Raw genomic sequence first — 115,343 nt, forward strand, 5'->3', positions numbered from 1 at the left:
GCGCGGTGCGAAACTGTCCACATCATGATCAATAATGCCCAGTTCACGAGCCACCACCGCACTGGCAGATAAGCTTTGCAGGACAGCAACTAATAAATCTTGCAGGTCTGAAGTTTCAGCGGTTTTACCGCACATACCTTGCGAATAAGCGCAGCCATTGGTTGCTGGAGTTCTAATTGTTTGTTCACATTGCACACAATACATGGAGGAAACCTCTTTAAGTTGCATTTCATATACAACATTAAGATTACCCCTTTTAAATAAATAGAAAAGCACCTTAAAATTCTATTTGCAGGTTTGTTGATCTACATTAACTTTCACTATAAATAAGAATTATTCAATGTTGTAAAATAGGCAGTTTCACTAAGCACAGTTGATTTTTCGCTGGGGTTTCAAAGCAGTATTGCTATACTATGTTTATCATTCATACTTCATAAGTTATTGTTGTTAAATCATTTTAAGAGAATCAAAAAGCGATGATGCAGGCTAATTCGACTCCAAAATCAGACAACAAAACCCATTTTAGTTTTTTACGTCACGTGAAAGAATCCGATAAAACGCCACTCAAAGTGCTTGTTTTAGCGGCTATTATTGGTGCCGTCGTTGGGCTGATAGGCTCCCTGTTTATGCTAGGGACTGAGTGGGTCAGCAATATTCGTATCGCGTCTGTTAACCAATATGTCACCAACAAATGGTTGGTGATCCCCGCTATGTTTGTGGCTTCAGCCCTATTGGCCATGCTCGGCTATTATTTGGTTAAACGCTTTTCACCTGAAGCGGGGGGATCTGGGATCCCGGAAATCGAAGGGGCACTGCAAGATTTGCGCCCTGTCCGTTGGTGGCGCGTGATCCCAGTGAAATTTATCGGTGGGTTAGGTACGTTAGGTTCCGGTATGGTGCTCGGTCGTGAAGGACCTACCGTACAACTGGGGGCGAACATTAGCCAAATGTTTTATGACCTATTTCGCCTCAAAGATAATGAATCTCGCCATACATTATTAGCTGCGGGCGCCGCTGCGGGTCTATCTACCGCCTTTAATGCCCCATTAGCGGGGATCCTGTTTATCATCGAAGAGATGCGACCACAATTTAAATACAGCCTGATTTCCATCAAAGCCGTGTTTATTGGTGCCGTCAGTGCCACCATTGTTTTTCGCCTTATTAATGGTGAAGCCGCGGTGCTGAATATTGGGCAATTCTCCTCTGCCCCCATGGAAACTCTGTGGTTATATCTGATTTTAGGCATGTTATTTGGGATCGTAGGAATTGGCTTTAACCGCTTCTTGCTCTATCTGCAAAACCTATTTTTAGCTTTCTACCAAAATAAAGTGTCGCGGTTTGTTTTGATGGGCGGTTTGATCGGGGGTAGCTGTGGCGCTATCGGTGTGTTTGCTCCTGAAGTCGTAGGGGGTGGCTATAGCGTGATCCATCAAATGGTGGCCAATAGCTTTACTATCACCATGCTGATGGTCTTTTTTGCCCTGCGCTTTTTAACCTCAACCATCAGCTTTAGTTCCGGTGCGCCAGGGGGGATTTTCTCGCCATTATTAGCCCTTGGTACACTGTTTGGCGGAATCTATGGTTATGCGGCACTGGAGCTATTCCCACATTATTCGATTGAAGTCGGTACCTTTGCAATAGCCGGCATGGGAGCGCTGTTTGCCGCCACAGTGCGTGCGCCATTAACGGGCATTGTCTTAGTGTTGGAAATGACCAATAACTATCAATTGATTTTACCGATGATTATTACCTGCATTGGCGCAACGATGGTGGCGCAATTCTTAGGGGGTCGACCACTTTATTCTGTGCTGCTCGAAAAAACTTTAGAGCGCAGCGAAAAACCAGCGGCAACGTCTAATCCCTAAAATTCATTTTATTCCTCACCATAGAACGCATAATGGGTTGCCTAGGCAACCCATTATGTTGATGACAAAGAGGGATAAAGCGTGATTTTCCCCTCTTTGTATTATCAGACGAAAATCAATAAATTGATTTTCCTCGTTAATTTTACAACCCATTATCTGCGCTATCGCAGGTTATTTTTTCTTAGCAATCAACGTTGCAAAGTTCAATTTAATTCGGTTACCTTGCGCATCCGTTCTGTGCAAGTGTCCTGGGTTTTCATTGTATTTGAGGATTTCCCAGTCTTGATAATACTGCTGTAATTCACCTGGTTTTAAGAAGCACTTAAATGGCACCATATCCAGTGGCGCATCCGGCGTTTCTACCGCGCATACCACAATATTAATCCCACCCGCTCGAGTATGCGATTGCATATCCGCGATAATGTCAGCAATTTTATCCCGTTGTAGGAACATCAACACGACTGTAGAAACAATCAAATCATAGTCACCTTGGATTTGGTGGCTATTAATGTCATATAGCGCGGTATGGATATTTTCTATGCCCGATTGCTGCTTAACAGTTTCAATGGCTTGAATATGGTTTTGGTTAATATCCACCGCTGTCACATCATACCCTTGCTGAGCAAGGTAGAAGCTATTACGCCCACGGCCGGAACCTAAATCCAATACTTTGCAAGGTTTTGCTAAGTTATTCTCGCAAAGATAGCGCACTTCAGAGTGAGGCACACTGAGATCATACTGTTTATAAAACGCAATTTCAGGACGACATAAAAAAGAGAGTTGGCAACGCATATCATCGCTGCAATCGGCAATACGATGCCAGACTTGTGGCTGGATCACTGGCGGTTGATTTTGCGTATCAAACGTAAATTTTTGCTCGCTGCCATCTTCACCAAAAATAATAAAATCGAGGGAGCCTTGTAACACCTTCAATTGGGCAAATGTGTCTTCCTTGGTATTATGGCGTTCTTGGAACATTAACGGAACCGAAGCCTTATCCCAAACAGGCATGGTTTTGTAGCACACTAATTCAGTCATGGGGTCACCTTTAAGTTGCATATTAAATACATCTTATGACGTTCATCTTGATAGTGCAACGTTTTCATAGATAGAAAATGAATGAGTTGATGTGCATCAACCTCCTGCGCACAGGAGGTTGAATTCGGAATCTTGGACTTAGAAACTTGGTTTTAAAAACTTGGTTTTAAAAACTTAGTAACCCAGCTGCTCTGCACTCAGCCCTAAAAATTCAAACGGTTTGGTATCCACATATTGCGCAGTCGCATCACCCGAATAGATATGGCTTTGCTCTTCACCGAGATCTAGTTTTTTCACTTTTCCGGTTTCATTGGAAAAATCAATTTTCTTTAGATCCGTCCAAAAAATATTTGGCGTTAAAGCAGATTCAAAGAAATAGAGTTGACGCTTGCTGTCAACCAGTGTACGCCAACGGGTAGAAGAGATCTCAGGAGACGTTTCCGATGTTAAACCGTAGGGGACGGACACATTTCGGATCACCCCAAACACACTGGCAACTGCTTTATTTGGCGTCGTTTTTTGTGGGATAGCATTGATGTAGAACTGCGCTCGTGCGAAACGATCCGCTGAGCGGTTGGTTCCCGGTAGCATTACCGTGCCACCAATACCTTGCCAATACTCTTGCATCGCTAACTGCTTTTCATAAGCTGGTGAGTTAGTCATGACTTGATATTTACGGCTATGATGAATGACTTGTTTGCCATCGATATATTCGATAATCGCGCTATCACCGCTCGCATCAGACAGCGATAAATGCAGAGTCGCTAAGCGATTTTGTCCCGGAACCTTGTCAGTCGCGACTATCAATGGCGTTTTTTCTAATGCGGCAACGGCTTCTTCAACCGTGGCATAGTTGTCCAGCATATATTGCGCCCATAGCGAAATAGACAGTGCGGGCTTTTTATTATCTAACTCAGGATATTTCGATTCTGCAAGCCAGAGTAAGTTTGCTACTAACCCTTTTTCATTAACGCCATCTGTCGTAGAAATATCGTAACCTGACGCTATCACGCTACCGTATTTGGATTTCCATTTGAGTGATTGTGGCCCTGCCGCGCCATTTCGTTCCATGCCTCGCGGGAAAATCCATAAATTGGTACCCACATCATATTTCCAATCCATGGTTCTACCGGTCATGATTTGTTGGTCTTCCCCGAGATAAACAACGCGGGTACAAGCCTGAGAAACCATGGCAGGAACATAAATTGCAGCGATGGTTAAGAGCGTAACAATGCTTTTCTTCACAAATCGCATCTTGCCTCCAAGGGGTATTGAATAAGTAGCGCAGATAAGCTGCGCGAATAAATAACTATTATTTATATTAGACAGTATATCGTTTTCAGCGTGTTTTTAGAGGATGGATATTGAAACAAAATGCAACAAGGATTAACTCAATCAAACTGTTTACGTTTTCCAGTGAGTTAATCCTATTAAAGAAATGGATTAGCAGCCCGCTATTATTTTTTCTTTGCAGAAAACCATGAGCGTAATAATGCCGCTTTTTTCTGATTGTCAGGAATATTCAGTGCGGAGTCATACAAGCTAATCGAAATTTGGCAAACTGTTGCAGGTGATTTTTTTCCAGCCTTCACATCAATCAGCATGGTGACGTCATTCCCGTATTTTTCCGTTAATTTGATTCTCAGAGAGTCCATTAATGCCTGATACTCTTCTTCAGATAACGAGGTACGCTTCTCGCTAGCTTCGCTGGAAATCAACAAAGCATCGATCGCACTCACTTGTTTTAATAAGACATCTTGGCTTTTTTGTGGCGGAATGACATCCGCAGGATCCCTTAACTGAGGGAATAGCGCGTCGTAACACATTTTTCCTGATGGATCTTGCTCTAACAATGATTTGATATTGTCGTTCACTTTAGCGACAAAATTAATCACTGTTTCATCGGAGGCATAAGGCATACGCTCAACGACCAGCTTCATTGATTGGCTCACAACCTGATCCAATAATTGACGACGTAAATCTTCATTAGCTGGATCATATTGAGACATTAAAGGCTCGAAGCTCTGGTAAGTGACAGGGCTTAATTTTTTAATCGTGACTAAAATCGGCAGTTCTTTTTCAACTTGAGCAATGGCCTCTGAATGAATTTCGCTATTACTTTCCGTCGATAGTACGTTGTTGTCTTTACTTAACCAGTAAAAACCCAGCGCAAAGATAATAAAAATGATGCTAACGACTACTGCGATTTTGCGTGAACTGTTTGTATTCAAAGTGAATCTGCCTTTTAACAATCTGTCTTTTAACAATTTGTTGTTAACAACAAAAGTCAAAAAACCAATACTCAATAATAAACTCTTATCATTATTCTAGTCGTGAATGCGGATATATCGCTATAGGAATAAGAGTAAATGCGAAGAAAAAAGCAGAAAATTAACAGTTCTAATGAGTATTTAGAATGAAAAAACCGCAGACACATATTTCATGTCTCTGCAGTTTTGAAAAATCGAAGGAAAGTATTTCAAAAATACGAATTACTTAACTTGAACACCTTCAACAGACAGCATTAATTCAACTTCTTGAGATTTAGGGCCTAAATCAGATTTGATATTAAACTCTTTCAGTTTAATGTTCCCTTTCGCTTCGAAGCCTGCGCGGTAGCCACCCCAAGGATCTTTACCTTCACCCGTTAATTTCGCATCTAAAGTGATTGGTTTCGTCACGCCGTTTAAGGTGAAGTCCCCCGTTACGAGGTATTTATCACCCTCTTTTTTCACTTCTGTAGAAACAAATTTCGCTTCTGGGAATTTTGCTGCATTTAAGAAATCTGGACTACGTAAATGCTTATCACGCTCTGCGTGGTTAGTGTCGATGCTGCCAGTTTTAATCGTCACTTCAACTTTATCTTTCGCCGGATCTTTCGCGTCGTAAGTAAAGTTACCATCAAAATCTTTAAAGCTACCGTATAACCAGCTGTAGCCTAAATGCTGGATACGAAACTCAATAAAACCGTGTTGGCCTTGTTTATCAAATTGATAGTTTTCTGCCAGTGCAGATCCTGCTGATAATAATAAAGTACCCGCAGCAAGACCTAAAATAGATTTCTTCAACATAACTCTCTCCACGTTATTTATCGGGATTAAAACCCAACATTCTTTTTAAAGTAATATCACCATCAAAGAAATGGTGTTTTAAAGCTGCAAATGCATGCAAAACAGATAACAAAACAACAGCCCAAGCTAAATAAAGGTGAATTTCACCTGCTGTATCCGCTTGTTCTGCTGCACCTGTAAATAATGCAGGCACTTCAAACCAACCAAATACACTTATTGCTTGTCCATCCGCAGTTGAAATTAAATAACCGCTGATCAAAATAGAGAATAAAATAATATAAATTAAAAGCTGAACCGTAATTGAAGCAAATTTCGTTAATTTGCTATAGCTCGATAACGGCTTAGGTGGTGGAGAAATAAATCGCCAAACCACACGAAAAAGCATGATAAAGAATAGCAACATTCCTATGCTTTTATGTATTTCAGGAGCTTGATGGTACCAGGTGTCATAATAGCCTAATGACACCATCCATAAGCCTAATGCAAACATTCCATATACGACAATTGCGACCAACCAATGAATGAGCAGCGAAAGATGCCCATAACGAGTGGCGTTATTTTTCCATTGCATAGTTTAAAAACCATATAGTTTTAAAGGTAATTACTTGTTTTACCAAGTAGGAATAATCATAAGGTTAATCTGGCTTTATTCCTATCCCAAAGTTAAACAAATATTTTGTCGAAGATATTCAAATAGTATCATCATCATAATGAAAAATAGGTGAATTCTATTTTTCTTATTACAAGCGTAAACCTTTAATAAAGAATCTTCTGTTTATGTAAATAGATTACACCTAATAACGTCCGTGATTATTTAATCTGCTGATTTTCTTATTGCTCATCATAATATGATAGATGAATTTGTTATAAATGTAGTTCAGCTTTTCTAAAATAGGTAGGCAAGATTTTTATTTCAACGAATAAATTAACCTAATTTTCTCTATTCCTGCTAAATTGATACTCTGTCTATAGGTTGTTTTTTCTTTATTCTTAGAGGCTAGCGTATGTATACATTATGGATTGCCAATAAAAATTACTCCTCATGGTCTCTAAGACCTTGGATCTTGTTAAAAGCATTGCAAATCCCTTTTGAAGAGAATATTTGCTTCTTCGAAAATGGTAAAAGTAGCCATGAAAAATTTAGCCGTTTTTCACCTTCAGGCCTAGTGCCATGCCTGATTGATGGTGATAAAACCATTTGGGACTCTTTGGCAATTTGTGAATATGTTGCCGAAGATTTCCCTCAAGTTTGGCCCACTGAAAAATCAGCGAGAGCCTGGGCTCGCTGCGCGAGCGCTGAAATGCACGCAGGTTTTACTGCACTACGCCAACAGTGCCCGATGAATGTGACAAGAAATGAGGCTCTCACTGAAATTTCCCATGAACTGCAAGGCAACCTAAATCGTATTCAGCAATTATGGCAGGAAGGTTTTGATAAGTTTGAAGGGCCTTGGTTAGCAGGAAAACACTTTACTGCCGTCGATGCATTTTTTGCACCAGTAGCATTTCGCATTCAGAGCTACCAATTAAAAGTCAATGAACACGCTCAACAATGGATTGAACGCATTATTGCATTACCGGCGATGCAAGAGTGGAAACGTGCTGCAGAAATCGAGCCGTCTATCGAACACTAAAAAAACACCTGTACGAGCATCAAAATTAATTTTTGAGCAGTTTGAGCAAGAAATAGACCCAAACTGCTTATTTCAGTCACAAATCACCTAGAGGCTTTCATCCCAAGGATCAGCAGTCATCACATCCCCCGTTGGGGTGTGCAGCGTCACTTGGTCATTTTTAAACCATTCCGCTAAAGAAAATCCGCCTTTCGGTGTTTCCACATGAATGTCAATTGGGCAATATGGCGTATTCGCTTTAATCGCAAATTGCGCAAAATCTTCTTTTTGCTGTCGAGTTGGGCAGCGGATCACAACATCTAGGTCGCAATCTGTCAGCATACTTTGAATATCCGTCGCCAATGTATAAGCGCAGCTACCCGTCACACCCCATTTCCAAGGCCAATTGTGCTGAGAAATTAGTAACAAAACTTGGATAGGCGGTAACGCAATAAACATCGAACGTTGCAATTCAATGGAATTCGACACTAAAGATTCCACATTCATAATGTGCGTAATGGCCGATTTTGAAATTTGGGTCGTCACACGCTGATGGGGCTTAATACCACGAATAGCCACGGTTAATTGGCTTTCACCGGCTTTTTCTCGGTGCACAATAAGGGGTAGTTTACTGTTCCACTGCGTTTGAACCCATTCCGGCAGAGTATCAAGAGGGACATCGTTATTACTACCAACCCAAACAAAATCATGGGGATTAATTATTTGCATTTATTCTTCCTTATCATGACGACAAATTGCTCTCGTTCTGCGCTATTATGCATTTTTTCAGATAGATGAATACATTCACGCATAATCAACATCTTTATTTATCCCATCAAAAACAAAGATTCATAGGTTATTGATGGAGGAAATTTGTCTTCAAATAGCAATATGTTATCATAGAATACTCTTAATAATGAAAGAGTTAGATAACGAATTTTGAGCATCATAATATGAAGAAAATCCCTGCTATCCATGACGGAATACTGTTCAGCAGCTGCTTAGTTTTAAGTGCCCTCACCGCACTCGCACTGATCAACGTTCAGGCCGCCATGTGGGCAGCATTTTCGACACTCTACTCATTTAACCTATTTAACGCCGCTAAAGAATATAAAAATTACCTCTATACCGCTTTTTGGCTATCCATGATTTTAGTCGCTATCTATATTGGCGATACGCTACGCTTGGGGACTGGGTTTTATATTTATCTGGCTATATTCTCATTTATCTATTATCAGCTCTATGGCACAGATCCGATCATGGACTTAACCATGAAATTCATGATTATCATGTCCACTATTGGCACAATCTTGCCTGAAGTATCGAAAAGCCTGACCTTAGGTTTTTTAATTGGCAGTGGCGTCACCTTGCTCACCTATTATTTTCTCAGCCACAAAATGACTCGCCATTCCATTATTACGCCACTTACTGTGGAAAAAAATCTATTTACTCTACGTAAAAATATTATTCCACGGTCAATGACCTATACCATTGGATTACTATTAACTTTGGCTATCCCCCGGATGGTAGACCTAGGACATTTTTATTGGACACTACTGACTTTCGTGTTTGTATTGCATCCAAAATCTGAAAGTATTGTGCGCATTACGCTTCAACGGGTGGCGGGTAGTTTAATTTCCGTGTTATTCCTATTCTTATTATTTAATACCCCGTTGATGCCTTATATTGGTCTAGTGGCTATTTTAGTTTTCGCCTTTTTGCTGCCAATGAGCTTTCATCACGGCTATACCTTTATGACTTTTGTCGTCACCAGCCTAATACTCTCGGTTCTTGAACAAGTGGTTTATTGGCGTCACCCTGTTTATACATTATTGTTTGATCGCGTTCTTGAAACTGCCTTAGGTGGAGCTATCGCTATCATTACCAGTATTATCTTGAAACTATTTAGAGAAAAAAGCCCAGAAAGCTAACACTATTCGGAGGTATAGCGCTAACCATCCAGACTTTGTTTATATTTTAATTATGTTGATATCTCGCTGAAGCTCTACACGAGCTCACCATGGTAATGGCGCACTTTCCCCATTCGCGTGCTCGCCGTAATACAACGACGGCAAGAAACGAGACAAATAGGTAAATTCGTTATAGCAGTGACGCATTAACTCTAATCCAATTTCATCGGGCAGCTGTGTACCTGGATCTTCAAGAGATGCGCCTAGCAAGAAACGGCTACGTAATACACAACCAAACTCAGTGTCGCGCGCTAGATGCATCATTTTCCCATCAGTAGGATAACCCTCAGCATCCATTTCAATATGCTCACCAAAGCCAATCGAAGAGCAAACTGCACCGGAAATATGCCCCTCTTTGATGGCTTTTTCATAAGCTGAAGTTTCAAAAAAATCCGTTGGATCTCTAAATTTTAGCTTCGCTGCCACTGGTGGGATCGCGCCGAGAGATTCAACTGCATGGATGGAAGCGCCAATAAAACTCTCCCCTTTTTGCCATTTATCATCCCAACCGTGATGAGCAACATGATCATGGGGATGCCACCAGTGGATATGTTGAGTGGTTTCAAAAAAGGTAAACCACCACGCGAGCATTCGGCCTTTACAGCCATGCAAATCCGTCCGAACCGCGACTGTTAATAACCCATTCTCATCACGCTCAATACCCATTTCCATGCGTAACGGATGTGGAAGTAGCAATTGATGTATGTCGTTAACTGCCCATGCTTGATTTGTTTTCATGATGACCTACCTATCTTAGTTATTTTGGAAACTTATTTTGTTTCCTAATTAGTTTTGAGCTAAAATGAAAAAAAGTCAAGATAGCAAAATGAGGTAAGCCATTTATGTCAAACAGCAGCGAGAAGAAACCAACTCGAGGTCGTCCAAGTATTCCTGAGGCGCTTCTCAAAGAAAAAATCATGAATGCAGCGCTGAATTCACTACTTGAAGATGGATACCAACTCACCAGTATTGATAATGTGGCAAAACGTGCTGGTGTAGCTAAAAAAACCATTTATCGTTTTATGGAAAATCGTGAAGAGCTTGTTGAAAGAGTGGTACTCAATTGGACAGATAGCTTTGTGCCATTGTTTGAACAAAAAGCTACGACCCGCGATGAGCTATTTAGCCTATTGCAAAATAACTTAGAAATTGTCGCAAAAACTGTTCTTTCCCAAGAAGCCGTTGGGCTTTATCGCTTATTACAAACAGATTTTGTACACAAAGAATTGCTCTTAGAAAAATACCAACAAAACGGTATTGAGCGCAGTCGCCAATTACTCAATCAATGGCTAACCCGCCATGCGCAAGACGAAATTATCCAACAGCATGATTTTGCCGTTATCAGCGATTTGATCCTCTCTATGGCAATAGCTGAACCATTACGGCAAATTTCATTAGGGCTTTCCCCTGCTGGCCTGACACCCGAATTTCAGCAAAGGATCGCCCATGTGATTGATTTTTGTCGCTCTCGAGTTTAGATAAAAAACAACCAAATAAATTTTCATGCTCTATACTTTCATTAACATTCATTAAACCTGACAAATGAAAAGGCAGCTGGAGCTAAACATGAAAATATCGATCCTAGGAGCGACTGGTTTTGTCGGTAAAGCATTGGTTTCTGAAGCCTTAATGCGTCATCATCAAGTCACTGCGATTTCTCGTCACAGCAATCAGCTTCCTCAACATGCTCATTTAATTACTGAATCCGGAGATATTACGGATGTGGCTTGGCTAACATCTCGGCTTAAAGGTCAAGATGTGGTGCTTAGCGCATTTAATGGTGGATGGAGTAACCCTAATCTGTACCGTGATACAGTTGCAGGTAATCAAGCAATCTTAGAGGCTGTGAAAAAAGCAGGCATAAAACGATTTATCGTGGTTGGTGGTGCTGGAAGCTTAGAAATCGCTCCAGGTGTTTTATTGCTCGACTCCCCCGATTTTCCAGCCAATATCTGGCCCGGAGCTCAAGCTGTCAAAGAATTTAAAACGACGTTGGAATCAATCGATAGCTTAGATTGGACGTTTGTTTCTCCTGCTGCAATGCTTGAAGATGGCGCGCGGACAGAAACATTTCGCCTTGGAGGAAAACAGCTATTAATGAACGGCAATACCCCCGCAAAAATATCTGTTCAGGATTTAGCCGTGGCAATATTAGATGAGGTAGAGCGGCCACAATTTATTCGTCAGCAGTTTACAGCTGCTTATTAATACTAACAAATGGATTATGAGTAAATCATGACTAAATGTATCCATTTATTTGTTTAACATAAAAAGTAATACAATCATTAACGTTTAATAAATATTCGTATATTCTCGTATAAAAATATGACCATTAACTTATAAATGATTAAACTAAGATTATTATTATTTAAATAAATTTAAATTTATCTATCAATATAATTTAACTTTGTGCGATATTAATTCAAATTGAGACTGGAGTTTTATTTAATTCTTAGATTTGATAATTTTGATAAGCTTTATGAGATTATTCATAATAGATAATTGTTATGTGTAAAAATTGCATGCAGGTATAATCTAAAACCAGCGTATTAAGCCGGAAGAAACAACCTATAATAGTAAAACAGATAATCTCTTCCGGTCAGACGATTAAATTCATGGAATCTCTTTTATCAAAACGGTGTCGAAAATGGAAAATCTTTTACTTTCCTAGTGATAATTAACCTTTAAAAAATAAATGAATAAGAACATAACATACTGATATTATTAATGAAGTGTACTTCGAGCGCCGCTATTTATGTTCACAACACCATATAAGAATGATGCAGGTTCCAGGTTAAATAAATACGCAAATTGAAAAAGAGAATCAACATCAATACAGCTTTCTCCACTCTCGAAACGATTCATTTCATCTTCAGAAACACCAATTAAATCGGCCGCTTGCTGAAGACTCATTTTATGACTCTCTCTTTGCATACGGATCTTAATCCCTAGCTTTTTCGCAATTTCATTTTCATTCATAAATACTCCTTTTACTATTAGATTGAATACCAATTATGAGGGCAGCTAAATTATCATCACACCAAGTTTAATTAATTGACTTACGTTAATAAAATGCGACATACATCACATCATTTAGTGACATTCATAAATAGATATTTTTCACTTAAAACTGCAATTGGTTGATTTAAATTACAAATAAAACCAATAATCCATGTAATATAAAAATAAAAGAGTGATAGTAATCACATAAAATTCAGATTAATACCTGTGTATATTTACTTATTATGCCTATCAATTAATGACGTAAAATTTAATTACTCATTTAATGATGACCTACGGCATGAGCTATATTACAAAATCACAAAAACAATGATCAAGGATTATCTTAACTTTTTTCAAATAATGATAGCTTACGTTTATATACTTAAATTTATTCTTATATTTTAAATCATCTACTAATGACTTATTCACTTAACAACAAGCTATATCATAATAATAACTGACTAAATCATCTATCACTATCAGAATAATTTTTTATCATTTATTTAACTTTTCCAAAATAATCCATTTTGTCATACAAAGTATGAATATTAATGGATGATGATTGAATTATACTCACACAAACTGAATCGAGTAACCTATTGAATGTTTGCTTTAAATCTATTCATTCGTTAATCACTTTTATTCTATTTTTATGAATAGTATTTTCTTTGCACAACAACTGATTTAACAAAAAATGCGTTGTAGGCTATCAAAAATTCAGCGTATTCCTAATACGTTATCTCTGTTTAATAAGCTAACTAACCATCATTTAGTGTGTAAAAAACCGATTAAAACTTACCTAACTTCACATTGCTTATAAAAAAATTGTCAGTAGACATGCTATCCTATGTTCAATTACGATGAGTTTTATCTAACTTTAATGCTCAGATTTGGCGCTTAAAATAACGCCTGTTGCAAAAGTGACTGGAAAGGTAACCATGCTACAAGAAAGTGTTATCAGAGAAATCATTCTCTGGATAGAACAATATTTAGAGTCGCGGCTCTCCCTTGATACCGTTGCTGATAAATCTGGATACACTAAATGGCACTTTCAACGATTATTTAAAACCCAAACAGGTCTCGCGTTAGGTGCTTATATTCGTGCTCGTCGTTTATCCTGTTCTGCTGTTGCTTTACGCTTAACGAGCGATAGTATCATGGACATTTCACTACGCTATCGCTTTGATTCACAACAAACTTTTTGTCGTGCATTCAAGAAACAGTTTGGTGTAACGCCTTCAGAATATCGTAAACGCTCAGGCTGGCATATTGAAGGATTCTGCCTTCCTCTTCGTGAAAGTAAAGAACTCGAAGCTCACGTGGAATTAGTCGAATTAAAAGAGATCCACTTAGTGGGAATGACTCATCGCTACACACAAGGCATTAACGAGTGGAACTTAAAAACTGAAGAGTTACGACGCCAGTATTGGAAAAACTTTTTAGATAAAAACAAGATTGTTGCCAAGAACTTGTATGCTATTCACGGAGTCGATACAAGCTCAGATGAAGAAGGCCGCTTCCTCTATTCCACTGCATTTGATGAAAACGATCTTGACGTCATGCCACCATTTACTAAAAAACTGATGGTTCCCGCTGGTAATTATTTGCAAATTAAATTTATCGGTAATTTACAAGGCACTGACTATAACGACATCATTTATACCGCTTATGGAAAAGTCCTGGCCGAGATGGATATTGCTCGCGGTTTAGGGGCTGATATTGAACATTATGTTTTAAAATCAACGCCAACTTATGAGGATTTTACTAACCACCCTCATACCTACATCCAAGAACTGAATTACTATATTCCTGTGATTGCCTAAAAACTAACAACCCGCTTTTACACGGGTTGTTAACTTCATTCAGTGCTAAATAGATTAGAACGTGACGTTCAATTTACCCCAGAATGTTCTACCCGGCTCATTAACAGGGCTATTGGACGAATAACCAAATCCGCTATTACCTGCTAAGTTCAAGTGCTCGCTGTACGTTTTATCAAACAGGTTATCGACACCCGCACTCAGTTTCACACTTTCATTGATGCGATATGCCGCATTCATCGAAAATACCGTAAAGCCCGCGCTCTCACTGAAGTCTTTTCCGACAACGTTACCTTCGTTGATTGCTACGCGATCTTGGCGACTCACCATGCGTACCAGCCCCGTCGTTGTCCAATCACCTTTCTCCCACGTTAAGCCTAAACGGCTTTCCAACGGTGGCATTTGAGGCAGTGCACGTCCATCAGTTCTATTTTTCCCCCACGAATATGCAAGGCTTGCATCCGCTTTCCATTCATCACTCAGCTGATAAGCGACGCCCATTTCACCGCCCATAATCATCGCATTGACGTTTTCAACTTGGCTCATTCTGGCGTTAGTTGGGCTATAGCGGAATAGAATAAAATCATCGACGCGCCCGACATAAGCAGAAACCCATGCATTAGCCTTATCATCACTGTATTTCGCCCCAATATCTAACTGTGTTGTTTTCTCGGTTTTCACGTTATCAAAAACATTTTTACTGCCGTTCGGCCCCATTTTTGGCGAGAATAACTCCCAATAATCTGGGAATCTTTCTGTATACCCCACTCCGGCGTACAGCATCACTGGCGTTTCAGGTAATGCATGTTCATAGCGAACGAAACCCGCTGGCATAACTGTATTGCGGCCTGAAGAGCCTACATCAGTGTAATTATCGACTAATACGCGGTCTAAACGCCCGCCGCCAATCACTTTACCTTGCTCACTCGCCGTCCAAGTCACCTCACTGAATACCCCATAATCTTGGAATTCGGCATCTTTTTTCCAGCTATTATTACTGTTTTTACGGTGTTTATTGGTCTGCATGTCTGCCCCAGCGCGCAGTTCATAATCACTCCATAACCACGTTCCCATGACCCGGCCGCCCATCGTCTCGCGGTCAACACGCATTTTCATTGGCATATTCATCATCATGCCATGCCCGCCATGACCACCGCCCATATGCCCACCGCCTGATCCCATTGTGCTCGTTGGGCTACGTAATGAGTAGTTATCCATAATATGGTCGGCGTAGTTGTAATAAACGTTCCCTTCGATTTTATCGAATACCTCACCGATATTGCTTTTCTCGAAACGTAATCCTAAGCTTTCACGCTTGAATTGAGAGCCATCCATTCCTCGTCCTGCGTATCGCGCTTCACCATCACCTTTCCCTGCGGAGAGCTCGAGTAATGTATATTCATCTGGCGTCCAGCCTACTGCAACGTCCGCATTCCATTTATCCCATTTAGACGGTACTTTATCTCCGTTACCATCTTTATAGTCATTAGAACGAGATTTATTGCCAGTCAGGCGTACATAACCTTTCTCATTTCCTAAACTCACATCCGCATTCGCATCCCAACGCTGATTTGATGCTGTCAATGCACTCGCATTCCCTTGAATACCGCCCTCCGTAAAGACAGGTTTTTCACGCTCAAAACGCACAGTACCCGCTGAATTTCCAGGCCCCCATAATACGGTTTGTGGCCCTTTCACCATGGTGAGCAAATCAAAGTTTTCCGGTGAAATATAAGACGTCGGCGCATCCATACGGGAAGGACACGCACCCAACATTTCACTGTCATTCGTCATGATCTTAAGACGGGAACCAAACATGCCACGAAAAACAGGGTCACCATTCGTACCACCGTTACGGATTTGGGAGAAACCGGGGATCGTTTTCAAGTAATCAGAGCCATCACTCGCGGGTACTGGCTGTCTTGGGGTTTTCGGCGATGTCGAAATAGTTAACGGCGAATCCACAGGAGCCGTGACAATCATGACCGAACTATCGGTAATTAAACTTTGATTTTCTTCTTTAGCGAAAGCGGATGTTGATGCGATAGCCGAAATCACCAGCGCAGTTACAGGTGCGAATTTAAAATTAATTGAGTTCATTTTTAGCCTATTTTTATCTGTTTCTTACTGCTATTGGCTCAATGAATTAATAACCACTCGGCTTCTTTTTAAAAATAGCCTAGCCTCCTGAAAATGAAGCTCAATTTCAGGATAAACGAAGTGGTTTTGTCCATTGAAGACAAAATACAGTTTTAAATTACGTTAAATAAAGAAATAAGAATCAATAGGATGTGGGTGGTGCGCGAGCTAGCTGTAATGACCAAGGACGGATAATTCGTAATTGAATACAACGTTCGAAAGGAACAAAGATAGCGAGAGTTGCTAATTGGCGGATCACCGCAGCAACAAATAAAATCAAAAATGGGAAGTGAACAAGTAGTTGGCAGTAACCACACGCGATGTCTTCCATCGGTGATTGCCCGACTCCCGTCATCAGCATATGGTTCATCGCACCGCCATCTTCGCAATGTTCAGACAATGGCATTTCGTGATGCTGCTGCATCGAATGCTCCGCCATTTCCCCATGCCCCATTGAGCAGTCGTTCATATGTGACATTGATTTTGAAATCAATGGCGCAACGAACAGCATCGCGACAGCGAGTAAGGCAAGGTAAGCGGCAAATTGTCGAATCGCGTGACGTAAATGCAACGGTTTTCCGGTGTTTCATAGCCTATAGATGGGCGCAGATTGTATCGTAATAAGAGACTTATTGTTATTGTTTTTTGACATTATTGTTAAGCATTAAATACTTAATTGAAATGGATCTTGTTTCTTATTTTACTGGTTAATCATAATAGGTTATTCATAGGTGAGAACTTGCAATACATCTTTGAAATAATAAAGGGAGCCTAAGCTCCCTTTATTCAGTCACATTAATGCCTGACACCCCGAAAACCGTTATTTACCTTCTGGTGCCTCTTTCTTCTCATGCAGCATCATCAGCGATTGCTCGACACTGCGCTCAATAATCTCTCGGCGCTGATCATTCTCAGGCAGTAGCTTTAACATCATCTGCCAAGCCGAAATGGCTTCAGGATAACGCCCCTGCTCGAACGCATTAAAGGCAAATATGCTGAGCGCTTTAACATTAGTTCGGTTCTTAGCAATCAGCTTTTTAAGTAGCTCATTACCTTCTTGATTATCACTTGGATCTGACGAACGGGTTAATACTTCCGCATAACCTAATGCGACCGCATCATCATCAGGGGACAAGCGGTAAGCACGCCCATAAGCATCGGTTGCCATGGTGGCGTTCCCTAATACCATCCCAATGCGACCAAGCATCACCCAGCCATCAATATTTTGCGGATCCTCTTGAAGGCGAGTACGTAACCCTAAAGCCAAGTTCTCCATCTCTTCATTATTCAATGGAAGCTCATTGGCATTCAGCGCTCTATCTAACAATGCTGGCGCTTGCTGGTAAGCCACATTCCAATCTTTCACTTTGCTGTAGCTACCCACTTCATAATACGCAGCACCTGCAACGCCCAGCGCTATCACAATGCCGGGGATATACACCCAAGCACTCGCACGGCTCGCTTCTGGCAGTGACTCGTCATCATCCTCTTGAGCGACTTGGCTGGCTCTGACACGTTTTTTAGAACGGGCGTAAATCAACCATCCCCCAACCGCGATAGCCACAAATGGCATTCCCCATAACACCACGGTTAGCGGCGTTAATGGCGGGTTATACGTCACGAAATAACCATATCTCGCCACCATATAATCGACGATTTCATCGCGGCTTTTCCCCTCTTGCATCAGCTCATACACTTTCTGGCGCAAATCGAGAGCGATCATCGAGTTGGAATCAGCAATACTGTTGTTTTGGCATTTCGGGCAACGTAACTCTTCCGTCAATTTACGAAATTGCTGCTCTTGCTGCTCATTTTCAAATGTGAAAACTTCCGTGGAAGCCAAGCTTACACCTGCGCTGAGCGCCCACATCATCAAGGCAATCACATATTTCATTGATTTGCCTCCTTGCTATAACGATCCCACAGCGGCTTCAGCTCGTTTTGCCAAACGCGTTCATCAACCGCACCGGCATGGCGATAACGAATAATCCCTTGCCCATCAATTAAAAAGGTTTCAGGCGCGCCATACACACCGAGATCAAGTCCCAGCATGCCTTGCCCGTCGAATAAACTTAATGCGTATGGATTACCCAATTCTCGCAGCCAACCGATCGCTTTTTGGCGATCATCTTTATAGTTCATCCCCACCACGCGGATCCCTTGGGACGCTAACTGATTCAAATATTGGTGCTCAGCGCGGCAAGTCGGGCACCATGTCGCCCAGACATTCAATAAAATTGGTTGCCCTTGGATCAATACCTTGGTGTCATATTCCTGCCCCGGATTTTCCAAGGATTCCAAACGGAAAACAGGTACTGGCTTGCCAATCAAGGCGGACTCTAGCAAGCGTGGATCATCCCCTTCAGCATTGCGTACCAATTGCCATAACAGCACGGCAGCAATCGCCGCAAAGATAACAAAAGGAATTAAAAAGACTTTACGATTCATACAGCTTCCCCTTGTAGCTTGCGACGACGATAACGCGAGTCAATCAGGCAACATAGTGCGCCTACTGCCATAAATACGCCACCCGCCCATATCCAGCGGACAAACGGTTTATAGTACAAACGCAGTGTCCAGACATTTGGAGAGATCTCCTCACCCAGCGCCGCGTATAAATCACGGGTAACACCACCATCAATGGCCGCTTCAGTCATCACTGCACGGCTAGTGCTATAAAAACGTTTTTCTGGATGCAGCGTGGTGAGCACCTTGTCATTCTCTTTCACGGTGATAGTACCAATCACCCCTTGATAATTCGGCCCATCCGCTTCATGTACACCATTAAATACAAAGGTATATCCACGAATAGCAATGCTATCATCCGGCTTCATTTTCACATCACGTTCAATACTGTAATTCTGGCTAAAGGCGATCCCCACGATAGTCACCGCCAAACCAAGGTGAGCCAGTACCATTCCCCAATAGCTAGAAGTCAGTTTGATTTTTTTACTGATGCGCACCTTCATTTCAGCGAAGGCCAAAATAACAATCCAGCACGCCATCATTAACCCCAGTACCGTCAGTGCTTCGACTCTGTCTTGCATTAGCCAAGGCAGCAAGAAAGAGAGAACCAATGTCAGTACTAACGCTATTAGCAGCAATTTGCGGATAGCCGAAGGACGGTCACGTCCCCAACGCACGAGCGGCCCAATACCCAGTAACAGCGCAAACGGCACCATCAAGGCAATAAACATGGTGTTGAAGAACGGTTCACCAATTGAAATCGTTCCCAAACCAATTTGTTTATGAATAAGTGGCAGCAATGTGCCTAACAACACCACCAACATGGCGGCTGTCAGAATTACGTTATTCCCTAATAGCAGGGACTCCCGAGACCATAATGCGTTATTGACCTTAGAACGTACTTTATGACCGCGTATCGCAAACACCAATAGCGAGCCACCGATCACCAACACCATAAAGGCAAGAATGAATAGCCCACGAGCTGGGTCAGAAGCAAAGGCGTGCACCGAAACCAAGACGCCTGAACGGACTAAGAAGGTGCCCAATAAGCACAACGAGAAGGCAAATATCGACAATAATAGCGACCATGCTTTGAAGGTGGCGCGCTGCTCAGTGACCGATAATGAGTGAATCAACGCAGTTCCCACTAACCACGGCATAAACGAGGCGTTTTCTACCGGATCCCAAAACCACCAGCCCCCCCAGCCTAATTCGTAGTATGCCCACGCCGACCCTAACATAATTCCCAGCGTTAAGAAGAACCATGCTGCCAACGTCCAAGGACGTGCAAAACGGGTAAAGGAGCTATCTAAGCGACCACTGAGTAATGCGGCAATCGCGAAGGCGAAGGCCACCGAGAAGCCCACATAACCCATGTACAGTAATGGCGGGTGGAAAATCAGCCCCGGATCTTGCAGCAGTGGGTTTAAGTCACGGCCTTCAATCGGGAAGGCGGGCAAGGTGCGAGAGAATGGGTTTGAGGTAAAAATGATAAACAGCAAAAAGCCGACGCTCACCATGCCCATTACCGCCAGCACGCGCGCCACAATATCCAGCGGCATACGGTAACTAAATAATGCCACAGCAAATGTCCAGCCGCTCATTAACAGCACCCACAACAACAGTGACCCTTCATGGGCGCCCCATGTTGCCGCCACACGATACCAAATCGGTAATTGCGTGTTGGAGTTATTTGCCACGTAAGTGACAGAGAAATCATTCACCACAAAGGCATTAATTAAGACTAAAAATGCCCCTGCGATAAACAGAAAAAGCAGCCAGGCTAATGGTCTAGATGCCGCCATCAGGCGGGTATCATTACGCGCCACACCCCATAGTGGATAAAAAGAGAGTAATACCGAAACCCCTAATGCTAAACACAGCAGGATATTACCAATCTCAGGGATCATGATGCATTGTCCTTATACATTGCAGCAGGACGTTTATGGTTTTCTTGCATCGCTTGCTCAATTTCTGGCGGTGTGTAGTTTTCATCATGTTTGGCTAACACTTCTTTCGCCATCACATGGTTATTCGGTTCTAATTCCCCTTGTACCACCACGCCTTGCCCCTCTTTAAATAAGTCAGGCAAAATACCGTCATAGCTGACGTCAATCTCAGCTTCCGCATCATAAACGGTAAACGTTACTTTCAGCGAGTCTGGGTCACGTACAACTGAGCCCGGCATTACCATGCCACCCACGCGTAAACGCTGCCCAACTTCAGGCACTTTTTGCGTTTCTCTCTTCCCGTAAATCACTTCACCGGGGGTATAAAACAGGTCGATACTGGAACTTAAGGCGTATAACACCAATGAAAAAGTCAGTCCAACACCTAAAATAATGGATGAAACCAACCACAATCGATTACGGCGACGAATATTCACATCCCCTCCCTGCGCGCTCTAGCGGCTTTTTGTCTTGCTTCTCGCGCTTGTTGCTGAACAATCGCGCTAAAAATCATTTTTCGTTGAATATAGGTATGGATGCACAGTGCCGCTAATGGCAAAAGGGTTAGCGCAACCGCTAACCAAACATAAAATCCATATCCGCCCATGGCGATGAAGTCATTCCAAGAGGCAAAAGCACTATTCATTATGATTTCCTCTCATGGCGATTTCCTCGCTTAGTCATCAGTTCCAGTACCCAAGGTCGGTTACGCTCTAACATTAACAATTGGTTACGTAGACGAATTAGTGTCAACGAAATAAACAGGAATAAATACCCCAGAATAGCTAAACGTAATGGTGTACGCATCGCTGGGTTAATGCTTTCTTGCATACGTGTTGAGGGTTGATGCAGGGTTTGCCACCACTCAACTGAGTAGTGAATAATCGGCAAATTGATTACCCCAATTAACACTAAAATGGCAGCCGCTTTTCCTGCTGTACGGCGGTCATCAAAAGCGTGCCACAGGGCAATGACCCCAACATATAAGAATAACAGGATCAATTCAGATGTCAGGCGCGCATCCCATACCCACCAAGCTCCCCACATCGGTTTACCCCATGTGGCGCCGGTGACAAGCGCGATAAAGGTGAATACAGCTCCGACGGGTGCCATTGCGGCAATGGCTAACTCAGAAATTTTCATCTGCCACACAAGACCGATGAACGCCGTGATAGCCATAGTGGCATAAATCCCCATCGACCACATGGCCGCGGGGACGTGAATATAGATGATCCGGTAGCTATCACTCTGTGTTTTATCGGTTGGTGCAAAACCAAAGCCCCAAACCCAGCCCACCGCCAGAAAGATCACACTTAACACAATGAACACGGGAGCGAGTCGCCCACATATTTTATAGAGGTTCATTGGAATCGCTAATTGGTGAAGCTTTTTCCACATAGTTAATAGCCCCGATTTATCTCACAAAATGCTGTGCATTAATATTAGCTACAATACACAAAAACCACGTAATTTTATTGATTTATCACAAATACAACTTAGGCTAGCTGACTCAATTAGCCAACTAGCCTATTTCTTAGAAGCCAGGTTCCACTTCTCGCATATCTGGTAACTTATGCGCAATACCTTTATGGCAATCAATACAGGTTTTTCCGTCTTTTAACGCTTGGTCATGCATTTTTGCAGCGACACTTTTTTGAGCGGTAAAATCCATATAGTCGAAGTTGTGGCAGTTACGGCACTCTTGGGAATTATTATCCTTCATCCGTCGCCACTCATTCTGCGCCATTTCGAGACGATGTTCTTCAAATTTCTGTGGTGTATCAATCACGCCAAAAATCTTACCGTAGAGCTCTTTACTGGCTTTGATTTTTCTCACCATTTTTGGCACAAACTCATGAGGTACGTGGCAATCTGGGCATGTCGCTCTCACCCCACTACGGTTAGTATAGTGAATGGTATCCATATACTCTTCGTAGACGTTTTCACGCATTTCATGGCAGCTAATACAGAACTCTTCTGTGTTGGCTTTTTCCATTCCGGTATTGAAACCGCCCCAGAAAATAACACCGCCGACAAAACCGATAATCAACAACGTACCCAACGCTAAACGGCTTGGGCGCCACCACCACTGCCAAACTCGGCGAATGATCCCCGGTTTATCACTTTTATTAGTCATATTCGCCCCTTATTTCCCGAAGCCTTTAGATGGGGTAAAGGTATTATCGATAATCGGCGCAGTATCAGATTGAGGAACATGACACTGTAGGCAGAAATAACGATTTGGTGCCACTTCACCTAATACTTTACCGGTCGCATCCATAAAGTGTGTTGGGCTAATACGTGGTGCACCAGTGGTACGATAATTTTCTACACCATGGCACTGCAAACAACGGTTTGTATTCGTGGTAATTTGATACCCTTCAACACTATGAGGGATCATCGGTGGCTGGTTAACGTAGTTCAGTGCCATTTTTTCCTGCTCTTTAGGAATATGAATGCCACTTTCTGGTGTACCTGACACTTCTGGTGATTGAGCCAGATCGACGCCATTCGCCGACCATGCAAAACTGCTCACGACAACGGCCATACCCGCTATCCAACGGCTTAAAGTTCTTTTCAGGACAGGGTTTTTCATGATTTAGCTCCCGAACTCCATTTTAGTGTTATTTTAAAAACGTCCTCAGAACAGACATCAATACAGCGACCACACGTCGTGCAATCTTTCGCCGTGATCTGTGCTGGGGCTTGTTTATCAAGAACCGGAACGCGCAAAACTTGCGGCTCAGGACAAACGTGGAAACAATCCATACAGCGGTTACACTGCTCTTTTTTATGGGCAGTCACGACTAAAGCCCCTTTACACCCCGCGACACCATACAGTGCGCCGAGTGGGCATAAGTGACCACACCAACCATGTTCCACGACCAATAAATCGAATAAAAACAGTGCAATTAAAACTAAAGCGCCGCTACCAAAACCAAAAATCAAACTACGTCCCATCAGAGAAACAGGGTTAATCCATTCCCAGAGCAACGTTCCCGTTAATGCCGAGCCCAACAAAATGACACCCAGCAAAACATAGCGGATGTAACGTGGGATCGTGGCGGATTGATTGAATTCGAATTTTCGACGTAGCCATGCCGCCGCATCCGTGACCGGATTCACAGGGCACACCCAACTACAGAAAACCCGTTTTCCTAACAGGGCATACACCCCGAAAACAATTCCTGCACCGATTAACGCGGAGATCCCGGGTAAGTAACCACTTGCTAAGCTTTCAAGAGTAATCAGCGGATCCGTCAATGGGATGGTATCCAGCAATAAGCTGCTACTGTAATTGCCATGTAAGATCCACACGCCTAACCATGGACCACTCAAAAACATGGCTAACACTAACAACTGACTGGTACGTCTCAATACCAACCATTTATGGCTTCCCCACCACCCTTTTTTCGCCAGAGCCTCACGTCCGGCATCGTGCTTACGATTTGCCATTGTTACCCTCCAGCCAACCAAAACGGTAATGGTGACCTAATTCCCCTTTTGCCAGCGAACGTGGCAATACTTTAATTGCCGACTCCTCAAGCACACACGCTTGTTCGCATTTACCGCACCCCGTACAGTAATTACTGTTCACAGTCGGCAAGAAACGCGCGTGTTTACCGGTTCGATGGTTTTGTTCAAGTTCCAGAGTGATAGCCTCGTCAATCACAGGGCAAACTCGGTAGCACACATCGCATCGTAACCCTTGAAAGTTCAAGCAGTTCTCTTGGTCGAGTAACACTGCCAGCCCCATACGAGCATCATTGATAGAGGCAATATCCTTATCCAACGCACCACTTGGGCACACTTTGGCGCAAGGAATGTCTTCACACATTTCGCACGGGTTTTCACGAGCAATAAAATACGGTGTACCGGCTGCCATGCCAGACGCCAATGTGGCGAGTTTCAACATGTCATAAGGACACGCTTGCACACATTGACCACAGCGCACACAGGCACTTGCAAAAGCACTTTCGTCTAAGGCACCCGGCGGGCGAAGATGCACTCCGCTCGCTCGGGAGGTTTGTTGCTGAAGCCCCAGTACCACACCAACAGCCGCCAGTCCACCCGCTGCGCGAGCAACATCACGCAAAAAACGGCGGCGACTATTCTGGGAACTCGGTTTCTGGGACATACGCAATTACACCTTTTCCAATTTAACTGCACATTTCTTGTAATCCGTCTCTTTCGATAGCGGATCCGTTGCATCCAGAGTGAGGTTATTCACTAACTGAGACGCATCGAAGAATGCCATATAAATCAAACCTTTTGGTGGGCGGTTACGGCCACGAGTTTCCACGGTTGAGAGCACTTCACCACGGCGAGAAAGTACTTTTACTTTGTCTCCACGACGTAAGTCTTTGGCTTTTGCATCCAGCGGGTTCATAAACACCACGGATTCAGGGAATGCACGGTGCAACTCAGGCACACGGCGAGTCATACTGCCGGTATGCCAATGCTCAAGAACACGTCCGGTGGATAACCATAAATCGTATTCAGCATCTGGCGCTTCTGCGGCTGGTTCAAATGGCAGCGCGAAAATCACCGCTTTACCATCTGGCTTGCCGTAGAATTGATAACCTTGTCCAGCTTTTACGTAAGGGTCATTACCTTCGCTGTAACGCCATTGGGTCTCTTTACCATCCACGACTGGCCAACGGATGCCGCGAGCTTTGTGGTACGCATCAAAATCCGCTAAGTCATGACCATGACCACGACCGAAGCCTGCATACTCTTCAAACAACCCTTTTTGCAGATAGAAGCCGAGTTCACGGGATTCATCATTCAGCTGGTCATCGGCCAATTCTGTCAGTGGGAATTTGGTCACAGCCTCGTTAGCAAACAGAATGTCGTATAACGTTTTTCCACGATATTCTGGTTTTTTCGCTAATAATTCTTCCGGCCAAACGTCTTCCGCTTTGAAGCGACGAGAGAACAGCACCATCTGCATTAAGTCAGATTTAGCTTCCCCTGGTGCGGGTACTTGTTGACGCCAGAATTGTGTACGACGCTCTGCGTTACCATACGCCCCTTCTTTTTCTACCCACATTGCTGTCGGTAAAATCAGGTCGGCAGACAGTGCACTGACGGTTGGGTATGGGTCTGAAACCACGATAAAGTTACGTGGATCACGCCAGCCCGGCATACGCTCTTCATTAATATTTGGGCCCGCTTGCATATTGTTATTGCACATCACCCAATAGAAATTGAGCTTGCCATCTTTTAATGCGCGGTCTTGAGCAACAGCGTGTAATCCCACTTTTTCTGGGATAGTTCCCGCAGGTAATTTCCAAACGTTCTCCACTTTTTCACGGTGTTTTTCGTTGGTGACCACCATGTCTGCTGGTAAACGGTGAGAAAACGTTCCCACTTCACGCGCAGTACCACAAGCTGATGGTTGACCCGTTAAGGAAAACGGTCCACAACCTGGTTGAGAAATTTTACCGGTCAATAAGTGCAGGTTATACGCCAAGTTATTCGCCCAGACACCACGAGTGTGCTGGTTGAAGCCCATTGTCCAGTAAGAAACGACTTTTACATTAGGATCTGCATACAGCTTAGCTAACGCTTCTAACTGATCTTTCGGAACACCGGTCATTTCAGCGGTTTTGTCGAGGGTATATTCCGCAACAAACGCTTTGTAATCATCGAATGTCATTGGCTCAGACGCATCTGAACCTGGGTTTTTGGCCTTCTGCTCTAAAGGATGCGTTGGACGTAAACCATAACCAATATCAGTAGCTCCACGACGTAAATTAACGTGTTTATCGAGGAAGTCCTGATTCACCGCATTGTTTTGAATAATGTAGTTAGCGATGTAGTTGAGGATCACTAAGTCTGATTGCGGCGTAAAAACAATGCCGTTATCCGCTAATTCGAAGCTACGGTGTTTAAATGTAGATAGCACCGCCACACGAACATCAGGGTTAGAGAGACGACGGTTGGTGATACGCGACCATAAAATTGGGTGCATTTCCGCCATGTTCGAACCCCACAGCACGAAAGCATCTGCATGTTCGATATCATCGTAACAACCCATTGGTTCATCCATACCAAAGGTACGCATAAAGCCGACAACCGCTGATGCCATACAGTGACGCGCATTTGGGTCTAAGTTATTTGAGCGGAAGCCACCTTTAAATAGTTTGGATGCCGCATAACCTTCCCAAACCGTCCACTGACCGGAACCAAACATTCCGATACCTTCAGGGCCTTTCTCTTTGAGGGTGGTTTTGACTTTCTCTTCCATCACATCAAAGGCTTTTTCCCACGTAATTGGGGTAAATTCACCGTTTTTATCGTACTCACCGTCTTTCATACGCAGAAGCGGTTGAGTTAAACGGTCTTTTCCGTACATGATTTTTGGTAGGAAATAGCCTTTAATGCAGTTCAGACCACGGTTTACAGGAGCTTCAGGGTCACCTTGGCTCGCCACGATACGTCCGTTTTGCGTTCCGACTAAGACTCCACAGCCTGTACCGCAGAAGCGGCAAGGAGCTTTATCCCATTTAATGCTTTCTTGCTGACCAACCACTGCTTTCGCAATACTTGGTACGCCAACGCCTGCCGCCGCAGCAGCGGCCGCTATCGCATTGGCTTTCATAAAGCTACGACGACTGAGTTTCATACTTTTTCCTCACATTGCTCATCCTGCTGGTGATAAACCAGTGAAACATCCAATACACCATCGATATCACGGATGAAATCGATAGTATCTAAAAGCGTTTTGCTGTCTTCCCCTTCCACAACCACAATCAACTTGCCATTTTCAGGGGAGGAAATAGCCACTTCGCAGTTGGGTTCTTGGTGTAATTCATCTGTCACAGCTGGAATGCGTTCACTTTTGACTTGAACAATCAAACTGCAAACTTGCCAGTTATTGTGCATCTTCATGCTCCATGGTAATGGCTGATACAGGACATCCCGCGACACATGCGCCACAACCTGTACAACCCTGCATATCAATGTTTGGCTGGTAAATACCGGCCAGTGATGGACGAAAGGCGATCACTTGAGGCTCACAACTGTCTTCACAACGACGACATTCAATCGATTTGTACGCCAGACAGTGTTGCCCAATGGCAATCTTGATATTCCAAGGCTGGGTATTTTGAGGAAGGAATATAGGCTCAGGACAGGCCTCTGCACATGCATAACAGAATGTGCATTCACCACGCTGAAAATCGACCATGGGATAGCCACCAGGACCTGGTTGCAAAATCGCCGTTTCACAACTCGTGATACACTGGCTACAACGAGTGCACTGTTCAATAAAACGTGCTTCGCTACCACTCCATGGTGGTCGTATTACGGGTGCAGCATTACGCCACGCCCCCGTTAAAACTCCCCGACGGGTGATATCAACCATGTTTATTTCCTTTACATTGCCCAACCAAAAACTGCTAAAAGAGACTGATAAACCGTACTTTTTATATGATTATTTATTGTGAATATTAATTAGCTAACTATCAAAAATACATACTACCTAGTAGGTAAACTAATTTTTGGCGTTATTATGCAGAAAACAGTCATTCTTTGACGTTTCACATCGAAGACACAGTTCAAATATCGAGAAATGCAGGTTTAAGGTCGTTTTATAATTATTCATTAACATTTAATAAATATGATTTGCGAATTTAAACCTTATTTTTAATAGTCAAATTTATAATTAATGAAAATATATACCACTAAAGTAGTATATCATGAGCACTTTTACAAAAAACTATATTTACTTTTTTTGATTTTACGCACGTTTTAATTCAAAAATTAACCAACTTATTCATCCATCGTATTAGTGAAAATATAATTTATTATAAATATCAGCATGATAATTAAAATTACAAAGTGCGAATAATAATCATTATTATTTAATGATTTAATCCATACTCTGCGTTAAAAAATAAAATTTAATATTTTTTTATTTATTCAATTTTCTCCATTTTTATTATTTTTCATCGATTAAAAAGTAAACTCATTTTAATTATTGATCAAAGACAATATTTTTTGTGTGGTTTTTTGCTAATTATATAAGTTGGCAATTGTCTGATAGCAATAGTGCGATTGTTATCAAATATAAAAATAAATACAGCTAATGGGATGGCTGGCTTAAAAACACTCGAGGCCCTTATGGCAAAGATAAGAAATAATGCACTGTACCTACTGAGTGTGCTTGCAGGGATATTTCTGTTTACCTCTGTACAGGCACAAACTCCAACAAAAGATTCCACATCAACCATCAACGCTCGAAACGAAACCTTTGAAGCGGCGCACCCTGATCAATACCATTCATGGCGCGCGACTTCAGAACAATCACAACGAGAAGATGCACTGGCTGAAGATCCTCGCCTCGTCATCTTATGGGCAGGTTATCCATTCTCCCGTGACTACAATAAACCTCGTGGCCACGCCTACGCGATTATCGATGTTCGTGAAACACTGCGAACTGGCGCACCCAAAAATGCGGAAGATGGTCCTCTTCCTATGGCATGTTGGAGCTGTAAAAGCCCTGACGTTGCTCGATTAATTCAGGAACATGGGGAAGATGGCTACTTCAAAGGCAAATGGGCAAAAGGCGGCCCTGAAGTTGTCAACGTATTGGGCTGTGCGGATTGCCACAAAACAGACTCCCCTGAGTTTGCCAAAGGTAAGCCCGAACTCACTCTTTCTCGCCCGTACGCTGAACGCGCCATGGAAGCCATCGGCAAGCCATTCGATAAAGCGAGCCGCTTCGACCAACAATCTATGGTGTGCGGTCAATGCCACGTTGAATACTATTTCTCTGGCGAAACCAAAGCGGTGAAATTCCCTTGGGATAACGGCACCAAAGTCGAAGACATGGAAGTGTACTACGACAATATTGGGTTCTCTGACTGGACAAACTCCCTGTCTAAAGCCCCAATGATTAAAGCTCAACACCCTGAGTATGAAACTTGGAGCGCAGGTATCCACGGTAAAAACAATGTGACCTGTATTGACTGCCACATGCCAAAACTGCAAAACGAAAAAGGGGAACTGTATACCAGCCATAAAATCGGTAACCCATTCGATAACTTTGAACAAACCTGTAGTAGCTGCCATACCCAAAGCAAAGAGCAACTGCAGAGCATTGTTGCCGAGCGTAAAAAAGCTATCCAAGAGATGAAAATCAAAGTGGAAGATCAGTTAGTACGCGCTCACTTTGAAGCTAAAGCAGCTTGGGATGCAGGCGCAACCGATGCTGAAATGAAAGATATCCTTGCCGATATCCGTCATGCGCAGTGGCGTTGGGATTTAGCTATCGCGTCACACGGTATCCACATGCATGCGCCAGATGAAGGGTTACGTATGCTTGGTGGGGCAATGGATAAAGCCGCAGATGCCCGTGCAAAACTGGCGCGTTTACTGGGTTCAAAAGGCATTACTCATGAAATCGCGATCCCAGATATCTCCACCAAAGATAAAGCGCAGCAAGCCATCGGCTTGGATATGCAGAAAATTAATGCCGAAAAACAAGAGTTTTTAAAGACTGTGGTACCTGAATGGGATGCACAAGCTCGTAAAAACGACCTGTTAGCCAAATAACCACTCACCCCAGTTCGCTGGGGTGCGATAACCAATGGAGTGAATATGAGCGTACTACGTTCGTTATTAACTGCTGGGGTGCTGGCGTCAGGCTTGTTATGGGCAATATCCGCGTCGGCAACACCACAAATGGCTGAAGAAGCTAACAAAGACGGTCGTTGGCAAGTTACGCAACAGCGTAATCCAGACAATGCTTGCCTTGATTGCCATAAACCCGATAAAGAAGGGATGCATGGCACCCATGCTGAGGTCATCAACCCGAATAATAATTTGCCGGTGACGTGCACCAATTGCCACGGCAAACCGGGTCCCAACCACCGTGAAGGCGTCAAAGACGTCATGCGGTTTAATGATCCAATGTACAGTGTGGAACAACAAAATAGCGTCTGTTTATCTTGTCACTTACCTGAACAACTGCAAAAAGCGTTTTGGCCCCACGATGTTCACGTGACCAAAGTGGCTTGTGCGAGTTGTCACGACCTCCATCCAAAGCAAGACACCATGAAAGTGCTGAGTGATAAAGGTAAGGTCAAAATCTGTGTGGATTGCCACTCAGATCAGCGAGATAACCCGAACTTTAACCCCGCTGCGGTGAATGTTCTTAAGGAGCAGCCATGAGTTGTTCTCGTCGTCAATTCATAATCTATTCAGGCGCACTGGCGGCGGTAGGCGGTGTGGCGGGGCATTCCCTCGCCAATACCATGAAAGTTGACGGGGTGCGATATGGCATGATCCACGATGAAACACTGTGTATCGGCTGTACCGCCTGTATGGATGCATGTCGGGAAGTCAACCAAGTTCCAGAAGGCGTATCACGCCTAACGATTATTCGCAGTGAACCCATTGGTCAATTTCCTGACGTCAAATATCGGTTCTTCCGCCACTCTTGCCAACATTGCGAACATGCCCCTTGTGTCGATGTCTGTCCTACAGGGGCTTCATTCATCGATAAAACCACGGGAATTGTGGATGTAAACCCTGATCTGTGCGTTGGCTGCCAATACTGTATTGCCGCCTGCCCTTACCGCGTCAGATTTATTCATCCCATCAGCAAAACTGCCGATAAATGCGACTTTTGCCGTAAAACCAATCTCAAAAAAGGGAAACAACCCGCTTGTGTCGAAGCGTGTCCAACCAAAGCGTTGGTGTTTGGAAATTTAGATGATCCAAACAGTGCGGTGTCGCTAATGCTCCATGAAAAACCGACCTATCGATTCAAAATTGCACTGGGAACGAAACCCAAAATGTACCGAGTTCCCTTTAAATATGGGGAGGTTAGCCAATGACAACCACTTCAGCTTTTCATTTTGAGTCGTTAGTCTGGGACTGGCCTATCGCCGTTTACCTGTTTTTGATTGGTATCTCTGCGGGGTTAGTGGTTCTGGCTGTATTGATGCGCCAATATGTCCCCAATGCTGCCACCAGCAATAGTACTATCATGCGTACTACGCTAATTTTAGCGCCAACCACCATTATTCTCGGTCTACTGATCCTCATTTTCCACTTAACCCGTCCATGGACGTTCTGGAAATTGATGTTTCACTACAGCCCAACTTCTGTGATGTCCATGGGGGTGATGCTGTTCCAAGTTTACATGGCGGTATTAGTGGTTTGGCTGGCTAAAATTTATGAACAGGAGCTCGTCCAACTGCAACAAAAATGGCTACCTAAACTGACGATAATCCCTCGTGTTTTAGGTTGGCTAAGTCGCATCATGCGCGGATTAGATATTGCTATGCTAGTCTTAGCTGTATTGCTCGGGGCGTATACAGGGTTCTTATTATCGGCACTCAAATCCTATCCATTCTTAAACAACCCAATATTACCGGCTTTATTCCTCTTTTCGGGAATTTCGTCGGGACTGGCGGTGAGTTTACTGGCAATCGCCCTGCGCTATCGCAAAAATGTTCATAACCCTGAAACGGTCTTTTTACACCGTGTAGAAAGCTTCGTCGTTTGGTTAGAGATATTTTTGCTAGCCGCCTTCTTTGTGGGACTCGCGCTCGGGGATGATGGCAAACTGCGTTCGTTAATTGCGGCATTAGGCGGTGGTTTCTGGACGTGGTGGTTCTGGCTTGGCGTCGTGGGAATTGGTTTTGTGATTCCCCTCCTATTGAAAAAATGGCAACAACAAGGTAGCCAAGCTTTTCGGGTTATTGTGGTCAGTGGTGCAAGCTTAATTGGCGTGTTTTTCCTGCGTTTCTTTGTCCTATACGCAGGACAACTGACAGTCGCATAACCGACTTAAACTAAAGGTGATACTTGGAAATTTTCCTTCCCGAAATAGGGTTTATCAGCTTGCTACTGGCGCTGTGTATCACCAGCTATCATACCCTATTGGGGTTTATCGGCGTTTTCAGGCACGTCCCGAGGCAAATGTCTCAGGGCGTGCTCTGGACGTCTTTGCAATTCACTTTTTTATTAACCGCGTTTCTCAGCTTAACCGCCAGCTTTGTTTTCAGTGATTTTTCCGTTATTTATGTGGCTCAACATAGCCACAGTTTGTCCCCTCTTGTTATCAAAATTGCGGCAGTCTGGGGAGGACACGAAGGTTCACTGCTTCTGTGGGTGCTGTTTTTCTCCGGCTGGAGTACTTTATTTGCATGGCGTTATCGCCGCCAAAATAGCCCATTTTTTCCTTTAACATTATGTGTACTGGCGGCTATTTGCACGGCGTTATTACTGTTTGTTGTGTTCTATTCCAACCCGTTTGAACGCCTGTATCCTCCTGCAATTGAAGGTCGCGATCTCAACCCGATGCTGCAACATTGGGGGTTAATTTTACACCCGCCACTACTTTACCTTGGTTACAGCGGATTGATGCTGGTGGCCGCGTTAGTGCTCGCGTCATTAATGGCGACGCCCACTCTACTTCCCGAAAATTCCAGTCAACCTATAGCTCAATTGTGTTGGCGCTTTGTGGTTCCAAGTTGGTGCATACTCACTAGCGGTATCATCCTCGGTTCTTGGTGGGCATACAGTGAATTGGGCTGGGGAGGATGGTGGTTTTGGGATCCCGTTGAAAACGCCTCTTTACTTCCTTGGCTTTCAGCCACTGCGTTGCTGCACAGTTTATCTATCACTCGCCGAACAGGGCTGTATCGCCACTGGAGTCTGTTGCTGGCGATTATCACATTAATTTTAGCGCTGCTCGGTACACTGATTGTCCGCTCTGGGATCTTAGTGTCCGTTCATGCATTTGCCTTAGATAACGTGCGTGCCGTTCCGCTATTTTTACTCTTTACCGTTTTAAGCCTTGGCGCCCTGTTTATTTATGGTTGGAAGGCGAAATTCCCACCTCAAGAGCCTCGGTGCAAAACATCACGAGAAATCTATTTATTACTGACATTGATTTTGTTTACCGCAGTTTTATGTATCGTACTGACGGGCACCTTATACCCGATGCTCTATGGTTTATTAGGGTTAGGTAAGATCTCGGTGGGCGCCCCCTATTTCAATCAGACATTACTGCCATTTGGCCTGTTTATGCTGGTGGTAATAGCGCTTGCCACACTCAAATATCGCGATATTGCCAAGAACGAAAATCACACGCCACTTCAACGGCTGTTGATGATTATGCAGCGAAAACTTCCTGCCATTATTGCTCACGCAGGGGTTATTCTGTTCGCTATGGGAATTGCCCTTTCCTCAACACAGAAATCAGAAATCAGCCAAAATATCGCCGTCGGGCAATCAATCTCAGTTGGCGGATATCAATTCCAATTTCAGCAATTACAACTGGCGGCTGAATCCAACTACACCACCGAAAAAGCGCTGATCCACGTCAGCCAAAATGCAGGTCAAAATGGCTTTGATATTGTCACTGAGCGTCGCCTGTATATGGCTCGCCAGCAATTGATGATAGAGCCGGGGATCCACTGGGGATGGATGCGTTCTTGGTATGTAGTGCTGGGAGAAAAAACGGGCACTGAGCGCTATGCGATGCGTTTTTATGTACAAGAAGGCATTCAATGGATTTGGGGTGGTGGGTTTGTGATGTGCTTAGGTGCGTTGATGAGTTGGTTTAGGGGGCGAAAACATGATTAAAAAAATCGTTATGTTGCTCCTGCTGCTGTGCGCCTTGAATGCGCACGCCCAAATAGTGGATACCTGGGAATTTAATTCCAATGAGGAACAAGAATTATCTTTGCAGATTGCCTCACAGTTACGTTGCCCTCAATGCCAAAACCAAAACTTATTAGAATCCAATGCACCTACCGCAGTCAGTATGCGCCATCAAGTTTTTAAAATGGTCTCTGAAGGGAAAAGTGAATCTCAAATTAAACACTATATGACCGAGCGTTATGGTGACTTTGTTTTATATAATCCCCCATTAACGCTTAGCACCCTACTATTATGGTTACTTCCCGTATTTACGGTTCTTTGTATTATCTTTATTTTATGGAAAACATTAAAAGTAAAAAATAAAATTAATCAGCGCATTATTTTATTAGACCCCTCTATTCCGTTAATAGAAAAATACAACCGGACTCACTCTGACATACAATTATTACCGGCTATCAATAATGAAAAAATACTTCAGTATCCTCATTGGAATAAGATAAGTAACATCCTTATTATCATCATAATCTGCATTATGATAGCGGGATATTTTTTATTACCACGATTCCACTCAACACTTGATTTATATCAAAGACAAAATGACCCTATTTTGCTGTTTACACCATTAGAGCGTGAAACGCAGGATCTACAACGTTTACAAGCAGATATCCGCCAATCCCCTGAAAACAGTGAACTTTGGGCTGTTTTAGGTGAATACTATCTTTATCAAAATAGCTATGAAAATGCTTTAATTGCCTATGGCTATGCACTCAAATATCGCGGTGAGAATGCCCAACTCTATGCCGCAATTGCCACAGTGATGTATTACCAAGCCGGACAAGTGGTTACAAATGACACACAGAAAATGATAGACAAAGCATTAAGTCTAGATAAGAATGAAGTCACCGCATTGATGTTATTAGCCTCAGATGCCTTTATCAATGCCAATTACACAACGGCGATTAATATCTGGCAAAACCTACTTGATAGTAATAATCCTAGAGTCAATCGCGCTCAAATTATTGAAGCCATTCATATGGCTAAATTAATGGAAAATAGTGGGAAACAGTGAACAAAAATAATAAAGGCCCCTGAACCTTTATTACCTCGCGGTATCCATAATTGATAAAAAATAATAATAAGTTTATTTATTAAATATAATAATCTAGAAAAAATATCATGACGAATAAGATGCTTTCTATCTTAGTGATTATTCTTATCGCAGGAGGATCATTTCTTGCAGGAGTAATGGCTAACTACACACCTGATTTAGATGTTATCAAGAAATCCGAGCGAGCTGTGGAAGACTTGTTGAATTTCCCTAAAACCGTCGAATTTAAAGATGTGAAATACCATGTCATCAGAGAGACCTCTGATCGCGGTATGTTAGGCTACGTTTGTGGTCAAGTTCTGGTATTTGATGCAAAAAATAGCTATACCTACAAACGTTTTATGGTGAAAACGTACCTGAATGAAGATGGTAGAAATATCGTTTCCATTCCGCTATTGGATAGAGACGAAATGGAATTTCCGCTTGAGGAATTTAATTACTTGTGGCGTAAAAATTGTCAGAATAGATAATTATACTTAATTGAATATTATCTATTTCTTACGAAATTAATGATTTTTCTTTGAGTCTTATTTACAGCAACATGAAGGCTTGCCTGTTAATTCTGCTTCTTGGATTGGTGGGCATTTCACCGTGCCATAAGAACAAAAAACGCAGCAATCCCCTTCTAATGGCTTTAATAATACACCGCAACCCGTGCATTCATAAAACCACTGACAAGCATTGGTTGGCATCTCTTCCATTTTCGAACACCCACATTCTGGGCACGTAATTTCAGACATCAATTCAATTTTGGCTTGACTCATTTGATCCTCGATAGGGTATTTCACAATAAATAATTCTGTTTATCCTACAAAATTATGTCGCCCTTATCCTTGCGCCAAATTAGGTTTCTCACACAAAATAAAAATGCGGTTCCAATAGCATTTCCCGCAAGGTTGATATACAGTTTTCCACTTTTTTCAAAGCACCCTAGATTTTGGAGGCGAAATGTTTATTGGTTTTGACTACGGAACATCTAACTGCTCCGTCGCAATCATGAAAGATGGCAAACCACAATTGTTACCCCTTGAAGGCAACAATTTTTATATTCCATCAACCTTGTGTGCGCCGACAAGAGAATCGGTTTCAGAGCACTTATTTCGCCATCTGAATATTTCTCCGACAGACTCAGTAGGCCAGCAAATCCTCCGACGCTCTATTGCGTTTAATCAGGATGAAGGCATTGAACTGGAGCCGGAAGATATTGTTTTCGGGCAAGCTGCGCTGGACTTATATTTAAGCGACCCTCGAGATGTCTACTATGTAAAATCACCTAAATCTTTTTTAGGTGCATCAGGCTTACACGAAACCCAAGTCAGTTTCTTCGAAGATTTAGTGTGCGCCATGATGGCAAATATCAAGCATACTGCCGAAGCAAGTACCCAACAAACCATCACTGACACCGTGATTGGTCGCCCAATTAACTTCCATGGACGTGGTGGCGAACTGGCGAACCAGCAAGCAGAAGCTATCTTATTAAAAGCGGCTAAACGTGCTGGATTTAAGAATATTGCGTTCCAGTTTGAGCCCGTTGCCGCAGGGTTAGAGTATGAATCTACCCTAACGAAAGACCAGACTATTTTAGTGGTGGATATTGGCGGGGGAACCACTGACTGTTCACTTATCCAAATGGGCCCAAGTTACAAAGACAGCCATGACCGTACAAGCTCTTTATTAGCACACACTGGTCAACGTGTTGGCGGAAACGATCTGGATATTTTCGTCGCCTTAAAACAGTTAATGCAGCTTTTTGGTATGGAAAGCCAATATCAATCGGGGATCAAAATGCCTCTGTTGCAGTTTTGGAACCCAATTGCCATTAACAATGTGGAAGCACAAAAAGAGTTTTATTCTCGCGCTAACCTCAATGCATTAACCCGCTTACAGCAAGATGCTCAAGAGCCTGCCTTGCTCGCCCGTTTGCTCGAGGTTTATCACCAAACGCTGGGTTACAGCATTGTACGCAAAGCGGAAGAGGCGAAAATCGCCCTCTCTGATGAGCAAAATTATTTAGCGAAAATTGCATTATCTAAAGAGCTGCTTGAAGTGAATATTGGACGTGATCAATTGATTGATGCGATTGAATCACCAAAAAGCAAAATGATTGAGTTGGTGAAAGAAGCCGTTGTACAAGGAGGCGTTCAGCTGGATGCTATTTTTGTCACCGGGGGTAGTGCCCGCTCGCCTATCTTACATCAAGCGATTCAAGAACAACTGCCGAACATCCCTATTGTTCGTGGTGATGATTTTGGCTCGGTTACCGCTGGGTTAGCCCGCTGGGCGCAAACCTGCTTTAAATAATCGAGTTCCCAATGCCGTTTGTGCGGCATTGGGCTTTCACGATCCTCAACTACTCTTCGAGTAAACGCCCCTCTTTTAAGTAGCTGATTTTATTTGCCATTAACTGGGCTTCGTCTTCACTGTGGGTCACCAACAACGCCGTCTGACCCGCCGCACGTAAAATATCCCGCACTTCTTGACCTAAGCGTTTTCGGCTATCAGGATCAAGGCTAGAAAGCGGTTCATCCAGCAACAGCACCGCTGGTTGCGGCGCTAACGCTCGTGCTAATGCAATACGCTGCTGCTGACCACCCGACATTTCGTGAGGATAGCGTTCCGCTAAGCCACTCAATTCTACCAAGGTTAATAGCTGTTGAACTCGAGCGTGTTGCTGCTCTTTAGGCTGTTTTCTGAGCCCAAATGCCACGTTCTGCGCCGCCGTTAAGTGAGGAAACAAGGCATAATCTTGGAAAACCATACCAACATTACGCTGTTCAGGCGGCAGGTGAAGATTTGGGCCAGCAACACAGCGGCCACCCACGTAGATGGTTCCTTGCTCTACCTGCTCAAAACCAGCAATCGCTCTCAATGCCGTGGTTTTCCCGCATCCTGAAGCCCCAAGTAAACAACCAATTCCCCCAGCATCAATATGCAAAGAAAAGCCATTAAGTACATGGTTACGTTGATGTTTGTTGCCATAAGAAACATGGACATTGTCAAGAACTAAGGTTGAATCAGACACCGAAGACATTCCTTAACATAATCATTTTTATTGAGACGACCGTTTTGATTGAGATGAAGTCAACTGACTGCGCGCTAGGAGGATCACAGGCAATGTTCCTGCTAGCACAATTAATAGTGCCGCGATCGCGCCTTCTTCATAGGTTCCTCGCGCTGCCTCTGCATATAACGAGGTTGCTAACGTCTCAAAATTCACCGGACGTAACAGTAATGTGGTCGGCAACTCTTTCATCGCATCCGCAAAGACCAACAATGCACTGGTAACAAGTGCCGGACGTAATAGTGGCAGGTGCACACGAAAGAACGTTCGCAGCTCACTTTCCCCTAACAGCCTTGAGGCTTGTTCCATACTCGGCGGAATACGGGTTAACCCAGCATCAATCGCCCCAATGGAGATCGCCATAAATCGAATTGAACAGCAGATAACCAATAAAATTCCCGTAGATAACAGCGGTAATCCTCGAAAATCCAATAGCTCAGCAAGAAAATTATCCAGTGCCATACCCGGTGTTAACAAGCCAATTGCCAACACCGTCCCGGGTACTGCATAACCCAGCGAAGCAATTTTCATCAAGGTTCGTCGCCATTCTTGAGATGAACCGGAAATCGCGCTCGCTCTTGCATACCATGCCACCACGATGCTCACCAATGTCACAACGATGGTGACACCCGCCGCCAACAATAATGAGTTTTGTAATGACTGCAACAGGCTGCTTGAGATTGTCATGCTGTCACTGATGCGTTTAAGACTTTCCCACCCCAAAAATAGCGCTGGCGCTAAAAAGCCTAACACGACGGGTAGCGCGGTGACGCACGTCGCTAATATGGCTCGCCATCCCGTCAAACGCGATGGCAGGATCCCGCGCATTTGCCGTCCAGTACTGTAACGCTGATTTTTTCGACCGTAATATTCTAATGCTAACAGCAAGATAATCACGGTTAACATCGAGCAGGCAATTTGCGCCGCAGCGGGCAGATCAGAGCGAGTCACCCATGTGGTGTACACCGTCACGGTCAATGTATTCACACCTAAAAACTCCGATGCGCCGATATCATTGAGAGTTTCCAGCAGTGCAAGGCTGGTTCCCACCACTAAGGCTGGGCGTGCCATCGGTAGCGCCACTCGGAAAAATGTCCCCGTGGAACTGAGCCCAAGGGTTCGAGCCGCTTCCAGCAAATGGGCTGGCTGGCTCATAAACATGGCTCGCATGGTCAAGTAAACATAGGGGTAAAGCACCAGACCAAGCAGCAAAATAGCACCCGTCATCGAACGAAGATCAGGGAGGCGGAATTGGCGCGGTGAGTCGTACCCTAAAACGCTACGAATAAATTCTTGAATCGGTCCAATAGGATGCAGTAAATCTAACCATGCAAACGCCACAATGTAGGTTGGCATCGCTAGAGGTAGTAACAACGCCCAGCTAAACAGCTTTCGACCTGGGAAATCAAATGCGGTCACCAGCCATGCGCACCCTGCCCCAATGGTCATCACCATGGCACCAACACCCAGCAGTAAAATTAAGGTATTTAAGGTGGCATCGGGAAGCACATAACGCATCAAATGTTCCCAATGGCTGAATCCAGAGCTTGCAGCCAGACCCAATAAAAACAACAAAGGGGTCAGAACGCCGAGCGTAATGACCACCACAGAAAGGGTTAATGGCGAGAAACCAACGCGCGGTAACCCGAAAGCCCCGCGCGTTGAGGTTAAGCCAGTTTTATTGATCGAATCCAACTTTATCTACCAACTGACTCGCTTGTTTACGGTATTTCACAATTTCGGTAAGTGGAAGAGTATCCACATTAATTTCACCAATCGCGTTATTGATGGTCGCATCCAGTGGAACGCCTTTGCGAATTGGGTATTCATAGTTTGCTTGCGCGTACAGTTGCTGTGCAGGAACAGAAACCAAATATTCCATCAACTTAACCGCTTCGGCTTTGTGAGGAGCATGACGTGCAACGGCTGCACCAGTGATGTTGACGTGCGTACCGCCATCGGTAAAGGTTGGCTGAACCACTTTGATAGCATCTCCCCATTTACGTGCGTCAGTGCCTTCTTTGGCATTTTTCATGTGACCCACATAATAAGAGTTCGCTAAACCAACATCACAGATACCGCCAAGAATATCACGCGCGACATCACGGTCTCCGCCCGTCGCTTTACGGGCTAAGTTGGCTTTCACACCGCGTAACCACGCTTCCGTTTTCGCTTCACCGTCGTGGGCAATCATTGCCGCCACTAACGCGGTGTTATACGGGTGCTGGCCTGCACGGATACAAATCTTGTCTTTCCATTTTGGATCGGCTAAATCTTCGTAAGTGATGCTAGTTAACGGCAAATCTTTTTCCGCATACAGCACGCGAGCGCGCATCGATAAACCAAACCATTGGTTATCTTTGTCGCGTAATGAAGCAGGAATAGCGTCAGTTAATACTTTTGAATCCACAGGCTGTGTAACACCTGCTTCTACTAAATCGATGAGATTCCCTGCATCCACCGTCATTAATAAGTCCGCAGGGGAGTTTTTACCTTCCGCTTTGACGCGCTCTAACATACCGTCTTTGACATAGACAGTATTGACATCAATAGCCGTTTCTTTGGTAAAGGCATCCAGCAGTGGCTGGATCAGTCCTGGTTCACGAGTGGTGTATAACGTTAAGGAATCTTTTGCCATGGCAGGCAGTGCGCAGGTAACAATAAGCGATGAGGCCAACGTAATTAAACGTGTTTTATTACGTAAAAAATACATTTTTTTCAACATGTTGCTATCTTCTCCAAGGTGAAGTGATGCTTAAACTAGTATATTGAGTATTTTTAACTGGTCGAAAAAGTATATTGATAACCAATCTCGTTTGCAAATTATTTTCATCGGTTAATAATACGCATTAATGACTATTAAAATTTATTTATAATTTATTATTTGGTATTTATTCTTTTTTGAAGGGTTTTGTTTGGGAGTATTGCAGTATCGTGCTTGAAAAATAACAGCCAGCATTACCAGAACGATAATAATGGCTGTATTCTAAAATAAGATTAATGAATTAGCATCCCAGTGATGGGTAAATGATAAAAGATCCACTGCCCCCTATCACAACGGATCATCCGAATTTCTGATGAGCATATGAATCTTTATTTAAAGCAAAAAGGCTCAAGATATTTCTTCTTGAGCCTTTTCATCTATCTAATTCAATTCACTAATCATACATAAATGTCACGCCAATCACCGACTGCACTTTCCCTGCGGTCACCTGACCTTGAGTTCTCGAATATCGTGCGCTTAGTCCTAAGTTCACCGCTGAACTTCCTACTCGACCTAACTGGACGTTTTGGTTTGCTGGGATTGCATTACCATTGCGAACCATTTGGATCCCGACCCCTTTTGCAGCATTAGCACCAGACAAGGTATTAGCAAAAATATTGCTGCTCGTATCTGTTGTACCTGTTAAATAATAGGAGATGTTTTGACTCGAAGCGCAATAGATAGATAAGGGTACCGGCTGAGCACTTCCCGGATATTCCGGTAAGTTGACCACCACATTACGCGAAGAAACATCACAACCACCAATAGGTACCACAACATCATTGTTGGCATACAAATTCCATGTAAAGGTCGATGTATTGACGTTACCTCCCCCTACTATGTTAGAACCAACTTGGTACATTACCAATGTTGCAAAGTGGGTTCCTCGGTTAACCACTACACCACCCGCCGCAGAAATTGGGGTTAAATACAATTGGGTATTCCATGCAGTGTAATTGCCCGATGGAAAATCTTGCTGGTGAGTTGGGTTAGTCAAAGGGAACGTATAGCTTGAGCCATAATACCGTAATGAGCCTCGAAAGTTATTCAATACCCCACCATAAGCGGAACCACGGATCATGTTCACTTGGTCACGTCGCGCTGATGGGTCATCGTTCTTACAAAATATTGAATTCGACAAATCGACTACTAAGTTTTGACCAGCTTGAACACTTGGCTGCAAGTTAACATACGCATTGGCAGTCACTGGGCTTTGTGTGTAGCTTAAAACGTTTCCTGTTGAGTCGTAACAGGTAAAAGCATACACCGAAGAAACACCGGCAAAATAGATAAATGCGTTAACAAAGATTAATTTAACTAGCTGTTTTATATTCATAATATTGCTCACAGATACGTGTAGGTGACATCAATTGCCGCTTGGATGGTGCCTTGTGTCGCCCCGCCTCTCACCGATATTGCTCTTACTTGTAAAGGAAAACTGGTTGAAAGCGTTGCATCGCTGACTGGCATGCGTTTTTGTGCGCCGTTATTTAAATTATTGCCCGATGAATCTTGAAGTTGCAGCTGGATATTGCCTGCCGTACCTTGGTTTTTGTAGTATCCCACCGAATCAGCGACACCTTTAAAGGTCGCCATAACTACCGATGTACCAACAGGGCAATTGGTCAAATCCAGCGACACAGTATGCCAATCCGATGCCGACCCCGGTGAGGTCAAATTGAACGTGTAAAGATCACCCAGATCCACATTAGCCGTCTTAGTTGATACCGTACAAGGTTTCGCAACAACGCTCCCATTGACTGTCACGGTTACGTCAGCCGCGTGCGTGGAGGTTATTGATGAAGATAACAGCCACAAAAATAAAGCTGTCATCATTGTTGATTTATACGTCATTCATCGCATCCTTTATTTACTGGAATTCAAGCGTAAATGTGGCGGTTGCTCGAATATGCCCTGCCGTAACGGGCAATTTTGACGCCATTAAACGTGCATTGAAATTGAGCGTATTGGCTTTTCCTGCCACTAAAGGCGTCCATGCAATATTATTTGAGTCCGCATTGAGGACTAATGGGTCTTTAGCACTGTCTAAAATCTGAATGCCTGCCCCTGTCGCATTTGCGCTACCAGGTTCTAATGCCAGCAAGGTTTTGTTACTCGAATCTGCAATACCGACAAACCCGACTTTGACTGCTGTTACCGCAGAACCGCAAGGTGTTAGCTCTATACGAAACGGTACTGTTGGCGTCACTTCCCCCACTGAGTGCAGCTGTTTCACCGCATTCAGGAGCAAATCCACCACTTGATTTTGTGAGCCAGGAGCCACGGCACAAGTGTTATCTCGTACATTGCCTGTAATGTTAATCGTGCTATCCGCCGCCAATGCATTGGAACATAAGCACAAAGAGGTCAACATTGAGGCAAAGAAAATATTCGATTTATCAAACACTATGGGCTCCTTAGAGACACTCGGCACTATACTTACTGAGGATTTCATATTGGCTTTCTGCTGGCAGTGTGTAATTGACCTTACACTGAGCATCCGCCCCATCTCCCCAACGTGCGATTAATTGTCCGGTTAATGGCAAACCAGTTAAGTAAACTTGCCCATCTTCCGCCACAATATTGCCACCACTGTTTTCACCAGAAGAAACAACTGAACCGAATGGCACCGGTTTTCCATGGCGAGTTAATGTCATCAGAACTTTGACCCCAACTTTCGGTTGGAAATCAGCGCGAACTACAGCACCACGAGTTGGCACCACATTCAGGACGGGATCATCCAGATCCACGTTGTTCGCTAACGTATTGGTATTCAAAGCAATACGGTTTTCACGATATTCAGTGGCATAAGGTAATACCGCATAGCCCCGCCAGTCAGTCTCAACCCCAGTTTGGTTTTCGACTTTCACATGTCCCGCACCCGGCGCTTTCACTAATACCACGGTATCGTTCATTGGCTGACTCAGCGTTAATCCATTTTCATGGGCTAAGACGCCCCCACTCACACCGTAGTAAACTTGGCGAATATTATCGGCATAGCTATAACCGACGTTGGCATTTCCATAAGCCCCGCGATAGTTCAGAGATGTATAACCCGTTCCTGAAGAGTTACCTTGCCCACCGCCTGCATACCCAGCTTGAACGCTATAACTTAAGTTATTGTCTTCCAATAACGTTCCGTATAAACCAGCGGTGTTATTTACGCGACCTTTGAGATCATGCGAAACATTGTAACTTGCGCTGGCATTACGCCAGATAGACTGACTGTCTGAACGTAACCAATGGCTAAAGGGAATGTTGACGTTCAATGCCAGCATTTGGTCGTTGCCATCCTGCCATGAGTTTTTGGATAGGCTGTAACTTAATCCCCAGCTAATCCCTTTAATCAGCGTGTTAATCCCTACCTGTAATTGCTTATCCGCTTTACTGGTATTCCAATACGTTTCATGACTTCCCGTCACATACATAGTGGATTGCTCACCCAGCTGCTGGGTTAGAGTTAACTGAATTTTTTCGCGCTTGTTATAAGCTAAGTTGTAATAGTCAGAAAACTTAGGTGTCACTTGGATAATGCCGTCTTGCGTCGCAAGGTTATACCCTGACATCCGCTTGTAGGTCGTATCCGCAAATGAGTAGTAACCCTTTGTTGAGTACCGGTAACCCGCCAGCTGAATAATCGTGCCCGTTTCATTCAGAGACTTGTTATATAAGAAACGAATTGACTGACCTTGATGGTTGCTGTCATCCGGTAATTTGGCATTTGCATGGGTAATATCGATAGATAACGCCCCAAAGATACCGATATTTTTACCTACTCCAGCGTTAAAAGCTTGGTAGCGATTAGCTAACTGAGTTCCACCATAGAGCGTCCAGCCATATGACAAACCGTGCAGTAACGTAGTTTGTAAGAATGTCGGTTTTTCCTGATTGCCGCTTCCCGAACGGTAATCCCCTACAGTGACGGCATATTGAGTATGCCCTTCACGTTGGAGCAACGGAACGGATGAATATGGCACGGTAAAGCTCTGTACAGATCCATCCGCTTCAGTGATCGTCACATGCAAATCACCACTATTCCCCGCAGAATAGAGATCGTTAATTACAAACGGTCCCGGTGGGAATGTGTTGCGATAGATCTCATAGCCATTTTGCTTAACAGAGACATCCGCTGTGCCGCGAGCGATCCCTCGGATCACGGGCGCAAATCCTTTTTGGCTTTCAGGCAGCATATTGTCGTCCGAAGCTAATTGGATGCCTCGGAAGTTAACGCTGTCGAAAATTTCGCCCGGTGTGTAGCTATCACCCAGCGTTAAACGAGAGCGGATCACATTGATGCCGCGCTCTAAATAGGTATTGATATGTTCCCAGCGAGTTTCACTATTTGCTGTGCCTGTGCTGTGGCTCCATGTGGAGTTATCCCGTAAGCGCCACGCGCCAAAGTTTAAACCACTTTGTAAATTCAAATAGTTATAGCTACTGTGCTTTCCGTCTTGGTTACGCGCACTGCTTCCCGTCAGGCTATAGTTTAAAATACCTGCAGTGATCCCTGAATCCCAAAGCTCCGGAGGAATAAAACCTCGTGCTTTGTCTTTCATAAACAGCTGTGGAACGGTGATATATAACCGTTGTAAGCCCACATCAAATCTCGCCGTTGAATCCTTCACGGTGGATGATAATGGTTCACAGGTATCTTTGGGCTTCGTCTGTAATTCTGGCAGCGATAATGTATTGATCCCCATCTTGGCCAATTCATTAGGCGTTAAACAAGGGGATAGCTGTTTATCATTTTTATCCAGAACAAAGTTCACATCCCGGGTAAGTAAATAACCATCATTAAGATAGACATCAACACGATAAGTCCCTTCAGGAACTTCTTGCCCTTGTTCAAACGCAGATAAATCTGCGACTGCTGAAGGATCATCCGCTAAGAAACGGGGGTTAAAATATAACTCTGCCGTCGCCCATGTTGGATAAAGGCATGCGCTTATCAAGAATGCCAGCGGAACCAAAGGAAAATGGCGTTCGAATCTGCATCCCAAAAATGATCCTTTTTTTGAAATTAATAGCCCTTTTTCAGATGTCAGATGTGACATGTCCCCTCCGCTCAACAATGTTGCTCAGCAAATTTCCAATTTGGAATGATGTTTAATTATTTTCGAGAAATAAAAACGTAAGTTTTTACTGCATTTTTCCTGTCATTTTCGGCGTTAGTGCGCCGTAATCATTAATGGTTTGGTAGCTAATAGCACCATTTCCATTAGAAGGAATATTCACTGACGCATCACCAAATGGAGGAACAAGCACATTATCCAATTTTGCTGCACCGATTTTTAAATCTGTGACAGTGGCAAAATAAGGCGTTGGGTTAACCACAATCAGTGAGCTGCCTTGGCGCTTAAAGCGTAATTCTTCAGCCACTTTATCCGGTGCAATAGAGAGACCTGTAGGACGGTAATACAGTTTAATGCGGCTAATAATCGCTAACTGCAACGTGTTCTCGCTCATGTTCGCTTTGTCCATTGCTGGAATCGCTTTCACATTCAGCCAAAACAGCGTTTCTCTGTCTTTCGGCAGTTGGTTATTGGTCGCATCAATAATGCGCAGTGTATTTTCTTTAACACCTTTCATCGTGAAAAGAGGAGGTGTAATTGCAAATTGGCTATCTTTTTGGCCATTGGCATTTTCAACCCACGATTGGATCAGAAAAACGCCCTTTTCATCATTATTGGTCACGGCAAGTTGAACCTGCTTTTGATCCGCAGGATAAATCACTCGCGTTGCACCTAATGCAACACCCGCATAAACCTGAGTGGACACGGTCGAACAGAGTAAAAGTAATAAGGCGGTAATGAACTTATATGTTTTTCTGGTTTTCATGTTTACATCTGTCCTTTTTTTACTAAAAAATGAAATCAATATGTCACTGTCTTTTTCGATATTTTTATTCATAAGTCAGTGAGAATAGTGCTTGTGCATTCGCTTTTCCGCCCATGATGTTCTCGCTCGTCGAGCGATACTTAGCAACAAAATGCAATGTCATATCCCCATCACGCAGATTAGCTATTTTACGTGGAGCACTATTCACCGGAATTAAGGTATTTTTTGAATCAAAAATGGCTACTCCTACACCTTTCGCGGTGCTAGGCCCATCGCCGATGGAAAAAATATCTGGGTTCCTTTCATTAGCCACACCGTTGAAGGTTATGGATATATACTCACTGACCGCATCGCTACACTCTCGTAGGTGAAGATCAAACGCAGTCGGTGCTGAATCTTGGCCTGGAGCCTTGAATGCATTGGTGCGCACTTGCCCCATATTCACTACCAAATTACGATCTGAAGTTTCAACAGTGCAGCCTTCTGCAATTAACTCCCCTTGAAAGCGCATCCCGCCACCAGGAAGTTGAACTTTCCATTTATTCCCAGCTTGCAAAAATGGAGAAAACAGAAGGAGTGAAACTGCCAGCAGCTCTCTCATAAACTTCCACCTTTTGGTTCGTGAATAAAAGCCATCCTTGGCTTATCAAATGGGATATCCCTAATCCTTTTTAATGATTACTCGTATTGAACTGCGAAGGTTGCATCTGCGTTAGCAACACCAGCAGTTGTTGCACCCAGTGCGAAGTAACGAGCTTGGAATGGCAGAACGTTTGCACCGTCATTCAGAGTGATAGGGTTACTGAATGTTGCACCATCCAGACCCAGAGGCGCGCTCTTACCATCTAAAATTTGGATACCAACGTTAGTCGCTGCACCTGAAGCTGAAGAAGCAACAGATAATACTGTTGGGTTAGTTGCATCTGCAGCAACACCGGTAAAGGCAACTTTTGCAGAAGTAGCAACTGTTGTATCACAGTCGTTTAATTGGATATTGAAACCAACAGAACCACTGGTATCGCCCAATTTAGCTAATTTAGCTGTACGAACTTGACCTAAACGAACAGTTTGCTCTACAGAACCAGCATCAACAGCACACGCTGCATTCACTAGCTCACCTTTAAAGTGTACTTGACCGCCGTTTACGGTTGTTGTTGCAGCCATTGCAGCGACTGAACCTAAAGATAAAGCTGAAATAACAACAAGTGCTAGTGATTTAAGGAAGGTGCGAACAAGTCCCATGTGTGGTCTGCGTCGGCTTACTGGCTTGGATGCAAGGCGTGGTTCGCAGCAAATGGCCCTAGGGAAGGTGCGAATAAGTCCGAGATGTGAGATCATCGTATTGTAACCTGAACCCAGAATGAGTAACCGGATGAGCCAGCAACTGACTTTTGCCGATAGTGAGTTTTCCAGTAAACGCCGCCAGACCCGCAAAGAAGTTTTGCTTGGCAGAATGGATGACTTGCTTCCCTGGGACAAATTACTTGGCGTTATCGAGCCTGTGTATCCCAAGGCCGGTAATGGTCGCAGGCCCTATCCGCTGGAAACCATGCTGCGTATTCACTGCATGCAGCAATGGTACAACCTGAGCGATGAGGCCATGGAAGATGCCCTCTATGAAATCGCCTCCATGCGCCAATTTGCTCGCCTGTCACTGGATAAAGCCATTCCAGACCGCACTACCATCATGAATTTCCGGCATTTGCTGGAGCAGCATGAACTGGCCCGCAAAATCTTCAGTACCGTTAATCACTGGCTAGCAGAGTGTGGCGTTCTAATGACCCAGGGCACCTTGGTGGATGCCACCATCATTCAAGCCCCCAGCTCTACCAAAAACAAACACAACAGCCGTGATGAAGACATGCACCAGACCAAGAAAGGTAACCAGTGGTACTTCGGCATGAAAGCGCACATTGGCGTGGACGCCAAAAGTGGCCTGACCCACAGTCTGGTGACCACGGCGGCTAACGAGCACGACCTCAATCAGGTTGGCAAGTTACTGCATGGCGATGAAGAGTTTATCTCAGCCGATGCTGGTTATCAGGGGGCCGAAAAGCGCGATGAGCTCAGCGATGTCAGCGCAGACTGGCTTATCGCCAAGCGTCCCGGCAAAGTGAATGCATTGAAGCAACACCCGCGCAAGAACAAGCTGGCCATCCGTTACGAATACCTGAAAGCGAGTATCCGAGCGAAGGTTGAGCATCCATTTCGGATAGTAAAATGTCAGTTTGGTTTCGTCAAAGCCAGGTACAAGGGGCTGGCTAAAAATGACAGTCAACTGGCGATGTTATTCACCCTGGCGAACCTGGTTCGAGTTGACCAATTGATACGGGCACAGGCGAGATCTACCTGAAATGAGGAAATTGGCCTGAAACAGGGCCAAAATCAGCCACGAAGAGACGATTTTGGGCTGAAAATTGGAAAATTGAGCCACAGGACGTCGATAAAGGACGGTTTGGGGCGTCATATCGGGAGCTGCGGACCACTTAATCGCAGCTTCCTTAGATAACAGTACTGTAGAGCGATTATCAAATTCTTTTGAAGATACTTTAGTGCCTGTATGGGAATTAGGTACTGCCTACAATATGGCAAAAATGGAAGGAATACATGATAGTAAAAATCCTAACTTTCGCTCAGTGTATGGATTATTAAAAGATCCAAATACATTGCGTGGAATTACGACGCTTTTGCGAACAATGCAAATTGTCGGTTCTCGATTATCTCAATCCCAAGGAGGGTAATTTTTCGGAGGTGGTATGAGTTTAGATATAAAGCATTCTTTCGAAACACGGGCAATTCATAGTCACTATAATGCACAAGATCATTTAGGTTCACTGGCATCGCCAATTTATCAAACATCGACTTATGTATTTAAAAGTGTCGAAGAGGGAGCTGCCTGTTTTAGTGGTGAAAAAGATGGCTATATTTATACCCGAATTAATAACCCAACATTAAATCTATTGGAAAATAGAATTGCTTCCCTTGAAGAAGGGGAGGCAGCAATTGTGTTCTCGTCAGGTATGGGCGCAATCACAGCAACATTTTGGACATTATTAAATCCGGGTGATGAACTGTTAGTGGACTTAACGGTTTATGGTTGTACTTATGCCTTTTTTCATCATGGATTGGCTAGATTTGGTGTGAAAGTTAAGCACATTGATATGAGTGCTCCAGAGAATGTCGCGAAAGCCATTACGGAAAAAACGCGCATGATATTTTTTGAGTCACCCGCTAACCCGAACATGCGTTTGGTGGATATTGCTGCAGTGAGTGAAATTGCGCATCGACATAATATCTTAGTGGCGGTCGATAACACCTACTGCACGCCGTATATTCAAAAACCACTAACACTGGGGGCGGATATTGTGCTGCATTCTTTGACCAAGTACATGAATGGTCATGGGGATGCTATGGGAGGAGCGGTAGCCACAACGGCAGAGTGTGCAAAACTCATTCGATTAGTTGGTTTGAAAGATATGACGGGAGCATGTTTATCTCCTCATGATGCTAACCTAATTATTCGAGGGATGAAAACCTTGTCTGTTCGTATGGATAGGATAGTCCAGAGCACACAGAAAATTGCGGAATATTTAGAAGTGAACCCAAAAGTCGCTACCATTATGTACCCGGGGTTACCGAGTTTTGAGCAGTATCAGTTAGCCCAAAAGCAGATGAAATTAGCCGGAGGCATGATTGCATTTGAACTAAAAGGGGGACTTGAAGCTGGTAAGCAGTTCTTAAACCATTTAGCGCTGTTCTCTAGAGCGGTGAGTTTGGGAGATTGCGAGTCGTTGGCACAGCATCCTGCTAGTATGACTCATTCAACCTATACACGGGAAGAAAGGCTACAATATGGTATTAGTGATGGGCTGATTCGACTATCGATTGGTTTAGAAAATGTGGATGAGCTAATTGCGGATATCGAACAAGCGCTTGCATCAGCATGATGTTGATGCGCTAGCGGTTCCATAGAATCGAAAAACATTAAAAAACAGCCCTAGATCTGCTCGACCTAGGGCTGTTTTATTGACCTCTTAATGAAAAGGGATCAGCGTTTTTGGTAATAACGCATTGCAAAGAAGGTGATACTGAGTAAAGCCACCCACACAAAGCCTACAATCAGCGCCACTTGTGTATCTTTAAAGAAGCCTAATAAGGCGATAACAAACACCATAAATGCGATGGTGATTGCTGGGCCTACAGGCCAGAAAGGCACAGGGAATTTCAGTTTTTTGACTTCTTCTTGGCTCATTTTACGGCGCATGGCTACTTGAGACAGTAAGATCATTAACCAGACCCACACCGTCGCGAAGGTCGCAATTGACGCGATGATCACAAAGATTTTTTCTGGTAACAGGTAGTTCAGGTAAACCCCCAATAACATCACAACGGACATCACCAGCACGGTCACCCATGGAACACCGCTTTTGGTCAGTTTGGTAAAGACCTTAGGAGCCTGTCCATCTTGAGCCATGCCATACATCATGCGGCCTGCACCAAAAATATCACTGTTGATAGCGGAAATTGCTGCGGTGATCACCACGATATTCAAGATATTTGCTGCAGATTGAATACCTAAGCTATCGAAGATTTGGACAAACGGGCTACCGTTTTGACCGATTTGGTTCCATGGATAGATACACATCAGGATAAACAGCGTTAATCCATAGAATAATAGAATACGGATAGGTACAGCATTGATAGCTTTCGGAATAGTTTTTTCAGGGTTTTGCGCTTCACTTGCCGTGATACCAATCACCTCAATACCACCAAAAGCAAACATAACGATTGCGAGAGAGGCAATTACCCCTTCAATGCCATTTGGCATAAAGCCGCCATGCTCCCACAAGTTTTGGATACCCACTTGATGGCTAGTTTCTTGACCAAAACCGTAGATCATCAAGAAGGCACCACCGACAATCATGGCAATAATGGCGCTAACTTTAATAATCGATAGCCAGAATTCCATCTCACCAAAAATCTTAACGTGGCAAAGATTGAGGGCGCTAATAAATAGCACAATACTCAATACCCAGACCCATTGGTCGACATGTGGGAACCAGAACCCCATGTACATCCCGAAGGCTGTAATATCGGCTAAACAGACCACCAGCATTTCAAATACATAGTTCCAGCCTGTTAAAAAGCCCGCTAGAGGCCCCATATAATGGCTTGCGTAGTGAGAGAATGAACCTGGGACTGGATGATGAACTGCCATTTCGCCGAGGGCGCGCATCACCATAAATACGGCGGCACCACCTAACATATAGGCAAGTAACACCGCGGGACCTGCAGCCTGAATCGCAGACGCAGAACCGTAGAATAGCCCAGTACCAATCGCTGACCCTAAGGCCATAAAGCGAATGTGCCGGACACTCAGCCCCTTTCTGAGTTGATTTTGTTCACTACTTTGCATGTCTTTTCCTGTCATTGACTTTATTTCGAAATATTGTACCGAATATTGTTTCGGTTTCGTTGTTTGAGTTGACGTACTTTCCTGAACGCAGGGTGACTACATTATCACAAAGTGCATTGCCCGCGAGATAGATATCTGCAATATAATATGCGCCAAATGGAATCTTCTAGGAGCAATATGAAATACCCAATTAATGAAATCTTCCAAACTTTACAGGGGGAAGGTGTTTTTACTGGCGTCCCTGCTGTTTTTATTCGTTTGCAAGGCTGTCCAGTTGGCTGTAGTTGGTGCGATACCAAACAGACCTGGGACAAAGAGCCCGCGAAGGAATCCACATTGGGTGATATTGCATTAAAAACACAAGACAGTGATTTATGGGCAATGTCCGATGCCGAAAGCCTAATCCAACTGATGCAACAAAACGGCTATACCGCAAAACACATTGTGATAACGGGTGGCGAGCCGTGCATTTATGATTTAACTGCCTTAACACAATCCCTTGAAGCGAATGGGTTTCAATGTCAGATAGAAACCAGCGGCACTTACCCAATCATCTGCACCGAAAATACTTGGGTCACTGTCTCGCCGAAAGTGGGGATGAAAGGTGGATTACAAGTGCTCGAACAAGCGATTAATCGTGCCAATGAAATCAAGCATCCTGTGGCGCGTGAAAAGGATATTGAAGCCCTTGACCAGCTATTATCTTTGCGAACTCAGGGGGAGCCACCGATTGTGGAGCTTCAGCCTATTAGCCAAAAAGTATCAGCGACGAAGTTATGTATCGATACCTGCATTCAACGCAACTGGCGGTTATCCATTCAAACCCATAAATATCTGAATATTCAGTAATCACTATGTCTTTGAGCTGTAGGTGATAACTTACAGCTCAGCATCTCTTTGGCTTAGGCTTCTCCGCGATACACACAGCCTGCATTGCAGGTTTCTTTAACCGTAATGGCGCTTAATAGTGGTAATAGTGGCTTGGTTTGCTGCCAAATCCAGCGAGCAAGTACTTCACTGGTTGGGTTTTCTAACCCTTCAATTTCATTTAAATAATGATGGTCTAGACGCTCATAGATAGGTTTAAAGGCGCTTTTCACATCAGCAAAATCTATGATCCATCCCGTATGCGCATCAATTTCACCCGTGATTTCTAAGCGCACCATGAAAGAGTGCCCATGCAGGCGACCACATTTATGCCCCTCAGGGACATGAGGAAGGCGGTGGGCTGCTTCAAAGTGAAAATCTTTGTAGATGGTTGTGCTCATAAATTTCTCCTTACTAATGTTTAGTAGCGTATTCTACTGTTATTTTTACTCAAAATGTCGTTATTTATCGATTTCTGGCTAATCTTTTTATTCGATATTCATCATCGAATATTTTCTTTAGGATTTTTAGCTATTAGTTATGGCTATAGTTTCTTATCTTCCTAGTTATGGCTGTTATAACCTTTATCTTCATTTGGGATAGAGAATGGCATAAATAACGTTTTATTGACTATTCAATGATGGATCACGTTGGAGTGACAAAATAATGCAAAACAAGCAACCTCCATTATCAGCATTACCGATTTCGACGGAGCAATTAGGGCGCTTACAAACCGCAGTGGGGGATTATTCATCCCATCAATTAGCTTGGCTATCTGGCTATTTGTGGGGCATGGTAAATCAAAACAGTACGCTGAGCGAGCCTGTGGCTGCAAGCCATTCATCTGCAAGCAATGCGCCTCAAGAAACCGTGACCATTATTTCAGCCTCCCAAACGGGTAATGCCCGCCGTTTAGCTGAGCAGCTTCGAGAAAAACTACTGAGTGAGAAAATCAGTGCCAATTTAGTCAATGCTGGCGATTATAAGTTTAAGCAGATCAACCAAGAGAAAGTGGTGATCGTCGTGGCATCCACCCAAGGTGAAGGGGAGCCAGCCGAAGAGGCAGTTGCATTACATAAATATTTGAATTCGAAGAAAGCGCCTGATCTCTCAACCGCCCATTATGCGGTTTTTGCGCTTGGCGATTCTTCTTATGAGCATTTTTGCCAAGCCGGAAAAGATTTCGATAGCCAGTTTGCGAAGCTGGGGGCGAGTGCGTTGCTTCCTCGGGTCGATGCGGATGTTGAATACCAAGCATTGGCAGACGAGTGGGTAAGCTCTTTGACGCAGATTTTAAAAGCGCGAGTTCCCGCTCAAACGGATAGCCAGCTCATCAATACCCAATCAGGCAGTGTGAATCAGCTCGATTCTTCCCCTTACAGTAAAACAGCGCCATTAACCGCCTCGCTATTGAGTAATCAAAAGATAACAGGCCGCGGTTCCGACAAAGATGTGCGCCATATTGAGATTGACTTGGGGGATTCCGGTCTACGCTATCAGCCAGGTGATGCGCTGGGCGTGTGGTTTGATAATGACCCCGCGTTAGTGGATGAGCTGATTAGCCTGCTATGGCTACAGGGGGATGAGGACGTATTTATTGGTCAACAGCGCCATTCGCTGCGTGATGCGTTAACTTACCAATTAGAACTAACCCAAAACACCCATTTGATCGTCGAAAAGTATGCGCAGCTATCTAAAGATGACAATTTATTAGGTTTGATCAGCGATAAGCCCGCCATTATGCAATATGCGCAAACCACGCCGATCGTCGATATGGTTCGCCAAGCGGCAGCTCAGCCAAGTGCGCAAGAATTTGTGGATTTACTGCGTCCATTGACCCCGCGCTTGTACTCCATTTCCTCTTCACAAGCGGAGGCCGCTGATGAAGTGCATGCCACTGTTGGGGTTGTTCGTTATGAAATAGATGGTCGTCCAAGAACAGGGGGGGCTTCTGGGTTTTTAGCGGATCGTCTCAATGAAGGTGACGAACTGCGGGTGTTTATTGAACATAATGATAATTTCCGCTTACCCGCGGACTCAAATACGCCCGTGATTATGATTGGTCCGGGTACGGGTATTGCCCCATTCCGCGCTTTCTTACAACAACGAGATAACGATGGTAGCGAAGGTAAAAACTGGCTGTTTTTCGGCAATCCGCACTTTGTTGACGATTTTTTATATCAAGTCGAATGGCAGCGTTATGTCAAAGACGGTTTGCTGACCCATATTTCATTAGCGTGGTCGCGGGATCAGGCTGAAAAAGTGTATGTGCAAGACAAATTGCGCGAACAAGGTAGCGAAGTGTGGGACTGGATCCAGCAAGGCGCACATATTTATGTGTGTGGGGATGCAAATCGGATGGCGAAAGATGTGGAACAAGCATTATTGGATGTCATCAGCGAGCACGGGCACATGGATGAAGAGCAAGCGGATGACTTTTTAAGTGAGCTGCGTGTGATGCGCCGTTACCAGAGGGACGTTTATTAATGAGCAATGAACATCAAAAAGCTGCACCTCAGCCAGCCTTAGTGGTTGAAGGGAAGCTCGCTGACAGCGAGCGGATGAAGCAGCAAAGTAACTATTTACGAGGCACTATCAAAGACGACCTCAAAAATGGCTTAACGGGCGGTTTTGACGGAGACAACTTCTTGCTGATCCGTTTTCACGGCATGTATCAGCAAGATGACAGAGACATTCGCGCAGAGCGAGCTGAGCAGAAGCTGGAACCGCGTCATGCCATGATGCTGCGTTGCCGCTTACCGGGGGGGATTATTACCCCGAAACAGTGGCTCGATATTGATAAATTTGCCTCTGAGCACACGCTGTATGGCAGTATTCGCATCACCAACCGTCAAACATTCCAGTTTCACGGTATTCTCAAAGGGGATGTGAAGCCGGCGCACCAAATGCTCAGCCATGTGGGGCTGGATGCGTTAGCTACCGCCAATGACGTAAACCGTAACGTACTGTGTACTTCTAACCCCGTGCAGTCTGAACTGCATCAGCAAGCCTATGAATGGGCGAAAAAAATCTCTGAGCATTTGCTACCTCGCACCAGTGCGTATGCTGAGATTTGGTTGGATAAAGAAAAGATTGTGACCACCGATGAAGAACCGATTTTAGGGCAAACCTATCTTCCTCGGAAATTTAAAACCACGGTGGTGATCCCGCCATTGAATGATGTGGATCTCCATGCCAATGATATGAACTTTGTGGCGATTGCTGAAAAAGGGCAATTGATCGGTTTCAACGTGCTGGTGGGCGGCGGTTTAGCGATGACCCACGGCGATACCAATACATTCCCACGCCTTGCCAGTGAATTTGGTTTTATTCCCTTAGATAAAACCTTGGCAATTGCTGAAGCGATTGTCACTACGCAGCGGGATTGGGGAAACCGAACGGATCGTAAAAATGCCAAAACCAAATATACCCTTGAGCGCGTTGGGATTGAGGTGTTTAAGGCGGAAGTGGAAAAACGTGCCGGCGTGCAGTTTGAGGCTATTCGTCCTTACCAATTTACGGAGCGTGGCGATCAAATTGGCTGGCTTAAGGGAATTGATAACCGCTGGCATTTAACCTTGTTTGTGGAGAATGGGCGCTTAATCGACTTAGCGGATAAACCGTTAAAAACTGGCGTCGCCGAAATCGCTAAAATCCATAAAGGGGATTTTCGCCTGACGGCCAATCAGAACTTAATTGTGGCGGGGATTGCGGAAGAAGACAAAGAGACAATAGAGAAAATTGCCATTGAGCACGGATTGATGAGCGGTGAAGTGACGCGCCAGCGTGAAAACTCGATGGCGTGTGTCTCTTTCCCAACCTGTCCGCTAGCGATGGCGGAAGCGGAGCGCTTTTTGCCGGAGTTCGTCACGCAAGTTGAAAACATCATGGCGGCGCATCACGTGGCGGATGAACATATTGTTTTACGGGTTACGGGCTGCCCAAATGGCTGTGGTCGCGCGATGCTGGCGGAAGTGGGATTGGTGGGTAAAGCCCTCGACCGTTATAACTTGCATTTAGGTGGAAACCGCATCGGTACGCGTATTCCTCGAATGTATAAGGAAAATATCAGCAGCACAGAAATTTTAGCCATCATGGATGAGCTGATTGGTCGCTGGGCAGTTGAGCGTCAACCGAATGAAGGTTTTGGTGATTACCTGATCCGCGCTAACGTTGTGAAGCCGGTACTCAACTCAGCTATCGATTTTTACGAGGTTAAGGAGGCGGTATGAGCCGACTTCAATTAGCGCAAGTTCATCCGTTAGATAAACAGGCTCAAGTCGCTTATTTAGCGGAATTCAATGCGCAACTTGAAGAGATGACCGCGCTAGCCCGCATTGAGTGGGCGGTTGAACATCTTCCTGCTGAATTCGTGTTGTCATCAAGCTTTGGCATCCAAGGTGCTTTGGCGCTGCACTTAGTCACGCAAGTGGTGCCAAATATTCCTGTGATTCTGACGGATACGGGTTATCTGTTTCCCGAAACGTATCAGTTTATTGAGAAGCTTACTGAACGCCTGAATTTAAACTTGAAAGTGTACCGAGCGGCGACGAGCCCTGCATGGCAAGAAGCCATTCATGGGCAGTTGTGGACTCAAGGGATTGAGGGCATAGAGCGTTATAACCAATTGAACAAAGTGGAGCCGATGGCGAGGGCGCTGCATGAACTGCAGGCGCAAAGCTGGTTTTCAGGATTAAGGCGGGAACAATCGGCGAGCCGTTCTGAGTTACCCGTACTGAGTCTTGGGCGCGGGATCTTTAAAATTCTGCCGGTGATTGATTGGAATAATAAAGATGTTTATCAGTATCTGACCAAACATAATTTACCCTACCATCCATTATGGGAAAAAGGGTATTTATCAGTAGGGGATACCCATACCAGCCGTCCGTGGGAGCCGGGAATGAGCGAAGAACAGACCCGTTTCTTTGGCTTAAAGCGAGAATGTGGGCTGCATGAAAATTAATGCTTTTTAAGAAAACTACAGACTTCGTTTAAATAATTAATTACTTGCATTACTAATAAGTAGAAAGTTAATTTATTTGTTTTATAACAAAGGGATGCCTTTATCTAAAATAAGGGTGTCCCTTTATTGTTTATTTATACAAAATCGCGAGAGATAGGCTTAATTTACTGGGTTTTCCTCACTTTATTTAGCTTATGCCTTTCTGTTCCTATTCATGCTTTTTTGTCATTTCAAAGTGACCAATTCAGGCCATATAGTCAATTTCATTGCTCTTATAATTAAAATGTTGGATGGAAGCGATATATGGATTACTTACCCTTATTTGTGAGTGTGCAAGAAAGACAAGTTGTCTTGATTGGCGGCGGTGTGGTTGCGGCACGTAAAGCCGAATTATTATTGAAAGCCCATGCCTCGCTGGTGGTGATTTCCCCTGAACTTTGCGAAAGCTTACAGTTAGCTTATCAGCAAAAACAATTGCACTGGGTGCAGCAGCCTTATCAAGCTTATCACCTTGATGATGCTTACTTGGTGATTGCTGCCACGGATGACCAAGCGCTCAATGAGAAAGTTTTTCATGATGCGCAGCAGCGCCATATTTTTGTCAACGTGGTGGATGACCAACCCCTATGTTCCTTTATTGTGCCTTCGATTATCGATCGTTCTCCCATTATGGTGGCGATTTCATCGGGTGGAACCGCACCTGTCTTAGCCAAATTATTACGAGAAAAACTGGAAACCTTGTTGCCGACATCGCTGGGTAAAATGGCAGAGATTGCAGGGCGTTGGCGTGAGCGCGTTAAGCAGAATTTGACCAAGCTCAGTGAGCGTAAACGTTTTTGGGAGCTGAGTTTTAGCGGGCGTTTTGCCTCTTTGGTGGAAAGTGGGCTACTGGATGATGCCGAAAAGCAGCTGGAGCAACAGCTAGCGAAGCCGGATAACCAAGGGGAGCTGACCTTGGTGGGAGCAGGTCCGGGGGATGCGGGGCTGCTAACACTTAAAGGGCTGAGAGTACTGCAAAACGCGGATGTGGTGCTGTATGACCATTTGGTGAGCACGGAAATCCTTGACCTTGTTCGCCGTGATGCAGACAAAGTCTGTGTGGGTAAACGAGCAGGAAATCACAGCGTTTCCCAAGAGGAAACCAATCGGTTGATCGTCAACTATGCCCAGCAAGGCAAAAAGGTGGTGCGCTTAAAAGGCGGGGATCCGTTTATTTTTGGTCGTGGTGGTGAAGAGTTGCAAGTTGCTGCCGAGGCTAACATCCCTTTTCAAGTCGTACCCGGCATCACTGCTGCTATTGGTGCGGCGGCTTATGCGGGGATCCCGCTGACCCATAGAGAACACGCGCAGAGTATCACGTTTATTACCGGACATTGTCGACAAGAGGGGGCTGAGTTGGATTGGCAAGCATTAGCACGCGGTCATCAAACACTGGCTATCTACATGGGCACCGTGACAGCTGCCAATATTCGCCAGCAGCTTATTCAATATGGCCGTCATCGAGATACCCCCGTTGCGGTGATTGGCTGTGGGACTCGGCAAAATCAAAAAGTGATTGTGGGGGCTTTGCATGAATTGGAGTCATTGGCTCAGCAAGCGCCAGCCCCTGCATTAATCGTCATTGGTGAAGTGGCGGCATTACATCAACAGCTGGCGTGGTTTGGCCAGCAACCCGAAACCATCCAATGGCGCTCAGCCGTGCTGGAATTGGCTTAATCGAGGAGTAAATCGTGAACGAAAAAAAATTAACCCACTTACAGCAATTAGAAGCGGAAAGTATTCATATTATTCGTGAAGTGGCGGCGGAATTTGCGAATCCCGTGATGCTCTATTCCATTGGTAAGGACTCATCCGTGATGCTGCATTTGGCTCGAAAAGCGTTCTATCCTGGCACGATCCCTTTCCCGTTGCTGCATGTGGATACTGGATGGAAATTTCGTGAAATGTACCAGTTCCGTGATGAGACGGCGAAAAAATACGGTTTTGAATTATTGATCCACCGAAATCCTGAAGGGGAGCGTCTCGGCATCAACCCGTTTGTTCATGGTAGCGCAAAACATACCGACATCATGAAAACCGAGGGATTAAAGCAGGCGTTAGATAAATATGGTTTTGATGCTGCGTTCGGTGGGGCTCGGCGTGATGAAGAAAAATCACGAGCAAAAGAACGAATTTATTCATTCCGTGACCGCTCTCACCGCTGGGATCCGAAAAACCAACGACCGGAGCTTTGGCACAATTACAACGGACAAATTAATAAAGGGGAAAGTATCCGCGTTTTCCCGCTATCCAATTGGACTGAACTGGATATTTGGCAATATATCTACTTGGAAAACATCGACATTGTCCCACTCTATTTTGCCGATGAACGCCCTGTGATTGAACGCGACGGCACCTTAATCATGGTGGACGATGGGCGCATAGAGCTAAAAGCGGGAGAGGTTATTGCCAAGAAAAAAGTACGATTTCGCACATTAGGCTGCTGGCCATTGACGGGAGCTGTGCCGTCGAATGCCAGCACGCTACCGGAAATTATCGAAGAGATGTTGCTATCCACCACCAGTGAACGCCAAGGGCGTTTGATTGATAGTGACCAATCCGCCTCTATGGAGCTGAAAAAGCGCCAAGGCTATTTTTAATTAATCGGTGAGGAGAGCAACATTATGGCTGAATTAGCGTATAACGACGCAATGGCGCATCAAATTCAACTGCAAGGTGGCGTGGAAGCTTACTTGCAGGCTCAGCAACATAAGGGATTATTGCGGTTTCTTACCTGCGGCAACGTGGATGATGGGAAAAGTACCTTGATTGGGCGCTTGCTGCATGACACTCAACAAATCTACCAAGATCAATTGTCCGTTTTACAAAGCGACAGTAAGCGAATTGGCACTCAAGGTGAGAAATTAGATCTGGCTTTGCTGGTGGATGGATTAGCAGCTGAACGTGAACAGGGGATCACCATCGATGTGGCATATCGCTATTTTTCGACGGAAAAACGCAAATTTATCATCGCGGATACACCTGGACATGAACAATATACCCGCAATATGGCGACAGGCGCATCAACGTGCTCGTTATCTATTCTGCTGATCGATGCTCGAAAAGGCATTCAAGAGCAAACGCGACGCCACAGTTTTATTAGTACGTTGCTGGGGATCCGCCACTTGATCGTCGCGGTGAATAAAATGGATCTGGTGGATTATAGTCAGTCAGTGTTTGAGAAAATACAGCAAGATTACCAGCAATTTGCTCAGCAACTTCCGCTCGATTTAAACGTCTGGTTTGTGCCGATTTCGGCACTGGATGGGGATAACATCGTCTCACCAAGCGAGAATTTACCGTGGTATCAAGGGGAAACGCTATTGTCGCTGTTGGAAACGGTGCAAGTGACTCAGACGGCCGCTGAGCAGCCATTGCGCTTCCCTGTGCAATATGTGAATCGCCCAAACTTAGATTTTCGCGGCTACAGTGGCACGGTGTCATCGGGGGTTGTACAGGTGGGGCAACGCGTGAAAGTGCTGCCTTCAGGGAGCGTTTCAACGATCAAAGAGATTGTGACATTTTCCGGTAACCCGACTTCAGCCATTGCGGGTGAGGCGATTACGATAGTACTGAACGATGAAATTGATATCAGTCGCGGCGATTTAATTGTCGCTGAAAACGAAGAGTTACTTGCTAGCCAGCATGCCTTAGTGGATGTGGTGTGGATGTCAGAACAGCCGCTGGTGCAAGGGCAACAAGTGGATATTAAAGTGGCAGGCAAGCGAAGCCGAGGCAAAGTTGAAAACATTCAATACCAAGTGGATGTGAATAACTTAACTCAGAAAGTGGCCACGGAACTGCCATTGAACGGCATCGGTTTGGTGGAGTTTTCATTCGATGAGCCATTACTACTGGAAAATTACCAAAGCAATGGTGATACCGGTGGGATGATTTTGATTGATAGGCTAACCAACGTGACGGTGGGGGCTGGGCTAGTTAGAGAGGCGCAGCCAGAAGAAACGGTACATCGTGGTGAGTTTAGCCAATTCGAAGTTGAGCTTAACCAACTGATCCGCCGCCATTTCCCGCACTGGGGTGCCCGGGATGTGTTAGGAGGGAAGTAACGTTATGGATACATTGGAAAATGGCCTGTCGGAGAATATTGTTTGGCATTCCCATAATGTGACTCGGCAATGGCGAGAGCAGCGTAATGGTCACAAAGGTGCGGTGCTGTGGTTGACGGGCTTATCGGGGTCGGGAAAGTCCACGTTGGCGGGGGTGATAGAGACACAATTGGCTAATTTGGGGATCAAAACCTATCTTCTTGATGGAGATAATGTTCGCCATGGATTGTGTCGTGACCTTGGGTTTAGTGATGCGGAGCGGCAGGAAAATATTCGACGGATTGGCGAAGTTGCCAAGTTAATGGTGGATGCGGGGCTGATTGTGGCTACAGCGTTTATTTCTCCTTATCAAGAAGATAGGCAGCGTGTACGTGAACTGTTTGAACCCGATCAGTTTTATGAGCTGTATGTGGATACGCCCATTGAGGTTTGTGAAAAGCGAGATCCCAAAGGGTTATATCAGCAAGCACGAGCAGGAAAAATTACCCATTTCACGGGGATTGATTCGCCTTATCAACCACCACAAAATCCAGAATTACACCTTGATGGTCTGCGCCCTATCCATGATTCTTTAGCGCAGGTGATTCAACTGCTGCAACAGCGAAATATCATTTCTATAGCAAATTGATTTTACTTAAATATCATCCTTTTCTACATTTATAGGGAATTGGATGATATTTAATCTCTTCTAGCGCGAACAATTCTGACTTTTTTAGACAATATTTGCATCGCAGTAGCGTCACGCGCTCAGTTATGGGATGATTAGCAAATCATTTCAGGGGGCAAGATGGGTAAATTAACGCTACTATTAATTGCGATATTAGCTTGGTTACAATATTCCTTATGGTTAGGCAAAAATGGCATCCATGACTATGTCAAAGTCAAGGATGATGTTGCTGCGCAGGAAATTGTGAATACGCGTTTAAAACAGCGTAATGAGCAGCTATTTGCAGAAATCAATGACTTGAATGATGGTCAGGATGCAATTGAAGAGCGCGCACGTAGCGAGCTAGGCATGTTAAAGCCTGGAGAATCATTCTATCGAATGGTCAAAGAGCGTAATAATCCACCGTCATCTCAATAATCATCGTGTAGGGCAGACCACACCCAAGAGCCTGATAATTTCTGATGTAAGATTCGAATCATGATAAATCCAAGAACATCCAGCGCAGTACCGATTGTTGCGCTGATCCCCGCTGCGGGAGTGGGCAGTCGTATGAATGCGGATTGCCCAAAGCAATATTTGTCGGTCGCAGGGAAAACTATTATTGAACACACCATTGACGCCTTATTGCGCAGTGGCGACGTACAAAAAATCGTGGTTGCATTAAGTGCCGAAGATGATTATTTCCATCACCTCGATATAGCCAAAGACCCTCGCGTCATCACGGTTATCGGGGGGAAAGAGCGTGCAGATTCAGTATTATCAGGATTAAACTATCTGGTTTCGCAACCTGAGTATGATGATGCTTGGGTATTGGTGCATGATGCGGCACGTCCGTGTCTGCATTTAGATGATTTAAATACTATCGTTCAGTTAGCCACTCAGAATGATTGTTGTGGGGGCATACTGGCGGCTCCGGTTCGGGATACGATGAAACGGGGCGTGGAGGGAACGCAAAGTATTTCCCATACTGTTGAGCGAGAAGCGCTCTGGCATGCCTTAACACCGCAGTTTTTCCCATTAGTATTACTACGTGACTGTTTAGATAAAGCATTGAAAGAAAATGCAGTAATCACGGATGAGGCTTCCGCACTTGAGCATTGCGGTTATCAACCGATATTAGTATCGGGACGAGCTGATAACCTTAAGGTGACGCGACCAGAGGACTTGGCGCTGGCGGAATTTTATCTTTCAAGAATGAAATCATAAGGAAAAAAAATGAGAATCGGACACGGTTTTGATGTGCATAAGTTTGGCGGAGAAGGCCCTATCGTTATTGGTGGCGTTCGCATTCCTTACGAACAAGGTCTTATCGCACATTCGGATGGTGATGTGGTCTTACACGCGCTGACAGACGCCATTTTAGGTGCTGCAGCACTTGGGGATATCGGAAAATTATTCCCAGATACTGACCCTGCTTATAAAGGCGCAGATAGCCGAGTATTACTCAGAGAAGCCTTTTGCCAAGTACGTAAAAAAGGTTATTTAATTGGCAATATCGACGTCACTATCATGGCGCAAGCACCAAAAATGTTGCCGCATATCCCACAAATGCGCGTGAATATAGCCGAAGATCTCGAATGCCACATGGACGACGTCAATGTGAAAGCAACCACCACAGAACAATTGGGTTTTGTGGGTCGAAAAGAAGGGATTGCTTGCGCTGCTGTGGTTTTACTTATCAAAGATAATAGTAATGAAAGTTATGAATGTTCAGTACCTGCATGGTAAACCTCTCTCTTCAGGGACATTAAAAAGTATTCCTGAAGATTTCGTGGTGAAAGAAGATTTGGGTTTTGAGCTTGATGGCGAAGGCGAACACGTTATGGTTCGCGTCGAAAAAACAGGCTGCAATACATTATTTGTTGCGGAACAACTGGCAAAGTTTGCTAAAATTTCAGCAAGAGCAGTCAGTTATGCGGGACTAAAAGACAGACATGCGGTGACAGAGCAGTGGTTCTGTCTGCAAATGCCGGGTAAAGACACGCCCGATTTTTCGGCTTGGCAGCTTGAAGGGTGCCGTGTGTTAGCGGTCACTCGCCAGAAACGCAAATTACGCATTGGTTCCTTAAAAGGGAATCAATTCGAAGTGATATTGCGGGATATTACGGACGCCGATGATGTAGAACAACGCCTACAAAAAGTGGCTGATTTAGGTGTTCCGAACTATTTTGGCGAACAACGTTTTGGTCGGGATGGGCAAAACTTGGTTCAAGCTCGCCGCTGGGCAAATCAAGAAATTACAGTACGTGAACGAAATAAACGCAGTTTTTATCTCTCTGCCGCGCGAAGTGCTATGTTTAATGATATCGCCAGTGCGCGAATTGCAAATCATACACAGCAACACGCAATGTTGGGGGATGCACTGCAATTAACCGGACGTGGTAGCTGGTTTGTGGCGACGGCAGAAGAGTTAGACTCTCTGCAAGCGCGTTTACAATCTGCTGAGCTAAGTGTGACAGCGCCGCTTCCTGGGGATGGCGATTTAGGCACTCAAGATGATGCCCTAGCTTTCGAGACTCACTGTTTACAAGATTATCAGCCATTTATGGCACTAATGAAAAGTGAGCGAGTTTCTCCAGCGAGACGAGCTGTACTGGTTAAGCCGCAAAATCTGCAATGGCAGTGGCTAGACTCGTCAACCGTGAAGCTGTGCTTTTTCCTGAATTCAGGCAGCTTTGCCACGAGTGTTGTACGCGAAATTATTAATCAGGATTGTATTGATGCTGAACATATTATTGAGTAACGATGATGGTGTATCGGCGCCGGGGATTCAAACTCTGGCAGCGGCATTGCGCCAACATTATCATGTGCAGGTGATTGCACCCGACCGCAACCGTAGTGGCGCTTCAAATGCATTAACCTTGGATAGACCATTAAAAATCCAAACATTAAGTAATGGTGATCTCGCTGTACAAGAAGGCACTCCAACGGATTGTGTGTATATCGGGGTGAATAAAGTTGTGCGTCCTCGCCCTGATATTGTGGTGTCTGGAATCAACTGTGGCCCAAATCTCGGGGACGATGTGATTTATTCTGGTACCGTTGCGGCGGCAACAGAAGGGCGTCACTTAGGTTTACCGTCTATTGCGGTTTCATTGGATGGTGATGTGCATTATGAAACGGCGGCCAAGGTAACGTGCGATATCCTCACAATGCTGCAAAAAAATCCATTGCGTGCGGGAAATATCTTGAATATCAATGTGCCAGATATTCCTTATGAGGAGCTAAAAGGAATTAAAGTTACCCGCTGTGGCAGCCGTCATGCGGCATCTGAGGTTTATAATCTAGAAGATCCTCGCGGTAATATGCTGTATTGGTTAGGGCCAGTTGGGGAAATTCGTGATGCAGGCCCGGGTACGGATTTTGAAGCGGTACAAAATGGCTATGTTTCGATAACGCCGTTACAAGTGGATTTAACGTCTTATAAAACTCAGGCTGTATTAGAAGAGTGGCTAGATAAGTCAGGAGTGAAGGCAAAATGAAAATTGGGCTCATGAAAGAACTGCTGGCACAATTGCGCCAACAGGGAATTCACGATGAGCGCCTATTAGACGCGCTCGCGCTAGTTCCTCGCGAACGGTTTGTTGACGAAGCGCTCTCTCATAAAGCCTACGATAATATCCCATTACCCATTGGTCATGGACAGACCATTTCGCAGCCGTATATTGTTGCAAAAATGACTGCATTATTGGCGGTCAAACCGACGGATCATGTGCTGGAGATTGGCACGGGATCTGGGTATCAAACGGCGGTTTTGGCTCATCTTTGTGAGCATGTGTATTCAGTCGAAAGAGTTAAAAGCTTGCAGTGGACGGCAAAACGTCGCTTTAAGTTGTTAGATTTACATAATATTTCTACTCGCCACGGTGATGGCTGGGAAGGCTGGCAATCGAAAGGCCCTTTTGATGGGATCATTGTTACCGCCGCACCTAGCGAAATTCCGTCATTGTTACTTAAGCAGTTAAAAGATGGTGGACGCCTCGTGCTCCCTGTCGGTGACAAAGATCAGGCTCTGAAATTAATTACCCGTCGCGGTAATGACTATCACACTAATGTGATTGAAAAAGTGCGTTTTGTCCCTCTTGTTGCTGGCGATTTGAGCTAATAACCCTTTAAGTTATTTTGAATTAATGGGTTATTTCGCTCAAACTGTTAAGTGATAATCTCAATTTGTTATACTTTTGATACATTTAACTTGTCCATTATTTTATATTTCTGCTTTAATAAGCGAAATATTTTAAGATACTAATATTCTATAAGCATTAATTGCATTCTAACTCTTTAGTATCAGGTCAGATTTTTCTTCACGGGAGAAGAAATATGAAAATTGTTAGCCCAATAAACAGAATTCGATGGGCGGTTATCTTTTCATTTAGCGGTGCTTTATTAGCAGGATGCTCAACGCCTTATCATCCCGCAGCACCGATTTCGAGTGTGAATGATGGAGGTTCATCTAGCCAACAATCCGCACCAAGAACGGTGCCGAATCCTCCGTCCAATACTGGAATGAGCACGGCGATGCCTTCAGACAGACCTAATTTGTCGTCTAATAGTTCGATGGGAAATAATGCCTCTAGACCTGTTTCAACCAGCAGCGATGGACGTATTGTTTATAACCGAGACTATGGCCGCATTTCTAAAGGAAGTTATAACGGAAATACCTACACCGTTCAGCGCGGTGATACTCTGTTCTATATCGCCTATATAACGGGTAATGATTTCCGTGAGTTAGCATCGAAAAACAATATTTCTGAACCATACAGCCTAGATGTAGGTCAGGTGATAAATATTGGTAATGCAAATGTGAGCTCGATCACACAAACTGCGTCAAATAGTCAACAGCGCCCGGTTGATATTCAACCAACTAATGGGTATCCTGAAAATAGTAGCGGGCAGAATTCAGGTAAGATGTTGCCGAATAACAAGAAACCAGCCTCAACGGTTTCAACGACAACAGCGAGCCCAACCACTACGACTGCAACAGCAACAACAGGAAGTAGCACCAATAATTCGTCAATTAAATGGCGTTGGCCAGCTGATGGGAAGATGATTGAAGGCTTCTCTGATGCGCAAGGCGGAAACAAAGGTGTTGATATTGCTGGTTCTCGCGGTCAATCTGTTATTGCAGCTGCTCCTGGTAAAGTCGTCTATGCCGGTAATGCACTGCGCGGATATGGAAATCTCATAATAATAAAACATAACGATGACTACTTAAGTGCCTACGCACATAACGATACGTTACTTGTGCGTGACCAACAGGATGTTGCTGAAGGTCAAAAAATAGCCACTATGGGTAGCACCGGAACAAGTTCTGTTCGTTTGCATTTTGAAATTCGTTATAAGGGAAAATCAGTAAACCCGTTGCGTTATTTACCGCAGCGATAAACTGGGCGGAGTGACACATTCCGTCCTCATTATCTTGGGTCGGAGTCACTGATGAGCCAAAGTTCGCTGAAAGTTAACGAGTTGTATAATGACCTCGATGAAAATGCGATGGATGAAGCATTTGATGAGAGTCAATTCAAAGAAGAGGATCTAGTTTCAGAACTGGATGAAGAAACGGAATTACTCCAAAGCGCGAGTCAACGTGTTTTGGACGCAACCCAAATTTATCTCAGTGAAATTGGATTCTCTCCACTCCTCACCGCAGAGGAAGAAGTTTTCTATGCTCGCAGAGCCCTTCGGGGAGATGTGGCATCGCGTCAGCGCATGATAGAAAGCAACCTTCGCTTAGTGGTAAAAATATCTCGCCGTTATAACAACCGAGGTCTTGCCTTACTCGATTTGATCGAAGAAGGAAATCTTGGGTTGATTCGTGCAGTTGAAAAGTTTGATCCCGAAAAAGGCTTCCGTTTTTCAACGTATGCGACTTGGTGGATCCGTCAAACGATTGAACGCGCTATCATGAATCAAACCCGAACAATCCGCCTACCGATTCATATCGTCAAAGAACTCAATATATACCTTCGTACAGCCCGTGAACTTGCTCAAAAGCTCGATCACGAGCCAAGTCCTGAAGAGATAGCTGAGCAATTAGATAAACCTGTTGAAGATGTTAGCCGAATGCTACGTTTAAATGAGCGCATTACATCGGTTGATACGCCTATTGCAGGGGATTCTGAGAAGTCACTGCTGGAAGTATTATCGGATGATAATGATTCAGGGCCTGAAAACACTATCCAAGATAACAACTTAAAAGAAAATATCGTTAAGTGGTTATATGAACTCAATCCGAAGCAACGTGAAGTTTTAGCGCGCCGTTTTGGTTTGTTGGGATATGAAGCGGAAACTCTGGAAGAGGTTGGGCGCGAAATTGGGCTCACTCGTGAAAGAGTTCGTCAAATTCAGGTAGAAGGTTTAAGACGTTTAAAAGATATTTTACAAGGCGAAGATTTAACGCTGGAAGCGTTATTCAATATGTAATCTGCCGTGTTAAAACACATGAAGCCCCTGTTGTCGTTGATAACAGGGGCTTTTCTTTTTAGTTGGTGGAGCTAATTAATCGGTACGCCGCTGTGGAACTTAAAGTCTTCGTCAGGCATTAAAATCAACTTAGCCTCAACTTCCCCATAAAAACGCACACGCTCAGTGATATCTGTTTTACTAATCAACTGAGCAAGTTGCAGATAATCCTGATAATGGCGCGCCTCTGAACGCAGTAATGAGGCATAAAAATTGGCAAGTTGCTCATCCAAGTGTGGCGCCAATTTAGCAAACCGCTCGCAAGAGCGCGCTTCAATATAAGCCCCAATGATGAGCTTATCTACCAAAGTTTTCGGATCATGAGGGTCTAAATGACTGAATAACCCTTTCGCGTAGCGACCTGCGGTGATCCCATCATACGCAATGTTCCGTTGATGCATAATTTCTAGTACTTGGTAAAAATGGTGCAATTCCTCTTTGATTAACAACACCATTTTATCAATCAAATCTTGGCTATATGGAGACTGTTTTTTCGCTAGGATCTGTTTTGAGATTTGGTTCTTATTTTTCAATGTGTGAACATCACCAATGCGATCATACGCAAAGGCTTCATAGGGTTTGAACCACTCTAATAAAATCGCCGCACTTTCTTTATCCACTGCATATTTGCGAATTAAAAACATGGCACTTTGCGCGGCTTTTAATTCACACAGCAGATGATCCTTCAAAATCGTTGGTAAATTTTCAGGTTGACTGGCTTTGTGGATCCACGCATCGGGCGTTTCACACTGCAAAAATTGTTTAATTGGCGCTAGTAATTCAGCGTACTCATCCATGCTACTTATCCATTTCCTTTAAACGATATAACCAATCAAGGGCTTGGCGTGGAGTTAGTTTGTCAGGGTCGATTTCCTCTAAAGCGGCTAATACTGGGGATGGTTCTTCTTCCACAGCCCCTAAGAAGCTCAGCTGAGCGCTATCCACATGACTCGCATTGGCATTATTGGAGATAACTTCTAGCTCTTTGAGTTTTTGCTTCGCGCGTTTGATCACTTCTTTTGGGACGCCAGCCAGTGAAGCAACGGCTAAACCGTAACTCTTGCTTGCCGCACCGTCTTGCACATTATGCATAAAGGCGATGGTATCACCGTGTTCAATCGCATCGAGGTGAATATTGACCGCACCTTCCAATTTTTCCGGTAAGGTGGTTAATTCAAAATAGTGAGTCGCAAATAAGGTCATCGCTTTGATGCGATTGACTAAGTTCTCTGCACATGCCCACGCTAAAGAAAGCCCATCATAGGTAGATGTACCGCGACCAATTTCATCCATCAACACTAAGCTGTGTTCAGTGGCATTATGCAGAATATTCGCAGTTTCAGTCATCTCTACCATGAAGGTTGATCGTCCTGAAGCGAGGTCATCAGAGGCTCCAACGCGCGTAAAAATACGGTCAATAGGCCCAATGACGGCTTTACTGGCTGGCACAAAACTCCCGATATAAGCCAGTAAGGTGATCAGGGCAGTTTGGCGCATATAGGTACTTTTACCGCCCATATTGGGGCCTGTAATGATCAGCAAGCGGCGTTGCGGAGAAAGAGACAGCGGGTTAGAAATAAAAGGCTCACTAAGCACTTGCTCGACAACTGGATGACGACCTTCCGTAATTTGAATACCGGGCTTGTCTGTTAATTGAGGACAGGCATAACCGAGGGTGTCTGCACGCTCTGCGAGGGTGGAGAGGACATCCAACTCAGCCAGCGCTTCGGCACTGGTTTGTAACGCAGCTAAATGCGGTAGCAGCATATCGAACAATTCATCATACAAGGCTTTTTCGATAGCGAGCGCTTTACCTTTTGATGTCAGTACTTTATCTTCATACTCTTTCAATTCAGGGATAATGTAGCGCTCCGCATTTTTCAGCGTTTGGCGACGAACATAATGAATTGGCGTGAGGTGGCTTTGTCCACGACTCACTTGAATGTAGTAACCATGTACCGCGTTATAGCCCACTTTTAGGGTATCGATACCCAGTTTTTCACGCTCACGAATTTCTAAGCGATCGAGGTAATCTGTTGCTCCGTCTGCCAATGCGCGCCATTCATCGAGTTCGCTGTTGTAGCCAGGGGCAATGACGCCGCCATCACGGACTAAAACTGGAGGTGCATCGACAATCGATTTTTCCAGTAGGGTTTGCAACTCATCGAATTGACCAATACGTTGCGTTAGTGCACCGAGGTAGCCGCAATCTGATTGCGCTAGAATTTGGTGAATATCATGATATTGCTGGAATGCATGGCGCATACGCGTTAAGTCGCGAGGGCGCGCTGAGCGTAATGCGAGACGAGCGAGCACTCGTTCTAAATCACCAATCTGGCGAAGGAATGGTTGTAGCTCAAAGCCGTATTGTTGCAGTGCACCAATGGCTTGCTGGCGGTTGTTCAACACGGTGAGGTTACGCAATGGGGTATGAAGCCAGCGTTTTAGCATACGGCTTCCCATTGGGGTGACACACTTGTCCAAAATCGCGGCAAGGGTATTTTCGGTGCCCCCAGCAAGGTTTTGGGTTAGCTCTAAATTTCGGCGAGTTGCAGCATCTAAAATTACATTATCTTGTTGTTTTTCCATGATAATGCTACGAATATGCGGCAGTGCAGTTCGCTGCGTATCTTTCACATATTGCAGCAAACAACCCGCAGCACGTAAGGCTTTATGCGCATTTTCAACGCCAAACCCGATTAAATCTTTGGTGCCAAATTGCAGGTTTAATTGCTGTTTTGCCGTGTCTAATTCATATTCCCATAATGGGCGACGGCGTAAGCCTTTATTCAGTTCAATCAATGACATGCTAGCGAAATCTTCAGGATAGAGTAATTCCGCTGGGCGGGTACGCTGAAGCTCGGCTTTTAATGACTCTTCATCATCAATTTCACTGATGATAAAACGACCTGATGCGATATCTAAGGTCGCAAAACCATAGCCTTGAGGCTCTTGCCATACCGCTGCCAGTAAGTTGTCTTGGCGTTCATTGAGTAAGGCTTCATCGGTGATGGTACCCGGTGTCACGATACGCACCACTTGGCGCTCAACAGGGCCTTTGCTGGTGGCAGGATCACCAATTTGCTCGCAAATGGCGACAGATTCTCCCATCTGTACCAATCGGGCTAAATAGTTTTCGGCTGCATGGTGAGGAACGCCCGCCATCGGGATAGGTTGACCCGCAGACTGACCACGCTTGGTGAGAGAAATATCCAGTAACTGAGAGGCTTTTTTAGCATCATCAAAGAACAGTTCGTAAAAATCCCCCATACGATAAAACAGCAAAATATCGGGATGTTGTGCTTTGAGTTTTAAGTACTGCTGCATCATCGGCGTATGGGATTCGAAACTTTGATTTTCTGTCATGTTTTTAACTTGTTGAATATTTGATGTATTTATGGGCTTTTGACTTTCGGCGTAAACGCTATTTTATCTTGTTGTTAGGGGGAATTCGCGGAAAGTTGAAAGGGCGTTTGCGACCCTCATAGTAGCCCAGTTAAGGGAAAACTTGTACTGCTAATAACGGGGAATTTACCTCAAAATCTCATTGAGTGAAGCGAGAGTTAAGTTAAAAGAGTTGAGAAAGTTACGCTAATAGGCCGAATGAAACCCCAGAGCTGAAAGAAGCTAAATAATATAAAGCGCAAGGTATTCCGGTATCAACTCTGAATGCAGGCTTAATACAGTTTCATCCCGAGCTGTTAGCTGCAACTTGAAAGCTCTAGGGTATATGGTATCGTACGCGCCAGAAATACCTTTAAGAGAGCCCGTCACGGTGGAAAAAAAGAAAACCTTCCCGCAGCAGAAAAGCGGCTTGCACCCGCGTAACCGTCATCGCTCGCGCTATGATTTCCCGGCGTTGATCGCCAGTTGCCCTGCACTGGAGCCGTTCGTCAAACCGAATGCCTGGGGCGACATCTCGGTAGATTTTGCCGATCCTACGGCGGTTAAAATGCTCAACCGTGCGTTGCTGCAACATTTTTATGGCATCGAACACTGGGACATTCCCGCCGGTTATCTGTGCCCTCCGATCCCTGGGCGTGCCGACTATTTACACCATCTGGCTGACCTGCTGGCGACCAGCAACGGCGGTGAGATCCCTCGTGGTAAAGGCGTGGCAATCCTTGATGTGGGCGTTGGTGCCAACTGTATTTATCCGATCATTGGCCTGCGTGAATACGGTTGGCGTTTTACTGGTTCGGAGGTTGAACCAGCATCGCTCAATGCGGCCAAAATGATCGTGGAGATGAATCCGACGCTGAGAAACAGCGTGCGTCTGCGTTTGCAAAAACAACCTGAATCTATTTTGAACGGTATCATCGGTGTGGCGGAGAAATTTGATGCCACAATGTGTAATCCTCCGTTCCATAGCTCTGAACAGGAAGCGCAAGCCAGCACCCGCCGCAAACTGCACAAGCTGGGTAAAGGCGAGGTAGCCGACACGCCGGTACAGAACTTTGGTGGAAAAAATAAAGAGCTATGGTGTGAAGGCGGTGAAGAAGCCTTTGTACGTAAAATGGTAGAGGAGAGCGTTAGCCTAGCGCAAAACTGCCTGTGGTTTACCTCGTTGATTTCTAAAAGCTCGACCCTGCCTTCGATTTATCATGCGTTGAAGCTGGTGGGTGCGGCCGAAGTCCGTACCATTGAAATGTCGCAGGGGCAAAAAATCAGTCGCTTCGTGGCCTGGACTTTCCACGACGCACAACAGCAGGTCGCCTGGGCGGCAGAACGCTGGCGTTAATTTCTCTGGTGTCGGTTATTTAACTGGCACCGATAAAATTTCGCATTTCTCTTTCAATTTCTGATGTTGCGTTATTCTCAACATATCTTCCTAAAACAAGCTTGTTTAACTTAAAGGGTCTATCAAGTCGGTGTCTATTCAGTTATAACTCATTATAATTGTTCATAATGATGAGGCATATTCAACATTTCCAGCGCTAACTCGATCCATGCCGTAGCCCGACGACTTGGATGGGATTCTTTCAAAGTTGCTAGAGCCAGCTCATAGGCTAGAACAGGCTCCGTCACTGGAATAATGGAAAGCCCCTCAATATGATTCTTTTTCCACATACTTTCAGGGAGTAAGGTGATACCAACTCCTGCGCGCACCATCGCCATCACAAGATCTAAATGCCCACTGCGTCCTGCAATAATTGGTTTTTTGCCATAGATCCCGCACGCACTAACAACTAGTTCATTAATTCGAAAGCTATCTTGAAAAAAGATAAATGGTTCATTCAGAAGTTCTGAAAACTTAACGTTATTTTGAGTGGCTAATGGGTGTTTTTCGTTCACGAGTAGCATCAATCGGTCAGTCGCAAATCGATATAAATTAAATCGTTGTTCATCAAATGGAGACATTACCGCTGCCGTTTCTACATCTCCTTTGAGCATGGCATTCATCATATGGTTTGAACTTAATTCAATGATCTGCAATTCGACTTGTGGATATTTCTGACTAAATGCCATGATGATATCGGCAAAATAGGTTGAGGCAATTACAGGGGGTAAACCGACCTTCAAGATCCCTGTGAGTGGGCCTGATTTGTCTTTTAATGCGTTATTAAGACTGTCGAATTGCGCCAGAATTTGCTGAGCATGGCGGAATAAAATCTCACCATCATCGGTCAGTTTCACGCCGTCGGTTTCGCGGATCAGTAAGGTTACTTCAAGCTCTTGTTCTAATTTTTGAATGCTGCGGCTTATTGCTGGCTGGGTGACGTATAATTTATCCGCTGCTCGGCTAAAGTTATTTTGTTGTACTACTTCGACAAAATAGCGTAATCCTCGAATGTCCATCGTGACCTCTATTACATTTTGTTATAGCGATAATGATTATAAATAATTTCCGTTAATGCAATATTAGGGCTAGTAATAATACAAAGCTGAATAATCAGCATAAATTATTATTAGGAATTACATTATGAAAACGGTTATCGAATATGTTCTGGAACGCTTGCAAGCACTGGGTATCAACGAAATTTTTGGGGTCGCAGGGGATTACGCTTTTCCTATTGAAGATGCCGTTTGTGAAAGTGGCTCATTGCGTTGGATTGGTAATTGTAATGAGTTAAATGCCGCTTATGCCGCGGATGGTTACGCAAGAATCAAAGGTGTTGCCGCACTTTCGACAACATTTGGAGTGGGGGAACTCAGTGCGTTGAATGGTCTTGCGGGGTCTTATGCTGAGCATTTACCTGTCTTCCATCTGGTGGGCATGCCAGCGAGTGGTGTCCAGAAAAACCATCGTCTTGTTCACCACACTTTAGGCAATGGTGATTTTGATGTGTTTTATCAAATGAGTCAGCATTTGAGCTGCGCTCATGCGATATTGACTCCAGAAAATTGCATTGATGAAACCGAGCGATTAATTGCATCAGCCCTAAAAGAACGTCGCCCCGTCTATATGGGTTTCCCATCTGATTACGCGGTGATGCCCATCATTGCCAATGGGAAACATAAAAAAATTGAGTCACAGAAAAGTGATACACAGTCACTCAATGCCGCAGTGAATGCCATTTTAGATAAACTTAATGCCAGCCAACAAGCCTGTATTATTCCGGGGATTTTGACGGCGCGTTTAGGCTATTCGGATGATGTGCAGGCAATTATTGATAAGACAGGCCTGCCGTATGCCACGATGTTTATGGACAAAAGTATTGTGAGTGAATCCAACTCGACGTATATGGGAATTTATAATGGCAAATTAATGAATGCCCAAGTGGGCGAATTTGTTGAAAGCTGCGACTGTATTTTAGGCATTGGCGCGGTATTAACGGATTTTAACTCAGGCAGTTTTACGGCATCTATCTCCCCTGAGCAACGTATTAATATTTTAGCGGATCAGGTGAAAGTGGGTTCTGCGGTTTACCCAAATGTGATGATGAAAGAGGTATTGGATAAACTGCAAATATTAGCGCCTTCGTTAAAGCATCAAGGTATTGCGGCTCAAGGATTGGGTGAGCCTCGACAAGGTGATAACGGTCAAATTACCGCACAATATCTGTATCCGCGCTTAGAGAAAATGTTCAAGGACGACGATATTGTGATTGCGGAAACAGGGACAGCATCAATGGGCTTGGGTTTTGCTTTACTGCCTAAAGATACTCAGTTTCATAACCAAACATTATGGGGATCAATTGGTTGGGCAACGCCAGCAGCATTTGGCGCAGCAATAGCTGCACCCAATAAGCGCGTGATTTTAGTGACCGGTGAAGGTTCACATCAATTAACGGCGCAAGAAATTAGTCAATTTTCACGCTTTGGGCTAAAGCCGATTATTTTTGTGCTTAATAACGATGGTTATTTAATTGAACGATTATTATGTAAAGAGCCAGAAGCTTATTATAACGATCTACCTCCGTGGAATTATGCACAATTGCCAGCGGCATTAGGGTGCACTGATTGGTATTGCCAAAAAGTCACCACTTGCGATGAATTAGACGCTGCTATTAAACACGCTGAAGTGACGGATTCAGCTGCCTATATTGAGATAGTTATGGATAGATACGCCGCTTCCGATCTGGCCAAAAAATTAGGTAAGTCTGTGGCATCGTTATATTCGTTTTAACATCAGGCTGAGCCATATTTTTAGTACTGATTTAAAACGTTAGAAATAGCATAAATAAAAGCAATTTATGCTAAGTTTCGCACGATATTAAATTTGATATTCATCGCTACATTCTTTATTTTAATAGGTAAATATAATCTTATATTATCAGGTAAATAATATTCTTTTAACGATGCTCATAATTTTATTCTCTAAAAAAGAATGCATTTCAATGGGAGCGTTATTTTAATAAGAGGTGATTTTGATGAATAAATTAAAAATAGCATTGGTTTCTTTGATGTTTTTAAGTCCATTTGCGATGAGTGCAACTGAGATTAATTATGTTCAGTCCATGGAAATGAAATTAGTTGGCAACATTAATATCGTAATGAATGCAGCGACAACAACGGATTATGTGAATGCAGTTTCACAAAAAGCGGATGAAGCGGGCGCAAAATACTTTATTATTACCTCAGTGAACTCTGAAGGTGAAGGTAACGATATTTCAATCAATGCTAGCTTATACAATAAATAGTCTATATTTATATTTTATGCGTCGTGATCCCCTGCACTTAAGTTGTCGTTAAGTGCAGTTTTTTTGTACGCCATTCATTTTATCCGCAAGGCTCCCACCTTATTGAATTACCAAGAATACAAACAAAAATTTAATTTTATCTGTGTTAAGATTTTGTCTAAAGATATCCATTATCAGGTGTTCAGGAAGGGATCTCAGTCTTATGTCTGAAGTATTAACTCAGTGGTTAATGGAATATGGCTATTGGGCTGTATTTCTTGGCGCGATGCTTGAAGGGGAAACGGCAGCTTTTCTATCGGGAGTGGCCGCACATAATCAATTACTCTCTTATCCTTTGACGATGTTATTTGCTGCGCTTGGTGGTGTCGTCAGTGACAATGTGCTTTTTTTTGTCGGGCGTTATGCGGGAGCTCGGGTATTGCCTAAACTTCAAAAACATCAGGGTAAGATTGTACGAGTTCAGCAGTTAATACAACGCCATGAAAATTGGATTATTATTGGGATCCGCTTTGCATATGGAATGAGAACGGTTGGACCGATTATTATTGGTGCTAGTAAGGTAAATCCACTCAGATTTTTTGTATTAAATATCCTTGGTGGCGCAATTTGGGGATGTTTGATTGTTTCTATCGGCTACTTTGTCAGCTCCCTTGTTTTTGCACTCCCATTTCACCCGCATCTCTCTTGGCTAGCTATCATTGTTTTGGTGATTGTTGGTGTTTGGTGGATCCGCCGGCGGCGACGCTGAGGATCATCGTTGATGATTGTGAGCCACCGTGGCCTAGGGGGCTAAGCGTCATTATTTAAGATGTTTTGGTGTTTCTGCCCTGATTATTTTTCCCATTGCTTGCAGCAAATCTGAGGTTTCATATCTGTCGGTGACGATTTCAATATAGGCGGCAGTATCTATTCTTTCGAGTGTATTGAGAACTCGATCGAGTTCATCGCAAGTGGTGATTTTCTGACAATACCAATTTTTGCATCCAAGGGTTGCGGGAAGCTGAGCATAGTTCCAAGGGTGGATATCGTTGTAATAGGCCTCGGGTTCATGGCAGAAAAGGCGTTCAATTAAATAGCCATCATTATTGAGAACAAAAATAAGTGGTTTCAGCCCCCAGCGAGCAAATAAGCTAATTTCTTGCGCGGTTAATTGATGGGAGCCTTCACCGGTAGCCAGGATCACGCGGCGATGAGGTGCGGCAAGTGCTGCACCTAGTGCCGCAGGGGTTGCCCAGCCAATCGAACCCCATAGGGATTGAGTTTGAAAAGACACTTCTTTAGGAAGAAGTGCAAAGCCTAATCCCATGGAAAATGTTCCAGTGTCTGCTATAACGATGTCATTTTGCTTAATAAATTGTTCAAATCGCGGGTATAAATAATCACTGGTTATTTTTCCGTTAGCATTACTGATTGGTTCACCTAGGCCGTGAACTTTTATTGAGCTGCTCGGAATAAATGTCAGAATATCTCTTAGTTCAGCAAGTAGTTCATAAATATAAACATCGGAATATCGAATTGCATCGATAACGACATAATTATCCATTATGTGGATCATATTATTTGTATCAAGATCTGCAGTGAAACACCCTGTGTTTACATCACTCATCATCGCGCCAATATTGAGAATACAATCGCAGCCTTCAATAAACTCAGCAATGGCTGGGTTCATTAAATGTCCACTGTACATACCTATATATTGTGAGTGGGTTTCATTTAAAACACCTTTATCCATAAACATTGTGGCATAAGGTAAGTGAGTGATTTTAATCAGTGCTTCTGCTTCTTTGACTAAGTCAAATCGTGATATGAGCGAACCCAGTAAGGCGCATGGGGATTCACTGTGGCTGAGTTTATTGACTATCAAACTGAGGACTTTTTTTAAGGTATCAGGACGACTACTTGGTAATGTGAACGGCTTGATACTCTGTACTACGATGCGTTTCACAGCATGATCAGCAGGGATGCCAATATAAACTGGGCGCCTTTGAGCAAATGCCTGAGCGATTAAACGGGTCATTTCACTGACACAGTTTTCTGGTGTCAAAACCGTGTGAGCACACGAAAAGGATTGAGCAACTTTATAAAATACCTCGAAATCACCATCACCTAAAGTATGGTGCATAATAGGTTGATTTTTTTGGATATGGCTGGCAGGCATTCCGACTAAATGAAAAATAGGTAATCTTTCTGCATACGCCCCTGCAATGCCATTTAATGCACTGAGTTCTCCCACTGCGAAGGTTGTTGCGAGTGCCGCAAACCCTTTTACGCGAGCGTAACCATCTGCGGCATAGGCCGCATTTAATTCATTGCAGTTTCCTACCCAACGTAAATTTGGGGAGGCGCAGACGGCATCATTAATAGGAAAGGCATAATCACCTGCAACACCAAAAATATCATTAATACCGAGTGCTTGTAATCTGGATAAAACATGTTCGATAACGGTTTGGACCATGTGATTTCTCCATATTAGAATCATTCAACAAAATAAAAAATAAATTTATTTTTAATTTTTAGGTGATTATTTTATTTTTGTATATTGATAATAGTAGCTGGAATATCAAATGTGGGAGTGTTTTTTTTATCAGAAATGATAATAAAAAGAATATTGACGTAGTGAAATGTACGAAAAGGATAGAAAAAAAGATAAAAAAGGCATTCAAGAGAATAAATTTAATCTTTTGAATGCCCTAGGTGAAGTGAATATTAGCGTTGTGCTGCGGTCACCATCACTTCAACGAGTACTTGCTCACGTGCCATATTCGCTTCAACAGCGGCGCGAGCAGGGCTAAATTCAGCTGGCATCCAATTTTCCCAAACGGTATTAAAGTCAGCAAAATCACGCTTCATGTCTTTTATCCACACTTGAGCTGATAAAATGCGGGTTTTATCGCTATTGCTAGCAGCTAATAATGCGTCAATTTTGTTTAATACATCTTGGGTTTGAGCGGTAATGTCTCCGGTTAAATCTGTAGGTACTTGTCCAGATAAGTAAACTAATCCAGCATATTCAACGCTGTCTGCTAAGCGTGGTTTTGGGTTATTACGTTTAATGGACATTAATTACCTCGTTAATCCTTCTAATGAAATAGGGGTGCGTTGCTGGGTAATGAGCTGAGTTAATATCTCTGCGCTACCCGCTGCTAATGTAAAACCTAAACTGCCGTGACCCACATTGAGCCATAAGTTGCTGTGTGTAGTTTTGCCTAACATTGGTGGTCCCTTTGGTGTTGACGGACGTAAACCGCACCATGTTTCAGCTTCATCAATTTTAGGTAAATCCGGGAATGTTTTTCTAATAATGTTTTTTAATGCAGAAATTCTGTTTTCTCGTAATCCAAATTTGTCATAACCAATATCGACCATAGCCGCGATGCGTAATTGGTCATTAAGTTTGGCGTAGACAATTTTATTGCCATAGTCGGTTACGCTAAGTTTAGGAACGATATGTGCCATTTGTGGGTATTCCACACTGAGGCTGTAGCCTTTTAAACCGAGAATTGGCACATCAATGCCAAGGGGTTTTAATAACTCACGGCTACCATTGCCTGCGCAAATCACCACATCATCCGCTTGAATTGTGCCTTGATTTGTTTCTACACCCGTAATGGTATTGCCAAGTTTAATAAAGGATTTGACCGAGTGCTCTAGGCATAATGTAAATTGTGGCTGTGTTGATAAATAAGCCAGAATATTTTTGCAGAATAAATAACAATCAGCGGTTTCATCATCGGGCGCGTAAATCGCGCCCACTAGTTGTGATTGGATATTCTTTAATGCAGGCTCTAATTCAACGATTTCATCCGCATTCAGGACTTTTTGAAATTCCTTATCCACGGTTTCACTGGCTTTTTTAAAGCTAGATTGCTCGCGATGGATAATTAGCTTTCCTGATTTTTCCCAAGCGAAATCAGCAATATCACCATTCGTCCGCCAAGTATTCATGACATTTTGACTGAGTAGTGATAATCGTAATAAATGAGCGCCATTAATTTTATTGGTTGTGCGGTTACAGGCTAAGGTGAATTGGGTCATCCAAGAAAGCTGCTGTAATGTAAAATCGATTCTCAAATTTAATGGGGAATCATTTTTACCCATCCAGCGTAAGCCTTGTAATGGAACGCCCGCATCTGCAAGTGGCGAAACATAGCGATAACTTAATTGTCCACCATTGGCAAAGCTGGTTTCCATGCCAACGTCAGAATCAGATTCAATTAATGTGACGGTTTGACCCGCTTTAATTAAAGCATATGCAGTACTTAATCCAATCACTCCAGCACCGATCACTACCACATGTTTAGTCATAATATTCCGCAACCAATAATAACGTAGGAGTTATCATTTAACGGCGAATAGTCAGACTAAACAATTGAGTTTTCATCACCGGAGTATAACTTTTGGTTAACTACTGCGTTGCGTTTTTTTAGTATTAATGACAAGGTGTTTACATAATTTTGTGCGGCTTTCGTGAGCGGTCTATCTGCGCGATGGAAAACGGATACGGCTAAATGCAAGTTCTCTTTAAGAGGGTAGATCATCGATTCTGGCAAGGTATGTTCTGCAGAAAAAATGTCGGTAATACTGCAACCTAGGCCAGCACGAACGAACTCCGCCGCCATGTGGTAAGTGTGTACGCTGATATTGGATTCTTGGAACTCATGTCTTTGCTGTAGCAGTTGAGAGAGGGAGTCGGAGCCTGGGTGGATCCAGCGGTCTTGGTCAATATCCACCAGTGAAACGGGAGATTTTACGGGAGTCTGGCTATCCACATAGACGAGTGGAATATCAGCAACAGGCAATACGGTGATCCCACCTTCAATCGCTAAATTAAATGCAATACCGATATCAAGATCTTGCTGGGTTAATAATTGCAAAATATCCGTGGTGTGATGGGTTCCAATAGTGAGTTTTATATTCGGGTGTTTTTTAATAAATAGCGCGGTGACTTCAGGCACTAGGTTAAGACCAAGGCTAGGTAAACAGCCAATTGCTAATTTCCCTTGTGGGTTTCTGGATAAATTCTGTGCCAAAATTCTGAGTCTATCTAAATTCTGATAAACCTCTTTCGCCTCTTCAAATAATAAATTGGCTTCATCTGTTGGCAGTAATTTCCCTCGGATCCGTTGGAATAAAACAAGCCCCAATTGCTGTTCAGCATGTTTGAGGGCTTTACTCGCCGCTGGCTGGGAAATATGCAGAACTTCTGCTGCGCGAGTGAGTGAACCGCAGGTCATCACAGCATAAAAGATATCAAGGTGCCTTAACTTCATTATTGGTCGTCCATGGTTAGAACTGGGTAATACTTTGCATTTTTTCTTATTCTACAGAAAAAAATTCCATGGATCCGATATCGAGGTCACTTACCAGAAATGAAAAATGCCAGCTCATATACTTTTTGGTTATGAGCCGGCATGTGCTATCAAGGATTATGCGATGGCTGCGCCTAATTCAATATATAACTTGATGATGATACTGTTGGTAATATCCACCAAGAACGCACCGACCATCGGTACCACTAAGAAGGCTTTGTGTGATGGGCTGAATGCACGAGTAATGGTCTGCATGTTAGCGATTGCCGTTGGTGTTGCCCCCATCCCGAACCCACAGTGACCCGCACTGATAACGACAGCATCATAGTCACTGCCCATCATCTTGAAGGTGACAAAGCAGGCGAATAACACCATCACAACGGTTTGTACCGCAATAATGATTAATACTGGACCCGCCATGCTAGCTAATTGGCCAAACTTCAATGACATTAGCGCAATAGCAAGGAATAACGAGAGCGCCACGCTACCTAAAACGTCAACAGTCGGCTCGAAAACTTCATGTTTAAACACGTGAGTTAAGACGTTACGGATGATGATACCGACAAATAAACACCAAACGAAAGTCGGTAAGTGCATTGGCGTATCTTTTACTAACTCACTGATATAGCTACCCGCAACGATACAGATAATCAGCATTGAAATGGTTTCAATGATGTTATTGGCATTGATTTTTCTTTTTACCGTTGGTTGTTCAAATGCTTCAAGGATGGTCTCTTTTTCTTGCTCAGTCGCTTTTGGAATGGTCACTTTTTTCAGTAAGTGGCGCGCAACTGGCCCCCCGACTAGTCCACCTAGAACCAGACCCATAGTCGCACACGCCATCGCCAGCTCAACAGCGCCTGTTACGCCATATTTATCGGCAAGGATAGGGCCCCAAGCACCGGCGTTACCGTGACCACCTGTTAAGGTGATTGAACCTGCAATCAGACCGATAAATGGACTTTCGTTTAGCATGACAGCTAAACCCATGCCCACAGCGTTTTGGATCACAATCAAGATGGTTACAGCAAGTGTTAAAATAACGAGAGGTTTCCCGCCTTTTATTAATCGCGAAAAATCTGAACTTAAACCAATTGATGAGAAGAAGGCGATCATCAATGTGCTTTGTAATGAGGTATCAAACGAGAAAGTATAGCCTGCCGCTTTATCAACAATTAATAAAACGATAGCAACAATAAATCCGCCGACAACAGCATCAGGAATATGGTTTTTCTGTAGAAAAGGGCTGATTTTCACCACAATCATCCCAATAAGCAGCGCTAAGCATGCAAACAATAGCGTATAGCTGGCATCTAGGGTCATTATTTTTACCTCACATTTATTTACCAGAGCATTCACTTTTGCGATTTAACATTAGTGTTAAATGAAGTTACTTTGCTTAACTTTTGTTTAACAATGAGTTTTATTGAGGTTGATATAACTTTTAGTTAAGTAAATCGTTCGAAAAAAGTACTTTTATTGATTGGTTTAAGTCATTACTAGAAGGTTATTTAATCAATGAAATCACTAATGATTAGTTATTGTATTGATTTTGTGATGTATTTTAATTTCTCTCATCTGGCGGGAAAATGACATAATTTTATCGTCTTTTTTCGAGTACTAGCGCTGGTGTTACGTTGTGGTAATTGTTGGAAATGTGATGGGTGGCATAAAAGCCGCTATATTGTTAATGAATGTTAAGAAATTGCAACGTAACTCACGTTTTAGCCAGTTTTGATGCCGATGAATCTGCTTTTTCCGCGACAAATTGAGGCTGAAATTAGTATAAAGACCAATATTCTTAAGTACCTTTCATGCTTTATATGGATTAAATCTTAGAGGGCAGTATTTATTCCCATTGTATTGTTATCATCGAAACAAGATGTTTATTTAACTAATTGTATTTAATGATAATTAAAAAATAGAGTGGATTTTCTTAATGCCCTAGTGCTCGGATGAGTCAATATTCTTCATTGTAGGGATTGGTTATGATGGGCGTTAATTCAGGTATCTTAATTAGGGTATTTTAAATGAAGAAAACCATTCGCCAAGTGACTTTTGATTTACTACGTCAATTGAACATTACCACTATTTTTGGGAATCCCGGTTCGACGGAAGAGACATTCTTAAAAGATTTTCCGAGTGATTTTCGTTATATCCAAACATTGCATGAAGCTTCTGCCGTTGCAGCCGCAGATGGCTATGCCCAAGGCATGCGTAAAGTGGCGATGGTCAACCTGCATACCTCTGCGGGGCTAAGTAATGGGATGAGTAATATTCTGACCGCTTATATGAACCGTACGCCACTGATTATCACGGCGGGTAACCAAACCCGTGAAATGTTGCTGATGGAGCCTTGGCTAACCAATATTGAGCCTGAAACTCTTCCAAAGCCATGGGTTAAGTGGAGCTATCAGCCTGAGCGTGCGGAAGATGTCCCTGCCGCGTTTATGCGAGCATATGCGATGGCACTTCAACCACCAGCAGGCCCCGTTTTCTTATCAATCCCCCTTGATGATTGGGATAAACCAGCCATTGCCCAAGAGGCGGTTGTGCGTGAAGTTTCCCAGCGCATAGGCTATGACCCTGTTCGTTTACAAGCGTTTGCTGATGCGTTTAATGCCGCCAAAAATCCAGTATTAATTTATGGCTCCGCCATTGCGCGGGGGGAAGGCTGGGACGCGGGCATTGCATTAGCCGAAAAATTAAATGTGCCTGTTTGGGCGGCGCCAGCATCGGAACGTCCGCCATTCCCTGAAACTCATCCGTTGTATGCAGGTGGGTTGCCTTTTGCTATGGGGCCGCTGTCAGACAAACTGAAAGGACATGACTTGGCGTTGATTATTGGGGCGCCTGTTTTCCGTTATTATCCTTATGTAGCAGGAAGTTATTTACCAGATGGAATGCGTTTACTGCACATTACCGATGATCCTATCGAGGTAGGAAGAGCACCCGTTGGCGACAGCTTACTCAGTGATGCGGTATTGGCCATTGAAGGACTGACATCGTTAGTGAATGCTAGAACGGCCTCGAAAAATAAGGTTGAGAAACAGTCTCATGGTATGGCTCCACATCCTGCTGCACCAGAGATGAAAGGAAATTCAACGGTATTAAGTGCAGCTCAGTTGTTTAAAGCACTGAGAGACGTTTCCCCGAAAGAGACAATTTTAGTGGAGGAGTCGCCATCAAACCTTGGCGAGTTGCACCGTGAATGGCCAATCGATGCACCGGATTCTTTCTATACCTTTGCCAGTGGATCATTAGGTTGGAACTTACCAGCAAGCGTGGGAATTGCCTTAGCGGAAAAAGACAGTGGCCGACACCGCCCTGTGATGTCGATTATTGGCGATGGCTCGATGCAATACTCGATTCAAGGGCTATGGAGCGCTGCACAACATAATTTACCGATTGTGTTTGTGATCCCACGAAATAGCGAATATGCCATTTTAAAATCTTTCGCGGTGTTAGAAGAGACGCCGGGGGTCCCTGGGCTGGATATTCCAAACTTGGATATTGTGGCATTGGGTAAAGGTTATGGTTGCACGGCGTTAAAAGCCACGACGGTGGATGAGGTCAAAGCGGCTTGCCGTGAGGCATTTAAGCGCCAAGGCCCAACAGTGATCGAAGTGCCTATTCAGCCACAAATTCCACCACTGATTTAATATGCGGATTTAAATAAGAAACAGATAGAAATAAGAAACAGATAGAAAAATAGCCTCAAGTAGAGGCTATTTTAATAAAGAGGGGAGCAGACTTAGTGCTTCACTAACGTTGAGAAGTAATACACTAATGGCACTGCAAGGATCCACAGACTGATTGGAATTTCACGCCACTTGCCTGCCACCGCTTTAATTAAGATATAAAACAGTAACCCACCTGCAATCCCTGTACCAAAGCTGTTCGCGATTAACGTGATCATCACCATCATTAATACTGGCAGACCGTCGGTAAAGTTCGCTAAATCCACCTTACGTAATCCGCTGAACATATTTAAGCCAATTAAAATCAACGCAGGAGCGGTGGCTTGTGCAGGGATCATTAACGCGATTGGGGTGAACAGTAGCATTAGCAGGAACATGAACGCCGCCGCTAATGCGGTCATACCGGTTTTACCACCCGCTTCAGCGGCTGCTGAAGATTCAATTAATGCGGTTGCTGCTGGGATACCCACCATTGGACCTAACGCTGCTGCGATGGAATCCACAATAAACGGGCGATTGATATTCGGCATGTTGCCTTCTTTATCCAGTAATCCGGCTTCGCCACCAACCGCTAGTGTGGTTCCCATGGTGGAGAAAAATTCCGCTGCGAAGAACACAAATAAGAAAGGTAAGAAGGCGATGTTTAAGGCGCCAATTAAATCTACCTGACCTAAGACTGGAGCAATAGAATGCGGCATGCCGATAAAGCTTTCGGGTAACTTTGTGACGCCAAACGGAATGCCCAGTATAGTAGCGAACAAAATGGCCCATAAGATCCCACCAGGAATACGGCGAGCCTGTAATGCGATAGCCACAAAGAAGCCCGCAAGAGCGACTAAGGCTCCCGGAGAGAGAAAATCCCCCAGCATTAATGCGTTGGTTTTTGGGTTGGCTAAGACTAAGCCAGCATTACGAAAACCCAACACTGCCACAAACAGACCGATAGATGCTGTTAAGCCTAATTTGATGGATTGTGGTACGGAGCGAGTGACCACTTCACGCAAACCGAATTTGGTTAACAGGAAAAATAGAATTCCAGACCAGCAGGCGATACCTAAACCGATTTGCCAATCAATCCCTTCACTGCCTGCAAGGGTGATCCCCACTAATACTGAGCCACCAATACCGGGACCCACAATAAAAGGCAGGTTGGCGTAGAACGCCATTAATAGGCTAGCAAGCACAAAGACAATAATGGTCCCTGTGGTAGCAGCGCCTTTATCCATGCCACCCGCAGCTAACAATCCGGGAATGACCACGAGTAAATAGGCGGCTGCAAGGAACCCAGTGGCTCCCGCAAGGCATTCTGTTCTGATTGAACTACCACGCTCACGCAGCGCAAAACGCCTTTCTAACCAACTCCCTGATGTTGGCTGATGAAGAGAATCGTTAGCCATTAATTGGCGCTCCTATCATTATTTTTTATTGGATGAGTATTTTTACTGCAGTTATCGCTTTCAGTACGTTCTAAGACGGCATCAACTATCTGGCGAGTGGTACCGCAAGTCAGTCCTAAATCGGTTAAATGAGGGCCTGCATTACAAGCAAGGCAAGTACCTTCAATGGCTTTGAATACGCGATACGGAGGTTCCCAGTCAGCAATCTGGCTGCTCAATTCTCTGAGTTGGCGAAATTGTTCTGCCAGCTCAGGTGCAGGTAATTCCGATAGCATACCTGCAATTGGCATGGCCACATGAGCAAGGATCTTGCCGTCTTGAACTAATGCCATACCGCCACCGCTTTCAATCAATAGATTGGCTGCCATCGCCATATCGTTGGCATCACGCCCGAGCACGACAAGGTTATGGGAATCATGGGAATAGCTGGTGGCAATGGCGCCTCGTAATTCTCCCCATCCTTTTAGTAAGGCAATTTGTGGTTTGGCATCATGGCGTCCATGGCGATGTTGTACGCGGATCAAACTAAATTCATCTGGCAGTTGCACGATACCGTTTTCGACTTGAACATCGACCTCTCCCCACTGAGTAAAGCGGGCCCCGCTAATATGGCGTAAACGCGCAGTACCATTTTGCAGGTCAGCTAATTGAAGCTGGCAATCTTGGGGGGAGATTGGCGTCAGGTGCATAGTATCGCATGGCGGTAAAATCGTATTTTCAGTGGCAATTGGCGAAATAAGTTGCCCATTTTCTGCCACTTTTTTGCCGTCGACATAAACTTGCTGAGCTTTTAAGGTATCGAGTGAATCAAGAATCACTAAGTTGGCGCGACGACCTGCGGCTATCAAACCTAAGTCATTGCGCTGTAGGCGAATTGCGCCATTGAGTGTCGCAAAGCGCAACACATCGGTTGCTTTCATTCCGTGCTCAATTAATAAATTCAGCAGTGCAATTACACCGCCTTTTTCAATCAATATGTCTGGCGGAACATCGTCTGTGCATACTGTGATTTGTGAGGATAAATGAGGCAGTGTTTGCAATGCGGCCACAATTTCAGGGAGCAAATACGGGTGAGAGCCACGAATTTCCAGTGTTAGCCCAGCACGTAATTTTTCGAGAGCATCTTCCGCTGAAGTAAGCTCATGATCTGAAGTGACGCCAGCAGCGAGATAGGCTTGTAAATCAGCGCCTTTTAACCCGCGGGCATGACCTTCAATGATTTTGCCGGAGTTTAATCCAGCATCGAGGATCTCTTCCATACGTTCGCTGCCATTTAGCACGCCGAACATGTCCATCACTTCTGCCACCCCCCGTACTTCTGGCCAGCTCAGCATGGTGGACATCTCTTGTCCTGCGAAGTCTGCACCTGACATTTCTAAACCGGGAGTTGACGGCACAGAAGAGGGGGCTGCAACCATCACATCAAGTGGCAAATTACGGCTAGCATCAATGGCATAGCGTACGCCATCTAATCCCAAAACGTTGGCAAGTTCATGGGGATCCCAAAATACGGCGGTGGTGCCTTGTGTGAGGACAATTTCAGCATAACGAACAGGAGGAAGGTGGGAGCTTTCTAAGTGAACGTGGGTATCAATAAACCCCGGGGAAATAAATTTTCCCGATAAATTATGGGTTTCATGGCTATCAGTACGACCTCCGGTTGGATGTACGCTGGCGATCAGTCCTTCAACAATACCGATATCCGCAGGTCGAATTTCCCCGGTGACCATATCGATAATATTGGCGTTGGTGAGTAAAAGATCAAAAGGCACTTCGCCTTTTGCGGCTTGTACGGCACGACGTCGAGTTTGATTTGTTAGCTTCATAAAACACCATCTCAAAGATTTATGCCGCTACTTTATGAGCAAGGCAAACGTTTGCCAAGATGATAAAATTTATCGAATCATAAAGAGAGGTTATAATGAAGCGCATCATGATAAGAATGACGATCCAATTTGCGAGGAAATACAATGACTGAGCCATGGCAGCGCCTTCCGGCATTAACATTAAAGCAGTTGCAATATTTTGTGACTCTTGCGCATCTACGTCATTTTACCGAAACCGCAAATCGCTTAGCGGTGAGTCAGCCTGCATTGAGCAGCGCGATACGGCAGATTGAAACTGTGATTGGCGGTAAGTTGATTAACCGTACGGCAGCGTCAGTAACATTGACGGAGCTAGGCGCCGCAATCTTACCTCATGCAGAGCGCATTTTAAGTGTCTCCCACCGAGGCTTCAGTGATATTCAAAAAATTATCGAGGAGGGGGGCGATGGCACATTGCGTATTGGGCTGGTTCCTTCTGTCAGTTCGTTATTATTCCCGATTATTCCTGAACAATTACAGCAACATTTTCCTAAGCTGAATGTGGAATTCTATGACCAAACGAATGACGCATTAGTGAGTAAATTAGTGAATAACGAAATTGATTTTGGGGTAGGTGTATTGGATAGCTCCGTTCCTGCCGAATTAACTTTATATCCTTTGCAAGATGACCCCTTTGTGGCGGTGATCCACCGTGATGAATTTATTTCAGATAATGCATTTCATCTGCCGTGGAAGCTGTTAAATAACCGTGATATTGCCATGTTTTCGAAAGGAAATATTAATCGACTAGTGAGCGCAACAATTGAAAGTAATCGTTTTAATATTAATCCGCGTTATCAAGTCGATTATATTGAAACCTTATATGGATTAGTAAGATCGAAATTAGCGATTGGCATTTTACCTCAGTTATACACGGTGCATTTACGGGATCCGGAACTAAAAGTTTTACAGCTACAACAACCCGCATTAATGCGCTCAATATCTTTAATGCGTAATAACCAAACGCTAACGCCAATGATGGAATCCGTTTTTCAGCTATTATTTAGAGCATTACGTCGTACGCCTACTCATCAATCTTAATTTTACAGCGTACTTCTATATCAGATTTTTTATAGTTCATCATGATTGTTTGATTTTCAATAAGTAAGAAGTATTAAGCACTAATCGTAAAACTATTTTTATTGAGATGAATAAGATTACTACCCTTGACTGTTTATTTTTTGGTCTGTTTTTTGATGTGTAATATGTTGAGGATATACATGAAAGCTATATTGAAAGTCAGCCTGCTCACGACAGTAATGCTATTGATTACTGCCTGTGGTGATCTCGAACTTATGGGAAATAAAGGAAAGTTTTATTATAGCAATCCGACAGAAAACACGATTTCCTTTAAAGTGGACGGTAAAGATTATCAGGTCGAACCTAACCAGTATGGCTCAATATCATTAGTTAGCGGTGAACATACGCTTGAAGATGATGCCGGTCATGTCACCAAATTTATGGTGTTTGAACATAATTCCGGTGGGATCCTAAACCCTAATCAAGGGGGGTATTACACGTTCTCGGAAGTGTATACCGAGCAAGATAAATATAAGGGTTATCAGCCAGCGCCGCGAAATGTCACTATTTATGGGCACGAATTAAGCTTACCCATTAAAAGCAGTAATGCCGTGGTGATTGATGGCAATTTATTCCGTTGTACTTACCCAATTGGCAAAGCGTTGCCGGGGGCAGAAAATAAGCAATACAAGCAAGAAGATATTAAATCAAAATGTTTTGATCAATCAGAGTTAATTGAATATTTTGCTAACGAACACGATCAAAATTTAGTGCCTAATTCACCACAAAATGAAGAGAATAATTCGATTAGTCAGCATTTAAGTTATCAAATTCCTCAAGCGGCTTTCCGTGATCCACAGGTTCAATCGGTGGCGAATGAGATTATCGCGCTAACGGAAACGCTGAAAAATGCGAACAAAGTCGATATTCATCAAGACTTGAATAAGCAATATCATCAATTAACTGTTCAGTTAGTGGAAACGTATACTGAAAGTCCTTCCAGTAATGTGGCTGAGGAATATATAAAATTGAATGGGTTTATTAAAGAAATTAACAAACTCAGAAATTATGGTGTGTGGGTAAGATAAGTCTATTCCATTAAGTTTATCTGAACGTCTTTATAATTAAGAATTTGCTTGTAAATTAAGCAGAGTAATCTTATGTGATATCCCGTTGAAACACGGAAACTAAGAGATAGTTTCGTTAGGATAATATTATAAAGAGGCTCAGTGATGAATTTATTTAAGACTTCATTTTTTACTGCAATATCTGCTGCATTCCTACTCTTTTTTTCCAGCGTCTCTGGCGCTAAATCCATTGTTGAACCCGTTAAAGATACTGAAGTATTAGACTTAGTGTTTATCTTGGATAAAAGCGGTTCTATGTCAGGATTTGAATCTGACACTGTCGGTGGATATAACAGCGTACTGACAGAAAATAGAAATAAATCGGGTAAAACCTTTATTACCACGGTGTTGTTTAATAATAAAACCAGTTTATTACACAATAGAGAACCCATTGATAAAGTTAAAAACCTCACGCTAGATGACTATTCTGTCGGTGGCAATACCGCTTTATTAGATGCCATTGGCGATACCATGGTGAAAATGCGTGAGAATAGAAAAATCACCAAGAACAATAATGTTTTGTTTGTGATTATTACTGATGGTGAAGAGAACAGTAGCACCAAATATAGTCAGGCTAAGATTAAATCTATGATTAAATCTGCAGAAGTTGAAGATAAGTGGGACTTTATTTTCTTAGGTGCCAATATTGATGCAATTACGGCTGCGGATAATATCGGTATTAAGAGTTCTAATGCCACAGGTTATGTTCAAGATGGCACAGGCTACGATAAGGCATATAAAGCGGTCAATAAAGCCGTAGAAGCCAAACAGAATGCTGCACCAATATCAGAGGAATGGAAACAGGAAGTTGAGCAAGATGCGAAGGATCGCAAAAAATAAGAAGATAATAAAATCAGTCTGTAAATGAGCGTGCTAGAAGCCCCGAAATAATATTCGGGGCTTTTTTATGGCGCTATTTAGCGTCTTTCAGCGCGGCAAATAACCCTTTAGCGAGTTGGTCTTTCTCGGATTGAATACCGGGTAAAACGAAATAGTAACCCCCTCCAAACGGTTTAATGTAGCGCTCCAGTGGTTCGCCATTTAACCGTTTTTGAGTATCAATAAAGCCGGTTTTTAAGTTCTTTTGATATGAAACGAAAATCAGCCCCATATCCAGAGCGCCGTTATCGGTTAAGCCAAGAGAGTAGCTGTAACTGCGGCGGCGTAACTTGGCGGTGTGGCGCGTTGGGTTTCTTGGTTCGGCACGGCGCATGTGGGAGTCAAATAACACGCGGTCACCGTGAGGATCTTTGTCGAACGCAGGGTCATCCATTTCGTGCTTCATGCCCATTGGTGCGCCAGTTGCTTTATGGCGCCCAAAGTCATTTTCTTGGTCTTCCAGCGGGGTTCTATCCCAGAATTCAAGATTAAAACGAATTAAGCGAACCGCTTGATAGGTTCCACCAACGCACCATGCTGGCTCTTTGCTGTCTTCAGTGACCCAAATCAGCTCATCCATTAATTTGCTGTCGTCGGCTGGCGCATTACCGGTACCATCTTTAAAACCAAATAAATTAATTGGAGTAGAGCGTTTATCAATATCCCTTGAGGGTAAGAACCCATCGATTTTCCAGAGTGGAAACCAATAAGGTGAAGTGTGGCGGAGAATATCGCGTAGCGCATAAATCACGCTTTCTTGGCTATTGGCACATATTTGCAGCACCACATCGCCGCCACACCATTTATCTTCTAAGCGGTCGTTCGGGAAGCTGGTCATTTCCACCAATTGACTCGGTTTGAGTTTATCTAACCCAAAACGTGAATCGAATAAGCTATCGCCCAAGGAGACCGTGATACTCAAGGCGTCAGGCTGAATAAGCGTACCTAAAATTCCAGACTCTGCGGGCGGCATTTTATCATTCTGATTCGGCGTAGATTTTTGTACTTGGGTCAAAAAGGCAATGCGTTGAGTTAATACAGTGAACAGCGTTTGCAGCTCATCAAGAGTCGTCGACGTGATTCGAAAAGCGATAAACGAGGCATTTTTCTGTTCTGGGGTTAACACGCCCGCTTGGTGTGAACCTAAATAATTGATGCTTTTGTCATAAGTCAGCTCGCAATCCGCAATGGATGCTTTCGCACTGAGGGCTGGGGCGGCGAGGATTGCACCTCCCATGACTAAGGTTTTTAGCGCATGGCGGCGAGATACTTTAGATTGAGAAAATCCCAAAGGTTGTGACTCGCTTTTTAGTTTAGCTTGCATAAATTTATGCCTTAATATTTATAGTAAACATCAACATCCATCTGAGCGCGTAATGTCGCGAGCAGTTCGGCTTGTTGCGTTAACAGGGAATAGAGCGCCATTTTGTCTTGTTGTTTTAGTTGGCTGTAAGGCTTGTATTGACCTTTAGCTAATTGATATGACTGCACTATTTTATTAATTTTCTGATCATTTTCTTTTATTTGATCAAGGGTCTTGGATTCAATAAACGGGCTGATAACCTCGATGATGGCTTGAGAACCCTTGGCATTTGCCGCCATATCCGACAGGTCAGAGAGACTATAAATATTCTCTTGTCCCGACAGTTTTGTTTCGAGGATCATCTCCATAAAATCAGCGGAGGCTTGCACCAATTTCGGAATTTCAATGGTTTCGGTCAGGACACGTTTTTGTAAATCTTTCCCTTTTAATAACAGCTCATCAGACGCTGGCAGTGCCGCTTTGAGATCTTGTTTGGAAAATAAAAGGTATTCAACCAAGTGAAATCCCACGAAGCGGTAATCTTTTTCTTTATCCAAAAAATAATCCGCACGAGGGTTGATGGTTCGGTCGGTATTACCAAATAACACAATGACCGGACGCACGGTTTCATAGTGCTGATGGGCTTGAATATAGGCCGCTTTCGCCTGCGCTAATTGACCTTTTTGCACACTTTGATTGAGTTTTTCTAATTGCACCACCATTTCACTTAACTCCTTGTTGACGAAGGATAAGTATTCTTGAATGGCGGGCTGATATTTTTCAGGGGTGGGAATATCCCCCTTGGCAATGATGATGTTGTCCCCTGTTTGCACAGGGGAGCGTAGGGCTTTGCCATAGGCAGTCGATGCCACGAGTGACGCGACGATTACGCTAATGGCTAAGCGGGTGATTTTACGCATTTTGTAAGTTCCGTTTAGCGGCATGTTTTTTGCTCCAAACAAACAGTGCGAGGATCACAACCCAATAGATAACAAAGGTGATGACACTGAGCCAAATTGGCTGTGAACGGTATGCAAAGAACGATGAGATAAAGTTGCCAACCACACCGGAGTCATCCAGTAATGCGCTGGTATCCCATGCAGGGTAGATTAAAAATTCAGGAATTGGATAGTCAAACTCAATCATTAAGTTTGAAATCTCTTCAACACCACGGAGCAACAAGGAGAGGGCGAGGAACAGTAAAATCACGCCAGTGACTTTAAAGAAAATTTTCCACGAAATAATGCGGTTAGTTAATAAGAAGGCATACAGAGTCATACCCGCAATAACGATACCTGCGGCAACTTCAAAGATAAATTCGTTAGCATTTTCAGCGGTTAACGACATGATAAAACTGGAAAGGAAAACGACAATTTCGCTGCCTTCACGGGCAATCGCGATGGCGATAATCAAGGTCGCGCCCCACCAACTGTGGTGTTCTGCATTACGATTAATACCCGATTCCAGCTCTTTTTTCATCGAGCCGCCGCTTTTGTTCATCCAATAGACCATTTGAACAATCAAGATACAGGCGAGGATCTCCATGACTATCATGAAAATAGATTGTCCTGTGTCATCAAGGACATTGAATACGCCATAAATCAGCAGTGCGAGTAAGATGGACATGGCGATACCCAGTCCAACACCGCCCCAGAGGAATTTCATCCCATTACGAGCATCAGGGTGGCGTTTGATCCACGCATAGATGATGCCGATAACTAATAGCGCTTCAAAACTTTCGCGCCAAACTACGAAGAGAACTTGTCCCATGTTGAGTCCTACTCTTTAGCGATGATCTCGCCTTTTGGATGTGACAGATGGAAATCGTCGAAAAATGTGTAACTACCTGGTTTTAACGGTGCAATGACCACCACGGAACTGGCACCGGGGGCTAATACTTTTTCTTTGCGCAGTTGCAAACTTTCGAACTCTGCGGGTTCAGTGCCGGTATTGGTAATTTTGATACGAATAATGGTTTTTGCTGGCACTTCCAGAACGCGAGGGATTAAATCCCCATTTTTCATTTCTAATTCAACGGTATATTTTTCGGCGCTTAAGGCAGATTGCGGTAGTAATGCGCAAATAAAAACCAGTAAAAAGCTGAGTAATGTTTTCATTGTTGGCTCAAACTTATTAAAAATTGAGAGTTCCTTACTAGCGAAAAAGGGCTCGCGCGGAATATTACCCCCGCGAAAGCCCTCAGCGCATCATTGAAAAATTAGTAACTGCCTTTGCGACCTATGCCGGCATAGTCAAAGTCCCAAGAGACTTCAAACGGTTCGAACCAAGGAGCAACCCCGGTTTCTTTATCAATGTGGCGACCGAAAGCAGCTTGTTGATTGTGTGAAGGTGGGTAAATTTTATAAGTAACGCGATATTTACCATTACCATCCAGTTTAATATTTTCACCGTAGTGAGGACCATCGCTCGCTACCATCGGCATAAAGGTGCCTGATTGAGTCTGTGGCTTATCGCCCAGCTTGGTGACGGCATACTCGACAGTTAAGTAAGGCATCCAATCGCCTTCTGCAAAGCCGTTCGGGTTATCTTCTACGGCGTGGATGTCGGCTTCTAAGTGAACGTCGGCTTTATCCGCTGGCAGGTGAGCCATCTTGTGATGACCTTCTTCGGTGTCCATGGTGATAGGCTGTAAATAAACACCTTGAATTTCCATGCCGTTTTTAATGACTGGGTGACCGAGAGGATACTCTTGAGCAAAGGCGGATAGAGAGAATAAGGCTAAGCCCGAAACGGCTGCCTGATAAGCGAATTTCATTGTGACATCCTTACCTGAATGAAGTTAGAAGCATAATGATAATCATTACTATTAATCAAAAACAAGCAGAATGTTTTAGGCTTATATCCAATCCTTACTATGAATATATTTAAATTTAATATTAATCAAAGTGTTAATGCTTTCTTTTTTAGTGATAAAAAATAAGTATTAGAAAGGTGACTTGCTTCAGACACTGTAGTCGGTTTCACATGCTATAGTCGAAACGTTGATCGGTATTTATTAGGTATAAAATCGAGGTACTGGAGATGCAAAAACGTTATTTGGATTGTTCCGCTTCTGAAATTGCAAAAATGAACAAGAAAAACTTACTAGAAGCGATTAAAGCCAGCGAAGGGCGATTACTGGTGAGTGAAACTATCGGGACTATTCAGCCCGTCTTGATGAACGTCACTAATGCGGAACTGGCAGCAAGCCAAGGCGCAGATATTTTGCTATTGAATGTTTTTGATGTGAATAATCCTGTGATGCAAGGTTTACCAGAAGGCATTGCACCCGATGACATTATCCGTACCTTAAAGCACTTAACAGGACGTGCGATTGGTGTGAATTTGGAACCAGTTCCTGCAGGGTTTAATAATCCCCATCAAGATAAACAGTGGAAAATTTCGGAAGGGCGTTTGGCCACTGTCAAAAATGCCTTGAAATTAAAACAGATGGGGGCAGATATTATTGTCCTGACAGGGAATCCGGGTAATGGTGTCACTAACCAAGAAATCAACCAAAGCCTCAAAGAACTCAAAGCGGTGGTGGGGGAAGATATCGTTCTTATTACGGGAAAAATGCATGCAGCGGGAGTCCTCAATGCGTCTGCTGAGCAGTTAATTACCGAAGAGGATATTCATTCCTTTATTAAGAGTGGTGCGGATATTATTTTATTGCCAGCACCGGGAACCGTTCCGGGAATATCCTCGGAATTTGTGCAGAAAATGGTGAGTTATTGCCATTCTCAGCGAGTGATGACCATGACGGCGATTGGCACGTCCCAAGAAGGGGCTGATCTGCAAACCATCCGCCAGATTGCGTTAATGTGCAAAATGGCAGGAACAGATTTACATCATATTGGTGACTCAGGTTATAACGGCATTGCCTTGCCAGAGAATATTTTGAATTACAGTATTGTGATCCGCGGTGTTAGACATACCTATTCCCGCATTGCCCGCTCAATTAACCGCTAATCTTTGCTGTTTTTCTGAGTGAATCCCTGCGCTAGAAATGGCGCGGGAATTTCGCTCGAAATGTCATTTCTCATTTTTACAATTAGTAAATCAACAGCTTTCTATGATTGCATGACTATCACTGAAATGATTAAAGTTCTTTTACAGGATAGGTTTTTTTTATATTTGAGCCATCACTGTACATTTCGGTGATACTGAGTTGATCATCTTTAACGTTATAAAATACCTTTTCATCTAATGGATCATCTCTCCAACGCCCGATACTATCTGGGTTGTTAGATGCCCACATCACTTGATTACCTATTAGCTTGCACTTAATTGCCCACCGTGTTCCGTCAACAGGTCTGATGTAGTGTACATATGCAACTGCAGATTCAATTTTCTCTAATTGCATGATTTTATGATCACGACCAAACATTGCAGCGGAAGCTGCTTTACATACTTTTCCAACATCAGCTTCAAAGGCATAGAGTGATGAGCTAAAAAGTATGGATAGGAGCAGTAGTTTCTTCATTAGAAATATCTCATTATTAGTGTGTTAAATAATGTTATCGGCATCAATAGGATTAACTGCACAAGTAACCGTTTTGTCATTCCCACCGCCAAAAAATATACAATTCCCGCTATACTTCAGGTAAAATCCAGCCCATTTTTTAAAAAATATCTATAACACAATAAAGAAGTGAGCTATGTCGCAAAATACGAATTCAGTGCCAAAGATTGGCTTTGTTTCGCTTGGCTGTCCAAAAAATCTCGTTGATTCAGAGCGTATCTTAACGGAGCTGCGTACTGATGGTTACCAAGTCGTTCCTAGCTATGACGATGCCGATCTGGTTATCGTGAACACCTGTGGCTTTATTGATAGTGCCGTTCAAGAATCGTTAGAAGCTATCGGCGAAGCGTTGAACGAAAATGGTAAAGTGATTGTGACAGGGTGCCTGGGCGCAAAAGAGAACCAAATCCGTGAAGTTCACCCGAAGGTATTAGAAATTACGGGCCCACATAGTTATGAACAAGTGTTAAATCACGTTCACCACTATGTGCCAAAACCAGAGCATGATCCGTTCTTTAGTTTAGTCCCAGAGCAAGGCGTAAAATTAACGCCAAAACATTACGCTTACTTAAAAATATCGGAAGGCTGTAACCACCGTTGCACTTTCTGCATCATTCCTTCAATGCGTGGTGACTTAGATAGTCGTGCCATTGGCGATGTACTCAATGAAGCCAAACGTTTAGTGGAATCAGGTGTGAAAGAGTTACTGGTGATTTCTCAAGATACGTCTGCTTATGGTGTGGATGTTAAACACCGTACAGGGTTCTGGGATGGTCAGCCAGTAAAAACCAGCATGGTTGGATTATGTGAACAGCTAGCGTCTATGGGCGTTTGGGTTCGTCTGCATTACGTTTATCCATACCCACATGTTGATGATGTGATCCCATTAATGGCCGAAGGTAAAGTTCTGCCTTACTTGGATATTCCATTACAGCACGCCAGCCCGAAAATTTTAAAACTGATGAAACGCCCAGGCGCGGTAGAAAGAACGTTAGAGCGCATCAAACGCTGGCGTGAAATTTGCCCTGAACTAACATTGCGTTCGACGTTTATTGTCGGTTTCCCAGGTGAAACAGAAGAAGATTTCCAGATGCTGTTGGATTTCTTACAAGAAGCGCGATTAGATAGAGTCGGTTGCTTTAAATACAGCCCAGTTGAAGGTGCAAAAGCGAATGAACTGGCTGATCAAGTCCCTGAAGAGATTAAAGAAGAACGTTATCATCGCTTTATGCAGCTTCAGCAAGAGATATCCACTCAGCGCTTACAAGAGAAAGTGGGTCGCGAGCTTTTAGTTATTATCGACGAGGTCGATGACGAAGGTGCTGTAGGCCGTAGTATGGCCGATGCACCAGAAATTGACGGCATGGTGTACCTCAATGGCGAGTTTGATGTGAAAGCAGGGGATATCGTTAAAGTGCTGATTGAGCATGCTGATGAATATGACCTGTGGGGCACCGTTGTTAGTGAATAAAAAATAGGCTATTATCTGGCTCGAAATTTAGCCTGCGGATCACTTTCGCAGGCTTTTTTCGATATAACCCACTGTTTTGGGTTTTTTCTATATTTCAAATACTTGATCTATATCATCCCGCCAAAATCTATCAAATCATAACTTGATCTAGGATATAAAACTTAACTGACAACTTGACATAATCAGAGAGAATACTTATCGAAGAATAAGGCTGATTATGACTATTGATTTTACAATTCCCAAACTCGCACAGCTTACAGAAAAATCTTCATGCTCCATTAATCCGGAGTTATTGATACAACTGGCAAGTGAAGCCATCACAAGTGGCTTATCACCTATCCATGATTTTGACATTGAAGGAATGTTGTTGGATAAATATGGTCAAACCTTATGGTCTAACCGTAAATCAGACAGCAGCACCATGTTACCATCTTGGATATTCTCTCAAATGCAGGTTACTTCGTTAGATGAGCAGCCGATTAACTCACAAGGACATACTTACTATTTCGCCCCTATTTATGATGAAACGCGCTTGCTAGCCACGTTGGTGTTACGTGGGGAGCCAACCAGCAGCAATATATTGTTAGCACTCACTCTTACCCTAGGGCGAGAAATCAGTGAAAAGTTGAAGTGTCACTTTTACTGGCAAAAACTTTCAGAGAAGACTCTCGGACATAATCTGTTCCATGACTTGAACATTCATGAAGTGGAAAAAGCGTTAATTATCGAAGCCGCACTGGCTTACGGCGGAAAAATTCAGGAGATGCATCAAGCGTTAAATATGGGACGTACGACACTGTGGCGCAAGTTGAAGCAGTATCAGATTGATATTCGCGAATACAAGCTATAATCCCAATAAAAACAGCCCAGCCAATAAAAAAGCTTCTACTGGTTTTCTGCAGCAATGCTGAAAACGTTCGAAGCATTCAAATCACACAGCCTTACGGTAATCACTAAGCCCAACTATCAATGCATATTGATTGCGGGCTCAGTCACGCCTTGCAGCGAAACGAAAGAGAAGAAATGAAAAAGAGCTAAGATTATCAACCTATCTTGTCGATAAGTATGTTGATCTCAGTACGTTTTTTTTTAGGAATTGGTTTTAATTTGATGTTATAGATTTTTATTTCATTGAATACACATACTCACAGTTAGAGTAAATGGCTATGGGGATATATATAGATTTATATTTTATTTTAAACTAAATATATTAATCTTACATTTAGCTATAAATGCGATTTTTTTATTAATAACCAGAGTAACAGTTTCCTTGTATAAAAATGATAGTGCAATTTATTTAATTTTCCACTATTGATTAAGAAATAGTTATTTTAGGGTGATAAATTAATAAAGCGAAATAAAGTGCATAATCGTTATGCTAAGTTTGATAGTGAAAAATAGTTAACCGAATAGTTAAATGGATAGTTAAGTTAAATGATTAAACTAAATCGTTATCTAAATAAAAATCTAAATTTAATTATATTTTTCTGGATGATCATCGAGGATGAAAAAATGCCTAATGATTTTTTGATAAACCATTAGGCAGGAAGGGTGTCTGGTGAATAAAGATAATTAAGCGTTTGCAGAATAAGTATTAATATATTCATACTCTTGGATTAATTGAGGCAGTGATTTTATTCCTAGTTTTGTATAAATATTTGAACGGTGTACTTCTACGGTTCTTGGTGATAATGATAGTTTTTCAGCCGTTTCTCTGCTGGTGTTCCCGTCTAAAATCATGTCCATGATTTCACGCTCTCTTGCAGAAAGACGGTCGAATTTATCGGCTAAATAGATATATTTTTTATGATTTTCATTTTGTTTATCAAAGTGTTCATTAGCTCCTTGAATAGCGCTTAGAAACACTCTGTCATCAAATGGAAATGCATAGAAATCAAAGGCTCCAGCCTTGAAACAGTCTCTGCATAGTGCCGCGGAAGGTTCTTCTGCGATGACGATAACAGGGACAACGGCTAAAGATTGAGTAAGGTTTTTTAATTTATTAATATGACTTGAGTTATTGCCTACGAATAATAAAACACAATCCTTTGCATTCTCTTCTTTAGGGTAAGTATAAGTACTAATAAATACCTCTTCGTCATTATAGAATTTAAAAATAAAATCAAAAGATTCCATCTTTGATTTCAGTTTATTCTTAAAGACATGATCGTTTTCAACGATTACATGAATGGCGCTATTCATCACCAAACTCCTGTTAAACGGATTTGACATTCAAATTAACGTAGTTTAATAGAATGAGAATAATTTACCGATGAAAATGGCAATATATTTTCAACTATTCTTTTTTATAGATTATTGCTGAACGTAATTGATATTAAAAAAAGTACTAGCCTAATTTTAATATAAAAAAGAAACAAAAGTTAAAGTATGTGTCAAAACGTAACATCTGTTTAATGTTTTGTAACAAGATAGAGTTTTAAGCTTGTCTTACGATTATTATGTTTTCTAGATAACATGAAAATAATGTTATTTAGCTAAGTAATAATATCGCAAAATGTTAGTCATAAAAAGCACTATTAGCAATTTTATGAAATTTAATTAATCATCCGCCTTGATATTTTTTATCTGTTTTTATGTTTTGTGATGTAGTTATTAAAATTCGCTCCGTAAAATTGCAATGCACTCTAAAAAAGTGAGTGAATACACGTAATGATTTCCTTAAAAGATATTGCACTATAGGTTTTCATATCATTAATAAAAGTGTTTAGTGTGAATAAATTGGTCGATAACCTTAGTGATAGTTTGCACTTCAACCTATTATCTTTCCGTTATTGGCGTATTATAGAGAAGAAAAATCAACCACACTTTCATACGGATAAATTATGTTGCTGCGTTCCGGGGTAGCATTAGCTATCTTTTCTTATATTCTTTGGGGGATAACCCCGCTGTTTTATCGGTTACTTCCAGATGCTCAAGCCATGGAATTACTGGCGCAACGATTGATTTGGTCTCTTCCGTTCTTATTTTTTATTCGGTTGCTTATCAAGAATAAATCCCTGTGGAAACAAGTGTGGGCAGATAAACGTTCAATTGTGCTATGTTTTTTTAGCTCCTCGATTATGGCGGTGTCGTGGACAACCTTCACTTATGCTTTAACCCATGGACAAGTACTGGCTGCGAGCTTGGGTTATTTTATTAATCCCTTATTTTCCATTTTGCTTGGTGTGATTTTCTTGCGAGAGCGTTTAGTCTTCGCTGAAAAGCTTGCGGTTGTGTTTATTTTCTCCGGTGTTGCCTACCAAATCATTCAATATGGAGAACTACCCGTTTTAGCCTTAGTGATGGGAAGCGCCTTTGCGGTTTATGGTTTGATCCGTAAATTTATTCGTTTTGATGTTATCACCTCGCTGTTTTTAGAGGCGCTCTGGTTATTACCCCTAGCGGTAGGTATTACATGGTGGTTATCCGCACATGGAATGAGCGCGGTAGAAAATGGTGATTGGCAAACCAAAGTGTTGTACATGTTGGCGGCACCTGTGACTATCATTCCATTGCTCTTTTTCACGGCAGCGATTAAACGCACCACATTAACGGTGATTGGTTTAGCACAATATATAGAGCCAACAATTCAATTCTTGTTAGCCGTTTTCCTGTTTAATGAAATTTTCGATTGGGTCAAAGGTGTCAGCTTCACCTTGATTTGGATTGGCCTACTGTTTTGTGTGTTAGCGCTGCTTCATAAACGCTATGGCAAAGGTGCGCGCCGCCAACCTTATGTGACCGGGCGAGATGAACCTCCTCAAATTTAACCTGTGATTTTAATCAATTAGCCTGTTTACGGAGAATACCGTCAGCAGGCTGCGCTTCTATTATGGTCAAAGCAAACGATTGCGTATATAATCCCTGCCATCTTTTTAGACATTATCTTTTATGTAGCAGCATTTATCTCTGGGGATATAAGGTCATTATCATGAGCCAATTAGGTACTGCACTTTGTTCTAGCGCGACAAAAGTTATGCTTCTCGGTTCGGGGGAGTTAGGTAAAGAAGTGGCGATTGAGTGCCAGCGTTTGGGTATTGAAGTGATTGCGGTGGATCGCTATGACAACGCACCCGCGATGCATGTTGCTCATCGTAGCTACACCATTAATATGTTGGATGGTGAAGCACTACGCCAACTTGTTGCGAGCGAGAAACCGGATTTTATCGTGCCTGAGATTGAAGCGATTGCCACCAAAACGTTGGTGGAACTCGAAAAGCAAGGTCAAAAAGTCGTGCCATCTGCTAATGCGGTTTACTTAACCATGAACCGTGAAGGGATCCGCCGTTTAGCAGCTGAAGAGCTACAGCTCCCAACCTCTGAATACCGCTTCGTGGAAACGAAAGCGGATTTTGAAGCCTCAGCCCATGAAATTGGCTTTCCCTGCATTGTAAAACCAGTCATGAGCTCGTCGGGGAAAGGGCAGAGCATCATTCGCTCCGCGGAGCAGCTTGATAGTGCGTGGAATTATTCCCAAGAAGGCGGGCGTACAGGTCAAGGGCGCGTGATTGTTGAAAAAATGGTGAATTTCGATTTTGAAATTACCTTATTAACCATTAGCGCGGCAGACGGTGTGCATTTCTGCGCACCAGTGGGGCATCGCCAAGAGAAAGGCGATTATCGCGAGTCTTGGCAGCCGCAAGCGATGAGTGACATTGCTTTGCAAAAAGCGCAGGATGTGGCGAAGAAAATTGTCACCGCTTTAGGTGGATACGGCTTATTTGGTGTGGAGCTGTTTGTCTGTGGCGATGAGATCATTTTCAACGAAGTCTCTCCTCGCCCTCATGACACAGGCATGGTGACGTTAATTTCTCAAAACCTATCTGAATTCGCATTACATGTCCGCGCGTTCTTAGGCTTACCGATTGGCACTGTTCGCCAGTATGGGGCTAGCGCATCGGCCGTGATTTTACCAGAGCTGCATAGCCGGAATGTAGTTTTTTCGGGCATTCATGAGGCACTTGGTTCTGATATTCAATTGCGTTTATTTGGCAAACCGGAAATTTCGGGGACTCGTCGTTTAGGTGTGGCGCTCGCGGTCGGAGATTCGATTGAGCAAGCCCTAGATATGGCAAAAACAGCGGCGGCTCGAGTGAAAGTAACAGGCTAGTGATTATCCCCCGCCATGCTGGGTTTAGGCGGGGGGCTTTTTAGGGGGATTATTGCCTATCTTCAATAATCATCGCGGCTGCGCGTTCCGCAATCATGATGGTTGGCGCATTGGTATTGCCACTTGGGATTTCTGGCATCACAGAACAATCCACCACACGTAGTTTGTTGATCCCATGAACGCGAAGACGTAAATCCGTGACGGAATTTGCGGTATCGGTTCCCATACGGCAAGTGCCAACAGGGTGATAAACCGTTTTACAGAAATTACGCACAAACTCTTCTAATTGCTCCTCATCATGCTGAACTTGGGCTGGTGGCATCAATGTATTTTTACTGACAGCTTGCAATGATGGCTGGCTTAATACCTCTAAACCGAATTTCACCGCACGTTTACAACCTGCCATATCTTCTGGTTCAGCCAAGTAATTGGCGTGAATTTTTAACGGATCTTGCGGGTTTTGGCTACGCAGTAAAATTTCCCCGCGAGACTTAGGTTGTAAGTAACCGACTTTCAGTGAAAAACCGTGAGCGGCAGGTAGCGGCTCCCCCGGTACATCATCCCAGCTATCTAAAATAGGTAAAAAGTGAATTTGCACATCTGGGCGACCTTGGTTGCAACTGTCTTTAAAGGCGGCGCCTTCTAAAACGTTCGAGGCGAGTAGCCCACTGCGAAATGCCATCCACTCAAAACCATGTTTGATAGCGGCAAAGCCTTGGTCGGCACCAAATAAGCTGATAGGCTCTTTGGTGGTGACGTTGATGGACATATGCAAATGGTCGTGAAAGTTTTTGCCCACGGGTAAATTCGCTACGGTTTTGATCCCTAAAGAAGAAAGGTGTTCTTCAGGGCCGATACCAGAGAGCATCAATAACTTCGCTGATCCCATTGCGCCGGAGCAAACTAGCACTTCTTCTCGCGCTAGGGCTTCGACTTCGTGACCATTTTTACCTTGGTAAGCCACGCCAACCGCTTGCCCATCGCGGATAATAATGCGATTAACTTGGGTATTAAGTTTGAGAGTTAAACGCTCGCTATTTGCCACTGATTTCAAATAGGTTTTGGAGGTGCTTGCTCTTTCCCCATTGTGTGTGGTGGTTTGATAGAAACTGGTTCCTTGTTGGCTCTCTCCATTAAGGTCATTAACGTAAGGTAAACCATGTTCTTGAGCCGCTTGAATGAATGCCATAGAAAGTGGATGGCGATAACGGTTTTCACTGACGGGAAGAGGTCCTTCAGTGCCGTGGTATTCTCCGGTTAAACTTTCATTGCGTTCGGCTTTTTTAAACCACGGTAGGACATATTGATAACCCCAGCCTTCGCATCCGTACTTTTGTTCCCAGTTATCATAATCCTGTTTTTGCCCGCGAATGTAGATCATGCCATTGACTGAACTGCTGCCCCCGAGCACGCGACCTTGAGCAATTTGCATTTTGCGGTTGTTGGCGTGAGGTTCTGGTTCGGTTTCATAGGGCCAACTTTTTTGGGCAATAATTTTTGCTACACCAGCAGGCATACGGATAAACATGTGGTTATCGCTACCGCCCGCTTCAATAAGTAGCACGCGAGCTTGGGTTTCTTGGATCAGGCGTGCGGCGAGAACACAACCTGCGGAGCCTGCACCGACAATAATATAGTCATATTTTTGTGTGCTCATTTCATTTCCTCATTGAAATTAACATTCAATCATCATTTGGTTAACAATAACGCCTTTGGGTTATTAATGTATAAATAATGTTCTGTTAGTGTGATTCGCTTCAAAAATAATTTCCTATGTAACTATTTTTTAGTTTTATCTAATTATTGTTATTTAAAAGGAAAATATTAATTTCATAATTTTTTAGTCTTGTTTTTAATTTTATTAATAAGTTAATGTTTTATTGATTGGGTTATTCTTAGTGAAAAATAGTGCGAACGAAAAAGACGCATAGAAAAGAATTGCGTGATTATCTGATACCCATTAGGAATGCTTTAAGGGATGCTGGGCGCCTAATAAAATGAGAGGCGCCTTTACGAATGAAAGCGATACTAATAAAAAGCATGCTGATGAGTTCTGTGTTGACGACGATGGCAGCTGCCATGCCACTCGAAGAACAGTTTCAGTTAATGGCAGAAGAAGAAAGTGAAAAAATCCGCTGCTTTGAACCTTCTTCACCTTTCCTGTATTGCCTTAAAGGAAGCGTATATACAAAAGGTGGCATCAGGCTCGTGGATAAGCAGGATAATGAAGTGTATCAGTTTTACTATTTTGATAATGGTCTTGACCCTGCGAGTGAAGGGCTATACCGAATTCGTCAGGGGGAAAAAATAGGTTATGCCAACGCACAAACTGGAGAGATTGTGATTGAGCCGATTTATGATTGTGCATATCCATTCGAAAACGGTAAAGCCAAGGTCGGCGAGAAGTGTGAGCGGCAAACCGACGGAGAACATAGCTGGTGGATTGGGGGAGAATGGCAAGAAATTGTTAATCCGCTCAAGGGGGGGAATTAGCGTTTTATTCATGTATTACCCTCTGGGATTTAACAAAAGTCACAATTTAAACATGATTTTAAAAATTGCTTAACTTATTGAAATGGAAAATATTTGATACTCAGATCACATTTTTTGAGGGTTGGGCGACGCTTGAAAACCATTCACTGCAAAAAACTAACCGCTTAATTCTGTATGCCACCACTCAAGGTAACTTTTCGCTTTTCCTGATAGTAATTTCTTACCATACCCACTATGGCAGAACTCAATTTTTCACATTCAAAATCATTCAACCACTGCCTATTAAAAAATCATTTGTTATTCATCGAAAACGACTAAAAACAACGTTTTCGCAGTTTAATAAACGGTAATTACGTATTAATGGCATGTTCGTTCTACCTCAGAAGGGTGTTCTATGAACAAAAATGGTATTTTAAAACACATTCCATGGATGATCCTCGGGATCATCGGTGCAATCTGTTTAGGGGTTGTCGCGCTAAGACGCGGCGAGCACATTAGTGCATTATGGATCGTCGTCGCATCAGTGGCGGTGTATCTGATTGCTTATCGCTACTACAGCTTATATATCGCTAAAAAAGTGATGAAGCTGGACGAAACGCGTGCTACACCAGCGGTCATTAATAATGACGGCTTAAACTATGTTCCAACCAATAAAAACGTTCTGTTTGGTCACCACTTTGCGGCTATCGCAGGGGCGGGTCCATTAGTTGGACCAGTATTGGCGGCTCAGGTGGGTTACTTACCGGGAACATTGTGGCTACTGGCAGGGGTTGTCCTTGCGGGGGCGGTACAGGACTTTATGGTGCTGTTTATCTCCTCACGCCGTAACGGTGCATCCCTTGGTGAGATAGTTAAAGAAGAATTGGGTCCGATCCCAGGTACGCTAGCACTGTTTGGCTGCTTCTTAATTATGATCATCATCCTCGCCGTATTGGCGCTGATCGTGGTTAAAGCACTGGCAGAAAGCCCATGGGGTGTCTTTACGGTTTGCTCCACTGTGCCGATTGCGCTCTTTATGGGGATATACATGCGCTATATCCGACCGGGACGTGTGGGTGAAATTGCCGTTATCGGTATTGCACTGTTAGTCGCTTCTATTTGGTTTGGTGGTGTGATTGCACACGACCCTTACTGGGGCCCAGCACTGACCTTTAAAGATACAACTATTACTTATGCTTTAGTCGGTTATGCGTTTGTTTCCGCGTTACTGCCTGTATGGCTGATTTTGGCGCCTCGTGACTACTTAGCTACATTCCTGAAAATCGGGGTTATCGTTGGTTTAGCAGTGGGTATTGTTATCCTTAACCCTGAACTGAAAATGCCAGCGGTGACGCAGTTTGTTGATGGTTCTGGTCCAGTTTGGAAAGGTACACTGTTCCCATTCCTGTTTATCACCATTGCGTGTGGTGCGGTATCCGGTTTCCACGCCTTAATCTCTTCAGGTACGACGCCAAAACTGTTAGCGAACGAGAAAGACGCGCGTTACATCGGCTACGGTGCGATGTTAATGGAATCTTTCGTGGCTATCATGGCGCTAGTGGCCGCTTCTATCATCGAGCCAGGTCTGTACTTTGCAATGAACACTCCACCATCAGCATTAGGTATCACTATGCCTAACCTGCATGAGCTGGGTGGCCCTGATGGCGCGGCAATTATGGCACAACTGAAAGATGTGTCTGTTCATGCAGCAGCAACGGTCAGTTCATGGGGCTTTGTGATTTCCCCTGAACAAATTATGCAAACAGCGACAGATATTGGTGAACCTTCGATTCTGAACCGTGCCGGTGGTGCGCCAACCTTAGCTGTCGGTATTGCATTTGTATTCCACGAAATTATGCCTGCTGCCAATATGGGCTTCTGGTATCACTTCGGTATCCTGTTTGAAGCACTGTTTATCTTAACGGCACTGGATGCGGGTACCCGTTCTGGCCGCTTTATGCTGCAAGATTTACTGGGTAACTTCGTGCCATTCCTGAAGAAAACCGACTCTCTGTTTGCTGGGATCATCGGTACAGCTGGATGCGTAGGTTTATGGGGTTATTTACTGTATCAAGGCGTTGTTGACCCACTGGGCGGCGTTAAGAGCTTGTGGCCACTGTTCGGTATCTCCAACCAGATGCTGGCAGCGGTAGCGTTAGTCCTGAGTACGGTTGTATTGATTAAGATGAAACGCAGTAAATACATCTTAGTCACTGTGTTACCAGCGGTATGGTTATTAATCTGTACCACATGGGCTCTGGGACTGAAATTATTCAGCGATAATCCTCAACTTGAAGGTTTCTTATACTTAGCGAAATCTTACAAAGAGAAAATCGCCGCGGGTGGTGCTGAGTTAACGGCACAAGAAATTACTAATATGAATCACATTATTATTAATAACTACACTAACGCGGGTCTGAGTATTCTGTTCTTAGTGGTGGTTTACGGTATTATCTTCTACGGTATCCGTGTGGGAATGAAAGCCCATAAAAACCCAAATCGTACAGATAAAGAAACCCCTTATGTTCCTGTTCCTAAAGAGGGTGTGAAAGTGTCATCTTCACACTAAGAGCAGAATAATGCATCGAGTTAAGTTTCACTCGAAACAGTAAGGGAAGCCCGACATTGTACGAAAATGCAGTGTCGGGCATTTTGCCTTTGGAGATGGTTATGTTTGGAAACTTGGGTAAAACTGGTAAATATTTAGGGCAGGCCGCGCGTATGCTGGTGGGGATCCCCGACTACGATACTTACGTGCAGCACATGAAAGATAATCACCCCGATAAACCTGTGATGACCTATAAAGAGTTTTTTCGTGAACGACAAGATGCTCGCTACGGCGGCAATGGTAAAGGCGGATTTCGCTGCTGTTAACGAACTTTCTTATCAATGAATGGCATGATGAGGGCAATAATGAAACCAATCAATGTAACGATTTTAACGGGCTTTTTGGGGGCAGGAAAAACCACGCTATTGAGCCACATTCTCAACGCGGAGCATGGCCATAAAATTGCCGTGATCGAAAACGAGTTCGGCGAAGTTCCTATCGATAATGCGTTGATTGGCGACCGTGCCACGCAAATCACCACCTTAAGTAATGGCTGTATTTGTTGCAGTCGTTCTAATGAATTAGAAAATGCGCTGTTGGATTTATTGGATGGTTTAGACAGCGGCAAACTCGATTTTGAGCGTTTAGTGATTGAGTGTACGGGAATGGCCGATCCTGGTCCGATTACACAAACATTTTTCTCTCATGAAGTGCTGTGCGAGCGTTATTTATTGGATGGCATTATTACTTTGGTGGATGCAGTTCATGCCGATAAGCAGCTTAATGATTTCGCCATTGCCCAAGCGCAAATTGGTTATGCTGACCGAATCCTTCTCACCAAAACCGATATTGAGCCAAATACCGATGCGTTGATTGAGCGTTTGCAGCGCATTAATGCCCGAGCACCGATTTATCCAGTGGTTCATGGGGATATTAATTTAGATTTGCTGCTAGATATTGAAGGCTTTTTGTTGGATTCAAAACTCAATGTTAAGCAACCGACGTTCCGTTTTGCGCCTAAGCAGCAAAATGAGGTGGGGTCGATTGTGCTGGAGTTTGATTATCCGGTTGAGTTGATGGCCGTCTCCCAAGTGATGGAAGATTTATTACTCGGTTTTGCAGATAATTTATTACGCTATAAGGGAATTTTGTCCATTATCGACGAACCAAAGCGCCTGTTATTCCAAGGCGTCCAGCGCCTGTATAGCGCCGATTGGGACAGAGATTGGGGTGAAGATGAAACGCGCAGCAGCGTCCTCGTTTTCATCGGCATCGATCTCCCTGAAGCCGAAATCCGCGAAAAATTCGCTGCACTAGAAACCAGAAATTAAAAATCAGCAGTCAGAATAAAATCAGAAAGTAAAATTAAATTCAAAGTCATCAGAAGCCAGAATAAAATTCAGAAATCAAAATTAAACTCAAAGTTATTAGCGCTGAAGGAAGGCGACAAACGCCAGCTATCCCTAGGAGCATACAATAGTATGTGACTAGGGTAGCTAAGAGAAGTCAACGCACCAGCAGCGTTAAGAACGAAGAGTTTTGGAGGACATTATTTCTATGATTTGGACATCCGTATGCCGCATTGAGCCCGCCGCCAACGAACACAAATTCGCAATCGACTGATCCACATCATCCGACACAATTCCGTCCGAGCCTCTTACGCAGCTATTATCTAGTGCCATCAGTACGGCTTTGTATGCCGCACTCGCACTGGTGGAGACTTTCATTGCACAGCTGTTGGATGCCCCATCACAGATCATGCCGCTGACGTCGCCGATCATGCTTGAGATTGCCATTGCGACCACTTCATAGCGAGCTTCCAATAACCATGCAATCCCAGCAGCAGCACCCATTGCTGCGGTGGTTGCCGCACATAATGCAGAAAGCGCAGGCAGTTGGTTATGAATATAAATGGCCATTAAATGGGAGAGCATCAGCGCACGAGCTAACTGTTCTTCGGTAGATTGCAGATAATCTGCGGTGACAACGACCGGCATAGTAGCTGCAATACCTTGGTTACCGGAACCGGAATTACTCATGGCGGGCAATACCGCACCGCCCATACGTGCATCAGAGGCTGCCGTTGTGCGGATCATAATTTCGGATAATAAATCTTTGGACAATAAACCGCGGTCACGTTGAGCCTGCAACGTTTTACCAATATGCAGGCCGTAGCTATTGCGCAAACCTTCTTGAGATAACGCATCATTTAAGTGTGCGGCTTCAAGAATGAAACGAATATCGTCTAATGGTGCTTGAGTTGCGAACTCATAAACCGCTTTAGCAGTGACTTTCGGTAAGCTGACATCGGTACCACAATCAACGGGATCCCGGGTTTCTGTTTTATTCTCAGTAATATCGAACAGAACCTGATCACCATGGATAATTTTGACAATATGCGTGTGAGAGCCTGCGATGATCACCGTGGCAGAATCATTGTCGCTGTAGGCTGTCGCTTCTGAATAAACAACATCATCACAAGGGGATTTAATATCAACGGTGATGGAACCGTCCGCGAGCATCGCTTTACTGCGTGCAATTGCTTCAGGTGATGCTGATTTTAATACTTCTAACCCAGCGTCGGCATCACCACCCACTGCGCCTAGCGCCGCGGCAATCGGTAATCCCACCATTCCTGTTCCCGGAACGGTGACGCCCATACCATTTTTCATGAGATTAGGGGAAACAAATGCGGCAACGCGGATCACTGGCGATGACAGATAAGACGCTGCTTTTGCCGCTGCATAAGCAAGGGAAATGGGTTCAGTACAACCCAGAGCAGGTTTAACGTCTTGTTTGACGGCATTGATAAAATATTGCCAGAGAAGTTCTTCAGTTTGCGTTGCCATGGTGATATCCCTAAAAGTCATGTGGTGATGGAATTATTCTAATGAAGAGGACGGAGAAAAACTTCACAATGTTTATGGATAAATGGGGATGAGAGAGAAAATTTATCTCTAATATGATTTGTTTGGGGTAAATATTTTTAAATATGATGCCGATCACAAAAATCCTACCTATTTTCATAGGTAGGATACGGTGAGCTTAGCTTTCTAAATCGAGGCGTTTACTTTGCCATTTACGTGAACGCCAGCGCCACGCATTGGTGAGCCCGCGAACCCACTCATCGACAAAGAATCCAATCCAGATACCGATTAACCCCATTTCCATTTTTATTCCAAGGAAGTAGCCTAATGGAATGGCGATCCCCCACATAAAGAGTACGGCGGTTAATAATGGGAATTTCGCATCACCAGAGGCACGAAGGGCGTTTACCATGACGATGTTGATAGTACGTCCCGGCTCTAAGAATACGGATAATAAGAAAATTGGCAGCAATAACTGAATGATGCCTTGATCGTCCGTTAAGCTTTCGAGGATGGGTGCGCGGAATAACCAGAACACAAACACCACGCCGATAGTGACGTAAAAGCCCCATTTCAAACTTTTAAACGCACGGCGATAGGCATCTTCAAAGCGCTTTGCGCCCACTAAATGCCCGACCATAATCTCATTACCAATACTGATGGAAATTCCAAACAGCATAATAAATAGCGAAAGTTGGAAATAGAGGGTTTGGGCAGCAAGGGCAGTTTCACCCATTAAGCCGATAAAGGCGGATGCGGTCATAAAGTGCAGGATCCACACCAAGTTTTCGCCTGCGGCAGGTAAACCAATATGCAATATTTTGCTGAGCATTTTACTGGACCAACGGATCAGCATCATTGGGGTAAATTTGATTCTTAGCCCATAGAACAGCAGGCAGAACAGTAAAATGACCGCCACAACGCGTCCAACCACCGTTGACCATGCAACGCCTTCCAGACCATATTGCGGTAAACCAAAGAAGCCATACAGCACAATCATATTACCAATCACGGTAATGATGTTGGCAATCAGAGTGACCCACATCGCTGGCTGAGCTTTACCATAAACGCGTAAACAAGCCGCGAGAATGATGGAGATCGCTTCTGGAATTAAACAGATCCCCAAAATGTGTAAATATGCGTACCCATCATCCATTAAGTGGGATGGGGTATTCATAATGCTCAGAATTTTGTAGCCAAAAAAGAGCGCAATTAAGGCGCTGGAGAAACCTAATATAAAGTTAAAGGCGATGGAAATATGAATCGCTTGGCTGGCTTTATCACGGCGACCTGCCCCCAGATATTGGGCGATAACGACGCTACATCCCACGCTAATAAAGTTAAAGATAGTAATAAATAGGTCAAAAACCTGATTCCCGACCCCCATTGCAGCAAGGTAGGCCGTCGATACATGGCTCACCATGTAGGTATTAATTAATAAGGTGGCCAAATGAAGGAAAATATCAATAAAGATTGGCCAACTGAGGGAATAGAGTGACCTCTCAGTGACATCGGGCTGATGCATTAAGAACCTTTGTATTCGTTGAAATTAGAGAAAAGAACGAGATTTGCTCGGATTCTACCTCTAATTGATAAAGTAACCTAGTAATAAAAGCCGGAACTTTTTAGATAATTAAGCTTTGTTTAATCTATATAAATTTGTTATTGATATGCATCTTGTATTTGAAATATGACATCAGAATGACCGAGGAGTCACAATGACAAAAATTAAAACAGCAATAGTGGGTTACGGCAATATAGGTCGTTATGCACTAGAAGCTGTTCAAGCCGCTGATGATTTCGAATTAGTCGGAATTGTACGTCGTAATACCCAAGATATTCCAGCGGAA

At 43.7% G+C, this 115,343-nt stretch carries 107 protein-coding genes (2 of these 107 running past the window's edge); 50 read left to right on the forward strand and 57 right to left on the reverse strand.

From position 1 onward, the window contains the following. On the reverse strand, nucleotides 1-204 hold the 5' end (the start) of the coding sequence (gene hcp, locus H0913_RS13530; protein ID WP_154602503.1) for a hydroxylamine reductase. The gene continues 1,449 nt to the left of window position 1, outside the view; the window shows 204 of its 1,653 coding nt (coding positions 1-204); the start codon lies at nucleotides 202-204; the stop codon falls past the left edge of the window. A 272-nt stretch (nucleotides 205-476) separates the two neighbouring features. On the opposite strand from hcp, the gene clcA reads away from it, so the two are divergent. After that, nucleotides 477-1,865 (forward strand): H(+)/Cl(-) exchange transporter ClcA, encoded by a 1,389-nt coding sequence (gene clcA, locus H0913_RS13535; RefSeq protein WP_181477425.1) that lies wholly within the window; start codon nucleotides 477-479, stop codon nucleotides 1,863-1,865. 171 nt (nucleotides 1,866-2,036) lie between these two features. Here the strand turns inward: clcA and tehB are convergent, their stop codons facing one another. The 5 genes from tehB to H0913_RS13560 form a co-directional block, all read right to left on the reverse strand. After that, entirely contained in the window at nucleotides 2,037-2,924 is an 888-nt protein-coding gene (gene tehB, locus H0913_RS13540; protein WP_154602501.1) for an SAM-dependent methyltransferase TehB, read from the reverse strand. 153 nt (nucleotides 2,925-3,077) lie between these two features. Further along, nucleotides 3,078-4,157, reverse strand: coding sequence for a linear amide C-N hydrolase (locus H0913_RS13545; protein WP_154602500.1), 1,080 nt, complete (start codon nucleotides 4,155-4,157; stop codon nucleotides 3,078-3,080). A 203-nt stretch (nucleotides 4,158-4,360) separates the two neighbouring features. Next, a complete protein-coding gene (locus tag H0913_RS13550; RefSeq protein WP_154602499.1) occupies nucleotides 4,361-5,134 on the reverse strand; it encodes a topoisomerase IV in 774 nt (257 codons plus the stop codon). A 261-nt stretch (nucleotides 5,135-5,395) separates the two neighbouring features. Beyond that, nucleotides 5,396-5,974, reverse strand: a complete 579-nt coding sequence (locus H0913_RS13555; RefSeq protein WP_036952050.1) for a YceI family protein — start codon at nucleotides 5,972-5,974, stop codon at nucleotides 5,396-5,398. A gap of 13 nt (nucleotides 5,975-5,987) precedes the next feature. After that, nucleotides 5,988-6,545, reverse strand: coding sequence for a cytochrome b (locus tag H0913_RS13560; RefSeq protein WP_036952053.1), 558 nt, complete (start codon nucleotides 6,543-6,545; stop codon nucleotides 5,988-5,990). A 433-nt stretch (nucleotides 6,546-6,978) separates the two neighbouring features. Here H0913_RS13560 and H0913_RS13565 point away from each other — a divergent pair, with 433 nt between their 5' ends. Continuing rightward, a complete protein-coding gene (locus H0913_RS13565) occupies nucleotides 6,979-7,608 on the forward strand; it encodes a glutathione S-transferase family protein (RefSeq protein WP_181477427.1) in 630 nt (209 codons plus the stop codon). A gap of 87 nt (nucleotides 7,609-7,695) precedes the next feature. Here H0913_RS13565 and H0913_RS13570 read toward each other — a convergent pair whose 3' ends face one another. Then, nucleotides 7,696-8,316 carry a malonate decarboxylase holo-ACP synthase gene (locus tag H0913_RS13570; RefSeq protein ID WP_154602497.1) on the reverse strand — a complete coding sequence of 207 codons (621 nt, stop codon included), beginning with the start codon at nucleotides 8,314-8,316 and terminating at the stop codon, nucleotides 7,696-7,698. A 224-nt stretch (nucleotides 8,317-8,540) separates the two neighbouring features. Here H0913_RS13570 and H0913_RS13575 point away from each other — a divergent pair, with 224 nt between their 5' ends. Continuing rightward, entirely contained in the window at nucleotides 8,541-9,518 is a 978-nt protein-coding gene (locus H0913_RS13575; protein WP_154602496.1) for an FUSC family protein, read from the forward strand. Nucleotides 9,519-9,602: 84 nt separating this feature from the next. On the opposite strand, the gene H0913_RS13580 is transcribed toward H0913_RS13575, so the two are convergent. Further along, nucleotides 9,603-10,295 (reverse strand): DAPG hydrolase family protein, encoded by a 693-nt coding sequence (locus tag H0913_RS13580; protein WP_181477428.1) that lies wholly within the window; start codon nucleotides 10,293-10,295, stop codon nucleotides 9,603-9,605. Nucleotides 10,296-10,399: 104 nt separating this feature from the next. Between H0913_RS13580 and H0913_RS13585 the strand changes: the two genes are divergently transcribed. Next, on the forward strand, nucleotides 10,400-11,035 hold the full coding sequence (locus tag H0913_RS13585; protein WP_154602494.1) for a TetR/AcrR family transcriptional regulator: 636 nt from the start codon (nucleotides 10,400-10,402) through the stop codon (nucleotides 11,033-11,035). A gap of 88 nt (nucleotides 11,036-11,123) precedes the next feature. Further along, nucleotides 11,124-11,765, forward strand: a complete 642-nt coding sequence (locus H0913_RS13590) for an NAD(P)-dependent oxidoreductase (RefSeq protein WP_154602493.1) — start codon at nucleotides 11,124-11,126, stop codon at nucleotides 11,763-11,765. A 516-nt stretch (nucleotides 11,766-12,281) separates the two neighbouring features. Here the strand turns inward: H0913_RS13590 and H0913_RS13595 are convergent. Then, the gene (locus H0913_RS13595) at nucleotides 12,282-12,536 is read right to left on the reverse strand and encodes a helix-turn-helix domain-containing protein (RefSeq protein WP_154602492.1); all 255 of its coding nucleotides are present in this window, start codon (nucleotides 12,534-12,536) and stop codon (nucleotides 12,282-12,284) included. A 962-nt stretch (nucleotides 12,537-13,498) separates the two neighbouring features. Here H0913_RS13595 and H0913_RS13600 point away from each other — a divergent pair. Beyond that, nucleotides 13,499-14,383 (forward strand): helix-turn-helix domain-containing protein, encoded by an 885-nt coding sequence (locus tag H0913_RS13600; RefSeq protein ID WP_181477429.1) that lies wholly within the window; start codon nucleotides 13,499-13,501, stop codon nucleotides 14,381-14,383. 54 nt (nucleotides 14,384-14,437) lie between these two features. Here the strand turns inward: H0913_RS13600 and H0913_RS13605 are convergent, their stop codons facing one another. The 15 genes from H0913_RS13605 to napF all read right to left on the reverse strand — a co-directional run bounded on the left by H0913_RS13605 (nucleotide 14,438) and on the right by napF (nucleotide 28,306). Next, on the reverse strand, nucleotides 14,438-16,480 hold the full coding sequence (locus tag H0913_RS13605; protein ID WP_154638104.1) for a TonB-dependent copper receptor: 2,043 nt from the start codon (nucleotides 16,478-16,480) through the stop codon (nucleotides 14,438-14,440). Between the two features lie 181 nt (nucleotides 16,481-16,661). Continuing rightward, nucleotides 16,662-17,090, reverse strand: coding sequence for a DUF2946 domain-containing protein (locus H0913_RS13610; protein WP_154638103.1), 429 nt, complete (start codon nucleotides 17,088-17,090; stop codon nucleotides 16,662-16,664). Between the two features lie 249 nt (nucleotides 17,091-17,339). Beyond that, complete coding sequence (locus tag H0913_RS13615; RefSeq protein WP_154638102.1) at nucleotides 17,340-18,413, reverse strand: cytochrome c-type biogenesis protein CcmH; 1,074 nt, start codon at nucleotides 18,411-18,413, stop codon at nucleotides 17,340-17,342. Further along, nucleotides 18,410-18,967 (reverse strand): thiol:disulfide interchange protein DsbE, encoded by a 558-nt coding sequence (gene dsbE, locus H0913_RS13620; RefSeq protein ID WP_036952089.1) that lies wholly within the window; start codon nucleotides 18,965-18,967, stop codon nucleotides 18,410-18,412. Before dsbE ends, H0913_RS13615 begins: the two co-directional genes overlap by 4 nt. Further along, nucleotides 18,964-20,895: a heme lyase CcmF/NrfE family subunit gene (locus tag H0913_RS13625; RefSeq protein ID WP_154638101.1), complete on the reverse strand. Its 1,932-nt coding sequence runs from the start codon at nucleotides 20,893-20,895 to the stop codon at nucleotides 18,964-18,966. Before H0913_RS13625 ends, dsbE begins: the two co-directional genes overlap by 4 nt. After that, nucleotides 20,892-21,371, reverse strand: coding sequence for a cytochrome c maturation protein CcmE (gene ccmE / locus H0913_RS13630; RefSeq protein ID WP_036952093.1), 480 nt, complete (start codon nucleotides 21,369-21,371; stop codon nucleotides 20,892-20,894). The genes H0913_RS13625 and ccmE overlap by 4 nt, the downstream gene beginning before the upstream one ends. Next, nucleotides 21,368-21,580, reverse strand: a complete 213-nt coding sequence (ccmD, locus tag H0913_RS13635) for a heme exporter protein CcmD (RefSeq protein WP_154602486.1) — start codon at nucleotides 21,578-21,580, stop codon at nucleotides 21,368-21,370. Before ccmD ends, ccmE begins: the two co-directional genes overlap by 4 nt. Next, on the reverse strand, nucleotides 21,580-22,332 hold the full coding sequence (locus H0913_RS13640; protein WP_154638100.1) for a heme ABC transporter permease: 753 nt from the start codon (nucleotides 22,330-22,332) through the stop codon (nucleotides 21,580-21,582). Before H0913_RS13640 ends, ccmD begins: the two co-directional genes overlap by 1 nt. A 136-nt stretch (nucleotides 22,333-22,468) precedes the next feature. After that, the gene (gene napC / locus H0913_RS13645) at nucleotides 22,469-23,071 is read right to left on the reverse strand and encodes a cytochrome c-type protein NapC (protein ID WP_154602484.1); all 603 of its coding nucleotides are present in this window, start codon (nucleotides 23,069-23,071) and stop codon (nucleotides 22,469-22,471) included. Nucleotides 23,072-23,080: 9 nt separating this feature from the next. Beyond that, nucleotides 23,081-23,530 carry a nitrate reductase cytochrome c-type subunit gene (gene napB, locus H0913_RS13650; protein WP_036952098.1) on the reverse strand — a complete coding sequence of 150 codons (450 nt, stop codon included), beginning with the start codon at nucleotides 23,528-23,530 and terminating at the stop codon, nucleotides 23,081-23,083. Beyond that, complete coding sequence (napH, locus tag H0913_RS13655; protein ID WP_181477430.1) at nucleotides 23,527-24,390, reverse strand: quinol dehydrogenase ferredoxin subunit NapH; 864 nt, start codon at nucleotides 24,388-24,390, stop codon at nucleotides 23,527-23,529. The genes napB and napH overlap by 4 nt, the downstream gene beginning before the upstream one ends. Further along, nucleotides 24,377-25,072: a ferredoxin-type protein NapG gene (gene napG / locus H0913_RS13660; RefSeq protein WP_036952102.1), complete on the reverse strand. Its 696-nt coding sequence runs from the start codon at nucleotides 25,070-25,072 to the stop codon at nucleotides 24,377-24,379. Before napG ends, napH begins: the two co-directional genes overlap by 14 nt. Nucleotides 25,073-25,078: 6 nt before the next feature. Continuing rightward, the gene (napA, locus tag H0913_RS13665; RefSeq protein ID WP_154602482.1) at nucleotides 25,079-27,565 is read right to left on the reverse strand and encodes a nitrate reductase catalytic subunit NapA; all 2,487 of its coding nucleotides are present in this window, start codon (nucleotides 27,563-27,565) and stop codon (nucleotides 25,079-25,081) included. Continuing rightward, nucleotides 27,562-27,831: a chaperone NapD gene (napD, locus tag H0913_RS13670; protein WP_006660695.1), complete on the reverse strand. Its 270-nt coding sequence runs from the start codon at nucleotides 27,829-27,831 to the stop codon at nucleotides 27,562-27,564. The genes napA and napD overlap by 4 nt, the downstream gene beginning before the upstream one ends. Next, the gene (gene napF, locus H0913_RS13675) at nucleotides 27,815-28,306 is read right to left on the reverse strand and encodes a ferredoxin-type protein NapF (RefSeq protein WP_154602481.1); all 492 of its coding nucleotides are present in this window, start codon (nucleotides 28,304-28,306) and stop codon (nucleotides 27,815-27,817) included. The genes napD and napF overlap by 17 nt, the downstream gene beginning before the upstream one ends. 758 nt (nucleotides 28,307-29,064) lie before the next feature. On the opposite strand from napF, the gene nrfA reads away from it, so the two are divergent. The 7 genes from nrfA to H0913_RS13710 all read left to right on the forward strand — a co-directional run bounded on the left by nrfA (nucleotide 29,065) and on the right by H0913_RS13710 (nucleotide 36,141). Continuing rightward, the gene (nrfA, locus tag H0913_RS13680) at nucleotides 29,065-30,498 is read left to right on the forward strand and encodes an ammonia-forming nitrite reductase cytochrome c552 subunit (RefSeq protein ID WP_154602480.1); all 1,434 of its coding nucleotides are present in this window, start codon (nucleotides 29,065-29,067) and stop codon (nucleotides 30,496-30,498) included. A gap of 45 nt (nucleotides 30,499-30,543) precedes the next feature. Then, a complete protein-coding gene (gene nrfB / locus H0913_RS13685; protein WP_154638096.1) occupies nucleotides 30,544-31,116 on the forward strand; it encodes a cytochrome c nitrite reductase pentaheme subunit in 573 nt (190 codons plus the stop codon). Then, on the forward strand, nucleotides 31,113-31,784 hold the full coding sequence (gene nrfC / locus H0913_RS13690) for a cytochrome c nitrite reductase Fe-S protein (protein ID WP_108478307.1): 672 nt from the start codon (nucleotides 31,113-31,115) through the stop codon (nucleotides 31,782-31,784). Before nrfB ends, nrfC begins: the two co-directional genes overlap by 4 nt. Then, complete coding sequence (nrfD, locus tag H0913_RS13695) at nucleotides 31,781-32,737, forward strand: cytochrome c nitrite reductase subunit NrfD (RefSeq protein WP_181477431.1); 957 nt, start codon at nucleotides 31,781-31,783, stop codon at nucleotides 32,735-32,737. Before nrfC ends, nrfD begins: the two co-directional genes overlap by 4 nt. A gap of 23 nt (nucleotides 32,738-32,760) precedes the next feature. After that, on the forward strand, nucleotides 32,761-34,545 hold the full coding sequence (locus tag H0913_RS13700; protein ID WP_181477432.1) for a heme lyase CcmF/NrfE family subunit: 1,785 nt from the start codon (nucleotides 32,761-32,763) through the stop codon (nucleotides 34,543-34,545). Then, a complete protein-coding gene (nrfF, locus tag H0913_RS13705; protein WP_181477433.1) occupies nucleotides 34,538-35,632 on the forward strand; it encodes a heme lyase NrfEFG subunit NrfF in 1,095 nt (364 codons plus the stop codon). The genes H0913_RS13700 and nrfF overlap by 8 nt, the downstream gene beginning before the upstream one ends. 107 nt (nucleotides 35,633-35,739) lie before the next feature. Beyond that, entirely contained in the window at nucleotides 35,740-36,141 is a 402-nt protein-coding gene (locus H0913_RS13710) for a hypothetical protein (protein ID WP_154602475.1), read from the forward strand. Nucleotides 36,142-36,198: 57 nt separating this feature from the next. Here the strand turns inward: H0913_RS13710 and H0913_RS13715 are convergent, their stop codons facing one another. Then, the gene (locus tag H0913_RS13715; RefSeq protein ID WP_154602474.1) at nucleotides 36,199-36,435 is read right to left on the reverse strand and encodes a GDCCVxC domain-containing (seleno)protein; all 237 of its coding nucleotides are present in this window, start codon (nucleotides 36,433-36,435) and stop codon (nucleotides 36,199-36,201) included. A gap of 184 nt (nucleotides 36,436-36,619) precedes the next feature. Here H0913_RS13715 and yegD point away from each other — a divergent pair, with 184 nt between their 5' ends. Beyond that, entirely contained in the window at nucleotides 36,620-37,972 is a 1,353-nt protein-coding gene (gene yegD, locus H0913_RS13720) for a molecular chaperone (protein ID WP_181477434.1), read from the forward strand. 49 nt (nucleotides 37,973-38,021) lie between these two features. Here the strand turns inward: yegD and H0913_RS13725 are convergent, their stop codons facing one another. The 10 genes from H0913_RS13725 to fimA form a co-directional block, all read right to left on the reverse strand. After that, nucleotides 38,022-38,693 carry an ABC transporter ATP-binding protein gene (locus tag H0913_RS13725; RefSeq protein ID WP_181477435.1) on the reverse strand — a complete coding sequence of 224 codons (672 nt, stop codon included), beginning with the start codon at nucleotides 38,691-38,693 and terminating at the stop codon, nucleotides 38,022-38,024. 27 nt (nucleotides 38,694-38,720) lie between these two features. Then, nucleotides 38,721-40,427, reverse strand: a complete 1,707-nt coding sequence (locus tag H0913_RS13730; protein WP_181477436.1) for an ABC transporter permease — start codon at nucleotides 40,425-40,427, stop codon at nucleotides 38,721-38,723. Then, complete coding sequence (locus tag H0913_RS13735; RefSeq protein ID WP_036952248.1) at nucleotides 40,411-41,445, reverse strand: Fe(3+) ABC transporter substrate-binding protein; 1,035 nt, start codon at nucleotides 41,443-41,445, stop codon at nucleotides 40,411-40,413. Before H0913_RS13735 ends, H0913_RS13730 begins: the two co-directional genes overlap by 17 nt. Before the next feature lie 445 nt (nucleotides 41,446-41,890). Further along, the gene (locus H0913_RS13740) at nucleotides 41,891-42,832 is read right to left on the reverse strand and encodes a fimbrial protein (protein ID WP_036952121.1); all 942 of its coding nucleotides are present in this window, start codon (nucleotides 42,830-42,832) and stop codon (nucleotides 41,891-41,893) included. Nucleotides 42,833-42,840: 8 nt separating this feature from the next. Continuing rightward, a complete protein-coding gene (locus H0913_RS13745) occupies nucleotides 42,841-43,332 on the reverse strand; it encodes a fimbrial protein (protein ID WP_420720249.1) in 492 nt (163 codons plus the stop codon). Nucleotides 43,333-43,366: 34 nt separating this feature from the next. Next, nucleotides 43,367-43,951 (reverse strand): fimbrial protein, encoded by a 585-nt coding sequence (locus tag H0913_RS13750; RefSeq protein WP_154602469.1) that lies wholly within the window; start codon nucleotides 43,949-43,951, stop codon nucleotides 43,367-43,369. Then, on the reverse strand, nucleotides 43,914-46,550 hold the full coding sequence (locus H0913_RS13755; RefSeq protein WP_181477438.1) for a fimbrial biogenesis usher protein: 2,637 nt from the start codon (nucleotides 46,548-46,550) through the stop codon (nucleotides 43,914-43,916). Before H0913_RS13755 ends, H0913_RS13750 begins: the two co-directional genes overlap by 38 nt. 85 nt (nucleotides 46,551-46,635) lie before the next feature. Then, on the reverse strand, nucleotides 46,636-47,334 hold the full coding sequence (locus H0913_RS13760; protein WP_154602467.1) for a fimbria/pilus periplasmic chaperone: 699 nt from the start codon (nucleotides 47,332-47,334) through the stop codon (nucleotides 46,636-46,638). Between the two features lie 64 nt (nucleotides 47,335-47,398). Continuing rightward, nucleotides 47,399-47,935, reverse strand: a complete 537-nt coding sequence (locus H0913_RS13765; RefSeq protein WP_154602466.1) for a fimbrial protein — start codon at nucleotides 47,933-47,935, stop codon at nucleotides 47,399-47,401. Between the two features lie 77 nt (nucleotides 47,936-48,012). After that, nucleotides 48,013-48,576, reverse strand: a complete 564-nt coding sequence (fimA, locus tag H0913_RS13770; protein WP_181478797.1) for a type 1 fimbrial major subunit FimA — start codon at nucleotides 48,574-48,576, stop codon at nucleotides 48,013-48,015. Between the two features lie 130 nt (nucleotides 48,577-48,706). Between fimA and H0913_RS13775 the strand changes: the two genes are divergently transcribed. Both H0913_RS13775 and megL read left to right on the forward strand, forming a co-directional pair. Then, nucleotides 48,707-49,687 (forward strand): IS5-like element ISEc68 family transposase, encoded by a 981-nt coding sequence (locus H0913_RS13775; RefSeq protein WP_181478652.1) that lies wholly within the window; start codon nucleotides 48,707-48,709, stop codon nucleotides 49,685-49,687. Between the two features lie 403 nt (nucleotides 49,688-50,090). Further along, nucleotides 50,091-51,281: a methionine gamma-lyase gene (gene megL / locus H0913_RS13780; RefSeq protein ID WP_181477439.1), complete on the forward strand. Its 1,191-nt coding sequence runs from the start codon at nucleotides 50,091-50,093 to the stop codon at nucleotides 51,279-51,281. A 101-nt stretch (nucleotides 51,282-51,382) separates the two neighbouring features. Here the strand turns inward: megL and H0913_RS13785 are convergent, their stop codons facing one another. Next, nucleotides 51,383-52,750 (reverse strand): amino acid permease, encoded by a 1,368-nt coding sequence (locus tag H0913_RS13785; RefSeq protein WP_154602355.1) that lies wholly within the window; start codon nucleotides 52,748-52,750, stop codon nucleotides 51,383-51,385. Nucleotides 52,751-52,927: 177 nt separating this feature from the next. Here H0913_RS13785 and queE point away from each other — a divergent pair, with 177 nt between their 5' ends. After that, a complete protein-coding gene (queE, locus tag H0913_RS13790) occupies nucleotides 52,928-53,599 on the forward strand; it encodes a 7-carboxy-7-deazaguanine synthase QueE (RefSeq protein WP_181477440.1) in 672 nt (223 codons plus the stop codon). Between the two features lie 53 nt (nucleotides 53,600-53,652). Here queE and queD read toward each other — a convergent pair whose 3' ends face one another. Then, nucleotides 53,653-54,018 (reverse strand): 6-carboxytetrahydropterin synthase QueD, encoded by a 366-nt coding sequence (gene queD, locus H0913_RS13795; protein ID WP_154602357.1) that lies wholly within the window; start codon nucleotides 54,016-54,018, stop codon nucleotides 53,653-53,655. A 265-nt stretch (nucleotides 54,019-54,283) separates the two neighbouring features. Between queD and cysJ the strand changes: the two genes are divergently transcribed. The 15 genes from cysJ (at nucleotide 54,284) to rpoS (ending at nucleotide 69,776) form a co-directional block, all read left to right on the forward strand. Continuing rightward, nucleotides 54,284-56,104, forward strand: a complete 1,821-nt coding sequence (gene cysJ / locus H0913_RS13800; protein ID WP_181477441.1) for an NADPH-dependent assimilatory sulfite reductase flavoprotein subunit — start codon at nucleotides 54,284-54,286, stop codon at nucleotides 56,102-56,104. Continuing rightward, nucleotides 56,104-57,849: an assimilatory sulfite reductase (NADPH) hemoprotein subunit gene (gene cysI, locus H0913_RS13805; RefSeq protein WP_154602359.1), complete on the forward strand. Its 1,746-nt coding sequence runs from the start codon at nucleotides 56,104-56,106 to the stop codon at nucleotides 57,847-57,849. The genes cysJ and cysI overlap by 1 nt, the downstream gene beginning before the upstream one ends. Then, nucleotides 57,846-58,580, forward strand: a complete 735-nt coding sequence (locus tag H0913_RS13810) for a phosphoadenylyl-sulfate reductase (protein WP_181477442.1) — start codon at nucleotides 57,846-57,848, stop codon at nucleotides 58,578-58,580. Before cysI ends, H0913_RS13810 begins: the two co-directional genes overlap by 4 nt. A gap of 303 nt (nucleotides 58,581-58,883) precedes the next feature. Then, nucleotides 58,884-60,296, forward strand: coding sequence for a siroheme synthase CysG (gene cysG, locus H0913_RS13815; protein ID WP_181477443.1), 1,413 nt, complete (start codon nucleotides 58,884-58,886; stop codon nucleotides 60,294-60,296). A 14-nt stretch (nucleotides 60,297-60,310) separates the two neighbouring features. Further along, nucleotides 60,311-61,219, forward strand: a complete 909-nt coding sequence (cysD, locus tag H0913_RS13820; protein WP_036955774.1) for a sulfate adenylyltransferase subunit CysD — start codon at nucleotides 60,311-60,313, stop codon at nucleotides 61,217-61,219. Between the two features lie 24 nt (nucleotides 61,220-61,243). Then, nucleotides 61,244-62,686: a sulfate adenylyltransferase subunit CysN gene (gene cysN / locus H0913_RS13825; protein ID WP_154638862.1), complete on the forward strand. Its 1,443-nt coding sequence runs from the start codon at nucleotides 61,244-61,246 to the stop codon at nucleotides 62,684-62,686. Nucleotides 62,687-62,690: 4 nt separating this feature from the next. Then, a complete protein-coding gene (gene cysC / locus H0913_RS13830) occupies nucleotides 62,691-63,314 on the forward strand; it encodes an adenylyl-sulfate kinase (protein WP_181477444.1) in 624 nt (207 codons plus the stop codon). Nucleotides 63,315-63,473: 159 nt separating this feature from the next. After that, on the forward strand, nucleotides 63,474-63,770 hold the full coding sequence (gene ftsB / locus H0913_RS13835; protein ID WP_036955764.1) for a cell division protein FtsB: 297 nt from the start codon (nucleotides 63,474-63,476) through the stop codon (nucleotides 63,768-63,770). 60 nt (nucleotides 63,771-63,830) lie between these two features. Next, the gene (ispD, locus tag H0913_RS13840; RefSeq protein ID WP_154602364.1) at nucleotides 63,831-64,559 is read left to right on the forward strand and encodes a 2-C-methyl-D-erythritol 4-phosphate cytidylyltransferase; all 729 of its coding nucleotides are present in this window, start codon (nucleotides 63,831-63,833) and stop codon (nucleotides 64,557-64,559) included. Between the two features lie 9 nt (nucleotides 64,560-64,568). Continuing rightward, a complete protein-coding gene (gene ispF, locus H0913_RS13845; RefSeq protein ID WP_108478380.1) occupies nucleotides 64,569-65,081 on the forward strand; it encodes a 2-C-methyl-D-erythritol 2,4-cyclodiphosphate synthase in 513 nt (170 codons plus the stop codon). Continuing rightward, nucleotides 65,047-66,096 (forward strand): tRNA pseudouridine(13) synthase TruD, encoded by a 1,050-nt coding sequence (gene truD, locus H0913_RS13850; RefSeq protein ID WP_154638860.1) that lies wholly within the window; start codon nucleotides 65,047-65,049, stop codon nucleotides 66,094-66,096. Before ispF ends, truD begins: the two co-directional genes overlap by 35 nt. After that, nucleotides 66,074-66,835 (forward strand): 5'/3'-nucleotidase SurE, encoded by a 762-nt coding sequence (gene surE / locus H0913_RS13855; protein ID WP_154602366.1) that lies wholly within the window; start codon nucleotides 66,074-66,076, stop codon nucleotides 66,833-66,835. The genes truD and surE overlap by 23 nt, the downstream gene beginning before the upstream one ends. Next, nucleotides 66,832-67,458 (forward strand): protein-L-isoaspartate(D-aspartate) O-methyltransferase, encoded by a 627-nt coding sequence (locus H0913_RS13860; RefSeq protein WP_006659377.1) that lies wholly within the window; start codon nucleotides 66,832-66,834, stop codon nucleotides 67,456-67,458. Before surE ends, H0913_RS13860 begins: the two co-directional genes overlap by 4 nt. A 215-nt stretch (nucleotides 67,459-67,673) precedes the next feature. Further along, nucleotides 67,674-68,738, forward strand: a complete 1,065-nt coding sequence (gene nlpD / locus H0913_RS13865) for a murein hydrolase activator NlpD (RefSeq protein WP_154602367.1) — start codon at nucleotides 67,674-67,676, stop codon at nucleotides 68,736-68,738. A gap of 51 nt (nucleotides 68,739-68,789) precedes the next feature. Then, a complete protein-coding gene (gene rpoS, locus H0913_RS13870) occupies nucleotides 68,790-69,776 on the forward strand; it encodes an RNA polymerase sigma factor RpoS (protein WP_154602368.1) in 987 nt (328 codons plus the stop codon). 71 nt (nucleotides 69,777-69,847) lie between these two features. On the opposite strand, the gene miaE is transcribed toward rpoS, so the two are convergent. Further along, complete coding sequence (miaE, locus tag H0913_RS13875) at nucleotides 69,848-70,612, reverse strand: tRNA isopentenyl-2-thiomethyl-A-37 hydroxylase MiaE (protein ID WP_154638858.1); 765 nt, start codon at nucleotides 70,610-70,612, stop codon at nucleotides 69,848-69,850. A 1-nt stretch (nucleotide 70,613) separates the two neighbouring features. Continuing rightward, complete coding sequence (gene mutS, locus H0913_RS13880; RefSeq protein WP_181477445.1) at nucleotides 70,614-73,181, reverse strand: DNA mismatch repair protein MutS; 2,568 nt, start codon at nucleotides 73,179-73,181, stop codon at nucleotides 70,614-70,616. 409 nt (nucleotides 73,182-73,590) lie between these two features. Here mutS and rlmF point away from each other — a divergent pair, with 409 nt between their 5' ends. Next, nucleotides 73,591-74,556 carry a 23S rRNA (adenine(1618)-N(6))-methyltransferase RlmF gene (rlmF, locus tag H0913_RS13885; protein WP_181477446.1) on the forward strand — a complete coding sequence of 322 codons (966 nt, stop codon included), beginning with the start codon at nucleotides 73,591-73,593 and terminating at the stop codon, nucleotides 74,554-74,556. 152 nt (nucleotides 74,557-74,708) lie between these two features. On the opposite strand, the gene H0913_RS13890 is transcribed toward rlmF, so the two are convergent. After that, a complete protein-coding gene (locus H0913_RS13890) occupies nucleotides 74,709-75,614 on the reverse strand; it encodes a LysR family transcriptional regulator (protein ID WP_181477447.1) in 906 nt (301 codons plus the stop codon). A 121-nt stretch (nucleotides 75,615-75,735) separates the two neighbouring features. Between H0913_RS13890 and H0913_RS13895 the strand changes: the two genes are divergently transcribed. The 3 genes from H0913_RS13895 (at nucleotide 75,736) to H0913_RS13905 (ending at nucleotide 78,647) form a co-directional block, all read left to right on the forward strand. Further along, complete coding sequence (locus tag H0913_RS13895) at nucleotides 75,736-77,385, forward strand: alpha-keto acid decarboxylase family protein (protein WP_420720250.1); 1,650 nt, start codon at nucleotides 75,736-75,738, stop codon at nucleotides 77,383-77,385. A gap of 244 nt (nucleotides 77,386-77,629) precedes the next feature. Continuing rightward, nucleotides 77,630-77,899, forward strand: a complete 270-nt coding sequence (locus H0913_RS13900) for a DUF1471 domain-containing protein (protein ID WP_108478370.1) — start codon at nucleotides 77,630-77,632, stop codon at nucleotides 77,897-77,899. Between the two features lie 202 nt (nucleotides 77,900-78,101). Further along, nucleotides 78,102-78,647: a DedA family protein gene (locus H0913_RS13905; protein WP_181477449.1), complete on the forward strand. Its 546-nt coding sequence runs from the start codon at nucleotides 78,102-78,104 to the stop codon at nucleotides 78,645-78,647. Nucleotides 78,648-78,698: 51 nt separating this feature from the next. On the opposite strand, the gene H0913_RS13910 is transcribed toward H0913_RS13905, so the two are convergent. The 5 genes from H0913_RS13910 to gltS all read right to left on the reverse strand — a co-directional run bounded on the left by H0913_RS13910 (nucleotide 78,699) and on the right by gltS (nucleotide 84,531). Beyond that, a complete protein-coding gene (locus H0913_RS13910) occupies nucleotides 78,699-80,354 on the reverse strand; it encodes an alpha-keto acid decarboxylase family protein (protein ID WP_154602375.1) in 1,656 nt (551 codons plus the stop codon). Between the two features lie 251 nt (nucleotides 80,355-80,605). Next, entirely contained in the window at nucleotides 80,606-80,959 is a 354-nt protein-coding gene (locus tag H0913_RS13915; protein ID WP_154602376.1) for a RidA family protein, read from the reverse strand. Between the two features lie 3 nt (nucleotides 80,960-80,962). Further along, nucleotides 80,963-82,204: a D-amino acid dehydrogenase gene (locus tag H0913_RS13920; RefSeq protein WP_154638851.1), complete on the reverse strand. Its 1,242-nt coding sequence runs from the start codon at nucleotides 82,202-82,204 to the stop codon at nucleotides 80,963-80,965. Between the two features lie 56 nt (nucleotides 82,205-82,260). Next, a complete protein-coding gene (locus H0913_RS13925; RefSeq protein WP_154602378.1) occupies nucleotides 82,261-83,169 on the reverse strand; it encodes a LysR family transcriptional regulator in 909 nt (302 codons plus the stop codon). Between the two features lie 156 nt (nucleotides 83,170-83,325). Next, nucleotides 83,326-84,531 (reverse strand): sodium/glutamate symporter, encoded by a 1,206-nt coding sequence (gltS, locus tag H0913_RS13930; protein ID WP_154602379.1) that lies wholly within the window; start codon nucleotides 84,529-84,531, stop codon nucleotides 83,326-83,328. Between the two features lie 707 nt (nucleotides 84,532-85,238). Between gltS and mdlC the strand changes: the two genes are divergently transcribed. Continuing rightward, nucleotides 85,239-86,870, forward strand: a complete 1,632-nt coding sequence (gene mdlC / locus H0913_RS13935; RefSeq protein WP_181477450.1) for a benzoylformate decarboxylase — start codon at nucleotides 85,239-85,241, stop codon at nucleotides 86,868-86,870. A 92-nt stretch (nucleotides 86,871-86,962) separates the two neighbouring features. Here the strand turns inward: mdlC and H0913_RS13940 are convergent, their stop codons facing one another. Together H0913_RS13940 and H0913_RS13945 are read right to left on the reverse strand one after the other, a co-directional pair. Further along, on the reverse strand, nucleotides 86,963-88,306 hold the full coding sequence (locus H0913_RS13940; RefSeq protein WP_154602381.1) for an NCS2 family permease: 1,344 nt from the start codon (nucleotides 88,304-88,306) through the stop codon (nucleotides 86,963-86,965). Continuing rightward, nucleotides 88,306-90,132: an adenine deaminase gene (locus H0913_RS13945; protein WP_181477451.1), complete on the reverse strand. Its 1,827-nt coding sequence runs from the start codon at nucleotides 90,130-90,132 to the stop codon at nucleotides 88,306-88,308. The genes H0913_RS13940 and H0913_RS13945 overlap by 1 nt, the downstream gene beginning before the upstream one ends. A 144-nt stretch (nucleotides 90,133-90,276) precedes the next feature. On the opposite strand from H0913_RS13945, the gene H0913_RS13950 reads away from it, so the two are divergent. The 3 genes from H0913_RS13950 to H0913_RS13960 all read left to right on the forward strand — a co-directional run bounded on the left by H0913_RS13950 (nucleotide 90,277) and on the right by H0913_RS13960 (nucleotide 93,158). Continuing rightward, nucleotides 90,277-91,212, forward strand: a complete 936-nt coding sequence (locus H0913_RS13950) for a LysR family transcriptional regulator (RefSeq protein WP_154602383.1) — start codon at nucleotides 90,277-90,279, stop codon at nucleotides 91,210-91,212. A 179-nt stretch (nucleotides 91,213-91,391) separates the two neighbouring features. Further along, a complete protein-coding gene (locus H0913_RS13955; RefSeq protein ID WP_181477452.1) occupies nucleotides 91,392-92,279 on the forward strand; it encodes a hypothetical protein in 888 nt (295 codons plus the stop codon). Nucleotides 92,280-92,423: 144 nt separating this feature from the next. After that, on the forward strand, nucleotides 92,424-93,158 hold the full coding sequence (locus H0913_RS13960; RefSeq protein ID WP_154602385.1) for a vWA domain-containing protein: 735 nt from the start codon (nucleotides 92,424-92,426) through the stop codon (nucleotides 93,156-93,158). 73 nt (nucleotides 93,159-93,231) lie between these two features. Here the strand turns inward: H0913_RS13960 and efeB are convergent, their stop codons facing one another. The 5 genes from efeB to H0913_RS13985 form a co-directional block, all read right to left on the reverse strand. Further along, nucleotides 93,232-94,521 (reverse strand): iron uptake transporter deferrochelatase/peroxidase subunit, encoded by a 1,290-nt coding sequence (gene efeB / locus H0913_RS13965; RefSeq protein WP_154602386.1) that lies wholly within the window; start codon nucleotides 94,519-94,521, stop codon nucleotides 93,232-93,234. Nucleotides 94,522-94,532: 11 nt separating this feature from the next. Then, entirely contained in the window at nucleotides 94,533-95,420 is an 888-nt protein-coding gene (locus H0913_RS13970) for an EfeM/EfeO family lipoprotein (RefSeq protein ID WP_181477453.1), read from the reverse strand. Then, nucleotides 95,413-96,270 (reverse strand): FTR1 family iron permease, encoded by an 858-nt coding sequence (locus H0913_RS13975; RefSeq protein ID WP_181477454.1) that lies wholly within the window; start codon nucleotides 96,268-96,270, stop codon nucleotides 95,413-95,415. Before H0913_RS13975 ends, H0913_RS13970 begins: the two co-directional genes overlap by 8 nt. 8 nt (nucleotides 96,271-96,278) lie before the next feature. Next, the gene (locus H0913_RS13980) at nucleotides 96,279-96,617 is read right to left on the reverse strand and encodes a cupredoxin domain-containing protein (RefSeq protein ID WP_036955670.1); all 339 of its coding nucleotides are present in this window, start codon (nucleotides 96,615-96,617) and stop codon (nucleotides 96,279-96,281) included. Nucleotides 96,618-96,718: 101 nt separating this feature from the next. Beyond that, on the reverse strand, nucleotides 96,719-97,276 hold the full coding sequence (locus H0913_RS13985) for an iron transporter (RefSeq protein ID WP_181477455.1): 558 nt from the start codon (nucleotides 97,274-97,276) through the stop codon (nucleotides 96,719-96,721). Between the two features lie 266 nt (nucleotides 97,277-97,542). Here H0913_RS13985 and H0913_RS13990 point away from each other — a divergent pair, with 266 nt between their 5' ends. Continuing rightward, nucleotides 97,543-98,472, forward strand: coding sequence for a haloacid dehalogenase-like hydrolase (locus tag H0913_RS13990; protein ID WP_154638840.1), 930 nt, complete (start codon nucleotides 97,543-97,545; stop codon nucleotides 98,470-98,472). Nucleotides 98,473-98,602: 130 nt separating this feature from the next. On the opposite strand, the gene H0913_RS13995 is transcribed toward H0913_RS13990, so the two are convergent. Then, nucleotides 98,603-98,986, reverse strand: coding sequence for a hypothetical protein (locus tag H0913_RS13995; protein WP_181477456.1), 384 nt, complete (start codon nucleotides 98,984-98,986; stop codon nucleotides 98,603-98,605). A 175-nt stretch (nucleotides 98,987-99,161) separates the two neighbouring features. Here H0913_RS13995 and rimO point away from each other — a divergent pair, with 175 nt between their 5' ends. Then, nucleotides 99,162-100,496, forward strand: a complete 1,335-nt coding sequence (rimO, locus tag H0913_RS14000; RefSeq protein WP_154600113.1) for a 30S ribosomal protein S12 methylthiotransferase RimO — start codon at nucleotides 99,162-99,164, stop codon at nucleotides 100,494-100,496. 217 nt (nucleotides 100,497-100,713) lie between these two features. Then, the gene (locus H0913_RS14005) at nucleotides 100,714-101,346 is read left to right on the forward strand and encodes a helix-turn-helix domain-containing protein (RefSeq protein WP_154602392.1); all 633 of its coding nucleotides are present in this window, start codon (nucleotides 100,714-100,716) and stop codon (nucleotides 101,344-101,346) included. Nucleotides 101,347-102,068: 722 nt separating this feature from the next. On the opposite strand, the gene H0913_RS14010 is transcribed toward H0913_RS14005, so the two are convergent. Continuing rightward, entirely contained in the window at nucleotides 102,069-102,698 is a 630-nt protein-coding gene (locus H0913_RS14010) for a response regulator transcription factor (RefSeq protein WP_181477457.1), read from the reverse strand. 641 nt (nucleotides 102,699-103,339) lie between these two features. On the opposite strand from H0913_RS14010, the gene rarD reads away from it, so the two are divergent. Both rarD and purT read left to right on the forward strand, forming a co-directional pair. Further along, nucleotides 103,340-104,266, forward strand: a complete 927-nt coding sequence (gene rarD, locus H0913_RS14015; RefSeq protein WP_154627587.1) for an EamA family transporter RarD — start codon at nucleotides 103,340-103,342, stop codon at nucleotides 104,264-104,266. A 161-nt stretch (nucleotides 104,267-104,427) separates the two neighbouring features. Further along, on the forward strand, nucleotides 104,428-105,606 hold the full coding sequence (purT, locus tag H0913_RS14020) for a formate-dependent phosphoribosylglycinamide formyltransferase (protein WP_181477458.1): 1,179 nt from the start codon (nucleotides 104,428-104,430) through the stop codon (nucleotides 105,604-105,606). Between the two features lie 49 nt (nucleotides 105,607-105,655). Here purT and H0913_RS14025 read toward each other — a convergent pair whose 3' ends face one another. Continuing rightward, entirely contained in the window at nucleotides 105,656-107,263 is a 1,608-nt protein-coding gene (locus H0913_RS14025; RefSeq protein ID WP_181477459.1) for a GMC family oxidoreductase, read from the reverse strand. 359 nt (nucleotides 107,264-107,622) lie between these two features. Between H0913_RS14025 and H0913_RS14030 the strand changes: the two genes are divergently transcribed. The 4 genes from H0913_RS14030 (at nucleotide 107,623) to yjiA (ending at nucleotide 111,957) form a co-directional block, all read left to right on the forward strand. Further along, nucleotides 107,623-108,099, forward strand: a complete 477-nt coding sequence (locus H0913_RS14030) for a WG repeat-containing protein (protein WP_154637772.1) — start codon at nucleotides 107,623-107,625, stop codon at nucleotides 108,097-108,099. Between the two features lie 394 nt (nucleotides 108,100-108,493). Continuing rightward, complete coding sequence (locus tag H0913_RS14035) at nucleotides 108,494-110,647, forward strand: carbon starvation CstA family protein (protein WP_154602398.1); 2,154 nt, start codon at nucleotides 108,494-108,496, stop codon at nucleotides 110,645-110,647. A 101-nt stretch (nucleotides 110,648-110,748) separates the two neighbouring features. Next, nucleotides 110,749-110,952, forward strand: a complete 204-nt coding sequence (locus H0913_RS14040; protein WP_154602399.1) for a YbdD/YjiX family protein — start codon at nucleotides 110,749-110,751, stop codon at nucleotides 110,950-110,952. Between the two features lie 39 nt (nucleotides 110,953-110,991). Further along, a complete protein-coding gene (gene yjiA / locus H0913_RS14045; protein ID WP_154602400.1) occupies nucleotides 110,992-111,957 on the forward strand; it encodes a GTPase in 966 nt (321 codons plus the stop codon). Nucleotides 111,958-112,149: 192 nt separating this feature from the next. Here the strand turns inward: yjiA and H0913_RS14050 are convergent, their stop codons facing one another. Then, complete coding sequence (locus H0913_RS14050) at nucleotides 112,150-113,475, reverse strand: serine dehydratase subunit alpha family protein (protein WP_154602401.1); 1,326 nt, start codon at nucleotides 113,473-113,475, stop codon at nucleotides 112,150-112,152. 196 nt (nucleotides 113,476-113,671) lie between these two features. Next, nucleotides 113,672-115,018 (reverse strand): MATE family efflux transporter, encoded by a 1,347-nt coding sequence (locus tag H0913_RS14055; protein ID WP_181477460.1) that lies wholly within the window; start codon nucleotides 115,016-115,018, stop codon nucleotides 113,672-113,674. A gap of 193 nt (nucleotides 115,019-115,211) precedes the next feature. On the opposite strand from H0913_RS14055, the gene H0913_RS14060 reads away from it, so the two are divergent. Then, nucleotides 115,212-115,343, forward strand: partial view of a diaminopimelate dehydrogenase gene (locus H0913_RS14060; RefSeq protein WP_154627581.1) — the start only. The gene runs 765 nt beyond the window's last position; only the first 132 of its 897 coding nucleotides appear in the window; the start codon lies at nucleotides 115,212-115,214; its stop codon lies beyond the right edge, outside the window.

Origin of the sequence: Providencia rettgeri (assembly GCF_013702265.1) — a bacterium.
GTDB lineage: Bacteria > Pseudomonadota > Gammaproteobacteria > Enterobacterales > Enterobacteriaceae > Providencia > Providencia zhijiangensis.

Coding starts and splice junctions, on each gene's coding strand:
- napG (WP_036952102.1), bottom strand. CDS start 25,072: ATGTCCCAGAAACCGAGTTCCCAGAATAGTCGCCGCCGTTTTTTGCGT.
- H0913_RS13960 (WP_154602385.1), top strand. CDS start 92,424: ATGAATTTATTTAAGACTTCATTTTTTACTGCAATATCTGCTGCATTC.
- H0913_RS13990 (WP_154638840.1), top strand. CDS start 97,543: ATGCAAAAACGTTATTTGGATTGTTCCGCTTCTGAAATTGCAAAAATG.
- gltS (WP_154602379.1), bottom strand. CDS start 84,531: ATGACCCTAGATGCCAGCTATACGCTATTGTTTGCATGCTTAGCGCTG.
- napC (WP_154602484.1), bottom strand. CDS start 23,071: ATGACTAATAAAAGTGATAAACCGGGGATCATTCGCCGAGTTTGGCAG.
- H0913_RS13560 (WP_036952053.1), bottom strand. CDS start 6,545: ATGCAATGGAAAAATAACGCCACTCGTTATGGGCATCTTTCGCTGCTC.
- surE (WP_154602366.1), top strand. CDS start 66,074: ATGCTGAACATATTATTGAGTAACGATGATGGTGTATCGGCGCCGGGG.
- H0913_RS13750 (WP_154602469.1), bottom strand. CDS start 43,951: ATGAAATCCTCAGTAAGTATAGTGCCGAGTGTCTCTAAGGAGCCCATA.
- H0913_RS13570 (WP_154602497.1), bottom strand. CDS start 8,316: ATGCAAATAATTAATCCCCATGATTTTGTTTGGGTTGGTAGTAATAAC.
- H0913_RS14055 (WP_181477460.1), bottom strand. CDS start 115,018: ATGCATCAGCCCGATGTCACTGAGAGGTCACTCTATTCCCTCAGTTGG.
- napH (WP_181477430.1), bottom strand. CDS start 24,390: ATGGCAAATCGTAAGCACGATGCCGGACGTGAGGCTCTGGCGAAAAAA.
- H0913_RS13920 (WP_154638851.1), bottom strand. CDS start 82,204: ATGACTAAACATGTGGTAGTGATCGGTGCTGGAGTGATTGGATTAAGT.
- H0913_RS13985 (WP_181477455.1), bottom strand. CDS start 97,276: ATGAAATTCGCTTATCAGGCAGCCGTTTCGGGCTTAGCCTTATTCTCT.
- nrfB (WP_154638096.1), top strand. CDS start 30,544: ATGAGCGTACTACGTTCGTTATTAACTGCTGGGGTGCTGGCGTCAGGC.
- cysJ (WP_181477441.1), top strand. CDS start 54,284: ATGCAAAACAAGCAACCTCCATTATCAGCATTACCGATTTCGACGGAG.
- H0913_RS13905 (WP_181477449.1), top strand. CDS start 78,102: ATGTCTGAAGTATTAACTCAGTGGTTAATGGAATATGGCTATTGGGCT.
- H0913_RS13745 (WP_420720249.1), bottom strand. CDS start 43,332: ATGATGACAGCTTTATTTTTGTGGCTGTTATCTTCATCAATAACCTCC.
- H0913_RS13910 (WP_154602375.1), bottom strand. CDS start 80,354: ATGGTCCAAACCGTTATCGAACATGTTTTATCCAGATTACAAGCACTC.
- H0913_RS13575 (WP_154602496.1), top strand. CDS start 8,541: ATGAAGAAAATCCCTGCTATCCATGACGGAATACTGTTCAGCAGCTGC.
- ccmD (WP_154602486.1), bottom strand. CDS start 21,580: ATGAATAGTGCTTTTGCCTCTTGGAATGACTTCATCGCCATGGGCGGA.
- H0913_RS13545 (WP_154602500.1), bottom strand. CDS start 4,157: ATGCGATTTGTGAAGAAAAGCATTGTTACGCTCTTAACCATCGCTGCA.
- ispF (WP_108478380.1), top strand. CDS start 64,569: ATGAGAATCGGACACGGTTTTGATGTGCATAAGTTTGGCGGAGAAGGC.
- H0913_RS13940 (WP_154602381.1), bottom strand. CDS start 88,306: ATGGCTAACGATTCTCTTCATCAGCCAACATCAGGGAGTTGGTTAGAA.
- H0913_RS13555 (WP_036952050.1), bottom strand. CDS start 5,974: ATGTTGAAGAAATCTATTTTAGGTCTTGCTGCGGGTACTTTATTATTA.
- H0913_RS13595 (WP_154602492.1), bottom strand. CDS start 12,536: ATGAATGAAAATGAAATTGCGAAAAAGCTAGGGATTAAGATCCGTATG.
- cysG (WP_181477443.1), top strand. CDS start 58,884: ATGGATTACTTACCCTTATTTGTGAGTGTGCAAGAAAGACAAGTTGTC.
- ftsB (WP_036955764.1), top strand. CDS start 63,474: ATGGGTAAATTAACGCTACTATTAATTGCGATATTAGCTTGGTTACAA.
- napB (WP_036952098.1), bottom strand. CDS start 23,530: ATGAAAAACCCTGTCCTGAAAAGAACTTTAAGCCGTTGGATAGCGGGT.
- H0913_RS13995 (WP_181477456.1), bottom strand. CDS start 98,986: ATGAAGAAACTACTGCTCCTATCCATACTTTTTAGCTCATCACTCTAT.
- H0913_RS13955 (WP_181477452.1), top strand. CDS start 91,392: ATGAAAGCTATATTGAAAGTCAGCCTGCTCACGACAGTAATGCTATTG.
- nlpD (WP_154602367.1), top strand. CDS start 67,674: ATGAAAATTGTTAGCCCAATAAACAGAATTCGATGGGCGGTTATCTTT.
- H0913_RS13810 (WP_181477442.1), top strand. CDS start 57,846: ATGAGCCGACTTCAATTAGCGCAAGTTCATCCGTTAGATAAACAGGCT.
- nrfD (WP_181477431.1), top strand. CDS start 31,781: ATGACAACCACTTCAGCTTTTCATTTTGAGTCGTTAGTCTGGGACTGG.
- H0913_RS13900 (WP_108478370.1), top strand. CDS start 77,630: ATGAATAAATTAAAAATAGCATTGGTTTCTTTGATGTTTTTAAGTCCA.
- H0913_RS13785 (WP_154602355.1), bottom strand. CDS start 52,750: ATGCAAAGTAGTGAACAAAATCAACTCAGAAAGGGGCTGAGTGTCCGG.
- H0913_RS13860 (WP_006659377.1), top strand. CDS start 66,832: ATGAAAATTGGGCTCATGAAAGAACTGCTGGCACAATTGCGCCAACAG.
- H0913_RS13925 (WP_154602378.1), bottom strand. CDS start 83,169: ATGAAGTTAAGGCACCTTGATATCTTTTATGCTGTGATGACCTGCGGT.
- yjiA (WP_154602400.1), top strand. CDS start 110,992: ATGAAACCAATCAATGTAACGATTTTAACGGGCTTTTTGGGGGCAGGA.
- H0913_RS13975 (WP_181477454.1), bottom strand. CDS start 96,270: ATGGGACAAGTTCTCTTCGTAGTTTGGCGCGAAAGTTTTGAAGCGCTA.
- H0913_RS13710 (WP_154602475.1), top strand. CDS start 35,740: ATGACGAATAAGATGCTTTCTATCTTAGTGATTATTCTTATCGCAGGA.
- H0913_RS13765 (WP_154602466.1), bottom strand. CDS start 47,935: ATGAGAGAGCTGCTGGCAGTTTCACTCCTTCTGTTTTCTCCATTTTTG.
- H0913_RS13775 (WP_181478652.1), top strand. CDS start 48,707: ATGAGCCAGCAACTGACTTTTGCCGATAGTGAGTTTTCCAGTAAACGC.
- H0913_RS13980 (WP_036955670.1), bottom strand. CDS start 96,617: ATGAAAACATTACTCAGCTTTTTACTGGTTTTTATTTGCGCATTACTA.
- H0913_RS14025 (WP_181477459.1), bottom strand. CDS start 107,263: ATGAGCACACAAAAATATGACTATATTATTGTCGGTGCAGGCTCCGCA.
- H0913_RS13970 (WP_181477453.1), bottom strand. CDS start 95,420: ATGCGTAAAATCACCCGCTTAGCCATTAGCGTAATCGTCGCGTCACTC.
- H0913_RS13605 (WP_154638104.1), bottom strand. CDS start 16,480: ATGAACTCAATTAATTTTAAATTCGCACCTGTAACTGCGCTGGTGATT.
- H0913_RS13590 (WP_154602493.1), top strand. CDS start 11,124: ATGAAAATATCGATCCTAGGAGCGACTGGTTTTGTCGGTAAAGCATTG.
- rpoS (WP_154602368.1), top strand. CDS start 68,790: ATGAGCCAAAGTTCGCTGAAAGTTAACGAGTTGTATAATGACCTCGAT.
- napA (WP_154602482.1), bottom strand. CDS start 27,565: ATGAAACTCAGTCGTCGTAGCTTTATGAAAGCCAATGCGATAGCGGCC.
- yegD (WP_181477434.1), top strand. CDS start 36,620: ATGTTTATTGGTTTTGACTACGGAACATCTAACTGCTCCGTCGCAATC.
- H0913_RS14040 (WP_154602399.1), top strand. CDS start 110,749: ATGTTTGGAAACTTGGGTAAAACTGGTAAATATTTAGGGCAGGCCGCG.
- H0913_RS13755 (WP_181477438.1), bottom strand. CDS start 46,550: ATGTCACATCTGACATCTGAAAAAGGGCTATTAATTTCAAAAAAAGGA.
- H0913_RS14010 (WP_181477457.1), bottom strand. CDS start 102,698: ATGAATAGCGCCATTCATGTAATCGTTGAAAACGATCATGTCTTTAAG.
- H0913_RS13890 (WP_181477447.1), bottom strand. CDS start 75,614: ATGGACATTCGAGGATTACGCTATTTTGTCGAAGTAGTACAACAAAAT.
- nrfF (WP_181477433.1), top strand. CDS start 34,538: ATGATTAAAAAAATCGTTATGTTGCTCCTGCTGCTGTGCGCCTTGAAT.
- H0913_RS13735 (WP_036952248.1), bottom strand. CDS start 41,445: ATGTATTTTTTACGTAATAAAACACGTTTAATTACGTTGGCCTCATCG.
- miaE (WP_154638858.1), bottom strand. CDS start 70,612: ATGGATGAGTACGCTGAATTACTAGCGCCAATTAAACAATTTTTGCAG.
- ispD (WP_154602364.1), top strand. CDS start 63,831: ATGATAAATCCAAGAACATCCAGCGCAGTACCGATTGTTGCGCTGATC.
- H0913_RS13715 (WP_154602474.1), bottom strand. CDS start 36,435: ATGAGTCAAGCCAAAATTGAATTGATGTCTGAAATTACGTGCCCAGAA.
- purT (WP_181477458.1), top strand. CDS start 104,428: ATGAGCCAATTAGGTACTGCACTTTGTTCTAGCGCGACAAAAGTTATG.
- nrfC (WP_108478307.1), top strand. CDS start 31,113: ATGAGTTGTTCTCGTCGTCAATTCATAATCTATTCAGGCGCACTGGCG.
- H0913_RS13615 (WP_154638102.1), bottom strand. CDS start 18,413: ATGAAATATGTGATTGCCTTGATGATGTGGGCGCTCAGCGCAGGTGTA.
- tehB (WP_154602501.1), bottom strand. CDS start 2,924: ATGCAACTTAAAGGTGACCCCATGACTGAATTAGTGTGCTACAAAACC.
- mutS (WP_181477445.1), bottom strand. CDS start 73,181: ATGACAGAAAATCAAAGTTTCGAATCCCATACGCCGATGATGCAGCAG.
- fimA (WP_181478797.1), bottom strand. CDS start 48,576: ATGGGACTTGTTCGCACCTTCCTTAAATCACTAGCACTTGTTGTTATT.
- cysC (WP_181477444.1), top strand. CDS start 62,691: ATGGATACATTGGAAAATGGCCTGTCGGAGAATATTGTTTGGCATTCC.
- napF (WP_154602481.1), bottom strand. CDS start 28,306: ATGGTTGATATCACCCGTCGGGGAGTTTTAACGGGGGCGTGGCGTAAT.
- H0913_RS13565 (WP_181477427.1), top strand. CDS start 6,979: ATGTATACATTATGGATTGCCAATAAAAATTACTCCTCATGGTCTCTA.
- rarD (WP_154627587.1), top strand. CDS start 103,340: ATGTTGCTGCGTTCCGGGGTAGCATTAGCTATCTTTTCTTATATTCTT.
- efeB (WP_154602386.1), bottom strand. CDS start 94,521: ATGCAAGCTAAACTAAAAAGCGAGTCACAACCTTTGGGATTTTCTCAA.
- H0913_RS13640 (WP_154638100.1), bottom strand. CDS start 22,332: ATGTGGAAAAAGCTTCACCAATTAGCGATTCCAATGAACCTCTATAAA.
- H0913_RS13585 (WP_154602494.1), top strand. CDS start 10,400: ATGTCAAACAGCAGCGAGAAGAAACCAACTCGAGGTCGTCCAAGTATT.
- H0913_RS13740 (WP_036952121.1), bottom strand. CDS start 42,832: ATGAATATAAAACAGCTAGTTAAATTAATCTTTGTTAACGCATTTATC.
- cysN (WP_154638862.1), top strand. CDS start 61,244: ATGGCTGAATTAGCGTATAACGACGCAATGGCGCATCAAATTCAACTG.
- H0913_RS13760 (WP_154602467.1), bottom strand. CDS start 47,334: ATGAAAACCAGAAAAACATATAAGTTCATTACCGCCTTATTACTTTTA.
- H0913_RS13915 (WP_154602376.1), bottom strand. CDS start 80,959: ATGTCCATTAAACGTAATAACCCAAAACCACGCTTAGCAGACAGCGTT.
- queE (WP_181477440.1), top strand. CDS start 52,928: ATGAAATACCCAATTAATGAAATCTTCCAAACTTTACAGGGGGAAGGT.
- truD (WP_154638860.1), top strand. CDS start 65,047: ATGAAAGTTATGAATGTTCAGTACCTGCATGGTAAACCTCTCTCTTCA.
- nrfA (WP_154602480.1), top strand. CDS start 29,065: ATGGCAAAGATAAGAAATAATGCACTGTACCTACTGAGTGTGCTTGCA.
- mdlC (WP_181477450.1), top strand. CDS start 85,239: ATGAAGAAAACCATTCGCCAAGTGACTTTTGATTTACTACGTCAATTG.
- H0913_RS13600 (WP_181477429.1), top strand. CDS start 13,499: ATGCTACAAGAAAGTGTTATCAGAGAAATCATTCTCTGGATAGAACAA.
- H0913_RS13580 (WP_181477428.1), bottom strand. CDS start 10,295: ATGAAAACAAATCAAGCATGGGCAGTTAACGACATACATCAATTGCTA.
- queD (WP_154602357.1), bottom strand. CDS start 54,018: ATGAGCACAACCATCTACAAAGATTTTCACTTTGAAGCAGCCCACCGC.
- H0913_RS13945 (WP_181477451.1), bottom strand. CDS start 90,132: ATGAAGCTAACAAATCAAACTCGACGTCGTGCCGTACAAGCCGCAAAA.
- H0913_RS13625 (WP_154638101.1), bottom strand. CDS start 20,895: ATGATCCCTGAGATTGGTAATATCCTGCTGTGTTTAGCATTAGGGGTT.
- H0913_RS14035 (WP_154602398.1), top strand. CDS start 108,494: ATGAACAAAAATGGTATTTTAAAACACATTCCATGGATGATCCTCGGG.
- megL (WP_181477439.1), top strand. CDS start 50,091: ATGAGTTTAGATATAAAGCATTCTTTCGAAACACGGGCAATTCATAGT.
- rimO (WP_154600113.1), top strand. CDS start 99,162: ATGTCGCAAAATACGAATTCAGTGCCAAAGATTGGCTTTGTTTCGCTT.
- H0913_RS13950 (WP_154602383.1), top strand. CDS start 90,277: ATGACTGAGCCATGGCAGCGCCTTCCGGCATTAACATTAAAGCAGTTG.
- H0913_RS14005 (WP_154602392.1), top strand. CDS start 100,714: ATGACTATTGATTTTACAATTCCCAAACTCGCACAGCTTACAGAAAAA.
- H0913_RS14050 (WP_154602401.1), bottom strand. CDS start 113,475: ATGGCAACGCAAACTGAAGAACTTCTCTGGCAATATTTTATCAATGCC.
- H0913_RS14030 (WP_154637772.1), top strand. CDS start 107,623: ATGAAAGCGATACTAATAAAAAGCATGCTGATGAGTTCTGTGTTGACG.
- dsbE (WP_036952089.1), bottom strand. CDS start 18,967: ATGAATCGTAAAGTCTTTTTAATTCCTTTTGTTATCTTTGCGGCGATT.
- cysI (WP_154602359.1), top strand. CDS start 56,104: ATGAGCAATGAACATCAAAAAGCTGCACCTCAGCCAGCCTTAGTGGTT.
- napD (WP_006660695.1), bottom strand. CDS start 27,831: ATGAAGATGCACAATAACTGGCAAGTTTGCAGTTTGATTGTTCAAGTC.
- clcA (WP_181477425.1), top strand. CDS start 477: ATGATGCAGGCTAATTCGACTCCAAAATCAGACAACAAAACCCATTTT.